Genomic DNA, 115,343 nt, shown 5'->3' with positions numbered 1-115,343 from the left:
TGGATTCCAAACCCTTTAACCACCGCTATTTAGTCACCCATGGGCAGTATACGATTATGGAGTCTTGTTCTACCACCGATGAAGCCTACCGTATTTTAAATCAGATTGATAATGACTATATCCAAACGCAGATTAAGCCCCGATGCGAGGCCGAAATGAATCGGTTTTGGCCAGACTTTGCTGAGCGCTTTCAGTTTAAATCCTGGCAAGGCAATGTACTCGCCAAATTTAAAACCAAAACCGAATTTCGTAGTGCCGTCACGTTTGAGAAAGACCATGTCATATCCATTGTTCCAGGCAAGGTAAGCAATATTTTTGATGTCGAGCACGACACCTTAGCGCTTCTTAACAATGCCAATATTCAAACGCACAACGGCTTTCGCTACCCAGCTGACGGTGTGCTTGCGCACGGCCTAAGTGAGATATTAACCAAACCGAGCGATAGACGGGCCACCACCAATCTGCATACCTTTCAGGAGATTAAGCCCATGCCGGCCCCTGTTAGTAATCCCCCCTCTTTCTCATAAAAAACAGCTATGCTTAAGAAAAAGCATTCATCATTCATTATGAGCAACCCAAAGGATTTGGAAGACTATCCCTTTCCGGCGCTAATCAGCACCAGGGAAGGACTCATCGAATACTGCAATCCTGCATTTATTCAGGCCATTGGCCCCTATACCCATCAGTTTTTGCAGACGATTTCGGGATTAAGCCCCTTGAGTACGCCGCTATTGAATGAACGAGCGACACGAGAGCCCATGCCCTTAACCATTCATGGGGATATGCATTTGCAGTGGGTTGTTTATCCCTATCAAGCAGTGTGGATTGCCCAATCGCAACCGGTGAACACGCTCATTGAAGCCATCGAAAAAGGCAAATTACTGCAAATGTCGATTATCGATTTACTGCCTAATTTTACGATTTTCTGGAAAAATAAGGACTTGGTGTATCTGGGCTGCAATCAGACCATGGCCCATGCCATGGGACTGCCTTCGAGTAACGCCATTATTGGCAAAACCGATTTTGACCTGCCGACGCCCAAAATCCAAAGTGAAGCCTATCGCCGGGACGATCAAGACATCATTCAGTCAGGGAAGGCCAAACTGAACATTGAAGAAGTACAAACGCTGCCGGGTCAAGGCACTCGGGTATTACTGACCTCCAAAGTGCCGCTCTTTGATGTCAACGGCAAGGTGGATGGGGTATTGGCCATTTACACCGACATTACAGAACAAAAGCAACTGCAGCATTCATTACAAGACGCCAAAGAAAAGGCGGAAGCCGCAAGTCTTGCGAAAACAGAATTTCTTGAAAACATGCGTCATGACATTCGGACCCCACTAACCGGGATTGTGGGATTCGCAGATATTTTGAAAATGGAATCGCAAACTCCGCATTTGAAAGAGTATGCGGATAACCTGGTCGCTTCCAGTCATGCCCTTCTCGAATTGTTAGATGAAATTTTAGAAGCCATTCGCGTCAGTTCAGGCGAAATTCCTATGCTTCGCAAAAAATTCAACTTAAAAGACAGCTTGCAGCATATTATTGAATTAAACCGCTCCAAAGCGGCCCATAAGCGACTATCGCTTCAACTGGATTACGATGCCAGGATGCCCCTGTATTTTATTGGCGATAAAATTCGTATTCATCGCATCGTACTAGAGTTAGTCGCGAATGCGCTTAATTTCACCGACACAGGCTTTGTCAACGTCACTGTCACCCTTGCCAAACAAACAGGCCGAGACCTTATCGCGCAAATCGTGGTAGACGACTCAGGAATGGGTATTCCTAAAGAAAAACAGCAGGAAATTTATCTGCAATTCAAACGATTAACCCCTTCATACCAGGGCATTTATAAAGGGGCTGGCTTAGGGCTTTCGGTGGTTAAACAATTTATTGACGAGTTGGAGGGGGAAATTTATGTGAAAAGCGAGCCACGAAAAGGGTCTCGATTTACCTGCCTTATCCCGCTTAAAGAATCATTAATGGCTGATGACTCTGGCATTGAAGGCTCCATGGAAGAGACCTTGGATGAGTTATATAGCAAAACATATGCACAGGAAATTAAGCCGCTTCAAGGGACGCATTTTTCAGGGGAACACCGTGTATTAGTGGTTGAAGATAACGTCATTGCCCAAACCGTTGCCAAATCAATGCTTTCAGCCTTACATTGCCTCGTGGATATCGCAGACACCGGACGAAACGCCCTGGCGCTCTGGAAAGCCAATCCCTATGATTTAATTTTTATGGACATTGGTTTACCCGATTTGGACGGTTATGAAGTCACTCATGCCATTCGGGTACAAGAATTAGCGCAGAAGGCCCATGTGCCTATCATTGCTTTAACCGCGCATGCCGGCGATGAAAATAAAAAACGATGCATCGATGCCGGAATGAATGCGGTGCTGACCAAACCCCTCACGGCTAAAAATTGTGCGGACATGGTGAATGCCTTTATTCCAGGACGCCAGAAAGACCTCCCTCCCCAATCGGCCTGTACATCAGAGGAAGGACTACCCCCCTCTTTAACCGAATTTCCCTTGCTCGATATCGCAGAAGGCATGAAAACACTGGGGGATGAGGCCAGTGTGGCCGAGATGCTTCGCTTTATGATTAAAGAATCCTTGCCCGAAGACTTGCAGAAACTAACACTGGCCCACCAGGCGAATGATTGGGAAAAAACCGAGCAGCTCATTCACAAGATAAAAGGCGGCGCGGTCTATGTCGGTACCATTCAATTAAAGATGGCCTGCCAGTACTTCGATCAATACTGGAAATCAGGCGAAACCGAACAATTGGAATCCCTGTTTCAACAAGCAGTAACTGTTGCTGTTGCGACTACCCAAGCCATTGAGGACTGGCTCAAAGAACAAACGAGTTAAGTCCTTTCATGCCTTGAGGCAATCGCGCTTCCAAAACCGCATTTCAAGAGGGTCCTTTGAGTTTCAAAAAGGATGCGAATTCCTCTTTTTCTTTATTTCAGCCAAACCCACCCCTTAGGCATAACGCAATGACTCACTCTCAAAGGTTTGTTGCTCGAGCTCTAATTCAATGGCTCTTTGCTTATCCCATAATGCTTCAAGCTCTTTACGAGTGTCTTGTATTTTCTTTCGCATAGCCAAAATACTTTCTTCCTCTGACTGCTGGATAATGGCTTTGTTCAATGCATCCAACAAGGCCGCCTTTGCGCAAATGGCCGCCTCAATTGCCGTCAAACGAGAGTCTTCCCGTACGTCCTTCGCTAACTCATAGTGAGGATTCATCTCCGCTTCTTTAATGGTTTGCCAACGCGTTTCACGCAGAATTTGCTTGTCCTTAAACTGGTCCCCTAAATAAAAATGGTTATAGAATCCCTTAGGGGTTTGCCATTGTTTAGTACGTAACAGCTTGGAGAGAATATTGTTTCGGTGTTTGAAACAAGTCACTTTTGGTAAATAGTACTGAGAGTTCAACAGGGCAAATAAGTACTCTGCAGCCAGCTGCTTCGGTGCCGAAATCCGCACGCTTTGTTTAACGAGTAAATTGTAAAAAGTGCCAGAGACCAATTCCTTTACCGGTTCTGGAATTTCTTCTTTAACGTCAGAAAATAAAAAGTCTTGTACTGCCTCAAATTGTTTAATAGTCCTCAGGTGTGTGGTCTTATCCACAGATGAGAATAAATTCTTACCAATAATATTATTTTTAAGAAAAGAATTATAAAGATCACTTATATATAGACCGCGCAAATTGAGAGGTTCGATCATCTCAATAGTGCTTTTATTTGAACATCTTGACACATTTTCATCTGCAATGGCGTGTCGGTTTGATTGAAACTGGTTGCTTTGTATAGAATTACTTTTTACTGTTACTTTTTTCGACTTGCTGCCAGGTTGTTTGAGAAGGGAGAGAAATTTCTCGGTGATATTGATATAAGCGCCCTTCTTAACTTGAAACGCCCCATTCGCCGTACGCGTAAATAAAGCCTGCCGACGCTCAATAAAACCCTTATCAGAAAACTCTTTTAAATAACGTTGAAATGTTCCCTTGGGAATACCTGTATCAGCAGCGATTTCTTCATACGGTTTCATGAACCATTTATTATTAGATCCTCTTAATTGATAGGTGCTTTTCTCCCACCCTAATAGAAGGTAGTCCATAAAATGCGCTTTTGTTACTGAGGGTATAATCTCGACAAGATGTTTAAATCTCGCGTGAAAAATGGAACAAAAGTTCCCCATAGATAATTCCTTATCTTATTGTTTTTTTTAGGGAACGAAGCTAATATATGGGTGTGTTTATAAACAAGCAACATAGCTCGACCGAGTTCATTCGAGGATGTGTTTAGCTTCATTCTTGGCTTGTTATCACAGTTGTGAGGAGTTGCCGCTCTTCACAACTGTAGTCTTCTTTTATCGTCTACATTTTTTTCCCTTAGCTGTTATCTATTATTTTTGAGTCCTACTATGAGAACCTAAAAATTATTATTATCTGGATTTATACGTGATCTCAAGTCTTCGTGTCAATACTCAATACACTAAATTCAATATGGTTTTGTGAATGCTATAACATGCTGATTTTACATTGTTTAGGCTCATAAATCGCCTTGGCAAAATATTCCATGTAAAATACTCAATACAGTATTGAGTATTATTGGATAATTATGTATTGTTACGTGCTAGAATATACAAATTGGAGTTATCGATGAAATCTAAAATCCCACGTGTTTTAGTTGTGGCCAATAATAAAGGAGGAGTCGGGAAGAGCCTCATAAGCCAGTTAATTTCAACATATATCGCTTTTAAAAAAAATAAAAAAGTTCTAGTACTTGATTTTGATCCTCAGGGAAATATGTCATATAGGTTTTTGCGAGATACTCGCATTAGGGAAATGTCTAACTACAAACCACCATTGCATCCTGATTATGATCCTAATAGCAAAGATGATGAAGGATGGGATGGAAGATCCTCTGCGCTAGATATGTGGACAGGTAACCCAGTAGTTCCATATCCTACTGATCTCGAAAATTTAGATATCCTACCAAGTAATGCAAGCTTAATTAAGGATATTGAAGCGTTTGAATATAGCGAAACTTTAGAAAGTATAGTTCAAAGAGCATACGATTTTTTTGCAATGGATGATTTCATTGAATGCGGTTATGACTTGGTAATAATTGACACTCCCCCAGCAAAAGGCCCTTTGACTCAAAGTGCTATTCGTGCCGCTACCCATGTTCTTATCCCAATAGAACTAAGCAATAAATCTTTGCAAGGTTTGGCTGGTATGGTTGATTTAGTAAATCGACAAAATATCTATCGACCAGCCAATGCTCAAGCAAAAATTATTGGACTGCTTAAAAATAAAGTGGATTACAATAAAAGGACTCCACAAAATCGTATCGTCGAAACAATAAAATCAAATGAAATGCTTTGTAAATTACTTTTAGATAATGTTGAGATACATGATTCTCCTAGAGCTGTAGATATTGATGAAGATCAAGCTCCAATAACTGCTCCTTACACTGAGCTAAAAGAAAATGATAGGTTCGCCATTGAAGCAATAGAGCTTGGTGAGTTTGTGTATCGAAAAGTATTAAATGATAAGGATAAGAGAAATGAAGAAGAAAATCATTGCAACCTCGCTCAAGCTTAAAAATAGCAAGCCAGATACGGTAATTCGAGCAGGTATAACTGCTAATACAAAGTATACAAGAGGCAAACAATTAGTGGAGCACGATCCCTTACACTTAATTCCAGATCCTTATAATCCTAGGCCAGGTGATAAAATCGATGAATCATGGTTGAAGTTCAATCTGAAATTAGACACAAATGAAAGTCTTTGTCGAATAGACCCCTTAACTGGGGAGTATATAATTCCGAGCTTTTCTGAGGTTTGTACTTTAGATAATGATGAATTAGAAGACAGTTATAATTTTCTAAGAGATCTAGCCTATTCAATTAGAAATGATGGCTTAATAGAACCAATTGAGATTTTTTTAGCGGATAAAGAAAATGATCCTGATTATTTCCTCAATTCCGATAAGCATTATGGGTATGTCATACTAGAGGGACATCAAAGGAGATTGGCAGCAATTATGGCAGGTGTTCCTAGTGTTACCTGTATTGAAATTACTGATGAAAGCTTGCTGGCCAAACTTAAAGTAAAACATCGGAAGTTAAGAAGACAGCTGTCTGAAAATAACCTAAGAAAAGGTTTGACGATTGCTCAAAATTATTTGATAGTTCAAAACCTTTTGTTAGATGATGAAACGATTAATTTATCAAATAAAGAGTTGTCCACAATAATAGGTTTAAATGAAGCTATAGCTAGTGCATTGAAAATTATTTGTCTTAAGCCAGAGAAGTTTCCTCCCATTTTCTTTTCCAAACTAAAAGCCAATCAACTTTCGTTTAAAACAATACGTATGCTTGTTCCAAAAACCTATGCTGAGATTGAAGATATTTTGAAGAGTGGTGAGCCTATTAAGTCTAAGCCGGAAAAGAAACCTCAACCTAGAGGACGTCAGGGAGGGGCCAAGAAGAAATATGCAACTTTCAAAATAAGTGATGAAAGAGAAACATCGGTTCTTTATAAAGTTCTTCTTTCCAGATTTCCTGAGATTGACGATGAACACAAAGAGATTTCATTCAAAAGCTTAGAAGACCTACTATATAAAGTTAAAGAAATAGCCCTGAAAGAAAAATTATGACCTGGGTCAGTCTTTTATAACTTATTGAATTTAAGACATAATTTTATAAATATAGATTTTTTTGATTATTATGGGAATGATTATGACCAAGGGTTTAAAGAAGAAAAAAATGATTTTTCGCACACCCCAAAAAAAAGAGAAATGGTTAGTCTGTGTGCGTTTTCCTACCGACATTAAGAAAAAACTAAAGATTCAGTCAGAAAGAGATTACTCAGGTAGAAGCAAACAGTCTAGCTTAATTGAAGATGCTGTGAATTACTATTTGTATACAATATCAAAAATAAATTGGGCGGATTATGAGAGAGATCCAGATTATATTGAATTGATTGATGACATTCACGAAGGATTGAACCAATCACCATTAGAGGGGCCAACTCAAGTATTTTTCACTCAAGAAACTCAAGAAAAGATAATTGAGCTTGAAAAGAAAATTAAACTAACAAGGCCTTTGATGAAGGACGTAAGGATCGGATTGATTAGAAAATCTGTGTCAATTAGGCTTAGCTTAGGGGACAAAGCTTTCTTTGACAAAATTATGTCAGAAAATGAATAAGCCTGGTTTAACCTCAATTTTATCTTCAGAGCCATCTGAACCTCTTTTTTTTAATCAGGGGCTCTGATAACCTTCTTAGATTCAGTCCAAACACTACATTTATCTATTATATCTTGTATAGAAGTAAAGCAAAAAAGATTTATCATTAGCAGTCTCGCCAACAGATAAAAACTGTCATTTACTATGGTCAGTAGTATTATCGAAAATTTTAGTTGAATTTTCCGTCTACTGAAAGACCTAGAGAGAATGCTTCAAACCCCCTGCTACGCAGGAGATGTGCCGCATATTCACTTCGTACCCCCTGCGAACAATATATAAGTATCTTCTTATTAGGTAATTGGGGAAGATTGTTTATAAGCTCAGAGAATGGTGAGTGAAGCTGGTTTAATACAAGAATTTCAGATCGATCCTCATACAACTCTCTAATATCGATAACCATATAATCATTCAACTCTATATCATCTAGTCTGATTCTATAGTTAACTGCTGGCCACGTAACTAACTTATCCTTACATGATCTACAGGTCGGATTCTTACGAAACTCAAGTTGTTCAGAAGAATAATTATCGCAGTTAATTCTAAGTATTTTGCTATCTAAGGCAGTACTATTAGAGATGATCTGAATAGCAATTGACGCTGCAACACTACCAGCAATACCAGAAGTAGAGCCAATAATTCCTGATAATGAACAGGTTTGGATAATGTTGGGAGGTGGGGGTTCAGGAAAAATACAGCGATAGCATGCCACCTTGGGATTGATAGTTGCGATTTGAATTTGCGATTTGTAAATACTAGCACTAATAAGTGGCAAATTTAATTGACAGCAAATATCATTGGCTAAATATCTGGTTTGAAAGTTATCCGAACCATCAATAATAAGCTCATATTCTTGAAAGATCTGTTTAGCATTCTTAATCGTTAATTTTTCTGCGTAGGGCTTAATATTAATTTCAGAATTTAGAGTTTTAAGTTTCTGAGCACCTTGGCGAGCTTTGTTCTTGCCTATATCTTCTTCTGAAAATAGGATCTGACGATGTAGATTTGTCAGGTCAACATTATCGAAGTCAATAATTCCTAAAGTACCAATACCAGAGCCCGCAAGGTATAAACTAAGCGGCGATCCTACACCTCCCGCCCCAATTATTAAGATAGAATTATTTTCTAAATTAGATTGGGCTTTTTTTCCTAAAAGTGGGATTTGTCTACAATATCTATCATTCATATACAATTCTTTGAGATATTTGAACGGATTTAAGCTCAAGGTATAATAACCTATTTCAAATTAAAAGGTTAGGAAGTTAACTATCATGAATAGTTCAAGGAATATGTTTGTCAGTGGACTATTCTCAAGCATTGGTTTCATTTACTTTTTTATTTTACCTGTGTACATTCCAATAAGAGCTCTAGGTATTGAGACGCATTTTTACGATAAAGTTGCGAGAAGCCCCTTAGAGTTAATTTTATATTTTCTTCAAATCACCATGTTATTGGCATGCAATAGTATGCTCTTGTCATTTTTCTATCAGTTTCTCAGTAAAAAATTATCAAACACGGGTGGTAAAAATCCGATCTTACATTTATATAGATCGGTAGCTGTAGTTTTTAGTAGCTTTTTTGTTATAACCAGCTATTTTATTATGAACCCGCCTAATTTACTTTCACTGTATGCTTGGAGCGGGGCACACTATTTTGTTATCTGTTATTTCCAGTTATTAGTCAGAGCAGAAATTAGCAACGCCAGAAAAACCAATTTGTCCACCGCTCAGGTTAATAATTATTTCGGAATTGTTTTAAATATTTCCGGAGTAGTAGCACTTGGTATTTTTAGCTGGTTTTTCTCAAAGGGTTATGCCGAACAATATAGGGTATATTGTATTGTTTTGGAGATAGCATTTGTTTGCTATCTACTGTTAGTCCGTAAATATTATTTATCTTTCCGGGTAGTAACCACTCAATATTCAGTCATAAAGATTTTAGTTGGCTTTTTACTGATTATTTTAACATTGGTTATAGCATCTATTGTATCGACTGCATACATGCTTTCAGGTTCAATTGGTGCTTTATTGATACTTATTTTCATTGCTTATTTCTACAAAACTCATCAAATTGAAATCGATAAAATTGATTTGCAGTTAATTGTTAGCATTGGTCTAGGTTATGGTCTTGTATTAGCTGTATTAACGGGTTCAATTTTAACCTACTTTGTTGAAAATGAGTTTAGAACCCTAGATGTATTTAATTATGCTTATTCTAGCGAGCCGTTTTTCTCCATACTTATTGGCCTTATATTTACTTTATTCCTTTTAAAATGGAATATTACCTTTTCAAGGAAGCGGCTAATGAGTTCTATTTTTCTTTTAAATCTGTTTGTGCCTGTTATCTTCGGAATATTTTTCTGGTCAATAGATGGGCGTGGAGTCGCATTTAACCTATTAGTGTTTATTTTTGCTGCTTATGCTTTTTTGGAGTACCTAAGCTTGTTTTATATTCGACAGATTGCACAATTAGAGCAGTACAGTGAATTGCAGGGTGCGAAATTAACCAACTTTCATTCGCTAGTTTTAAATGGGTTAAGTCCAGCGTTACTTTATTTGCTCATATTTTGTCTTTCAAAATTTACCTTACTAGAGTTAAAACAAATTTTAATAATAGCAATTGTTATTTTAACTATGTTCTCAACATTACGCAGCTTAATGCATAAATATTTCAACAAGATATGAAAAACAAAAGTGTGTTACTTATAGGTCCATCGTTTTTGTATGACCAGATAGACTTTGAAATTCTAAAAGAGAATAACATTTCTCCAATTTATTCCTTCAAGAAAGGAATAAACCAAAAAAACATTTCAGATGAATATGAAGCAGTTTATTATGAAGATTTAACTATACAACATTTTATAAAAATTATATCTGAAAAAAGGCCAGATGCTATCGTTTGCTACAACGATAATTTTTTGATGCAGGTTGCACAGTTAAGGGATTATTTCTCTATTCCCGGTATGGGAGTTAGAGAAGTCAAAAAATTTAAAATAAAATCCCAAATGTATAATCTTCTTTGTACCGTATTACCTACTCCAAAAACAGTCGTATTTGATTCTTCTGTAACTCCAACGCTACTTAGAGAAAGATTAGGAGAGGGCGATTACTTTTTAAAACCTGATGATTTAGCTGGTGCAGAAGGCACATTACAGATTAAATCTGAAGAAATTGTAAGTTGTTGGGAAAAATTAAAATTTTCTGATGAAAGACAATTTATCATTCAAAAATATTACGATCTTCCATTAGTTCATTGTGAATTATATATACAACAAGGGCAAATAAAGTATATTCAAGCCAGACACTATTCTTATCCTAACCACCTGTTTTTAAAGGGTAAGATAATTTCAAGTTTTCCAATCCAAAATCATTTACTCGAAAAGAAAATAGAATCAGCGAGTAAATTAGTTGCCAGTGTTCTGAATTTTAATAATGGAGTCATGCACACTGAGTTTTTCGTGGGGCATGATGAAAGGCTTATTTTTTTGGAAACTAATATTCGTCAGGCTGGCGGCGCAATTAATCTAATTCACAAAAAGCGATCCGGTGTTAGCATGGAAACAGCGATGATTCTTTTAGAATTGAATAAGCCATTACTTTTAAAAGAAAACTTTAAAGGATTTCAAATAAGTGGATATATCCCAATGCAAGAGGGTAAAGTGATGAGTATCACATTACCTAAGCTGAAGGGAGAGTACAAATTCGATGTGCGAGTGAAAGTGGGGGACATTTGTGAACAACCTACTTCCGCTAGTAATGCTTCAATATCATTCCTAGGGGAAAGTGATAAGCTTGAAAACCTACTAGATGATTTCCGTTGGTTAGAAAATAATAGTATGATTGAATATCAAAATGTTAGGTAGGTATACTGTGGATAAGGAAGAAATAAATATTGCATATGAAGAATTATCTGAATTGTTCGATTTCGACAATCAGAAAAGTAATACTGATGAGCCAGTATCTTTAAATTCTATAGACTTTATATAATGTTTGTTCAGTTAAGTTTGCCAGGTAGTTTAGATAAATATAATGGGAACTATGAAGTCAGCTCTAATGTGTGTTGGACTGAACTCCTTAAGGGTGTCATAGGAAGCGACTACAATATCCTTTTTAATAATGGAAAACCTAAACCGTTCATAGCTATCTATCTGAATAAAAATAAAATTTTGAATTTAATAGGGATAGAATGTCACGATAAAGATAGCTTATTGATTATTTGTGCAGCCTCTGGCGGATAGTTTATGGTACGAGTTAAGCCATCATCTCAAACCCTTCACTACTTACTAAAAAATTTAAATAAATTTGGTATTTCCCGAATTTCGGATTTAACATATTTAGATGGCTCATTTAAGCTTTTTGTTTATTCTGCAATAAGACCCTCTGCAAAGTCGCTTACCAGTAGTCTGGGAAAAGGTATCACTATTGAAGACGCCAAATGCTCTGCTCTCATGGAGTCGATTGAAACCTTTTATGCAGAGGAGGTTCTACCAGATGTTTCAAACATTTCCCTAAAAAACATGATTTCGACCGCTAATTATATTCTAAAGCCTAGCCAGATTTCTTCATTGGTTTCAATCAGTGAAGAGTTCCCCATGGATTGGTGTTGGGGAACCCTCCTTAATTTACAAAAAGATGTCTTAATTCCACACTGCTTCCTAAGTCTTGACAGTAACAATGTGATCAATAGGCTAGTAGGCCAGAACTCTGATGGTTTAGCATCTGGGAATTCTTTTGAAGAGGCATTCATTTATAGTTTTTGGGAATTAAATGAACGGATTTCAATCAAAAATAACAAGAAGTGTGATTTGTTGGTAGATAAAAAGTTTTCTTTCTGTATTGATGATGATATCGAATTTACCTTTAATCTGTATGAAAGTCCTTTTTGTATTCCAGTAGTAGGTTGTAAGATTAGAAATAAGAGCCCTTTAGATATTGGTAAAATATTTGCAGGTTATGCCAGTCATTCTAATATTGTTTCTGCTATGGAAAGAGCATTGTTTGAGGCAATCCAATCAAAAGTAGGAGTTATCTCAGGGGTACGTGACGATATTACTGGTGAATTATACACAAGAACCAGTAACAAAAAGGAGCTTAAAGAATCTCATAGAATAGAACGGATGCTTATAGACCGTCCTCTTTATGACATACCAATATCTGAGGAATTCAAAAACATTAGAAACATGCTAAGTCATTATAATAAAGATTTAGCCTACTATTGTTATACCCAAAGTGAAATCACTGTTTTGAAGTCATTTCTGGTTGATATATGATAATTGATAGGGCTATTTTTATCGAATCCACATTATCAGATATAGAAATAAAAAAATATTTGACTGACTCTGACCTTATTTTACCAAGTATAAGAAGAGGACATTTATTGAGTTTGTATTCCTCCTATCCCTCAATAAAAGAAGTTGTTATTGTTGATGGCGTATTTGAACAACAGCCCAGCATTACTCACAAAGAAATTTTGTGGTTGTTATCTCGTGGGATTAAAGTGGTAGGTATTAGTTCGGTGGGAGCATTAAGAGCATTTGAGCTTAGAAAAGAAGGGATGTTGGGTTTTGGTTGGGTATACGAACAATTCTTAAATAATTATGTTGATGGAGACGACGAAGTAGCTGTGTCGTATGACCCTCTGGAGCCGTTTAATTCAAGAACTCTTGCTATGATAAATTTTAGGAAAACAGCTCAAGAAAATAATGAGCTTCAAAACTATTTATCTGTCATAAAAAATATCCACTTCAAAGAAAGAACCTGGGAAACTTTATCCACATATCTGACAAGTGATATTTTAGCAAAATTTCGCAAACTCTATATAGATATTAAAAAAGAGGACGTGGTAAATTATTTTCGATATGTAGCTGAACAAAGATTTCCATCGATTACCAAGTTTATTCCTAATATATATTTCAATTCAGCACAGCAGATGCACTCTTATATATCAGTTCTAGAATTTATTCGAGACAGAATAGAACAAAGTAATACTGTCGAATACCCAGTCACCCTATCTTGCAAAGATGATTATTTGAATATCTGTAAACTCTTAGCACTTTCCCCAGATTATGTTGGAAGGATAGCTTTTATTTTACAGAAATTTTCAGGAGTTAGCTTAAACAAAGACAAGATTAAATCATTTACTACGAAGTTAAAGACAGAATTGAACTTACACTCTACGCAAGCTATTCATGATTATTTTGACAAAAATGAAATACCCATTTTGAAGGTAACAGTTCTTCTAGAAAATTTAACAAAGCTATTTGACTATTTTTTATGTACGTTAAATTGATTGGTATATTTCATTGAGAAACATCCCGATAGGAAATGAGAGTTTGTTGGTAATTGTAAGTCGCTAGTCCTTTGCAATTGTATGTTTGGGTCTTCAAAAAATGATAGTGAACCTTGGTTGTTATCCTCAGGACTACTGTTCCAACGATGATTAATATCTAATTCGGTAACAGAAGTGCTCTTGTAAAGTAAGGTGTTTGTTGCAGTTTCACAAGATCTAAGCTCATGAAGTGTTTTTGTAAATGCAATTTTGATTTCTTGAGATAATTTATTTAAGTTAGAAATTTGATTTGGTTTAAATAGAAAATCATCTTTATTTAAAGAGTAGTAAACTGTTTCTGTAGACTCAAAGGGAACCAGCTTATGCGGTACCATAAATATTGGGGTAGATTCAGATCGATATACCTCTATATAAGTATCTCTTAAAAAACTGATTGGAGCATTCGCTTCACATAATGATGGTATATAGGCAGGTTGATCACCGCATGCCACGTACAAAAGATATTTGATTATTTCTTTTATGAAACTATTAGACGTAATTCGATTCTTTAAAATAATAGTTGTTAAAATGTAGTCATAAAGTAAAGAGTTTCGTTTAAATATATGGTCTTCATTTGCAATGCGATTAAGATAATTGGCAAACTCGGGTGATCGGGAGGCTTTTTCCTCCCAAGATGTAGGAAAGGCTAAAAGAGTGGCTGACCAGTCTGGTTTTGCATTATCACAAATTTCTTTGAAGATATGAAATTGTTCTGTGAAGCATTTTGGTGGCTCGCAAGTAAGGTTAAACCTTTTTTTTAGATTACCGTGTTTTTTCTTATCGCTAAATTTATTTAACAAAATAAATGAGTTTTTTATACCCGCCGTCATCTTTAATATATCTGAAGGTTCATAGAGGGAGTTATTTTTTAAAAATTTAGTGTAAGGAAAAACCTGACCAGGTTTGTATATCTTCCATGGGGATATATTATCGTTAAATTCCATATACATCTCAAAATTGTTCTCAAGAACCATGCAAAACGGCATGGTGTGAGATTTTTGATAGTTTGGGAAGTAGAAGAATGACTCGTCACCAACTTGTTGACCGTAAGCATATTTAAGAATTGTAACAGTATTCGGTATCAAGCTCTTCTCACTCTCAATAATGTTGTAGAGTGTAGGGTTAACTTGGAGTACCTGTTGTTTTATATCATCCCAGGAGCAATTGTACTGTACGTGGTCGGCCATGTAATTCTTTTATAGTTTTTCAATCATCATACATTTTAGTCGAAAAAAAATCGAGTAAAAAGTTGAAATTTGCTTTTGCTAAAGTTAATATCATTCCTGATTTAGAACACCAAGAGAGCAGTCGCCAAACAGAACTCTTGGTGTTTTATCAACATTACACTAAAGAATGTCTTAGCCTTAATGATACCATTTAAAGCAAGCTAATTCATTCAAAAATAAGGAAATTACGAATGAATGCCTTGCTCAATATTTCTCTCTAAGTTTAAAACTTAACAATATGCATTGTTATTAGAATTTAATAGCAATTCCCCACTACCAAGTTATGGATAATGAACATGGCTGTATTACGCATTCATAAAAAACAACAAAATTTTCTCATTCTCGATAAAACTTGTCTCAACGATATGTCCTTATCATGGGGGGCAAAAGGCCTACATTCTTACTTGATGTCCTTGCCAGATGATTGGAGAGTGCGAGTTACCGACCTAAAAGAGAGGGCTACGAATGGCAGAGACGCTGTGCGAAGTTTACTCAAAGAGCTAGAGGAAACTGGGTATATTCAGAAGTCTTTCTGCCGAGATGAAAAAAATGGTCGCTTTGGTGGTATAGAGTATTTGGTGTTAGAGATTCCAGTCCACACGAATAATGATGCATTGCCCTTACGTGAGAAAAAGCCTTCAAAAAATCCAGACTCTGAGTATCCGGCGCCTGAAAATCCGTCTCTGGAAAATCCGGGGCAGGAAAAGGCGACGCTAATAAATAATAAGTATACTAAGGATCCAGATAACCAAGGATTAATTAAAAAAACAGCAGCAGAGAACAACTTATCAACTGGTTCCTACGGGACAAGCAGAAGGTCACAGGCTGCTGCTGTTGAATTTTTCGATTTAAGAGCGGTTAATCGCCCTAAAGAGACGTCAAGGTTAAGCTCAAAAGACGCCATAATTGGAGTTGAGCTTACCCCAAATCAGATTTTTCGCGTAAAGCAGTTGATATCTGAAATCCACATGGATGACAAAGAAGGGCTTTTTGAAGAAATAAGCTACTGCCTATTAAGCAAGAAACACTTCTCTGCCTGCGGCCTCGACTTTTCCAGAAAGCTGAATGCAATCCAGACTGTTATTGCAAAAGGGCATTGGCAAACACCAGTCGAAATGATTTCAGAGAAAAAGGAAACACAAAACTCCTCTACTCTTGCGCTTGAGCAGAATTTATGTGAGGCGCATGCCGAAATGAATCACTTTAAGAAATTGCTGTCTTCAGCTGCCCCGAATCAACGTCCTAGCTTAACCCAGTTGGTTAAAGGAGCAGAAGAAAGGATCCTGAAATTAGGACAGTTATTACTTCAGGCTAAATTGAATAACCAGGCGGCGTTTTAGTTTGATTTGAGAAAAGGAAGTTCCATGAAAGATATCCCCTACATTACTAGCCTTGCCTATAAGCCACAAATCGAAGCAGTATGTAAGCAGCTTGAATCCATTCAAATTGATGGTTTTGTTATGTATTTGATTTTCAATGATGGTGGTGTATTTATTTTATCCAATGTCTTCCCAATTCTAAAAACCTATTATCAGGAGTGCTTATATACTGAAGACTTTACGTTTACCCCAAAGCTCTTACTACACAATGATTCAGGCCATTATTTTTGTGAAAAAGAAGGTTCTTTATCGACTCGATTATTGGATTTATTTGCGCATAAATACTCTCTTCATCCCGTGTACAATCTAGTCCGAGCTCATTCCGAATGCACATTTGTCTTCAGTGCCATTACCAAAAAACAGCCAGAAGACGCGGCTTTATTTTTTAAGCGTACCGAAAAGCCATTTGAAGCGTTTTGCAAAGTATTTGTCGATCACTTCTTGGATTTAATTGTGGAGGCAAATCCCAAATACAAATTTTCTTTCATATTCACAAACCGATTACTCCGTCATGCGGTCATCAGTAAAGGGTATGAAAAAGAAATTTGTTTGTCCGAGCGCGAGCAAGAGTGTTTATGGTATGCCACTCAAGGACGCTCGTTTAAAGAGATAGGAAAATTATTGGCAATTAGCCCTGCTACGGTCAAAGTTTACATACAGCGAATACGGGAACAATTTGATGGGTTGAAATTATCGGACATCCTGCTTGAATGCATCCACCGAGGCCTCATTGGTCGAATGAATAGTTTTGAACAAAGGATAATAAGACCTGTTTCCTTACTCAACCTCGAGAAGGCTAGGGCACTTAAAGTGTCTTAGTTCACAGAGTAGCCTGTCAATAGAGATGGGCTTTCCTCTTACCTTATCCACACACACCACTGTGTTGATTCCTCGACAAACCATTTCTTGTCGGCTATTAAAAATAGTTTGATTAAAAATCAGTTTAATACGACCTTCTGGCTCAAGACGGGAGATGATTGAGAACGAATCAAAAGCGGTCAGTGATTTAAGAAAATCAATGGTGGCGCTTGCAAGAACTAAGTTGAATCCTGTCTGACTTAATTGAACCCAATCAAAGCCCAAGGCCTTCATTTGCAGAGTTCTCACATGGTCAAAATAACAAAAATAATGAGCGTTATTTACGATGCCTTGTGCATCAAGTTCATGTGCTCGAACCTCACCCGTCCAGCGAAACTCGTGAGGGAATGGATGCTCTATTACCATATTTTTCCCTAAAAAAAAAGTCCTCTCGTGAGGGGACATACAGGATGAATTTTATCAGGAATAATACCTGACAATAAGAGACTAACCAATGGATATAGGGATTATTGCATGCTGATTTTAACGAGACGTATCGGCGAGAGTATTGTTATCGCACAAGATATTTTAATCACTGTATTGGGAATGACAGCAAAACAGATACGAATTGGCATTGATATACCCAATCATATGGCTGTGGAAATTCAGGAGGCATACTGTGATCCCCAACGATTAGCGAGTTTAGACAATATAAACCGTAAATAAACCATACCGTCTGTTGTATGGATTGCTCTTATCGATTAATTAAAAAATTGAAAGTTCGGAATACAAGGATTTAAGCATGAATGCAAAAAATAAAGTAATATCAAATGCTCTTTTAGCAAGTACTGTGTTGGCGCTAGCAGGCTGTGCTGCGACCCAAACCGCGCTTGAACATGGGTCGTTACAAGTCAGTACAAAACAAAGCGAGACGGTTTTCCTAGAGCCCGTCACGAATGCTGAGAAAACGGTGTATGTTTCCGTGAAATCTACTGCTGATGAAGACGTGGATATTACTCCCCAATTAAAAACAGCCTTAATATCTCATGGTTATAAGGTGATGAACAATCCAGGGGCTGCTCATTATCTCTTACAAGCGAACGTGCTTAAGGTAGGGAAGATGAGTATCGCTGCAAGCCAATCTGCATTAGGTGGGGGGTATGGTTCAGCTATTGCAGGTGCGGCAGTAGGAACAGCGGCGGGCAGTTTTACCAATTCAAGCAGCGGCATGATTGCAGGAGGGCTTGCTGGAGGGGTCATTGGTTTAGCGGCGGATGCCTTAGTCAAAGAGGTCAATTACACCATGATTACCGATATTCAAATCTCAGAGCGTGTTGGCAAGGGCATTAAAGTCAATGAACTATTCCAATCCCATTTGAAAAATGGAAGTGCTGCCGTGACATCCCAAACCTCATCGCGTGAAAGCCAATATCAACGCTATAGAACGCGAGTGGTATCCAATGCCGATAAAGTGAATTTAAAGTTCCAAGAGGCGCGTCCGGCGCTCGAACAGGGATTGGTCAAAGTCATCGCAGGGATATTCTAATAAGGCCTTGATTTAAGCAGACGATTCAATTCCTTAAAACAACCGCTTGAAATGATTAAAAATTAAGCAGTGAAGTGCTTAAGGGATTGTTGCAACCTAAAAACGGAGAAAATAGATGAAATTGAGTAAAAAAATAACAGCAATGAAAGCCGCTACCCTGGTCTCTTCATTGCTTCTAACGGGAATTGGTTTCTCTGCTCCCATTGATAAAGAGGCTATTTCGATGCGATGTGAAATGGTCTACAACACGCTGGACAAGCTGTTTGAGGAGAATGTAAGCACGCCCTGTGCCTTTGATGTTCAGTATGCGGGTTGGGTGATGAAGGGTGCCGCAAATTTAGTTCGGACCGAACGATATCCACAGGCATTGAAAAACCTAAGAATCGTGGAAGGCAATCTTAAAGAGATTCATTCCAGAACCCAGGATTGTGCGTATTTCTCTGCGAAAGTGGTTCCCTCTTTAAATGAGGTTAATCGTTTAATCACCGAGCTCAAAACCACGCCCAACTGATTCAGTGCAGTCGGTTAGCCCAAGAAAATCACAAGAGGAATAGGCAATGAAAATAGGTAAAGCGATAATCCGTTCGATGAAAAAGGCAGGGTCAGCGCTGGTGTTTACGCTCCTATCAAGAAGCGTGTTTGCTAACGACTTATTAGCGAACGCTTTAGAAGGGGATGTGAAAGATTCATTAGGAAGCGGCTCCATGTTTTGGAAAGTTTTTATCCTGGTGGACATCATTCTCGCCACCGCAATGGCTGTGAAAAGCAAAAACCCTATGGTGTTTGTTGGTGTGACGGCGGTTGCTTTTATTCCAGCCTTCCTACTAAAGACGTTTGTTTTTTGAAGGAGGTAGGTGATGAGCCCCATGAACTATCAATTCCTAAGTCACATTGATGCGCCCAAAAGGATTTTAACCTTAACCATGGATGAGCTGGTGGTGGCAGGGATTGGTTTCATGCTGCTTATCATTTCCAATCAAAAGGTGTTGGTCTCCCTGTTTGGATTTAGTTTATTAAGTGGGTTGCGGTATTTGAAGAAAGGGGAGGGGCCAAAAGCACTATTAGTATTGGCGTACTGGTACCTACCCAGTGCCATCACGCAATTTTTCTTGCCCAAGCTTCCTTTATCACACCACCGTGTGTACGTGGCTTAAGGAAAGAACATGGAATTTAACAGTTATCAAAGCCGCCTAAGCCAATTGTCCGCGCGCTTAAATCTAATGGTGATGCTAGTGTTTGGCCTATTGGTGTCTAACGTCTTGTTGTCTAGCTTTTTGTTTACAGCCTGGAATCACCATACTATCGAGGTAACGCCCTTCAGTGGCGAGCCTTCCTATTTGAAATCAGCCGCCAGTGTGGATGGTCATTACTTAAGTCTTATGGCAGAGAATTTTGTTAATGAACGGTTAAACGTCACACCAGAAACCGTGGATGCCAATCATCAACGTCTGCTTTCATACGTCCACCATCAGCACTACGCCCCAATGCTGCGTCTGTTAACGAATGAGGCCAAGGTTATCAAAGCTAAAAAAATGTCGTCCATTTTTTATATCGATAAAAATAAGGCCAATCCCAATGCGCTGAAAGTGGTTGTATCTGGCACTTTAAGGCGGTTCGTAGGGCTTCAAGCATTAAATGATGAGCGTAAGACCTACATTTTGCGGTTCCAATATAAAGACAGTCGTCTGTCCATCGTTCAATTTTCGCTTTTAAAGGAGAAACAAGATGCATAAACCACTTAGCATCGCGCTCGCTTTATCCTCCACAGTCGCACTGGGTGCAAACAGCATTCCGGTGAAAGACAACGGCGATATTGCGTTAACCCTAAGTCAGGGAAATTACAACCGTCTGGTAATCAAAAACGATAAAGTCATGGAGGCAGTCTTTCCTCGCAATGCAATGGCCATTAAAAAGGACACCCAAGATGGCTCTGTCTATGTGATGTTGGCAGCGAACAATCCATTTACTTTATTTTTAACCACCGAAGCAGGCCGTCATTTTTCAATCACCTTAAATGGGGAAGAATCTTTGGGCAAAACCGTTGAATTAGTTCCCGTGACGCCAGTACTTCCTTCACCGAAGACGGTTGGGTCAAAAGCAAACTCAAAAGCCATTCCACAAGAGGCGGTTCCCGAGGCCATTCTTGCCCTGCTCACGCACATGGAGCAACAAAAGCCATTTGCTGACGTGACTGTCAAACGACCCTTTGCGAAAGTAGAGCGCTGGTCAAAAGGATTAACGCTCTTACCCAAAGAGTCCTGGGAGGGCAAGCTATTAAAGGGCGAGGCCATCGAATTATACAACGGGGGAAAAGAGTCTTTGGAGTTGGCAGAAGGGTGGTTTGCCAAAGAAGACACACTTGCCATTAAATTGTCTAAACCCGCCATTGCTCCGGGGGAAAAGGCGATGCTCTACCGCATTCTGGGAGTGAAGCATGGCTAACTGGCAATGGAACAAGCGGGTGAAGGGGCGTCAGCTTCGCACCTTGATGGTGGCTGGTGGTGGTCTATTTTTCATAGTCGTCATGGTTATTGTGCTATTAGCCGATGGGCGCCCCAAAAAGCATTCAGTAGTTAAACAATCCCTGGATTTAACAGGCATTGTCGAAGAATCATTTACCGATGCCGTGGCAGAAAATGCGCTTACCGCCCAACAAACCGAGCTTGAATCCTTAAAAAAGCAAATTAATGAATTAACCCACAACATTAAAGCCATGGATGAGGCGCACCAAAAAGAGTTGAAGGCCCAAAAAGAAGAATTGACCGCTGTACAAGCGTTGGCTTTAATCAATCAGGACAAACGAATTAATTCAGAGCCGCAAAACACCCCTGACGAATTAAAAGACGTACAAAACCCACAGCTGTGGCATAACCCCAACACCTATGCCATGAATAACTTAAGTGGCAGCCCGGTTTTATCGGATGCAAGTCTTCAAATAAACACCGTGTCGTTTCGACCTAAACGGCGCACGACCAAAACGCATCCTAACTTCTATCTGAATCCTGCCCGTTACGTTCCTTCCAACACCTCAGTTCGCGCCGTTATTTTAGGTGGGGCCGATGCGGATGCATCCGTTAATGGCCAATCCAAAAACAATGGCGTCATGCTCTTTAAGTTCCTGGAAGATGGGACATTGCCTAATGGCCAGCGCTCACGCTTAAAAGGATGCCGGGTCAGTGCCAATTCCTATGGGGATATTTCCAGTGAACGCGCCTATGGAACGCTTTACCGTCTCTCCTGTGCTCATCCGGGTGAGCCGATTATTGATAAGGAAGTCACTGGCTGGGTGTTTTTTAATGGCAAAGTGGGAATCAAAGGAAAGCCGCTGATGCGCGATGGCAAGGTCATGACCTGGGCAGGAGTGAGCGGTGTGTTATCCGGTGTAGCGTCGGCTGCGCAATACGCCCAAAGTGTGCAAGCCATTGGCCCTTATGGCGCAAGCTCTGTGGTGCCCAGTAGTCAAATTGCACCCTTTGCCGCTTATGGCGGGGCGTCTAAAGCGGCGGATACCCTGTCTCAATATTATGTCAAACGTGCTGAACAATACCACCCGGTCATTCAAGTAGGCTCTGGCAATGTGGTGACCATTGTCTTTAAAGACGGCTTTTATTTAGAGCCTGATGACGACAAACGTCAGCATGCGAGTAACCAGGTCAAAGCACAGCAAGCCTCAGAGGAGCTCATCGCTGCTCCTGAGGATAATCAGAATAATGAGATGAATTTTACTGTTCCCCCAGAGGTCTTGGGACGAATTGACCAGGCGAGCAGCAACTATGCAGGAGGGTTGCGATGAAGCTTTCGATGGTTGTTTTCATGTCTATCCTTTCAGTCCTTTTAACCGGTTGCGGGACGATGAATTCCAATTTCAGTTGCAATGTCACAGCAGGCGATAGTTGTCTGACGATTGAACAGGTCGATGCCATGACCCGCTTCGCCGATGATGTCAAAACAGACCCACCCAAACGGGGGATGATGAAAGCAGGCAATGAGATTAAAGCTATAGAGGGGACAATCATCCAACAACACAAAGGGCAGTCCGTATGGGTTGCAACACACAGTGGGGGGCAATCATGGGCTTAAATACGAGCGTTTGGCGTGATAAAGCCAGGAAAGTGTTGCACCGGTGGAGCCACCAGTTGGGGGAAACCTTAAGCAGTGAACCGCAGTCACTGCTTGATCACCAAAAGGGCAACGCATCCTTGCAGGTCGATTTGCCTTCGTTTCGCAGTTTACTGCCCTATGAAACGAGTGATGACGATCGTTTATTTATCAATCAGAACTCCATTGGTTTTGGTCTTTCTGTATTGCCGAGTTGCGGCGCTGACGAATCGCTGATGCTATCGCTGGCTTCACTGTTTAAAAACAAGCTGCCCGCAGGCGTTGATTGTACGGTGATGCTCTACAAGCACCATTATGTATCGCATAGGCTCTCAGAGAGCTTTTCTCCTATTTTAAAGCGGGGAGGAATTTATGCCGAACTGGCCAGAATGAGTGTAGATTTTCATCTTAAGGCGATAAAAAAGGGGTATAAAAACGGTCGCAATGTGCCTGCTCAGCTAGTCGACTACTCCGCCTACCTTTTTATCTCAGCAAGGCGCCATGCGGCAAGTCGTCAGAGTTTAATTCGTTTGCGTGAGGACTGGGAGTCTGAGTTAAAAGCCGCAGGCTTTGGCTTTTATCAAATGGAACACCTTGAGTTTAAATCCTTGATGCGAACGCTGGTATCGCCCTCTTTAGATGAAATGGGCTGGCCAGTGGTTGAGAATGGAGGAGGATTGATTCGGGATGATATTCCCAATCTTTCAAGCGTGTATGAAATTCATGATAAATGCATTGATATCTCAAGCCATAATGCAGACCATGAAGAACAAAAGGTAAGGATTGTTAATTGCCAAATCAGTAAATGGCCTGATCCAAAGGATAGTCAATCCCAATTCGGCTTATGGCAAACACCGGATTTATTCGCTAATCTGTTACGCCCCGAACATGGCATTCAATGCCCCTTTTTAATCAGTTTTACGATTCGCGGTGTTAATCGTGAACGAACAAAAAAAACCGCTAAGCGCCGTGCAGGAGATGCGAACAAAAATAATAACGCGGTGCAAAACTTTTTAGCACCAGGAACTGCGGAGCAAGCGGCGCAGTGGAGTCTTGTTCATCAGGAAGTGTCGCGAGATAACATGGATTTATTACCGACATTTTATAACCTGATGCTGTTTACAGACAGTGAACACGAGCGGGAACATATCGCCAAGGTGGTCAGTAGTTATCGTCAATACGGCTTTACGCTAACCCAAAGTCATGGAACCCAATGGCTTCGTTTTATAGGCTCATTGCCATTTATATTAACGGAAGGATTATTTTCCCGCTTGGAACTTATGGGGCTGACGAAGCAGCTCAGTAATTATAATGTCGCGAATCTCCTGCCCTTGGTGGCTGATTTCAAAGGGTGTAAAGAGGGGTTGTTAATGCCCACTTACAGGCATCAATTATTCTTTTACGATCCTTTCGATGATCGCAATTTATCCATTTCCAATTACAACCGATTGACGGTGGCAGCCCCTGGTGCGGGTAAATCCTATTTACAGCAAGCCCTACTTTTAGATGGACTTTCACGCGGCCATCAAATCTTTGTGATTGATTTAGGAGAGTCTTACAAACATTTATGCCAAATGGTTGGAGGCACGTATGTAGATGCCACAACCATTAGCTTAAACCCTTTTACTCTGTTTGATTTTGAAGGAACGACGGAGATAGAAGGCACACAGGTCAACAACTACATTCAAATGAGGGATTTGTTGGCGATCATGGCAAGCCCGGAACAAGGATTGGATGAGGTTCAAAAAGATTGGTTGCTCAATGCCTTGCTCACCGCATGGAAAAAACAAAAAAATCAGTGTTGCATCGATGATGTGCTGGATGCGTTAAAGGACATTTTACATACGCCGGAAGGTGAAGGGGATAGACGACTCAAAGACTTGCTGGTGTTGTTAGGCAAATACGGGAAAGACGGCTTGTACGGAACACTCTGCAATGGCAAAACCCCATCATTCAACCACTCCATGTTCACGGTGTTTGAGTTAGGAGGCTTTGAATCCAATCCGCAATTATTGATTATTGTGATGTTTATCATGATTGTCATTATTCAAGGCCAGTTTTATCACTCGGATAGACGATTAAAAAAACAATGTAATTTTGATGAAATCTGGCGTGGCTTGATGAATAGCTCCAACCCGCTGATGGCGAACTTTATTGAACAAGGGTGGCGCACCGCGAGGAAATACCTCGCCGGATTTTCAGGGGTGACGCAACAATTATCTGATACGGAAAACACGGCGCAAGGGCGCGCTATTGCAGCGTGCTCCGATACAAAATTCATTATGAAGCAAGGGGCATTCAAAGCATATGTTGCAGAACATCCTACCCTGTTTAGCCCATTGCAACAACGGGTCATTGAGTCGTTTGGCGAGGCCAAATTACAGGGCTTTTCTGATTTCATGCTCCAGTGCGGCAGTGTGTATACCTTTCATCGTTATTTTTCCGATCCCTATTCGAGGGTTTTATTTTCAACGAGTGGGGATGAATTTGGGGACATTGAAGCCTTGGTGCAGTCTGGCGTGTCTCTAAGTGAAGCCGTCAAACAGGTCGCGCTTAAGTATTATGGAGCCCTGTTATGCGATTAAGTCCTGTTTTCTTAACCTCAATGGCGACAGCGCTCGGTATAGCAGGGATTTCCTATGGGATGATGCTAAAAACCGAGATTGCTTTTTTTGATGTCGAGGCAGTCCAAGGGCAATTCATTCGCCAGTTAGCCGAAGTGAAAGCGAGCGAATCACAGGTCGAGCAGTCCACGAAACGATTTAATACAGTCCTTAATCAACTGCTGGCTGAACTTGCACTGCAAAAGAAGATCATCATCTTAAGGAAAAACGGCGTGCTTGCCGGTGGTATGGATATCACCGATGAGGTGCGAATAAAGTTAAGCCAGGCGATGAGGAACCCATCATGAATAAGGTCTCTTATTTGCTTTTTTTCATGATCTCAATGCAGGCTCATGCGAAATCGTTTGGTGTCGTAGGCGACGTGTTTCCTGTTACGGAAAAGAGTTTTCTAACGCTTATTGAAGAGCGCTTAGCTGCTTTGCAAGCAAATGGCGAACTTGAGGCCGTCAATCAGCGTTGGCTTAAGACGGCAGCCGAGCATGCGAATCGGCCCACTGCATTGGAGCTTTCGCGCACGAACCGTTCACTGCGTCATGATTACAGTCCAGAAATAACCTTAAGCCAGGACATCACGGATGAAAAAGGCCGCGTTCTTTTTACAAAAGGAACGCAGGTCAATGCCTTGCAACAGCTCCCTTCCTATGCACCGTGCTGGTTATTCTTTAATGCCGATGATGAAGCCCAGTTGAATTGGGCTCTTCATCAAAAAACGCGCTGCGCAAACCCTAAATTGATTCTGACAGGCGGTGCGGTTAATACAGCCGAGAAGCATTTGAATGCAGTGATTTATTTCGACCAAGCCGGAAAAATCACCCGAAAACTCCGTATTGCCCACGTTCCTGCAAAAGTGACACGCCACCAAAATCATCTGGTGATTGATGAACAAGCAATCAAGGAGAATGGCGATGTGCTTTAGGCTTCTGTTTCTAGCAATCCTTTTTCTAAGTGTTGCACCGCTTAACGCCAAACAGTGTACAGGGCATTTTGTAAACCCGATTAAGGATGTCTGTTGGCGGTGTTTGTTTCCTTTGTCTATCGGCAATGCAAAGGTGGTAAGTTCTTCACTTCCAGACACCGAAAATGCTTCTAGCCCCATAGGCGTTTGCCCGGCAGGTATCGGGGTACGGATAGGCTTGAATATTGGATTTTGGGAGCCGATGGCACTTACCGATATAACCGATACACCGTATTGCCTGGTCAATCTTGGCGGCACTAAATTGAAATTGGGCTTAAAGCAGGGGAGGGGAGGCCGTCATGTGGTGGGCAATGGGCAGCAAAGGGCCTTTTTTCATGTGCACTGGTACAAGTACCCATTAATTAACTGGTTAAACCTGATTACCTCGGTGGGCTGCCTGCAAAAGAGTGATTTTGACATTGCTTACTTAACCGAACTCGATCCGACCTGGAAGGACTCCGAGATGAGTTTTGTATTAAGTCCTGAATCAGTGTTATTCGGCAATCCAGTGGCAGCCAGTGCGTGTGCCGCGGATGCGCTTTCCTCCACGATGACCAATAAACCATTGGACAGCCTTTTTTGGTGTGCAGGCAGTCAGGGAACGCATTATCCACTGACCGGACATGTCAACGCCTCGTTCTCCCCTGTGCAAACCGCGCTGTTACTGACGGAGCGGATGAATTACAAAATGCACCGTGAGTTTTTAGTGTCTGACTCAAGTGAAAAAGCCGGTGCTATTTGCACAGAGCATTATTACCCCATTTCCCCTAAATCACGTTATCGCTATGAACTGGTGAATCAGGTGGCCGATGGCAGGCATTGTTACCCATCGGGTCACAGCACCTTGACCTGGGAGGCCGGAAAAATTAAACCGCATACCCCTGACCAATACGGGTTTTTAGTGTGGCGAAAACGTCACTGCACGTTTCTTTAACTGGAGAATTTCATGCTAAGAAAAGGAATTTTGGGATTGGCTTGCTTGTTCATAACCGCCACCTCATTTGCAGTACAAGTCTCTATATTGGTGAGTTTTTCCATGCCGGAAACGCTTTTGCAAGAGACCTTGAAGGAAAGTGCTAAATTACACATCCCCGCCTATCTCAATGGCCTTTATCAGGATTCGATGCGAGAAACGGCATTGAAGGTGATGGCATTAAGCCAGCGTATTCCTCATTTAAATTTAAATATTGATCCAACGCTGTTTGAGCGTTTTGGCATTCAGCAAGTACCCGCTTTAGTGGTAGAGGAGGGTAACGCTTTTGATGTGATTTATGGTCATCTGAGCATTGAGGAAGGATTAGCACGGATGGCCGGGCGTGGGGAAGTTGATTTTAGCCTGAAGGATATTAGAAGGACTGGGCCATGATTCAATTGAGATGGATTTTACTTCTTTTCCTGCTCGCTTCCAATGCTTACGCACAAGGTCAGGATGATGCACTGCATGCCAGAGATGAAGCCTTGGCTCAATTAAAGCAATTCAATCCGGGATTACTCCTGCCGCAGTATACGGATAACCCAAAAGAAACGGCTCTGGCACCAGCTGAGGGCAGTGATGGATTAAAGGGGCAGGGGGCATTGCAATGGTCTAAGGATGCAACCGCCTCTATGGTGATGAGGGAGGCAAGACTGAGGCCTCGGGTGCATGCAAATCCCAAATCGCAGGAGGGCCAATATGCTGAAACACTGCTTGACCATGCCGATAAGGCGCTAGACGGCCAATGCTATGTCAAGGAAGGCGAATGCCAGGTGGAAAAGACGGTAAGGACTTGTGAGGATATCCGCCAGTTTTCGCATCAGGCCTGTGGCGAAGCTTTACAAATTGATGTGAATTCCATTAGCCAATCGAAACAACGTTCTTTAGTGCATTGGGATGAGCCGCTTACGGTCCCCTTAATGACTTGTCTTCCCTTAGAATGGGATTGTAATGTGGCCAGTTTATATTTTCCCACAGCCTCTTGCCACCAGTTGCTGGTAACGGCGAGCAGCAATGGAATATTGTTGCCCGTGGTCTCGCAGCCCACCTGTCAAAACCCCGTGGTTCGGATAGATACCCGCGCGCTTAGCAATGACACCCTAATGACCATCCAATTCACCATTACTGAGAAGCAGTTGCTTGAGCACTGGGTTAAAGAGGACTGTGGCGCCTTGGATAGTGCAAGCAAGGCGGGAAACTGTTTCGTCGCTAACGTGCCGTCTTGCATCAATCCGAATGAAACTCGGGTGATTAACGGCATGCCAGTGACCCGTTCCTGTTGGCGGATAGCCAGTGATTACGCTTGTGAGCAAGGCATTGAAAGTCACTGCCAGGATTTACTCAACACAGGCTGTTCCCAAACCGGTTCGCGCTGTCAGGACGCCGTGGCGGGATTTTGTGTCCGTTATGAGCAAACGTTTGCCTGCCAAAGTGAGCACTGCTTCCCTTCGCAAACTATCTGTCTTCACCATTTGGGATGTGCGGATGGGGAATGCGATGCGTCACAAGAGGAAGCGAGTGAGGATGCGGCAGAAGGGATAGCAAGATTGGGTGCCTTAGCCGGTGTGGCCAGTGAAGTGGCCCAGTTGCAGGTGGACAGTGGAATGCCTCAGATTTTTTCCGGCAAGAATGCCCGTTGCCGCATTGCAGTGGCTGGCGTAGGCAATTGCTGTGGCGGTAAAGCACGGTTGTTAAACTGCCGCGAGGAAGAAAAGCGGTTATCACAAGCCATTGAGGAGGGGCGTGCGGCCCAGGTGGGCACGTATTGCGCGCACAAAGCCGTGGAATGCCTGGAGGAAAAAGAATCCTGGTGTGTATTCCCGTCAAAGTTGTCGGGAATACTCCAAATTCAGGGCCGGTTTGGCCAGTTGCATATCGGTTTTGGTGAAGCCCATGATAAAACCAATGCCCCGGATTGCCGAGGAATGACGCCTGAAGAATTAGAACGGATTGATTTTTCACTCCTGGACTTATCCGCCATTGAAGCGGATTTTCAATCCCGTCGTCAACTACCCAATGAGGAAGCACTTCGCGTGCAAACCGAGTCAGCCATTGACCGATTAAACCAGGAGGGGCAGGCGCATGGCTACACTCATTAGGCGTTGTGTCCTACTTTGTTTATTCGTTTTAACCTGGGATGGCTTTGCTGCCAAGCCCCCAGGATTCTTATGGTATAACCTGAAAGAGAACAGGGCTGAAGTGCCGCGCCCGACACCTCGGGGCATCCCTTTTAATCAACTGAGTTTCACTGAGCGCGATGCGGTGTTGCGCTTCTACACTATGGAAGCGCTACATAAAGCACGGTACACCAAAAAAGTGGAGGATATGCGCATATTCTTAAGCCTGCAGAACTACTGGCTTAAAGAATCGTCACGGTTTAAATCACTGTTTCAGCAAACGATGTTGGCCTATCCCGAATATGACTATGCGGTGACCCATCCTACGTCTAATCTGGGTGCAAAAATCACCGATGAAGTGCGCGGATCCCAAACAGTAGAGCTAATCAACCGCTTGTCTAAATCCCATGGGTTGTTGTTTTTCTATCGGGGAAAAAGCTTATATGACTTAAAACAAATCCCTATTGTGGTTGATTTTTGCAAGCGTTTTGGGCTTTCGATGATGCCCGTTAGTGTCGATGGCGTGACCTCTGCGGAACTGTTGAACTCCAAAGTAGATAAGGGTCAAGCCAACCGCCTGGGGGTACGTTATTTCCCGGCCTTACTGTTGGTAAATCCTGTAAACCAACGGGTTTCCCCTATTGCTTACGGTCTCACCACTCAGGATGTAATGATGGAGCGCATCAAACAGGTGGCCCACCAATTTAAAGGAGAGGAATGATGAGCGCACGCCTAGTTCTAAGTGTGGTATTGGCTTTTGTTTGTTTAAACGTTTCAGCTCAAGGGAGTCAATGGCTGACTCAATTGATTGCCCAACACGAAGGAGGCGGTGCACAGCAATTGGAAAAGCCACTTAATCCACAAGGGCTACATTTTTTTGATACGCATGGATTCGTTTTGTTCTATGGAAGCGAATGCCCACATTGCAGGCTGTTTGCTCCGGTATTAAAAAGCTGGGCCGCTCGCCACAAAGCAGCCGTCTTGCCCTTGGCCCTGGACAATCAACCCCTGCCTGAATTCCCACAATTTTTACCGGCAACCACCGAATGGATCAATGCGGCCTTCGGGGGTAATGCCATTAATTATCCGGCGCTTTTTGTGGTTAATCCAAAAACAAACGCCTTGTATCCGGTGGGGTTTGGCTCAATGACAGAAACTGAATTAAACGAGCGCATGGAAGCGCTCATCTTGAAAATCAAAGCCTATGAGCTCAAAGGGGGCGTGTAATGAAAAAATTAGTGATTGCCCTTGGTTTTTTGGGTTGTTTTTCCACTGCTCAAGCGAATGTTGGTCAAGATTTGGATAGTTTTTTTAACGGAATGGGTTATGCGTCCAATGTGACCTCGCCGGCTGCTTATGAATCCCAGGCCGCAGGATTTTTTGGTGGCGGCTCACTGTATGCGCGCAATCAGGTACGCCAGTACCAGCTGGTGCAATTAGATTTGCCGAGTTACCGTGCTGGATGCGGCGGTATTGATTTATTTACGGGGAGTATGAGTTTTTTAAGTGAACAAAAATTAGTGGATTTAGGCAAATCAGTGATGACCAATGCCGGTGCCTATGCCGTAGATGTCATGCTGGCTTCTACGGTGCCTGAACTTAAACAGGTCAGGGATTATTTGCAGCAGTTAGAGCAGATGGCTAATCAGGCCAGCATTAATTCCTGCCAGCTTTCACAAAACATGGTTGGCGGCATTTGGCCAAAAACCGCAGAAAGTCAGCAAAAAATCTGTAAAGATCAAGCCGCGATGGGGAAAGAGGGGTTATTCAGTGACTACGTGAAAGCACGAATGGCTTGCTCTGGTAATGGTTTTGATAGCGTCATGGATAAAGCATCCAAAGATCCCGAGCGTCAAAAGCAGGTGGTGTTAAACAAAAATATGGTCTGGTCACTGTTGCAAGCGAAATCCTTCTTAAATAGTGATAGGGAGTTGGCTGAAATGGTGATGAGTTTAACCGGTACACTCATTATTGATAAAGAAGGGAAGGTGACTAATGTCCCTTCACTGTCAGGAAACGCTGATTTAGTGAACGCACTCCTTGGTACTGGAAGTGGCGTGAGAACGGCCAAAATATGGCGCTGTAAAGAGGTAGGCACTAACAGCCCATGCTTGCAGGTGAGTCTGCAGGATATCACCATCCAGGAAGGATCTACCCTCACCTACAAGGTTCGAGAAATCATTCGCACCATTAATACCAAATTAATTAATGACGAAAAACCAGGCAATCGTGAACTAAATTTTTTAAGCATGACCTCACTGCCTGTCATGAAATTTTTGTCGGTATTAAATAGCATGCACTACGGCAGTAGTGCAATAGACATTGAAGAGTATTCGATGCTTATTGCTCAGGATTTGTTAACCAATTACCTCACTGAGTTACTGCGTGAGGTGAGTGTGGCTACTGCGGGCTCCGAATTAAATTCCGATCTGGTCAAAGAAATTCAAAAGCGCATTAATGAAGCTACCACGCGCGTGGCCTCGATTGATCCGAAGGTGGGGCGCAAGCTGCAAGAAAAACTAACCTTGATTGAGCGCATGGCGCAGATTGAAAAGCAAGTCGCCTCGCAAATGAACAGCACTGCCGGATAAGGAGAGTCCTCGATGATAACCATTCATGTTTTGGCTTGGGGTGAATTATTCCAACACGTGTTGAATGCCATTAGCACCTTTATGAAACAGGACAGTTTTTTAGGACTTTTGCGAATTACAGCACTGATTGGCATCGTGATGGCGACTATCGGTTATCTTAAAACACGGGATCCACTAGCCTTTGCCCGGTGGTTTGTAGGTTGTGTCCTGTTTGTGAATTGTGTCTTACTGCCTAAAACTACCGTGCAAATTGACGATCTCTCCTCGCAGATCCCAACGCAAGTAGATAATGTGCCTGTGGTTTTTGCGATCAGTGCCAATTTATTCACAGTGATTGGCTATGGCTTGGCGCAGTCCTATGATGCGCTGTTGTCCATGCCAGATGATTTGCAATACACCCGAACAGGGGCACTTTTCGGTTCGCGCCTGGTTACAGCGTCAACCTCTTTTCGTATTAAAGATCCCGTCCTTAAGGAAGAAATGAATGAGTATTTTCGTGTGTGTGTGGTAGGGGATATTCGGTTAAACCGAAAGTACAGTGTTGGTGATTTAGCGCATTCCACGGACATCTGGAATCTCATTTCAGCAAAAGCCTCACCGCTTCGCATGATTTCAGTCAATGGGAAATTAGTGACTTGTGAAGAAGCTTCCAAACCGGATGGTCAATACAGTTTACGCAAAAAACTCGATGCTGAAATTAAAAACGCTTACCGCTTTTTTGGGGTTAATTTATTTGGAAAACCAAAGGATACCACCTATGAAGCGTTATTTAGCACCCATCTTAAATCTGCCTTTAATTATTACCAGGGACTAACCGACTCCTCCAGCAACATCTTTTTACAAAGCATGATGATTAACGCTATGGGGGATGGGGTCTCGCATTATCAGGCGTTTACCGATGCAACCGCAGGTATTGTGAATCAACAATTTACCAAGTCCCAGGTGCAACACCGATGGAGCTGGGAAGTGCTTGGCCAAAAAGCCTTATGGATCCTACCGATTACTCACACTTGTCTAACCCTTTTATTGTTTGGTGTATTTCCTTTGATTGTTGCCCTAGCCACCTTACCCGGTGGAGCAAAAATTCTGTATGGGTATATGCAGTTTTTTATGTCATTGCAATTATGGCCAGTCCTTTTCGCAATCTTAAATGCAGGTATGACCATTTATGGGGCCTCCTCCTCCGCTGAATATGGCCAGTTTACGATGGTTAATCTGGATAAGATTGATGAACTGCATGCGGATATTTCTGGGGCCTGTGGTTATATGATGATGCTTATTCCTTTCTTGTCGCATGGCTTGATGTCTAATTTAGGTGGCGCCTTTAGCAACTTGGCCACCAGCATGATGAGCCATATGCAAGGATCTAGCATGTCGGTCGCAGGCGAAGCCGCAAGCGGCTCCTTTGGCCTTGGACAGACCAGCTTTTATAATACCACGGCCAACAATTTCTCAGCCAACAAACACGATTCCAACTGGACGCAGTTGCATGGGATGCATACGGAACAATTGGGAAGTGGTGTTTTAAAGACCATTACGGGCAGTGGGGATCGAGTCTTTGATGTCAGTCCTGGCATGACGAAAAGTGCTCTATCCATCAATGCGCAAGAAGGATTAAGCGCTTCGCTGAATCAGGCCTATGAGCAATCCACCCAAATGGCTCGAAATGAATCCGCCCATTATCAAAAGTCGTTGTCCAATTTCGCCCATCGTGCCCTGCAGTTATCGCAATTAGCCGGGCATGATATGCGTTTGGGGGATGGGGTATCCGAAAGCGAGACGGGGCAATACAGCAAGGCATTGTCGACTATTAGTCATATTGCAGAGGATGTGGCTAGTAAAACAGGTATGAGCAAAGAGGATGCATTAGCCCATTTAACCAGTGGTGGATTCGGTGCACAAATTGGGGTGAAAAGTGAACGAAGCATTTTTGGAAAATTCGCCCAGTGGGGAACAGGGCTTCATGGAGGCGCTGATGTGCATGCCAAATTTGAGCGCTCATCCACCAGTAGCGACCGGTATCACACCGGTGTTGACCATTCACTTTCTGCACGCGAAGCCCATGATTTTAATGAGGCACTCAACTACGTGAATCATTTTGCCAAGCATCATCATTTTGATGAAAGTCATTCCAAAGCGGCCAGTCTTAGCAATCAATTGGGTGTTGATTTACGGGATGCCGAAACGTCAAGCCAGAATGTGGATGCGAGCTTAAACCGTGCACAACGAATTAGTCATGCGAGAAGCTATGTTGAATCACATGGTGCTCAAATCAACAAGAACATGGATCAGGTATTTCCCGCTTATGTGGCCAGTCAAATTGGTGAGTCAGCCCGCGATACACTGTACAGCCATCCAGGCGATTTGCACTCGCTTGATCAACTCCAAGTGCTAGGACAGCAGTTTCTCAGCCATAAACGCGAAGAGCTCATTTCGGCCTTTGGCAATCAAGGGCAGGAGGCAGGTATTAACTCATCGTATCGCAAAGAGAGCCATCATCTGGTTGGCAAAGAACAGCACCTGGCAAAGGATTTCCATAAAAACAGCAATCAATTAGCCAGTGATGCAGAGCAATTGGATGTAGGCTTTGCTAGCCATCAAGCCAATCAGTTACAACAAAAAGTCTCTAATCAACTTAATAACAATCATACACAAAGCGGAGAGGGCAAAGACGTGCTTCATTATCAACAGGAGGCGCTGGGGCAGGATATGAATAGACGATTAGCAAGCGGTAAAACCGAGGCGCAAAAGAACCTGATAGCGCCGGAGAAAATGCTTCGAGACAGTGGATTACATAAGGATAAATGATCATGAAACATAGCGAACTCCAGCAGCTTATTGCCGAGGATATCAATCAACTAATGCAGCTTGAATTAGACATTATTCCAGCAAGGACTTATTACACTGGTTTATTGAAACTGGCGTGGAATGCGTTTTGGAAAATAGGAACAGTGCTCTTTTTTGCCATTTACTATGTGTCATTGACTGAGTCACATCCAAATGCTTTAACGCCTGGTTTGTATTGGGAGCAAACTCGAGACGCACTGCTGGCTTCTTCAATGATGGCGCTAGCTGCGTTATTTCTATTGATTCCGTCTCTAATCCACTATTTTCTCATTCAATATCACTTGCAAAACCAGCTTAAAACAGGTGCTTTACTGGTTAAAAAACTTCAATGTTGTGCCTGGCTGTTTTTAGGGGTTTTTATTTTCTTGGCCAGTATATTTGCCAGCTACGCGGAATTGGCGGCACTTTATTTTATGTTAGGTGTTGCCTTCTTTAGCAGTGGGATGGTCACCTACTTTGTGATGAACATGGAATTCAATCGCGCAGGGCTAAGCATTTTATTGACCTGTATTCGAAGGTGGTTTGGCAAGGACAATCCATCGTCCCTTTAATGTAATTACTAAAACCATAACGTTTCAATTTTAACCTTTCCAGTGGCAAGGGTAGCCACTGCTTTGTCTAAACGCGAGGAGAAGAGTCATGCGTGATGAGCCTAATTTCAAACATTATACCCGTGGTGGTCAGATCAGTTTTCACAATCTTCGGATGTGGGATCAAATTACAAAGACATTAGTCTGGGTCTGCCTTTTCTTATGGGTAGTTTTAACGGGGATTATCACTTGGCTGGTGACAACCACTGAGAATCTGACCCAGGCACTAGCCTATTATTATGCGTGCTTTCTTAATCTGGTAGGAAAAAAATACACATTCACGCTCACTTTTCATGGAAAACTCTACCGGCAGACTGTGGAGTCAATGTTGCACTATCCCTATTACAAAGCAAATGCCCAACACATGCTGGATTTACTGGGACAGTCGTCATTAGCCGCTTTCTTCCTCTCATTAGTTCTAGGGTTATTACTCGCTTTTTATTTCGTTCGACGAGGCAAGGCGCAGCGTGCCAATCAATTCATTAGAGGCAGCCGTATCGATACGGCCGACCATCTAAGCCAGCAAATCATCGAGAAAAAAGAGAACTCGGATATCACCATCGATGGGTTCCCGCTCAAAGCACATAGCGAAGTCCAACACCTGTTAGTGCATGGAACCGTGGGTACTGGAAAAAGCCAACTGATCATGAAAATTCTGGATGCCTTACGCAAAAGGGGGGATCGAGTGATTGTCTATGACAAGGGCTGTGCCTTGATTCCCCATTATTTTGACGCGAATCACGATGTCATTTTAAATCCCTTTGATGCCAGATGCCCCAATTGGGACATGTGGCTAGAAGCGCCTCGTGATTCCGATTTTGAAAACATGGCAGAAAGCCTCATTCCAATGCACGGGGAATCCGATCCCTTTTGGGTGAATGCAGCACGCACTGTATTTTCTTCAGTGGCTGCCAAAATGCGCAAAGATAACGATCGCTCGATTGAAAAATTGCTTAAATTATTACTCACCGGTGAGTTTACGCAATTAGAAGACTATCTCAAGGGAACGGCAGCAGCAACGTTGGTCAGCGGTAAAATAGAGAAAACAGCCATTTCCATTCGCTCGGTGATTACCACCTATTTAAAATCACTCACCACCTTATCCGGTCTTAATACCTCATCGAATCCGTCATTTTCCATACGGGATTATATTTTGGAGGAGGATAACAAAGGGTGGCTTTTCATCTCCTCCAATGGCGAGCAACACAAGTCGTTAAAACCGTTAATGTCTATGTGGCTGGCCATGGCTTCTTTAACACTGTTAAGCCTCACTCCAAATCCCGAGCGGCGTATATGGTTTATCTGCGATGAGTTGCCTTCGTTGCACAAGCTGCCTCTGCTCGGTGAAACCATTGCGGAAGTCCGAAAATTCGGGGGTTGTTTTTTATTAGGCATGCAAAGCTTTTCACAGCTTACCAAAGTCTATGGCCAATCGGGAGGAGCTAAAGAGTTATTTGATTTATTAAACACGCGGTTTTTCTTTAGAAGCCCAAGCGCTGATATGGCGCGTCTTGTGGCCAGCGAACTTGGTGAGGAAGAAATTGAAGAGTCGCGGGAAAACTATTCCTATGGCGCCAATAGTATTCGGGATGGTATTTCCCTTGGTAGCCAACGAGTGACACGCCCGATTGTTTCCTATCCCCAGATTTTGGAGCTTAACGATTTAAATTGCTTTGTGCGCTTGCCAGGAAGTTATCCCATCACTCAACTCACCTTAAAACATCAGGAGAGGCCCAAGTATTTCAAAGGGTTTGTAGAACGCGAATTCACCATGGCTCAAGCGATGCAGCAGGTTATTGAAGAGAGCAAGAACGCCGGGAACGACAATGAGTCTGGTGTCAAAAAGCAACGCTACAAACAACCCATGGATGTCGAGTTTGAAGTCTAAGGCAAGGAAGAAGCCATGTTAAGCATACAACCACTTAAATCAGCACAGGGTGCTGCAGACTATTATGCGGCTGCATTTAATTATTATGCCGGTGATGCCCAGGCGTTACGGTGGCTTGGGCAGGGCAGTGTGCAATTGGGGCTGTCCGGGACTGTGCAAAAAGAACAAATGCTAGCGCTTCTGGAAGGGAAACTACCCAATGGTCAAACATTAAAAAATAAAAAAGGGGAACACCGCCCTGGGTTTGACATGACCTTTTCAGCCCCTAAAAGTGTATCCATTTTATCTGGATTAGGCGCCGACCCCAATCTATCCATTCTTCACGACAAGGCGGTTGAAAAGGCATTTCGTCTCATTGAAAAAGAATTTGCGCAGGCCCGTGTGGTCATTCAGGGCAAAGTGCATTATGTCGATACGGGAAATCTTGTGGTTGCAGCGTTCAGGCAGCCTTCTTCACGCGCCAATGATCCCGCTTTGCATACGCATTGCGTCACAATGAATCTGACATTTACCCTCGAAGATGGAAAGGCCCGTTCGCTGGCTTCCGACATCAACGCTCATTTTGGGGTTGTTGAGCAATTACAACAGCATGTGACCTATGCCGGTATTTTATACCGCACAGAACTCGCCAATTTATTAAAAGAGCAAGGGTATCGACTTCGAGACGTTGGAAAAGGAATGTTTGAAATTGAAGGGATTCCCCAGGAGGTATTAAAAGCGTTTTCCACGCGCCGCCAAGCCATTGAAGAAAAAATGCAGGAAGAAGGCTGGGAAGGGGCACGCCTGGCTAGCAAGGCGACGCTTTTAACCCGAAATGCCAAGGAAGAGTATGATATGGCCGTTTTACAAGCGGATTGGAAACAGCGCGCTGAACAGTTGGGCTTCGATGCGTCAGCCTTTATTACTTCACACAAGGATTTAGCTGAACCCCACAAGGCCGCTGGTTTTCTCACAATGATCAAAGAAAAATTGCTTGAGCGTTTTTATGGAAAACAGGATTTAACTGAATTGAGAGCAAAGGAAGCTGTCTTTGTTGCCATAGAGACACTTTCCCAACAAACCAGTGTGTTTGAAGTGAGGCAATTAAAGGAAGCGGCCCTTAAACATAGCCTAACAGGTGCCACAGTGGTTCCCATTGCCGTAATTGATAGAATGATTGAGACGCATATTAAAAATGGGTTGCTTTATCAGGCAATAGATCCCATTACTAAGCGCTCTATGCTGACTACCCCCTGGGGGCTAACAATAGAAACAGAAACCCTAGCCCGTATTGACTCCAATCAGGGGCTATTAAAACCGATAGCCAATCCACATGCGGTCTTGCAGGCGCAAAAAAACCATGAAACCAATTCCCCATTTCCTTTAACCGCATCCCAGAAAAGCGCGTTGATGCATGTGTTTACGTCAACCGACCGCTTCAATGCCGTTCAAGGGTATGCCGGTACGGGAAAAACGACCATGCTGCAATTAACCAAAACATTAGCCTGCGATAAAGGATGGTCTTTAAGAGGGCTAGCGGTTACCAGCAGTGCAGTAAACGAGCTTCGTGATAAAGCGGGAATTCGCTCTGATGTCTTTCCAATCGTTCACCAGGAGCTTTTGAAAGCGGGCAATAATTCATTAAAAAATACGCTCTATGTTCTAGACGAAGCGTCCATGCTGTCGACCATTCAGGGTCACGAACTGATCAAGTTAATCGAGCAAAAAGGGGCACGACTATTGTTAATTGGCGATGATGATCAGCTTTCCAGCGTGAAGTGCGGCCGCATTTTTGGCCAAGCGCAAGCCTATGGAATGGCCACCGTGAAAATGACCGATATTATTCGACAAACCAATGAAAAAACCCGAGGGGCTGTGAGAGATGCTATAAACAGGGAGTGCTATGAGTCGATTCAAAAACTCGATGAAGTACGGGAATTTAAAACGCATGATGAACGAATTGAGGCGATTGCTCATCATTGGTTAAATCTATCGCATTCGGTTCGCGAAAGAACGCTTGTTTTTGCGCCAACCCACAAAAACCGCCATGATATTACACACATAATCCGACACCACTTAAAGAAAGAAGGAACCTTAACGGGTCCAGAGCAGGTTATCAATACCTTAAAACCGAAGCCAATTGAAGAAGTACAATATCATCATACGCAATATTATCAGCAGGGCGATGTACTGCGCTTTAATTTAAAGCTGCCGAAGTCCCGTATTCAACCAGGGGACTATTTAACGGTTGGAATAATGACGGCAATGCATCAAAAGAATAAAACGATACCTCTCATCAATAGTGAAGGGCGCTCGGTCACCCTTTATTTAAAAGAATTACCCCAGTATAAGCCCACACGTGCGGGATTAAACCGACCCATTGAGTTTTATGAAGCAAGCTCTCTTGGACTTTGTGTTCAAGATAAGGTGTTGGTGACTCGAAATAACAACCAGGCAGGGCTTGTGAATTCCTCGTTAGCCTCTATCAAGGCAATGGATGAAAAAACCATGACGCTTTGTTTTGAAAAAAACAATGAGGAAAAAATATTTCCCCTTGATGCAAGCGAATTACAGCATTTGGATCATGGGTATGTGCTAACCAATATGAAAGTTCAGGGGAAGGATAAGCACTATGCTTTGGGATTAATCGAGTCTTATAACCAATTTTCAGCGACATTGAGAAATTATTACGTGCAAATTTCTCGAGCCATTTCTCGCATGACGCTCATTACGGATGACAAGAATCAGTTGCTCAAAGCCCTTGAATATAATCACGACACTAAAAAATCGGCTCTGGACTATGTAAATAGTGACTTACTGAAACGCCATACAGAGCACTTTGCTACTCATCAAAAGGCCATTGATGTGAACGCCATTACCCAGAAGAAAGCGCAAAATGATGAGGGGATGGAACAAAGCCAGACACTTATTAATGACTACAGTGAGGCGAAAGAAAAACAAAAAACTGCACCGGCTTACAAAATGGCCTGGCAAATCGCCACCGATGAGCCGCTTAGGCGAATGGCAAGGCACCAATTGGGGATTTCTGAAAGCGTCATACGAGAAGACGCATTGAAATTTGCCACAATGAAGTGGCTAAAAGGATTAAGTCCTGAGGAGCGAGAAAAAGCGTTAACGGTTAAAGCATACCTTAATGCCTGTTTAAATACCCAGAAAGCCTGGAAATCAGTGCATGATGGAAATCGCAGCCCCTTGCAAAAATCAAAAGCGACGGCGTGGTCTGAAACCAGAAACGCACTCGCTTATCGCATCACCGAACGAATTGAAGAGTACATCACTTCTTTGCACCATTTTTCAATTGGCAAACTCAACCGCTTAGGCATTTCGCAATACCGTATTGAAAAAGGAGAGGAGAGAGCCTATGCGAGGCTTCAGAATTTAAGTGTCCACGCTGAAAAACACCAACAGGGCCTCACTGTCGCTTCTTTTTTCAATGAAGAGGAAGGTAAAGCAAAAGGGTCACTTGCGTTAATGCTTAAAAACCAGTCCAAGGCGATTCATCCGCATTTAATTCGTTTCGCTGAAAAGACTAACAAACCGCTCGATGGCTTATGGCGTGAAATCAACCAACAGGCTAGAAAGCGGGAAGAAGATCTCTTTAGAGAGGGACTTAATCTTGAGGAGCAAGCGCTTTTTGATACCGTTAAAACCTATCAGTCACTGAATAAAGAACTAGCTGTTCATTATGCCAGTTCTCTTTATGCCTTAGAGACAGGAAAGGAACTCCCAGAGACCGCTGAGAAAGCCCAGCAAAGGGCTGCCACACTAAGAAATCAGATTGCGTCTAATCTTCTCGGCAATCCCTCCGCTAATACAGTAGTGAGCTTCCTAAAAATAGATCAGAACAAATTGCTGAAACAAGCAGCTAACCATGATAAACGGGAAACGGTGCTCCGATTTCAACAACTCGTTTCAAATTTTAAGGAGAAAAAAGAGGCCGCTTTGATCATCGCATCGGATATCAAAGGCCACTATCCCTTTATAAAGGCATTGGGCGTCAATACAAACACATTACATACCTTCATCCGAATTGAAGCGCGAAGCGTCTTTATCAATGAACTCAGTGAAGCGCAAAAGAGTGATTTTCGCAGCGTCCTCCACTACAAACAGATCAGTCAAAAAGCCAGTAACGCTTGGAAAAATATCTTTTCATTGCAGGCACAAGGCCAGAAAGCCCATGAACACCGTATGATTCAAGCCCAGCAATTAACTGCCAAACGAGACAACCTGGCCTATAAAATACATCGCAATGCGTCAATGCAAGGTTTCTGTGAGCGGGAAAGGCTAGATCCGCGTAAAATTGAACAGCATGCAAAACAGCATGCCGCCCGTAAACAGACCCTTATTCAATTAAACAAAACCAAAGATAAACTTTTTAAACAACTAGAAATTCGTATAGAGGGTATGAGTAAGCCCGAATCGGCCCGCTGGCATAACGCCTGGACAGCATTAAAAACGAATTTACATCGCATCGCTCAAAAGGAGGCCCTTTATCACTCTGCCATTGACGAGCTGAAGGCACCATTAGATTTTACCGAATCGCAGAAGCGTTTGTTGAGTCGGTATGAACTAAATGGTCACTCCAATAAGAATTGGACCGCTGACAAAACAACGAGCAAGACTCTGCCAGGAGAAACGAGGGCTTTCTTCGATGCCACAAGGATTATTGACGCATTAACCGAAAATCCTATCGAGACGTATCGCGCTATCTTTGGGGAGCCAAAGAAAATCAACTCAAAAGAAATGCGCTTCTCAGGGGGGCTTATTGTCTCATTGAAAGGAAAAAAGGCAGGGTTTTGGTATGATTTTTCAGAAGGACATGGGGGAAATCCGCTTTCGGCCATTATGAAAGAGCGAGGCTTGTCCTTTCAGGAGGCTTTAAGAGAAGGCGCTGCAATTGCCGGGATTTCAGGAGTAGCCAGTTGTCCACCCATGCGGAAAGAAAAGCCACTGGATCTAATCGACGTAAAAGAAGAAAAAAATAGAATTATCTCCGCAAAAAGTATTCTGAAAGGGGGTATTCCTATTTCAGGTACTTTGGCAGAAACCTATTTAAAAGCGCATCGTGGCATTGAAAATCCAGAACAACTCAATGTGTTATTTTGGCCCAAAGGTGCTTCCTGGAAAGCCACGGATGATAATGGAAATCTTTATGATAAAACGAATAAAATACCCGCGCTGTTAATAGCAGCCAAGAATGCCAAAGGGGAAATCACAGGTGTTCAACGAATCTATTTGGACGAGAAAACGGGTAGAAAAAATACCTTTATGGAGACTGCTAAACTATCCAAAGGAAAAATAGAAGGGAGTGCCGGATTACTGCAAAAAGGTGAAAAATTTGGAACGCTGTATTTAGCAGAGGGACCTGAGACGGGAGCCACACTGGCCATGGCAAATCCTAAGGCCAGTGTGCTGGTTTCCTTTGGCTTATCCAACTTGAAAAACTTAAACGAGCTTATTAAAACACTCTATCCCGGTGAAGTGATTATTGCAGGTGATAATGATTCCGCAGCTAAGAATGACACGTTAAAAATAACAGAGGATGCAAGAGAGTTTTTAGCAACGAAGGGAATAATATCGAAGCTTATTATCCCGAACACTATTGCGGGAAGAGAAAAAACCGACTGGAATGATGTTCATCAACTCCAAGGCTTAAACCAGGTGAAACAGCAGCTCGGCTTAATGGAAGAAAAACCCCTGCATAAAACAGTGATACGGCACCACAATGAAAAATCGAATCAATTAGAACAGTACGTGAAGCATTTCGCCGAGGGCTCAAATCTGCTCCCTAAAATGGTCAGGCCAGAAGCGTACAATAGAGACCATTTGAAATCCATTTACTCGACAATTGATAAAGCGAATAACACGCCTCAAAAAGTATCAGAATCCAAGCAAATGGAACACTTTGATAGCAAGCAGAAAAGCATGGATATGGAGATTTAAATTGCCATCGCTAGAGTTCTTCTGGTGCAATTCCCATGAGTTCCTGGTATTTATTAATGGATAAATCCATCAATTTTTTAAACTCCTCCTGGCCATAGTCCATTTGTTTAGACGCTATATTTTTTAACAGCGCATTCATTTGGATCATGAGCTTAAAGCAGTGCTTTTCGATTTCAGAAAATTGGTCTTCTGCGCTGTTGGGCTCCTGGCTTTTTTCAGTCACCATCAATCCAATTTCGGTCATTTTGGTGATAGTATATGAAAGCGAATCATCATTATCGCCTGCATATTTTATGAGTTTTGCATAAAGCGCATTGGGTAAAGTGATGGTGACTCGAGGCATGGAAATCTCCTTTTACAATATTATTCCGTGATGCACATGCGATGAACTGGCTGATGCATGGGTGCTGCATAATAGCCTAAGCCAACATTGTATTCTAAAATGAAATGCTGCACTAGGGATTCGTGATGATGTATTTGTGATGCACCGGGCTGATTAAAATGGTGTCACTTTCCAGCCATCGTGTAATACATGTTGACTATTCACAGAACAGCAAAAACTATTTTCCCAAGACAAATGAATAAAGGTGTTTTTTAAGATAAAATTCAATAGGTTACAAATTAGCATTCTAATGCGAAAGGTGTGCTTGTTTTTATAGTTGTTGTCTTTCTTGTTGTTTGGGGGGCCGTTTTTTTGTTGAGAATTATTTACTTTTTGAGCGCATATCAATTGCGCGCTTGTGATTGACTCGCTATATGATTTTCTTTACTATAAATTAATAATGATTAAATGGAATTTAATATGATCTTGCTGCCAATCTTTTTCTTCTTTTGTTTTGTAGGGATCACTTATTTAAATTATAAGGATCACAAAGCAGGTCGTTTGCATCGGGAAATGGGAACGAACCAAATGGAACAAACGGAGTATAATCCTGCAACGGGTTTACCCATGATAGGAGCATTGGATAGCATGGGCAATTCAATCGGTTCTAGTGCATCCGACAGGGATAATTATTGGAATAATGATTACCATCGTCATTCAACGTTTGAGAGCAGCAGCTATGATCCATTTAGCAATCGCTATTAGCGATCTGCTCTGTATATCAATTAACGGAAAGTTGTGGAATTAGTGCAAAAATCGAATCTTAGGAAAAGTACAATTGCTTAAGTTAGATTTAGGACTGTATTAATTCATTAATATAACGAATAAATGGCGTAAAAATTTGATAAGATCTCAATTTTTATTATGATCTTATCAATTGAGGCTTTTGTAGAGGCTATCAGTAATCAAAGTAATAAACTATACACTAGCGTTTATAACCAAAGTTCAACAAATGTCACTGCAATCTAAATTAATTCCCAATCCCCAAAGTACCCCTCTTTCGTTTTAATTAAATCCTCATAAACATGCATTTCTAAACCATCTCCCAATTCATCCCAACCCGTCAAATCTTTGGCTATCTGCAAGGCATTTTCATTAACAAAAAAAACTCTAGGCACTCCATAAGTCCATATAATCCCCTCAACACCATTAAGTGTTGCGCCTTCAAACCCCCAATCATCCATTTCTTGATCAGGATTTTTGCGACCATGATATAATCTTATTTTCATGAATGTCCTTAAATTGGATTTCTTGTTTTCGAGCTTATGAGGTGAACAAAGGGGAGCCCTTTGTTCACCAATCAAAAACTATCTTTTTATTTCCATCATTTTTTCAGTAAGAGTCCACAAGGCACGATTTAATTTGACATTTTGATCAATGGCTTTTACTTCTCTGGTTTTTGTACGAGTGGTATAACCGTATTTATTGAAACGATGGCCACGGATCCCGCCTTTAATTAAATTTTCTTGAAGGATATTGAACACGGTAAATAGATCATTATCTGTTTGATCCCTATAACGCCTTGGTTGCAATAAACTCTGAGGATTAACGCTCATGCCTCCCTCTGTATCCGAGAATTTTAGTGAATGAGCTGCTTCGGCAAAAATCATTTTTTCCTCATCGTTCAAATGAATTGAAGCCATGTCGTCCGATGCATCAAGCATGTTATTCGCCGTTTCTATCACCTTATAGGTGCCTTCAATAACATTTCCGATCACATCACCCTGATGTTTAATTCTGATTTCGTCATACGATTGTCCTGCAATCAGTCCATTACCACAGACAACACGAAAAAGACCCGCGATTAAGCGATAGGATGACAAACCGTCATGAGAATTAATAAGAACCAGTTCTGGGTAAAGTCCCAGATTATTTTGCATGACATCATGGCGCTGAAAACGAAGCATGTGTTTTGCAAATACTTTTGATTCTTGGTTCTGGCTTTTGGTTTGAGTTGCCCAAGTGGGGAAGAACCCTTCTGACATCAGTTTGTCAATAACTTGCTCGGTTGAGATGGGTGAGTACTTGGCACTCGTTTGATGAGATTTTGCTTGTGTGAAAATGGATGGCGCTAATTGGAATAATTTTTCTTTTGATAATACGGGTAACATGTTGTTCTCCTATGTTTTTACTATTGTTCTCAAGGAACAGATACAGTATCGCAAAAAAACGAATGCATGTCAAGATATGTTATCAACTTAATTGACAAACAAAGTTTATCAAATAAGTTGATAATGTTTTGGGGTTTGTTATACTGTTCTTGTCTTCATGACCAATAGTAAAAACATAGGAGAACACAATGACTATTCCAGAACATATTCAACAACAACTGCTCCATACCAACAAAGCGATCGTCTGGTCGTGGGGAGTATCTAAATGGTATGAGCTTTCAGATAACGCTCTCGCAATGAGAGTTCACGCGCGTTACTTAGATGGTTTTGTGTGTATAGAACTGGATGAAGCCCGAGACTTATACAATATTTCTTTTTATTTGAATAAAGATTTTCAAGACATGATCATATGGCCACAAATTCCCTATATGCCGATGAAGGGGGTTTATTGCGATCAACTCGTTGAATTCATAGATAATAGAATTGAAAAAATACCGAATTATAAATACTGATATCATCCCCCTTTAAGGGGATGTATTAACAGGAGGCCGCCTCATGAAAAAATTATCGTTTGCCGTGAAGGCAAACATGAACAAACCGCCTAGAGTTCATGTGCAATCAGCTGATAAAAAGACAACCTATGGTTCATTTCAAGCAAATCACTGCAATGAATTTGACAGCTGGGATAAATTAAGCCAGGAGGAAGCCATTGAGTTAAAACATTACATGAATAATCTGGAGGCGATTGAGCATTACTTCTCTACAAAGGCACTGTCTGAACAAAAAGATTTTAGAATCAGGTTGCCGGGCAGCTTTATTGACGCTATTGACGAGTTGGGTAAGCTTTGCCTTGAAGAACATATTAACTTGAATGTTTATGATGCTATGATCAGTGCAGCTATTGGGCAACTTAAAATAAATACAGCAAGCCTCCCTGATGACAAAAAGCAGCATGCACTGGCCATTCTTAATCAGCTGGGGCTGTCCGAGAATGTAAAGGCAGACGTGTCATTTAAAATTCAAGCCGTATTTGCTGAGCTACTATCACCCTGCTTTTCCGCGATCATTCCTTCCAGGGTTTCTTTCCATCCTGGCTTATCACTTTGGGGATATTGAGGCATTTTTTCAAATAATGCTTGTGTCTCACCAATAGGCGCTAAATCAGGAGAACTCAATATTTGAGTTGCAATACTCATCCCCTGTTCAGAATTTGTAAAGAATGCCGCACCTTTCTTATCTGTGACATTGATAGCCATAAAAGCTCGTGTATTAAGGTTTTCACCATATTGATAAGCGATTACCTTATTATCTGTATTTTTATATATATGCCAGCCTAGGCCGCAGGTTTCCGTAATGCTGTAAACCCTTGTTGGCACAAGTTTCTCACTAAACGCCCTGATTTCTGTTTGGGTAGATTCGTCTATTACACGTTTTAAGTCATTAAATTCCGTTTTGCTGAAAGAAACACGCTTATAATTATCATCTGTTGCATTCTTGAGGTATTTTAAAGTGTTATCAGCTTTGCTTAGGCGCTTGAACTCTTCAGGTGTCAAATCGGAAAGTGCGAAACTCGTTTCAAACTCAAATGCTTGTTGGAAAGTAGGATCGTCCATATTTTTTAACCAAGCGGTCATGAATTTTGAAAAATCTTCGGCTGTTGTAAGTAGTGTACCGGCGGCATTAAGATGAGGGGTATGACCTGCTTTTGATGTTATCTCTAAGATATCGCGTTTGAATGAGGGATTATTCAGTTTAGTTGCCAGGTTTGTTAAATCAATTTCTGGAGGAAAGGACACTGGCTCACTCATTCCTTTTACGTAGTATTTACAGGGATTTTCAGATAAATAAATTGTACCATTTTCAGACTGGTTGAGATCAGACAATGATGACATCAATTTAAGATCATACCTAAGATTTGGGATGCTCTCATAGATTGATGTCGGCTCCCCTAGCTCAGTATGAACTGATACAATATTGGTTCTGCTATCTGGTTGCGGTAAAAACGTAGAGTGTTTCATTTTTAAAGGCTTAAAGACATGCTCATGAGCTAAGGTTTCTAAATCTTTACCTGTTTTTGTTTCAATGACTTTTTGTAAGTAAAGAAAAGCTTCGCCTGAGTAAGAATATCCCTTGCCTAGAACTGATTTATCATCAAAGGATAGTGGAGAAGATAAATCTGACCCTGCCCCAAAATTGGGTAATCCAGTAGTGTGTGTCAATACATGTCTGGCTGTTAATTGCATAGCTTTCTCAGGATAGGCACCGTTTACCTTTAATCTTTCATATTCCCGTTCTTTCTGTTGCATTATAGGAAGTAATGGTTCATCTAAATCGATTTGCTTATCCTTGACCAACTGTAACACTAAATATGTAAATACAATTTTACTAAGTGAAGATGCTGGAAATTGAGTATCATTATCTACTTCATCCTGACCAGCATTTGTAGTTTTTCCAACAGCGAGTGAAGTGCTTGAAAATTCATGCCCGCTTCCTTCTTTGGGTTCGACATATGCATAACTTACGCCTGGAATATGAGCAGGCTCAGCTATATTTTTTAATTTATCTTTGGATGGTGTAGGCATAATATGTAAATAGCTCTAAAGATATATTTATTATAGGGCATAGCTTTCTACTGGATTAATATCTTCATATGGCAAAGTAAAATTTTGCTTAACCACACGCGAATGCCACGGGACTGCCTAATTTGCTAATACTCCTGCACTCAGGATGGGCATTTACTGTACTTCTCCATCCATAGACATCCCACTTTTTTCATCTCATCCCGATGTTTTATAAGATAATCTATTTGCTCTAATAACGACGAATTTATGGAATTCCACTTTAGTGCCTCAGGATTTTTCTTCTCACTTTAGCGAGCACAGGATAAATTTCAGGTTCAATTAAGTTCATTTAATAACACCCCCAAAAATCCATTGACTCTATCAATCAAACACGCAAATATAAATCATAAATTAAACAATATGTTTAATTATTTTATACCGATTGATGCTGGTTGATATCAAATGTAACAACAAGAAAGATGGATTTAATATGGATTTTTTATTTATAAACTCTCAGGAATTATCGGCATTAGCTGGCCTTCCTTATGTTCAACAAGTCGCTTATTTAATAGGTATAAGACCTTACATGGATCGTAAAACCTTCATTGTTGGTGGGGTTAAACGGCGAATAAGTTATCAGTCGCTATCTGAAGCACTTTATGTTGAGCCACATCAAGGTATTACCAACTCTGGCAGTCCAAGCCGACAACAATTACGCAGGATTATTAAAGGTCTTGAAAAGGCAGGATTAATCCAGATTCAGTCTGCTGATATGCACCTCATTTTAAAGTGTCTTTTAGCCAATTCAGATATTCCTGACCAAAATAAACCCGACACAAAGCCGACACAGCAATCAGGCACAGTAAATCAGAGAAAAAATAACGATATTTCAGGTTATTACACTCAAAAATTAGCAAAACCCAACACAGGTGAAACTGTAAAACCCGACACACCTCATAACTCAGATCTTGATCTTGTTTGTTTAGGCGAACAATTTGAAACATTTTGGCAAAGTTATCCACAACCCGCAGACAAACATAAAACCTGGAATGCATTTCTTAAAGTTAATCCTGACAAGGCTTTATTCGTCAAAATGATGAGCGCCCTAAAACAACAAATCACGGCCCATCAGCAACTGCAGAAGCAAGGAGAATGGGTTCCTAATTGGAAATACCCTGCCAATTGGTTAGCTCAGGAAAGCTGGAATCAGGTTCTAACAGTACAAACAACAAAGGAGTCAGTAAGTAATGAAAAGAGCCAACGAAGTCATACACCAAAAAATACTTTCGATGTCTTCTGGGCATCCTGCGGTCAAGGAGCCCACCTCGACTTCGATGACATCAAAGCAATTCAGTAAGAGGGATAGCATGAACACTAGATCACAAACATCATCAACCTACGATTTGCGAATAGATATTTTATTTACTCGCCTGGGCGCTATTTATGGGCAGCTTTGGTGGAACAACTATAGAACTGAAGAGTTGCTATTACTAGCAAAACAGGAATGGTCCGAGGGCTTAAAGCGATTTGATAATCAAATTTTTAAAGATGTATTGGTGGTATATCGCGAACAAAAAAACTACCCCCCTTCACTACCTCAGTTTGCTGAAAGTTGTAGAGCCACACAGGCACGCAGAGTACCTATACCTGAAAGAGTGAAAGAGGAACGACGCCCATCAAGTCTCGAAACTGCAAAACTACACCTCGCTGCCATGAAGCAGATGCTGAAAAATTAATAATAACTGGAGCTAAACCATGCTAGTACTTACACGCCGTATCGGAGAGCAAATCTTCATCGATAAAGGCCAGATCAAAATTAAAGTTCTCTTTATTCGTAATGGAAATATTGCCCTTGGGATTCAAGCACCTTCACAGATAGACGTGGACCGTGAAGAAATTTATTACCGTAAACAAGATAACCACGAAAACATTCCCGTTGAGTCTAATTAACCAGAAAAGCCGGGCATAAAGCTTGGCTGGAGTTTTGCCATGTTGAAATTATCATTTGTTACTTCTTTAGCCTTGGTTGCCCTAACAACTCAGGCAGCAAATGTTACACAAATTAACCGCTATGCCACCGTTGTTAATAAGCCACTGGCTGCCCAGGTAAACCCATTATTAGCGGTACAGCAAATTCATTTTCCTCAAGAAGTTAAAACCATAGGTCAGGCCATTGAATGGTGGCTTCGGTATTCAGGTTTCACATTGGTCGCTAAAGAAAGGCAGTCTGAAAGCCTGCAGGCGGTTATGTCTCAATCCTTACCTCAGATTGACAGAAACTTAGGGCCATTAACTGTCAAAGACGGCCTAGAGGTCCTTGTTGGCCAACAAGCCTTTACCCTGATTGAAGACTTCTTGCTGCGCCAGGTGAATTTTCAATTAAAACCAACTGTTAAGCCGAGGAGTAAATAATGATTACTTGTCCCTTAATCACAAAATATATAAGTATCGCAAGTTTGGGGATAGCGCTCATCAGCGGGTTTATTCTAATCAAATGCCATTTTCTGGGAAAAACAAAAGATGTCGAGATTATAACTACTCGTTTAAATGATATTCAGACCCAGATCGGTAACTTGCAACAGGCAGCAAGAAAACCTGAGGAGAAGATGGATTTTAGTACCATCAATCAGGACTTCAATAAATTAACCACATTGATTGAGGAACTCAAATCCAAAGATGACAACACTATGCACCAGCTTATCAACGAGAATCGTGCAGACTTATCCCACAAGCTGGACGCACTGCATGAGGTAATTAATTCGCTCGATAAAAAGGAACATCCCGTTAAATACCTGCCTATAACTGCTTTACCTTTTAAGCTCATCAGCATTGACAGCATTCAGCAAGTTAGTGTCGCTACTGTTGCATATGATTTCAAAACCATTTCATTGGAAAAAAACGACAAACTAGCCGGTTGGAAGGTCTTGCAGATTGATTTTGGCCAACAACGTATTGAACTTGAAAACAGCAAAAAAGAGCGTGTTGTTGTAGCTATGGAAGCTGACATTCCCGGTGATCAAAATGCTTAAATATCCAGTATTAATGCTTGCCTTGTTCACGGGTGAAGTTGCACATGCAGAGCTAAACATTCCGGGTTTAGATCAACAGCCGCTAAATACTCTGGCCATTGAAGATCAGACATTGGCGAAAACAGGATTAACCCTTAATGAAGATGATACGACCTCTGAACAAGACATCAATCAAATCAAACTAGATGAGAACCAGCTTCATGAAGCAAAAGTATGGGGATTAACGCCAGAGGAAGAAAAAAGATATCTCTTGCTCATGCAAAATAAAAGCAAATTCTATTACAAAGGGTTAAGACAAACGCCGATTGATATTCTGGGTCTTAATGCCAGAAATGAAATAGAACGCAATCATTTTGCAGAGCTGGCAGCAAAACAAGAAGCGCAGAAGGTCAGCAAAAATATTGCATGGAATAATGCCTTTTATAAAGCGTATAACAAGTTGTTTGCAAATGTCCCGGTGATTGGTGATTTTGATCCATCCCCCTATTCACCCTATGCCCATAAGCCAGTTCAGTTAGCCCAAGGCGATACTCTCTATTTTTTTGTTAAAGAAACGGATACGGCCAAAACCATTGTACTGATGCTTACCGAGGCAATAGAACAAACACCGAATACACGTTTGCATTTAATGTTGCTGGGCTTCGATGATGCGTCTGTCCAGATATGGGCTAATAAACATCAAATACCACAACATCTAGTGAATAGCGGTCAAATTAGTTTGAATCATGGTGACCTCAATTACCAGGCACTCAATGTAACAAAGAAGACATCCCCCTTGCTGCTACTGTCAAAAAATGGTCAATCAAGCATCGTTGATTTGGGGAGGTTTTAATGAAGAAGCTTTCTGTTATTGCTGGTTTATTGATGAGTATTTCTTGCTATGCATGGCAAATCATCAATACAGAACAATATATCAAAGAGATGCAATCTCAATTAACCGAAGAATCTCTAAAGCTTCAGGAAAAACTTGATGCACGCTTACCTGTATCTAGCGAAGCAACTGTGGGAAAAGTAAATAGAAAACCGCTCAAACTGACAAACTTCACCCAGCCTGTTTTTATTATTGGCGATGATGAGGTTTCACGGCAATGGCTTCAAGAACATACGGAAGAATTAGAAGCAGCCCATGCGTTAGGATTTGTTACCAATGTAACAGAAAGCGAGCAATTACAAACACTTCAACAACTGACCAAAGCCTCCTTGCTACCCGCCAATGTAGATGACTTGATGGCCCTCTTTCAAGAAGACCATTACCCACTGGCATTTATTGAAGGTGAATTATGGCAATAAAAACTCAGCCCGCTAAACAATCCAAAAGAATCATTATGAGCCTTTTATTACTCATTCTATTGGGCTGGTTGATTTTATTGGGTTGGGTTTTAAGTCTTTGGTGCTTTTCAGATTTTGATACCGCCTTTAATTCGGCGACTACATTATCCAAAAAACAGACATCAGCTGTTGCTGATTTTAATGATACGACAATAGCAGAAAAAGTTAACACATGGTTCGGACTCCTCCCTACCCGTGAAGTCACTCAGAAAATAACGCAGGCGCGTCTGTTAATTGAGAATGAGCTGGACAACGTACTTCCTGAAACAAGCTCAGAGCTTAGTGAGATTGCTGATGACTTCATCCGCATCAGTAATCAGCTCTGGTTGCTAATCAGTCTTACGGTAAAAATTATGTTGATAAAACTGCTTATCCTTTTGGCGGCTATCCCCTTATTTATACTGGCCATGACTGCGGGTCTTATTGACGGGCTTAATCAGCGCGCCATTCGCACAGCCTCTTTAGGACGAGAGTCTTCTTATGTCTTCCATCGCTTAAATCATTATTTCAAACGAGGTTTATTAATGTTGCTGGCTGTATGGCTAGCAATCCCCATAAGCATTACACCTGCTTTTGTATTCGTACCAGTCAGCATCTTGTTAAGTGTCATCGTTTCTGTCACCGCAAGCCGCTTCAAGAAATATTTGTAAGGAGGAAAAATGAAACGACTGTTATTAGTGATGATGTTAAGCCTGTCTTTTGCGTCTCATGCCAGTGAAGAAGCCTTAAATCAAACATTAGTCAGAGTTATTAACCAGATTAATGCGCTTATGCCTTTACTAGATGAGGCACAGGGTGAAATTGAACCTAACACTCGAATTCGATTGCATATTGAGTCTTTTGAAGGAGCTGATGGCAAAACTCACGCAGGTCTTCGTAATGATTTACTAGCTATCCGAAATGCCTTGATTGACTACATCAATAAGCCCGCTATCGAACCTAAAACCATTAAGCCGCTGCCGCTTGATTTTATCGGTAAATAGCTATGAACAAAATTGATATCGCTAAAACATTCGCAGCAAGTTTCAAACAGGCCGCCGGAGATACCGCAGCAAGTAGTTACTCTGGTTGCATCCGTTTTATCGCCATCATGCTGGTCATCATAGCTGTGATGTGGTGCATCAACCATTTCATGGGTCATACAGAAAAAGAGCAGGAAGGTTTTCTGATACTTCTCGGCTCACGCTTAATCCGCATCGTTTTAGGATTTTGTTTATTCATTCTTATTTTAATCGTCAAGGGGAGTTAACTATGAACAAAACTATCATCACCGCAAAGCAATGGGTAAAACGGCTAAGTTTGGGTCTTATAACCTTAAATTATGCCCCAGCTTTATTTGCTGACAACTGGTTTCCAAAGATTTCTAACGCAGATGATATCAGTGACGGCAATAAAAGCATGATGACGGTTACTGGAAACTATGTCAGACAAGGCTTGGGGCTATTGTTGTTTATTGCAGCGGTTATGAGTTTTATCAAATTCATCACAACGGTACAACATGGTATTGAAGAGTCCAAGAAGAATGACGGCTCTATGGTGGCCTTCGGTACCTTTGCTGTCATGGGAATAACCTATCTGGCCATCAGTATTGTCGCAGGTTATGTGGGATACAGCATGATAACCAAATTCAAGATTTAAGGTATTGCCCAATGAACCAACCGTCATCTCGTCATTTGTCTCATGATTATGAGGCCTATAAGGGCTTAAGTCTAAGAGAGCTATTCTGGATAGTAGTTGTCACAACGCCCATCATAAGTCTTCTGTTTAGCCTATGCGGTTTCTTCACGGGATATCCTCTCGCTTGTGGCTGTGTCGGTTTTCTAGTGGGTTTTATTGCCTCTATTACCGTTTGCCCTAAACGTGCCGCCCGTTTGAAAGCAGGAAAACCGCATGGTTATTTAATGAAGAAAACCATTTTAATTCTGACTCGTCTGGGATTAAGGCGCTCCCCCTATCTTCACCATATCGGTACCTGGCAAAAATCCAAAATCGTGAGGCAATCCCATGTTTAATTACTGGAAAAAAGTTGACAGTTTAAATCATATCAATCGCTTGCTACTGGCATTTCTTACTGTACTCATTTTAATTGTAGTGGGGTTGCTTATTACGCTTGCTAAGTTGCCTAATCGCTTTGAATTTTGGCTCACGCCAGCCATGACAATCAACGGGGGCTTAATTAAAGAAAATCAGGTTCCAAAAGAATATGTACAAAGCTTTGCTGCCACATTGATACCTGCATTAAATACCTGGTCAAACACCGGAAAAACAGAGTTCACTAATAATCTCGCGGGCTTCCATTATTACTTTACTCCTCGCTATCAGCAATTAATGGAAAAAACATTAGCCGCTTACAAGGATGCCCAACTCTTCAACCGTGCCCAAGTGGCAAGCCTTTATCGTTTCATGGAAGACGGTGATGTAAGGCTTCTGGATGATAATACATGGGAAGTCCATTTAATCTTGCGGATTACCCAAAGATTGAAAGATGACAGCCCTATGGTCATTGCCGATAAGGTGGTTGATTACCATATCCGGGTCGTTAAAGTAAATTTGTCTCGTCTGCAAAATCCCTTTCAGTTAGCCCTTGATGGGTACACCCAACCAGAAACCCTCGTTAAAGATTTGTTAGCTACGCACGCGGAGGAGAAACCACATGAGAAAATTTAAATGGTTATTGGCTTTGATGATCATGACTTGCAGTATTCAAACATTTGCTCTCGATGCTGAGCACATATTATGGGATAAAACTCCCATTCCCCTGGACTTATCTCTGAATGAAGAGCGGCTGGTTCATTTCCCTCAGGCAGTCAGCATTGTGGATAATGAAGCAGGTAATAAAATTGCAGTGCTCAAAGTTCAGGATACTTTATATCTCAAAGGAAAAGAATCTTTTGAAAACAAACGTCTTCTAGTACAGCTCATGCCTCAGGGTGAAGTAATTATCCTTAACCTCACCACCAAAGAAAAAATCGTTGCTAATAAACCCATTGAAATATTGCTTGAGAATAAGGAAGAGTCGAGCAACACCACTCAAGAATCCGCCAATGCTTTTGACTGGAATGCTATCACACTGACCCGTTTTGCCATTCAGTCATTGTATGCACCACAAAGATTATTAGTCATTCCTGAGGGAATAGGCAGAACGCCTATGCAAACCAGACGCCAAATCAATTTGTTTTATGGCGCTAGTATTGAAGCACGCCCATTAATTTCCTGGCATGGAGGACCTTTTTTTATCACCGCAGTAGAACTAAGAAATCTGTTAAACAAAGAGCTCATTGTCGATCCTCGACAGATGATAGGCAATTGGCAAACAGCCACCTTTTACCCCCGCAATACTTTAGCGCCTCGAGGCAAAGAGGATACAACCACTGCCTTTCTGGTTTCTGATAGGCCTTTTAGTACTGCGTTAGCAGGTAGCCGGGAGTATGTACGATGAAAAAAAATGCTGGATTAAAGGTATTAACCGGGGTTGTAGTTGGTGTGGCTGTACTCATTTTAATGAATAGCAACCATCATTCCAATGAGCCTATCAAACAACAAAGCGACCCCAATAATCTGAATGAAGCCATTGCCAGCCAGTTTAACGACAACATACGTGATGTTGCCGCGAGGTTACAAGAAACCGAGAAGAAACTGGCCAGCCTTGAATCTGAAAATAATCGCCTTAAATTAAGCACTTCAGAGGGAACAGAAAACAATAATCCTGAACTTATTAAAGAGCTGGAAAAGCTTAAAGCGGAGATTGCCTCATTAAAAATAGCGAATGAAACATCACAAGACAAGCCTTATGTAGTTCAAAGTTCAGCAACGTCAGTTCCTGAAGAGAAGAATATTAAAGATATTGATCTCTTATTAATGAAACAAGAAAACAATCAAACCGAACTGGCTTATTGGGAGCGGTTGAAAGAAAAAAGCAAGGCACTCACCCAACAAACTAAATCAGATTCAGCCAAGAGTGAAAGCAAAAAATCCATTCCCTTCTACACCATTCCAGCAGGCTCTGATCTGGGCCGCACTACCTTGTTGTCTGCTCTGATTGGGGAAGTACCAGTTGAGGGGAAATTAATGCAACCGCTTTTTCCCTTCTCCGCCATTATTAATCGTGGGGATCTAATGGCAGCCAATGGGATCCCTTTGCCCCCTGATATCTCCGGTATGAAAGTGAATGGTTATGCCATAGGCGTTGGCTCTTTTTTAGATAATATCAGTTGTGTTCGAGCGTATGTGACATCCGCCTTATTTGTTTTTGATGATGGCCATTTTGTTACCGTTGGCAAAGAGCAGATGAGCGGAACCGCTGAAATGGTCAATAACGAAAGTTTAGGCTATCTCACCACTGCTTTTGGCAATCCTTGCATTAAAGGCCAATATTTCACCAATGCGCCTAGAGTACTGACAGCACTCATGGCTTCAGATGGCATCAAAGGATTTGGTGATGCGCTTTCTCAATGGCAGATGACCTCTACCGCCAATGCTAATGGAACAACCAGTATACCTACTGGCTCTATGAGCAGTTACGCCTTGGGTGGCGCTCTTTCCCAGGGAACAACGAAGGGAGCTGATTGGCTTGAGAAACGCATTCAGGGCAGTTTCGACATGGTTTTTGTTCCTGCATCGATTGGATACAGACCGACACAGCTTTCGTTTCACATAACCCAAACCATCAACCTTGATAAAGAAACCAATGGGAGAGTATTAGATTATGGTCATTTACAGCAAACTGCACACGATTTTAGCCTTAGGTAGTATCTTGGTATTAAGTGCCTGTGCTTCTACCTCAGTCAGCTCTGCAGCCATTCCCGAAGGCGGTCTGACTGTTAGTCAGCTTTATCAGCAAAGCTTAGGTGAGGCGATGCCCAGCTGGTCTGTTCCTAAAAGGCAGACCACCACGGTTAATTATTCAGGGTATACACGAGATGCTTCCAACGAGATTCAACACTTGTTCAAGCCTTTGGATAACCCACAAATACCGATTTATGTGTTTCCCCATGTGGCCCTCATCGGTGATGAACAATTGCTAAAACCAGGCTATACCACAGCTTTTTTTCTCTACAAACAAAACCAGTTTGCCCTGGCTTCAGAGCGTTATTAAGGAGTGGAGTGAGAATGAAATTATTTAATCAAGTCAGTGATTGGCTGCTCGGACAACAAAATGAAACAGCAATCACCCAACAACGTATAAAAAAACGATTTGAGAATCATAGCCCCTCTTTCGCCAATCAATTGTCTATGGTGGACTTCAACGATGAGCATAATCTTTTTTTACTAAATGATGGCATTAGCATTGGCTCAGGCTTTGAGTTAGCTTCCATTCCGGCAGAGGCAGCATCAACCGAACACTTACACTCTGTTTTTAACAAAATTCGAGATACCTTTGCCACTGTCGTTCCTTTGCACAAAGAAGATCCCTGGGTAATGCAAATGTATGTCAATGACGAATACAGTTTGAAACCGGTTCTAACGCATATTCAGCAAAGCATCTCACCTGAGATTGCTGAGACATCTTTTACCCGTGACTATTTGGCACGATTGGATGATCTGTTTTGTAAGATGACAAGACCCGAAGGATTATTTATTGATCCAAAAACTGACGCTCCTTATCGTGGTAAACGAAGACGAATCAGAGTTTTGTTTTATCGCCTATACCAAAAAGGGCAAACTACCAGAGAACAGGCACTTGTAGAGCATCAAGAGGTCATGGCTCAAATCGAAAGCAAACTACAATCACCTGGCCTGCAACTAAAACAACTAACTGGCAAAGATTACTATCAATGGCTGGTACGCTGGTTTGCAGCAAACGCTGAAGAATTACTGATTCGTTTTCCTTATCCAAAAGACAAAAAACCAGCAGGCTTCTCCTTTAGCCAAAATGTCTTATTTCATGAACCACAAAGTGATGAGCATGGGTTTATATTTGATGAGCTTCATCACCGTATTCTTTATATCGATGGTTTGAAAGAATCTCCTGAAATTGGTCTTTTGTCACGGGAAAGGCCACAAGCTAATCCCAAACACCGATACGCACTTTTAGACAAATTGCCCGAAGGTTCTACATACACCATTCAGGTCATTTTTCAAAATGATGAAGCCTTAGATGCGCATCTTATGCGTCTTGAAAAAGGCATTGTAGGGACAAGCCTCAAGCCTTCACAAGTCAAAGCAGACATCAAAACCGCACGCGATGAATTGTCTATGGGGAATCGTCTATTTTGGGTTAATCAATCGATCTTTTATCGTGCCAGCACGAAAGATGAGGTAGTACGCATTGAAAAAGAACTGAAAGAATTATTTATTGAGGCCAAAATGCCTTTGATTTCTTCTTGTTTTGATGTTCATCCTATTAACAGTTATCTCAATGCCTTACCTTTTAATTTTATTCCGCAATATGCCCGCCAGTACTTGCGTTTTGATCGACTGATGTATGCGTCCGAATTAGCTTCCTTATTGCCTGTGTACGGACGCAATCAAGGGGCGAGACATCTTCCATGTTTTACTTTTTTTAACCGTCTAGGCGAACCCGTTCTCTTTGACGTGTTGCATCATGATTTTATCAGCCAAAACTCCCACATGGCATTATTCGCCAATTCCGGTGGCGGTAAATCAGTCGCTACTGGCTGGATGATTAACTCACTTATGGCCACTAAAAATGCTCGTATCATCCTTTTTGAAATGGGTAATTCCTTTGACCGGATGCTTATTCATGCCAAAGCCCACGGTAAAAAGACCAAACAGTTACTACTGAGTAATAAAAAAAATGAAGCCGTTCCATTAAATCCCTTTTGTGAAGCCTATAAAGCCATTCCTGAAATTACGGATAACCTAAATGCTGAGCAAGCAGCTCTTATTGCGCAAAAAATCATGGCGCTCAAAGAAAATCTTAAACAGCCTGCTCATTCCGAGGAGCTAACTTGTGATGATGGCTCTCGTTCCTATCTAGCAGAACTGGCCTTGGCATTGCGGACTATGATTACTGAAGCCAATGCCTTGGAAGAAGAGCAATTCACTTTGGCTGATGAAACGCTGCTAATCGAAGTATTAAGTGATGCCATCTTAACTTCCTTTAGTCATGGCATCCCACAAATGTTGACTGAACATATCGTAAGTAGCTTTAAACGGCGATTGGAAAAGGAAACAGTTCCGCGCAAAAAAGACCGTATTTTGGATATGCACGACCGATTAAATAGTTATGTCATTAACAGCGCCAAATCACGCTTTTTTAATGTCCCCACTGAACCTTTAGGCGATTTTGATATCTTCCATATTGATATCTCAGCGATTAAAGATGATACCGGTAAGCTGGCTTTAGTCATGGTGTCTTTATTACCAAGAATACTGGCCATGGCAGAAGCCACTCAAAACGACAACCGCCCTACTTTTCTTTTTATTGATGAGTCCCATTTGCAATTTCAAATCGCCTCCGTAGTAACAGTGTGTTTACTGGTTGCTAAAGTAGCTAGAAAGCTAGGCCTTTGGCTAGTCGCCATTACCCAAAACGTTACTGACATGAATTCGGAAAAGGCCACTAAAATTTTATCGTTAATTGAAACCTGGATTTTATTAGGACTTGATGAAAAGGAAATTACCGATGTTAAACGTTATAAATCATTAACCCCACAACAGGAAGCCTTAATCAGGGATATTGATTCGCAAAAAGGTTTGTATGCTGAAGCAGTTTTATTAGGCTCACGTTACCAGGGATTATTCCGTGTCATTCCCCCTCGCTACCTGCTTGCTCTTTTAATGACTGAAAAATCAGAAAAAGCACAGCGACATACCCTGGAGAAACAACATGATGTCCTTAAAGCTGCCGAGTTGCTCGCCGAACAACTTGAAAATAAAAAACAAAGCCAAAGTCATGATGCTTATTTCTATGCTGATTAGCCCAATGCTTCATGCAAATGAAAGCATAGAACCCCCTCATCCTGAAACCAGTTTTGGTATTGCCGCTAAAGTATTAAGTAAGCTATTTACCAATACACACTACAAGGTGATTGGTTCTTGTACTTGGGCGGTAGGTAAATTACCACCTAAGATGGAAGTGGTTCCTGCAGTCGAACAGTTTTTACCTGATCTCATTATCACGGTGTCTAATCGCCCAGAAACTAATCCGTGGATTGAAGCGCGCGCACTTTATGAGAATCCGGCAAGCCAGGCTTTGTACCAAAAAGCCTATCAACTGGCGACAGGTTCAGCACTTGGCTTTGGCGATGACGCAGGACAAACTTCTGACCTGCATATCAATGAAGAGCGCACTCGGGTTGTCGATGTAATTGGCAGTCCTGCTGGCGTGTATCGTTTCCCATATTTATCACATAAGCCTGAAACACGCTTTGGTTATCCTTACTATATCAGTGAAGCAGATGCGGTTTCAGACCGCACAGAGCTTGCTGAAATTGCCTACATGGCAACGCATCCTGATTTGTTATTCAACCATGATATAGGTTCTTCAACGCAGTCCTGGGGTCATGAAATTCCAAGACTTATGCGAGTTACGCAACCCTCACGCTTCAGAGCATCCGTTGTTGCAGCACTTCATGCAGCAGACATTGTAACCAATAAAAACAGCCTTCATGTGAGTCAAAGCACGAGCAACTCTTGTGGCCCAAACTGTGTGGTAGCTAATGTGATATTCGATGCCCATCAGAAAAATGTCATTTGGCAGGAGGTGTATCCTAACAATCGCAACATTAAATTCAATGACTCTGATATGGGCATTAAAGATGAAAAATCAGGAAACGGCAATTATATCTTTGTCGTCTGGCGCAAATATCGCGGCTGCATTCAGCATAAAGGAAAGCTGGTACATGCCTTGTCATATCCCAAAGTGGGTCAACCTCAAAAACGATAGGAACTATTATGACTAAATTACCTGTGACTTTATTCGCCTTGATAATCCCACAAGCTGTACTTGCCAGCTCACTGTTACCTAATCAATCGGATTATTACTACAAACTAGGTGGCTCATCAAATCTTTATGTGCCACCGGTGAATAATGATCAAACCATCACGATTGGCGGAAATGTCGATACTCGTTTGGGGTTTACCTGCAACGGATTTAACCCAGTAGTTTCCATTACGAATACCTTTCAGGACATGAAATCCTCGGCCATGAATATTCCAGGAGGTGTTATTGATAACTTAAAAGGCTCTGTAGCTGGTTTCCCCATGTATAAACTCCAGCAATCGATGCCTGCCTTGTATAATGTATTACAGAATACCGCAGCAAATGCCATGAATGAATTTTCTGTCAAAGTAAAAGATTGTCAGGATGTCAAAAAAACGCTCGAAGAAGGTCAATCACCAATGGAAAGTATGTTGTCTGTTTCTGATAGCCAAGGTTGGTTGGATGCAGCCAAGCGCGCCAAAACTGAAAATGTTGATGTGACTGCAACAGCCAAAAACATAGCTAAAAAAAGAGATGAATACGGATTGCCCTGGATAGGTAAAGAAAGTGGTAATGCTGGTGGTAAATATCAACGCCCTATTAAGGTCATTAATGATGTAGTCATTGCTGGATACAATATTCTGCTAAACCGCAAACCACTCAATAATGAGCAACAACCAACTACCGTTACTCCTATGACTCAAAACTGGAAAACGCCGGTTGAGGCAGCTAATTGGGCTGTAAAGGTGTTAGGCGACATCCATGTGAGCAGCTCTGAAGATACGGCGGATAAAACTAAGCATGATACCAAGGCAGGGATTGGTTTATCGGCGTTGCTCCAAAGCTGTGACAGCTCAAATACTTGCACCTCCAACGTATCAAAAGCATTGTGGCAACTGGTCGACAAACAATGGCCACTCACTGAAGAAAAACTCAAACTGGTCAGCGCCTCCAATTTAATGATTACTGATGAAATCATCATTACTATTCAAAGGATGCCACGCGAGGAACAAATTCTAACAGTATCCAAGCTGGCCGAAGAAATTGCCGTACAAAATATGCTGGATAAGGCCATGATGATGCGCCGAATATTGCAATCCGGTTTACAGGTACAAGAAGTGCAAAACCTGAAACCTGCTTTGGATATGGTGAAATTTGCTTTGAAGAAACTGGATGATGATATCCATTCTCTCGCATTTGAAAATGACGTGCGTAAAAAGATGATGACTGAAACCTTAGGGCTTCTAATGGACATGCGCAGTAATGAAATCGCTAAAGGCTTGCCAGGTGATGATCATGAGCAATCGCAAGTGAAAAATGGTGCCGTTTATGTCAAACCAAATTTCAATGGAGCCTGATATGATAGTTTTTAGCCCATTATCGCTTTATACCACCTATCTAGGCTGGCAACAGTATGAAATTATTTTTAATGCGCTCTGGCAAACAGGTCTATTGTTTCTTGGCTTTCTTATGGTGGCTTTTCGCTTCTTGGAATCGGCGCTAGCCCTGCCTGGTTCCACAACGTATGCTGCTGAACGAGCCTTGAATACATTCCTTTATGAACTGGCAATAACCTTTTTAATTTGTGGACTCTTTGTCTACCCTTGTGTTCCACTTGAAGAAAAGGCCATGAGCTTCAAGCCCATGTGCGGTATCAAAAAGGACTCTGATGTCAAATCATCTACATTGAAAGATACTGGAACAACTTATGATGAAGCCTTTGCTGATGTGCTAACCCCTAACGTCAAAATGCCCATAGGATTTGCCATCTTGCAAAACTATATGTCTGGCTTAACCTATGGCTTGATGAAAGTGACAGGCTGTACTGATAGCTTGCAGTCCATTGAAGGCGATTTGATTTCTACTTATCTACCAGCCGATGTAAGGGAACAGGCGCTAAACTTCCATCGCCAGTGTTTCCTTGAAGCACGCAGCAGCTATTACAATGAGAAACATGACAAAGCGAAGGTGGATGAGATTTTAAAGAAATACGGTGGCGAAGAAGATTTGAAATGGATCGGCTCAAAAGTATTCCAAACCCTGTATTACAACACAATATATGCTCGCCAACCCGTTCCTGGATTTAGTTTCAATGAAGCGCCTAATAAAAATCTGGAGAAGGCTGCTGAACGCGGTGATATTGACGCCAAGCATCTTCCAGAGCAAGGCTATCCCAGCTGTAACCAGTGGTGGTCAAAATTGAGAAACGATTTGGTTCAAGTGGCCAACAATGCGAGCGTCTTTGATAGCCATCTCAATTATTATGCCGTATTAGATAGAGTGCGCACGTTTAAAAATGATCATCCAAAAGCATGGGGATGCCAATTAAGTTCAGAGGATTATATTGCCAAAATGCTTTTAAATGACAGCCGTGACATGCAAGCTAACAGTGTTAAAAACATGATGGATAACACAAACGGAGCTTTTGGTGGTGCAATTTCCCATGGGCTGATTAACATTGGTCAATGGACAAAATCATGGACTTCCACGCCTTTAAAACGTGAAGCAATCATGCAAACGCTGCCGGTAATGCAAGCCTTTTTGTACTTTTTTATCATTATAATGACACCAGTTGTTCTGGCTTTAAGCGGCTACAATCCCAAGGCACTGGGCAGTATTTGTGGATTATTTATTACAGCAATTTTTCTGCAATACCTCTGGCATCTGGTAGGTTTTGTTGAACGCAGCGTACTGGATCCGCTTGGACAAAATGATGCCGTTTCAGCCATGAGAAATATGGCGGTCTTGTTTTATTTTATCGGTCCAATGCTACTGTTAAAACTTTCCAGCCATTTTGGCGGTGAGGCTGGGGCAGTCTTAGGCGCTTTAGTAAATGAAGCAGGACAACAGAGCGATAAGGTTGCGAATTCTGCATCCGACACTATCAGACAGGGTGCCAAAATTGCCAGTGCAGGAAAAACATGAACCAGTTAATCTTATTCGCCGTGAATATGACGGGCGAATTCAGTACCGCTTATAGCCCCCTCTTCGTAAAGTTGCTGAGCTTTTCCAGCAGTGTAACGAGGCTTTGCTCTCGAGTCCGAAGCAAAGGAGGCTATCACCTGTAAAGCAGCAATAGCCACTTTCCCAAGGACTCTCAATGCCGTAAAGGCCATGGATTTACGATTACTGTTCTTCCCAATCATGAGGAATTGTCCATGTTAAATAAATCTATTCGTACAGCCATTATAGCCATAATAAAATATATTCTACCAGTGGTCCTGCTTTTGATGTTAGCTCCCCAACTTATCCAGTTTAGTCCGCAGTTAATTCAAGCTAACCAATTCTTTCATTTACATCAATTTAGCTTTCTTTTACTGCATAGCCTCTTTTTTCTTGCCCTCTACTGGTTCTGGCCTCGAGTTATCCATGCATTGTTAAATCGCAGCTCTCATGAAATAACACAAGAGCAAATCAATTCCGCCTTAAATGCAAAATGGTATTTACTGGCAGCTCTGATCTTTTTTGAAGCCTTGGTTTGGTGGAGATAATCATGAGTAATTACCCAATTGAGAATCTGCTTCGCGAACCAACAGAAATTTATACCTGCATGACATGCTCAGCACTCGCCTTGCTTGCTGCAACTCAGCCTCACTCTTTTTTATTAACACAAGGTATGGGCTATTATGCGGCGGTAAGTTTGATGACTTTGAGTCTACTTCGGGGATATCAAGCATTTAAAATTAAACGCTACCACCGGCGTTTAATTGCCATGCCTTACTACGCGTTATCCACGACTCAAGTGCCTGTTTCTCAAAAATGGCTCTTTCTTGGCAAAGGTTTTCGATGGTTGCCCCACCATACGCAGCGATTGCACCAAATCAAGCAAATAAAAAATGAAGCCTTTATGCAACGTGGCAAATGGTACCAGGTCGTCAGGCAATTTTGTCAAAATCATGAAAAATCGTACTTGGCAGAACTACTCAACAGTTCATCAAAAATTAATCCCTTTCGTCCTGATCCACCCGTTGGGGGTAGTCCTTATTTGCATGGCTTAGGTGAGAAAGATGACCCAGTGTATATTCCGCAGGATGTGCGAGTCGGCCATACCTTTGTGGTAGGTACTACTCGCGTAGGTAAGACAAGACTAGCCAGTATTCTCATCAACCAGGACATCCGAAATGGCGATGCAGTCATTGTAGTTGATCCCAAAGGCGATTTGGATTTGGTTCGCGATATGTATGCCGCCAGTGAAGCCTCTGGTCGTTTAAATGACTTTCGTATAGTCCATCTGGGTTTTCCAGAACTGTCAGCCCACTACAATCCACTAAAAAACTATGATCAAGTCAGTGAAGTTGCCACGCGTATAACAGATGCTATTGCTGCGGAGGGAGAAGGAAAACAATTTGCGGCCTTCGCATGGAAATACGTGAATATCGTTGCAATTTGCCTGGAAGAAATGAAACAACCCATTACTTATAAATCCATAGCGTTTTATATCAGTCGTCTTGATCAACTCCTCATGGCCTATGCAGACACCATCATGCCAGCTCATTACCAGGATTATCACGAGCATATAGATTCAATACTAACGCATCATGAAGAACGTCAGAGCCGCAAAAATAAAAATACAGCACCAATGGATAGAACCAAAGCAGTCACTGAGTATATAAAAGAGCATATCAGCAAGACTATCACCGCTGGCAATGTTGAAAGCCTGCATGATCAGATCCTGATTGATCTCTATGATGCAGCCATTATGGACAAACATTACTATGACAAAATCACAGCCAGTGTTGGTCCTGTCCTCTCGGAAATAAACAAAAGTAATGCAACCGGCATTTTCTCATTTACTCAGAGCCAGAATGAGATTGAACTAATGACAGCCATTAAAGAGAAGAAAGTCATTTACATTGGTCTTGATAGCTTAACCAACCCCAATATAGCACAAGCAGTCGGGAAGGCTTTTTTATCGGATTTAGTCTCTACCGCAGGGAAAATCTATAAGGAAAGCAATGCCCATCACCGTTTGAACCTGCACTGTGACGAGCTATCAGAGATTATTCAGGATTCGTTTGTAAAAATTCTCAATAAAGCCGGTGGTGCGGGTTTTCAGGTTACAGCCTATGCCCAAACCATACAGGACATGGAAGTTGCCCTCGGCTCCAAAGCCAAAGCGGAGGTAACAGAAGGCAATTTTAATACCCTGATTATGCTTCGAGTTAAAAATGAGGAAACAGCTAATCTGTTGGTTAAAATGCTGCCTCAAGTAGGTGTTGTTGATCACACGCAGGTTTCTATGGTTAATGATACTCCACATGGCGAGGATGGTGTTTATTTTAACACGACCAATGAAGATCGAGTCCAGACATCTTCTGTTCCTATGATTGATGTCAATGATGTTATTTCCTTGCCTAAGGGGCAGGCGTTTGTTTTGGTCAATGGCGGTGAGCTCTATAAAATTAGAATTCCATTGCCATTAAGAAATGTTAAAGCCAAAAACAATCTAGGAGATATACACTCTTTAATTGTTGAAACCAACAATTATTAACCAAGGCACTAGATGTTGTTATTCTGCCTATACTCATATACCATATATAGTATTTAATGGATTACACAGATATGGACTCACAATTAACTCAAAGCAATTCAAAAGCGATTAGTTTTCAGCTGAATGAAGGCACTGGTGGAATTACAGGAATGTGTCCTTGCGGAGCTTTTCTGGAAATGTACAAAATAGACAAAACTTTTCGCATACAATCAAATCAAAATATAGAACCACAAGATGACGACTTATGGATTACAACACCAACTAGTGATGTGGGTACCGGTAATCGTATTGTTGCAAGAACTCTTTTACAAAATCATGAAATTCTTAAAGCTGCCTGGTTTGAAAAAAAAATTAATAAGGAAGCGGTTACAATCGCCCTGCATACTTGCAAAGAAGAATTACTCAATTGTGAAAAAATAGCCATGAAAATTCAGGCGCAAGTTAATAGCATCGTCAATGATATTGAAATAAGTGGTTTGCAATTAGAAAAAAACGGCCGAGGTTACAATCCTTTCCCACATGTAGTCGACCTTGAATCCAATTGTGGCAACTTTCTTATGCACGCTAAAAAAGTCATTAAGAATATCAGTGCTCTACCTCATTATTTCATCGAAGGGTGTAGATTGCATAGTAATTTTAAAATACTGGCTAATGAATTCAAAACCACATTGGGAAAAGAACATCTTTTAACTAAATTCACCCAAATGAATAATGAAATTGTTGTTAAAATAATGAGTCTAAGAAATTTTTTTGAACACCCAGAAGATAAAAAAACACATATCGAAAATTTTAAACTACATAGCAAGCATATTATTGTAGTGCCTCAATGGTATGTCACTGGAGAACAGCCTCGTTCAATAACAGAGGACATGAATGGGATTGTCAATTTTTTATTCCACCTGTGTGAAACATTTTTTATTCATCTTGTAATGGTTTCATTAAAAAAAGGTACCCCATACATTCTTCGCGAAATACAAAAATCTGAGAGAAATCCTGAGGCGCCAATAAAATATAATTTGAGTCTTTCATTATGCGTAAATATGAATGAATATAAGTAATAAATTGAAGTTCTGATTAAATTAGGATGTATATTGACCATGAAAGGAGCACAGGAATGACAATGACCATTTATGAAATGTTAAGTGTGGTCATAGCCTCAGTTGCAATTATTATAAGCGTTGGGGTATGGATTAGCCAACGTAAACTACAACGTGAATCAAATGAATTGCAAAAAAGTACCTCTGAATTGTCGAAAAAGCAATTAGAAATGTTAGCGAGGGAAGAAATTAACGCTCAAAGAGCTTTCTTAACGTTGGATTTAATAGAAAACAATAGTTGTTATAAATTCCGAATAATGAATATCAGCTCTGTAGATGCTTTAGATATTGAAATAGAGTTACTTATTGATAACCCAGATAATAACCCTATCCCATTATCAGAATATAGAGAAAAACTCCCATGGAAGAAATTGTCACCAGGGCAAACATTCTCTTTGATTGCTGCATTGCATTTAGGAAGCCCATCTTCCTATAAAACACTGTTACGATGGAAAAACCCTGATGGAACAAAAATTGAAGAGGAAAGATATTTATCTCTATAGCTAATTTTACAATCGGGTCATAGATAACAGGGAATTGTTAATATATGACTCTACCATCACATAAATACTATTTATTTGCTGCACTTTTAACTCTTAATATAATTCGGATGAGAAGTTATATAAATGCATGCAACAAACTTAATTAGAAGGATGCTTTTTATGGACACTAATAAATTTGAGCTATTAATAAGAACAAAAGATAAACAAGCAATATTAGACTTTATAAAAAATAATAAAGAATTCCATCCTTTCACAAATCAAATATTAGTTTTGGGAAACTACCACACAGACGTTAACCTTAACATGCTAACAGATTGGTTCATTTATAAATCCCAGCAAACTAGCCCTCAGAATGTAGTTTCTAAATTCAAATGCTTTTTAAGCCAAGATGACATCGATGGTTTTGAAATAGTTGCCATAGTAGGTTTAATTATCAATTCTCCAATAGAGCTTAATAATGGTATTAAACTTATCCCTTTTGATTTATTACCTGATTCCACTACTAAAGCAATGTATAACCCTCAATCCATCAAAGATCCTGTTTTCATACAACACTGTCGTTTTTTGAATAATTTGGGGGTACCTCCCGTGTTAGATCAAGCTAATACACCTTTTAAACCTCCCTCTGCAGCTTTATTAATACCGAGTAAATCTAGCCCTAAATTCACTAATAGGAATAGTAACCATTTAAAATATTTTAATTCTAAACAGGAAGATCTTTTGAATTTGTGTCAAATCCTAACATTAATTGGGCCATGTGCGCCATCTCCAGTTGCCACATGGTGGGAACCCGATGAAAACGTCCCTTATTCAAGGATTTTCGGTGGAGGGGCTGGGGGCTATATTTCTGATGTAATTAATCACACGAGCTATCAATTAGAATTAAATGAAGAAGCCGAACTCATAAAAATTTGTAACAATTATATGAAATTATCTACAGATATAAAATCTAAATTAAAAATCCCTTTAGAGCGACTAAATAGATCTATTCGCAGGAATGATTTGATTGATAAATTCATAGAATTAGGAATAGGAATGGAAGCTGTATTTTTAGACGATAACCTAAGCAAGGAGTTGAGCTACAGACTATTCTTAAGAGCAGCGAGGTTTTTAGAAGCAGAAATTGAAAGCCGCGAAAAAATTAAAAAAAATATTAAATTGTTTTATGATCGCCGCTCCAAAGCTGTACATACCGGAAATATATCGGAAAAGACCTTAGTGGAAAATAAAGATATTATTGACTTCATTATCATGTATTTGTGTAAAGCAATAAAGACAATAATTGATAATCAAAAATGGCCTAAATGGAATGAAATAGAATTAAGTTAAATCACTTCCGTATTAACGATATAAAGATGAGCCTTGCACAGCTTATTGATTAATATTATCACCACTTATAATTAATTGTTTTCCGTTCTTTAAATATATGAATGATCTACGTATTGATAAATAAAAAATACCTCTGTCTTTCAATTCCAATACAGGACTATTTCATTTCTGCGTCACTGCGACTTTCAGCAGTGACGCAGAAATGAACTATTGATTTTACATGGTAAAATCAACTCATTAAGCAATTTTGTCCTGTCGGGCGATATCCGACAGGACAAAATATTCTTACTAAACCGCTTGCCTAGCAAGCACCCTCTTGATACCTTTTAATCAAGCGTAACTGATGAGCCTGGGAAGTTCAGGCGAAACTTTAATGGTCTTACGCTAAGCCACCCTGTTCCCTAACCCAGTGGCTGGACGTTCAAGTCGGGAAACCCTCATGGATAATCTGCTTTTCGGCAGGGTAAGTTTCTTAAACTTACTGTCATCAACACTTCTGTAATGACCAGGAATCAGGGCAAAGCCTTGCTTTGTCACTTCATTAATCTATTAAAACAAAAAGGAGAAAACCACCAACAAAAAACAGCTGTAACCCGGCAATATCGTTTGCCTTATAACGATTGATTTGCCCCCAAACAGAGCCTCGTGGCGCAAGCCTGGTATCGCTTTTGAGTGAGCCGCTCGATCAACACTAAACCAAAATCAGGGCAAGTACTTTTTAGAGTAGAGAAAATGCGTAAACAGTCTTTGAGACAGACTGCCAACCGATACTTACATACGGACAATCGAGGCAGCTTCAAGGATAAAAAACATTGTGCATTCGTCATTCATAAAATGATCGATGATTTGTTTTTAATAGGCGATGTCCCTCACTCATGGCATGTTCTAAAAAAACATCACATAGAAAACCTGATTGAATTCTGGAAGAAAAATAAAGTTACGCCAGCAACAATAATGGATTATATGACAACAGTCAGAAGGTTTTTAAAAAGCGTTAATTGCCTTTTATCTGATATCGATAATAAAAGCCTTGGGCTATGTCGACAACGAAATACTCGAAAAACAAAGAAAATACTGCCTGATATCTGGACTGAAATCACCCAGCCAATTTCAAGAATTATAATGGGCCTTCAGACGCAGTTTGGTTTAACTTTTAGCGAAGCAATTCAATTAATTCCCAGCGTTCATATTAGAGAGGAAATGCTTTGGATTACTCGCGAAATTTCTTTTAATTCAGAAGACAGGACAATCCCCTTTCGTAATAAAAATCAAACCCTCATTCTTGCTGAATTATATAATTACACTCAAAGCGACAAATGCTTGCTTCAATTGCATGATTATGACGACATTCGCTCACAATGGCGTATGGCATTAAGCGCTTTTAACTTACCAACAAACAAAACCTACCGCTATCTCTATGCCAGACAGTTAAAAAAAGAACTTTTACCTATCCTTGGTAACTACCAAACTGATTGGCTTATCAGGGATGAGATGGGGATTAAATCACGTAATACCTTATGGGTATACCTCGATGAGTAAATCTAAATTGAAAAGCGCCCAGTACTCCATCAATGAATGTGTTAAAAATATTAAAGGCTATTCTTTTGCTAGCAAAGCGGACATGCGCCATATGCTGAACCGTTGTATCAAGGATTTGCATGATCAGGGGTATAAATTGGGACATCTTAATGGCCTTAAGCCAAAACATATTTATGTTCTGGTTGATCTTTGGAAAACCCAGGGTAAAAGCACCGCCACTATCAAAAACTACATGGCAAAATTACGCAAAGTTGGTGTGTTGCTAGATAAACCTCATCTTGTTAAACCTGGAAACGATGCCTATCAAATAAACCGGCGTAGTTATGTGCCAACTTATAACAAAGCTATCCATCAAACCGATTTTAGCAAATGCACTGATCCATTTATTCGACTATCACTTGAAGCGCAATCATTATTTGGTTTGCGCCGTGAAGAATCCATTAAATTAATAATCAGCGAAGCATGGCAAGGTAATAGCTTAAAAATCAAGCCGAGTTGGACCAAAGGAGGTATTGGAAGAATATTGAATATTACGAATGAAGATCAACGTCAATGGCTGTCAAAAGCATTTCAACAAATACCTGCTGGTCAATCATTAATTCCTACAGATAAAAGCTATAAACAACATCTTGGTCATTATCAAAATCAGATAAAAATAATGGGATTAAGTAAATGTCATGGTTTACGCCATGCCTATGCTCAAAGAAGATACGGTGAATTAACACGACAATTTGATCCTCACAATAAAGGACTGATTTGTCCAATAGAAAGTGGGTTACCTTCAAGAAAGCTCCGGGGTATGGAGCGCGAATGGGATCGCAGAGCAAGAGAAATAATAAGCCGCGAGTTAGGCCATTCTCGCATGGCCATTACTAAAACTTATTTAGGCTGACATTGTTCTAAATTATTTAATAAGTTCATTTGATATCAAATGCGAAAAGTGCTTGATTCCAAGCCAAGCCTTGATAACCTGAAATCAACACAACTGATGAGTCTGTGTGAGCCAGACGAAACCAAGAGGTCTTGTGATACACCATTTATTCCCTAATTTGATGGTGGAACGTTTAGTCGGGAGATTTATGACATATTGTTTATGATATGTTTATTTAACCAGATGGGTTAGTTTACCTGTTTGGGTGAACGGCTCATTTATTTAAGGAAAAAAATGACCGTTCTTTTTGCAGAAAAAGATGTAAAGAAACAACTAAAATGTCTTGCTAAAAAAGCAGCTGCGTTTTGGCGTGTTGAAAATTCAAAGGGTTATTATGATCCCACTGTTTGTGAACCATACATAAAGCTACCGGTATGTTTTATAAAAGAGGAGTATCTTGGTTATGATAAGGGAAGAATTTATGAGTTTCTATGGATAAGGTTTGTAAATGCATCCAGCTTTGAAGTGATAAAGACTGAGTTTTTATCAGCAGAAATATATCCTGCTCTTGACTGGGAATATGAAACTACCCTTTGTTTAACTAAATCTTGGTCAAAAGCCCTAAGAACATGTAAGCAGTATTATAAAAAAATGCAAAAACGTAATAACCAGTAAACTTATTAAACCCCGATCGGGGTTTAATTTTTTCATGATTTTTATACAAACGAAACTATAAAAGTGGCTCATAATTTTGTTAGTAAATAAACATAATATATACATCTATTTATATCAAACAACATCAAATAATTTCATCTAATTTCAGAGTATTCTTCACTCTTGAACTCTGCATTTTTTTCCTGTTTAATACACAAAACACAACTGACGAGCTTGTGAAACTCAAGCGAAACCACAAGGTCTTGTGATACACCATATATTCCCTAATTTTATGGTGGAGCGCTTAGCCGGGAAATCTCAAGGACTCATTGTATATTCTACAGATACAATAATTTTTCACGCTAATGGACAGTTTCCATGACATTGGTCAGGGATAGCTGTTGAATTTTATTCTTTAACAATCAGGCAAATCAACCAAATCTGGGTTTGGTGAATATTTCTAATCCAAAGGTAACCACCCCTTTGGGATCATGGTTCCTTTTTTAAGGAGAAACTATGAGCAAAGAGCAAACATTGATCAGGATATGGCTCAGATGATTCTTATGGCCAGTGGCTTTACTTAAACCTGGATGAATGGCGGTCTTTTGTTAAAAAGCTTACGTTCTCTGATCCCTTTAAGTCTGGCAGCTGTAAGGAGAACCACTTTGTAATGGTTGTTTGAGTGCTTTAATTTAGTAAAAATGAGCCTATTGATCACTTAAATACAATTTTTTAACCAAAGCCCTAAGGGTGGCCGGATTGAAATGTCCGGCAGGACACTTTAATCCGGTTTTCAAGGAGCAAGTGTCTAATGAAACTTCAATGCGACTCGCTTAAATGTGTTACACTACTAGAAAAGAAAGGTGCTTCCAAACATTATGCAAGAGCTTTTGTTGAGCTTCTGACTGAAATGGAAATCTTTAATATCTATAGTGATAACGAGGTTAACAGCATGCTATCTGAGACTATAAACAAAATCTTTGAAGACAGGGACAAGCGTTTTATTGAGCAGAAGCGCGAGTTTGACGAATCTCGTAAAGAGCTTAAGCAAGAAATGCTTGAATCTCGTAAAGAACTCAGAGATGAGATTCTGGCCTCAAGAAGATGGATGATAGGAACTGTGGTTACCATTGGGTTATCACTGGCAGCTTATCTGACAACCTTAATTAAAGTGATTCATTAATTTGTAGTTAAACCCTGGGCAATTCTTTCCTGTGAAGGTATTTCTTTTTTAGAGAAAATACCTAAATCGTGGAACAGTCATGGTTGATTATGCCGGATATGTTTTGGAGGAATACCTCAGTAATCTAATACCGGACAATTGATTATGTTATTTCAATTATGAGGCATTTGCCCGTGATTCAAATATCAATGCCTTTTGTTCAGTTGAGATTGATGGAAATAGTCATGTTATTTCTATTATCAAGCCCCTGCAAATGGGGCTTTTACCTTGCTCATCAACAAATTATTGCATCTATACAACTGGTATTAGAAAATGGCCCGCTGCCTGATGATCCAAAGTTGCTTCCATTATTTTCTTCTGAAAAACCCTCTATATCTCATTCATTAAGTCTGTCGTGGTTCAATTATGTTCATTTAATATCAACGGGAAAAAGTCCTTGATTCCCAATAATAACTTGATAATCTAACAGCAACACAACTGAAGAGTCAGTGTAACTCTGACGAAACCTATAGGTCTTGTGATATGCCATCTTGTTCCCCTAATTCCATGGCAGAGCGTTAGCAGGGAAACCCATCAGGAGTTATTTACGGCTTTATGCCCAAGGAGTGCTTTAAGCACATCATCATTAATAATCAGGCAAATCAACCGATGTTTCGGTGATCTTTTTTGCATGACCCACGGGATTTTTCTAGTCCCTTTGGGGCTAATCCTCCCTATTTCAAGGAGCTTACTATGCAACGACAGGAACCAGTACAACTTGAGATTGAACATTTGCTGTTTGAACTGGATTGTTGTGTTAATGATTTAAGCCGCCAACGACTTCAAATCAATTCCCATGACATCCAGCGAGCCGAATTAAGTTTGCGCAAACTGGAAATCTTAATTTCCTTTGTCAAACTGTTCGATACTCAACGATTGCTTATCAGTTGAAACAAATAAGTCTATCCGCATAACAGAAAACCACCTGCCTATGCGGATGTTTTTCTGTTATGCGGCTTTCATTTAATAACAGGAGATACAATGACTACATCTTTAAACCGCGTTCAATTAATTGGCAATCTCGGTGCTGATCCTAAGAGCATCACCGGAAAAGACGGACAATCTTTTGTCACCGCCACTTTAGCAACCAATGAGTCATTCAAACAAAATGACGAATGGCAAACCAGAGTGGAATGGCATCAGCTGATACTTTTTGGAAGACTGACTAAAATGGCTGAGTATTTAAAGAAAGGTTCGCAAGTATATCTGGAAGGTAAACTTCGTTCTAATCAATGGACAGACAATGATGGTAACGTTCACCAAACCGTAAACATTGTCGTCAATCATATTCAGCTACTCAACTACCTTAAATCGGCTGATGAATCAGGCAATAAAACCGCAGAACAACATCTAGCGCAAATGCGTGAAATGCTGCGAACTGATTCAGAAGAAATTTCGTTTTAATTTTAACCCTACCACGGGAGCAAGCTCCCGTGTGGGATTGCTCCCTTAACACAAGGAGATAATTCCAATGGATAGCCCTTCAATTTATGTCGCCTGTTTAGCATCTTACAACAATGCAATCCTGCATGGTGTTTGGGTTGATGCCACACAAAGCGAAGACGAAATCATGGAGAACATTGGGGACATGCTAGCTAATAGTACTGAGCCCAATGCTGAGGATTACGCCATCCATGATTATGAAGGATTTGGCAACATCAAGATCCATGAGTACGAAGCAATAAGCAATATTGTGGAGTATGTATCCTTTATTAAAGAACACGGAAAGCTAGGCTTAGCTCTTCTTAGTGACTATTCGATAGATGATGCACGATTGATTTTGGAGGAGCATTACCAAGGTGGTTATGATTCAGAGCTTGATTTTGCCAAAGAGTTGTTTGATGAGTGTTATGAACATCAATTGCCGGATAACTTAATCTGCTATTTTGATTATGAGGCTTTTGCTCGTGATCTTTTTATTAATGATTATAGCTCGGTAGAGTTTGATGGTCAGACCTATGTTTTTCAAAACTACTAAGCCCCTTTTTGGGGCTACTTAAACTAAAAACCAATGGAAAAATCTACTGCAATGAGTGGTAGGAATGGCTAACTCAATACAACCTGAGACACATTCCCAAATTACAATCTCCTCCAGCGGCATCTCATGGATTTATTTCAAAGGAGCAACCGCGGAACCGTTAATGAGATAAGTCATGAAAAAGTTAGTTATAACCGCCTTTTCTTGTTTGTGTTTTAACAGTGCACAAGCAGGCGATACCGATATCTGGCAGCACATTGGTATGCTGCAAGACCAAATGGTCGTAGTCTCCAACCAAATTGCAGCCTTAGCCAAGCAAATTTCTTCCATTCCCGCAGGTCCTCAAGGCCCGCAGGGTATGCCAGGGCCAAAGGGCGAACGAGGGCCAGAAGGCCATTATCAGGCCGGTAGCGGCATCCGTATAGAAGGGGATGTCATTAGTGCCAATACTATCAGCCATCAGATTGGCGAACGTTATCAGGGTGGAATTGTCTTTTGGGTCGATGATACAGGCCAACATGGTTTAATTGCCAGTGTGAATGATGTGAAGGCGCAAGGCATTCAGTGGCGAAATGGTGAAAGCGGGAGCAAGGTCACCAATGCACGAGCCGATGGTATCGGCGCCGGTGAATCCAATACCCGATTAATTATCGCCCAGCAAACGATTGATAACCAAACGGGAGAATTTGCAGCGCTTCTCGCTCATCAATACAGTGTTGCAGAAGATGGAGAAACGCCTTGTATCACACCAGCTAATTCGCAAAACGTTTGTTATGGTGGTTGGTATCTCCCTTCAATTTACGAATTGAGCCTTTTAAAAGCCAATTTACAACCGCAGGGCTTAACAAACTTTGCACCCGATTATTATTGGAGCTCAACTGAGTCAAGTGTGTCTAAAGCATGGCTGCAAAACTTTAGTACCGGGGAAGTAATTGCCAGTGATAAAGCAAATACCTTAGGCCATGTACGCGCTGTCCGCCAGTTTTAAAAAAAACATACTATGAATAAAAAGATAACGGCAGTTCTCTCTTGCATAACCTAACGGCAAAAAAATGATATTGATGAAGTATCTACCGGAACCTCATATACATCAAACTTCGCTCTCCTTCCTTATTATCTACAAATAGAATAAAATATGACCTTATTAGTTCATTTAAGGCCTTGTCATGCTGCAAAACATTCTTCCTAATTATTATATGTATTTAGATTCCTGGCTTAAAACTTCAGATGCCAGATTAAATGCTTATCATGAAAGCCAAATCAAAAATACAATTGCTGAATTGCCAGCAGCAACACGTAAAGTTTTATGGGAGACTGCCTGCGAGGCTAAAGCAGCAAATAACCAAGATATACAAGCAGTTAAAGCTCAACTGCAATTGAAAATTAGTTTACTACCAGGCATGGTAAATGAGCCAATACCTCCAAACTTTTTTCTGTTTCTTGAAAAATGGTTAAATCCTACCAACGCTCAAGTACATTCTTTTCTCGAAAAAATGATGAATAAATGCATTGAACTCATGCCAGAGACAAGACGCAATAGCATATGGAGCCTTCTTCAGGAAGCTAAGGCTGCGGGTAAAGGAGTTTCAGAAATTAGAAGCTTGTTAGAACCCGAGAGTGTTTCTCAGCCTCCAGTTTTGCCATCTTCTGCACAAGATCAATCTCCTATCTCTGCAGTTAAGGTGATTAGTACACCACCCACGCCGCCTTCAACATCAATCATTATAGAATCTCCTTCCAGATCTTTAGAAAATACAATTCAGCGTCCTAAAAGTAATAGTTCGTTTTTTTCTGAGCATTCTCCAGAGGGTAAAAAAGCCATGGCAGAATTTAAGGAAGAAATCTTAACGGAACTATTTGGGATTAATTATGCTCAAGTAGAAGGAAATCTTATAAAAGCAAATATTGCACAGATGGGGAACACCATTCGATTAACCTTTTCTGCCTCAATATTGGCTGCCAAAACCGCACAAGGGGAATTCAAAACTTTTCAAGATGTATATAAACAGAAGTGTATAGGTAATCCGGCCGATATCCCCTTCCTGCACAATCAACCTACCTAGGTGTGAGCTCATAGTAAGCTGTTAATTAACAGCTTACTATGTATTTAGGCACTTAACTTGTTTCATCATTTATAATCCCCCAATTGTTGAAAAATTGTTTTAAAATAATCTATAGAATTATTTACACCAGCGCTTAACTGCAATAGATAAGCTTTTTCATTGTCCCACCAAAGAGCATCATGTGGCCCATAACAATCATTCACACTGGCAATGTATATATTGCTCGAAATCATTTCATTCTTCGTGCACAAGACCGTTAAATGAAAATTGCCATATCCACTGAATGAATTCATATTAGGTAATCTGGAGAGTGCTGGTTTCTTTATTGGAAAGGAGGACTTATTGAACATCCGAAACCATGCAATTTGGTTTTTCTTACCATTATTCGGAAACATGACAAATTGAATCTCTTCAATCTGATTTTCATTGCCATAAATGATTTGGCTATCTAGAATAAAATCTAAATTTAGAAAATTTATATTTTCCATGTAACAATCGGGTTTGCCTCCCCTGAGGATATTATGGATTGGCCATCTTAAGTTCCATAAACTTGAAGGCGGTTTATATTCATTTCTATTAATACAAGCATTTTCTATGCAGTTGTTATAACGCGACCAATAAGATAGCTCAAAAAAATTCTTTTTTAAGATTTCCTCAGACGTCGGAATCGGAGAAAATAGTCTACATAGCTCTAAAAACTCTTCATCATTTAAATTTCCTTCAACTAAACGAAGTTCGATGTTCGTTCCATAGGAGAAAAAACTTAAGGTTTTTGATTTTGAATAATCATAACCAATCCAGCAAATATTCTCTTGATCCAATACATGTGGCTTCATTTCCCAAACCCAATGGTCATATAAAGCAGCATGATCTAATGTGGATAGCGGCCCAAAGTCATACAAAAATTGCTTGCATCGTAAAAGAGCATTTTTATATTTAACAAAGAAGGAGTAAGAGGAAAAATGAGCAGAACACCAGGCAGACCATTTTTTAAATTGATAATGACTGGGTTGTTCATTATAAGGGATATCTTCTTGCCTAAGAATAAAATTATATAAAGCAACTTCATCAGTTTGGGGCATCAAAATTACAAAATTTACTTTTTCTTGGGCCTGTGTAGGTGGTACATCGCGCAATAAATTCATTTCTTAATTTTCAGCTTCTTTTGCTTCGTGTATTCTGTCATTGCTCATAAAGAAGCCAGTTATTGATGCCCTCAACTGGTTTCCTGCGGCGTTTTCTACCTTTTTTATGCAATGCAAAATATCATTCCTAAAAATAACTAAGCGATTAGGTTTCGGCACAATGTAATAGCCTATTCCATCACCAATATAAGTATTTAACGCTTTACTGTTAAGGTGAAACCCGACCCTTTTCCTCTGGTTATTAATCAAAGTTACTTCAGGATATTCAAAATCTTGTTGGGGTACAGGGTTAATTAGTAATTCGGCTCCCCAATTCATATCCCAGTTAGGATGGCAATAATAGACATAGGCGCCTGAGATTTTGTATTTTCCATCGGTATGCCAAGAGAGCCCCGAACCTCTTGGATAAAGATAAGGCCTAGCATAGAAAAAATCCCAATCTCTATCTTTAAGACCTATCAAATGAGGGAACTCGGCAGAGCCTACAATGAGCTCCTGGATAAATAAATCAATCGTTGTAGCGGTAGGATAAACTTGCTCTGTAGTGCAAGGTTCTGGTCTAGGGTGCGAAATTGTAACATTGCCCCACAAAGGGGCACCATCTTCGATACTAAAAGCATTTACCCATCTGGAAGAATGAACAAACTTAAATTCTTCAGTTTGAATATAATTCCAGATCTTTTCAAAAACGGATGGTTCTAAGAAATCATCGATTACTGCAAACACATCATTGTTTAGAATTAATTTCATATCAACGGTGGAACTACTAAGAGGAGTGCTTTGGCAGCCCTGGATTACCAAGGCATGTATTCATCTTTATCTTCTTCTGTATCAATTGCAGCAAAATAATTTTCTTTCATAACATCTCCCTATTAAAGATCATTTTTTATCAGAGTGCCGATTATAAATTCATTGCGCTTCCGAGGCAATTCAGCTTTTGACCCGTTTTTATACATACTGATTTATAGTGGAGCTTAAAATTATAATTTGTATTAGGCGTCTTCTGTTAGCTGTTAAAGCTTGTTAAAAATTATCACTAGTTGCCTAATACTCTTAGCTTCAGTTAAAAAATTGGTGATTACAAGACAATTGCTACTCTTATTTACCGCAAATACTTTTAATCCCTTCCTCTAAGTCATTCTCATCAATTTCTGTTGCTTGAGTATTTGTAGAGTTTCTAGTAAATGGTTCCTGACTAATATTTTCGTTTCTTTCTAAGGCCTTGCTTAAAACTGCCTTACAAAGATTGTACCAACCAATGTTATAAGAACTTATTGCATATGCTAAATGCACTTTTTGCCAATTTGATAAAAATGGGTCCGTTTCAGTTTTATGCAGCTCATGAACCTGAACAATAACATCACACAGCTGTCCGTCTTCTATTTGCTCAATCAGTTTCAACAGAGACTTTCTTTCATCGTTATCCATTTCATGTGCCCTCTGTTATTTGTAAAAGATTAATAACTTTTTTAATAATTTCTTTTAATCCATAAACACTGCCTACCACATATGAAATATCTTCGGGTATTACCTTCTATCTCAAAATATTTCTCATACCCCAAACGCATCTTTTTAGACCAAATGAATTTTGCTCCGTGATTTTTTTCTTCAATACACTTTGGACAAAGTTCTGGATAATTATAATCAACTTCTACTTCTTCATCCTTGTAATCCTCTGCTTTAACTATCTTATAGCCAAATTTTTTTAGTATAAATGCGTGTAGCTTTAAAAAAGGTTCTTTGATTTTTAATAATAGAGATAAAAGATCCATCTAGACTCTCATTAAAACAGTTAATAATTAAATTATAGATATCAGATATAAAAATCTGCGTTAATGATAGCTGTAAACATGAAGTGGTTCAGCGGCATGCCTAACAAATTGTAAAGGACCGCTTTATAGTTGTTTTGAAAAAAGTACCCACTGAAGTACCCAGTAAATAATAATTGATTAGTCGATAGGATTAATTTAGATGTTGTAACTTTATGATTTTTAAGAGATTTTATTGGTCGGGACGGAAGGATTTGAACCTTCGACCACTAGCACCCCATGCTAGTACGCTACCAGGCTGCGCTACGCCCCGAGATAGCGAATAATACTCTGATCTCTTGGAAATGACAAGATCACTTTTGGAGTTGCTGGGTAAATTCGTAGGCTTGTTTTTGCAGGTTGTTGCCGCTGCAGATGGGACTTGCCCATTTGTCCGGGCAGGGTTGGTCTCTGGCGATGGACCACATGGATAGGCTTCCTATGTTTTTGCTTATTGCAAATTCTCGGAGTTTTCTTGCATTTTCGAGGGTGAATTGCTCTGAATTGATATCGTTCACGCCAATCATCGGGGTTATTTCAATCATGGACCAGAGCTCGGATTCTGTTTTTTTGGGATAGAGAATTCGCAATTCATCTCGGAGAGAGTTTGCGGATTCGATTGCGTAATCGCCCATATCGCCTGTGTAGGCTGGGCCATAATCCATTGCCATGATATTGACGTTAAACACCAGCTCCGTCGCTTTGGCCATTTCAATCAGTTCTTTGCCCTGACTGGTTAGCCCTTCTGGCAAGATGGGCAGGGTAAAACTGATGGTGACTTCGGGATTTTGCTGCTGAAAAATCTGTAAAGCCTGAATCAGGGTGGGCACATCCGCTGTATTGTTTTCCACATCAAAATCCAGAGCTTTTGCATTATAAATCTCCCTGACTTTGCTTAAAATTAATTTCAGCTGCTCAACATTACAGTTCATGGATAAATCAGTGCCGGAGGCCCCGCCAAATGAAACTGTCACTTCCACGTTATTCTTCATCAATTTGTCAGTTAAATGCTGGCCCCACTTATCGGAAACAAGATAGGCGGCATGGCCGCCCCAGGCAGGCTGGCAGTGTCCTGAATCGGTGATGAATGCTAAACGAAATGCTTTTAAATTCTGCTCCTTTGCAATCTTGCTTAAGTCCATTGGTTCTATAGACTGATAAGAAGGATCCCAATAGGTATTGATAGTCATATCGGCATAGGGGCTAAACGGCGGTTTTGCCGTAGCTTCCAGAGGATGCGCTAAAACGCTTGTTTGGAAAAATGCACTGATTAATAAGAATCTTGTTAATTTATTAATCATTATTGAACCTTTTATTATCCCTAGCTAAAGGATAGTCCATTATTTGGCCATATGATTACATCTTGTTATTCAGATTATTGGTCTCATCAAACTGCTCTGCGGTTTCATCAATACCCGCATCGACACCGGTGGTGTAATAACCGGGAACCCCGTTGCCTAGCATGTTGACCATCCCATCGCCCACACAGGACTGTTGCATGAGTTCATTGGTACCAATTTTCAGGGATTCTTTCACGGACTCAGGAGTTAAAAGTTGCAGAGGATTCAGGCAAGTATCAGGCTTTTCACCCAGTTTTATGTCTTTTGCCTTTTTCCTGGCAAGAGACTTCTCATCATCCTTATCGTCTTTTGACTTGCTGGTATATTCACGAGTAAGAATAGGACGCGTTTTTAGAATGCCCATTGGTCTTCGCCTGTACAATTATTTATTTAATTATACAATATAAGACCTGATTTGGTCTACAAGAATACAATTTACTCTGAAAATTTTTATTAAAGCAGGAAACTCTGTTAAAGATGCCGCGGGCAAAGCCGCGGCAAGCAGCGATGTCAGCCAAAAGCATTAATGCCAGTAATATGGCGTCCCAAAACCAGAGTATGCACGTTATCTGTGCCTTCGTAGGTAAAGACAGACTCAAGATTGAGCATATGACGAATCACTGGATATTCAAGACTGATACCATTGGCTCCCAAGAGATTACGGCAGGAACGAGCGATTTTTATCGCTTCCCGGCAGGCATTGCCTTTGGCGAGAGAAATCATCACCGGTGTTTCGCGATGCTGATCTTTCAAGCGGCCAATTTGTAAATTGAGGCATTGGGCTTTAATAATCTCGGTATACATATCCGCCAGGTCTTTCTGAACCAATTGAAATGAAGCCAATGGTTTGGCAAATTGTTTACGTTCGAGCAGATAATCCCTGGTCGCATCGAAGCAGGCCATAGCAGCACCCATTGCTCCCCATGCGATGCCGTACCGCGCCTGGCTTAAACAACTTAGTGGAGCGCCTAAACCTTTATTGCTGCCCGGCAGATAATTTTCATCCGGCACAAAGACGTCTTCAAATACCAGCTCGCCTGTCAGAGAAGCGCGCAACGACATTTTATGTTTTACTTCCGGTGCTGAAAAACCCTTGGATTTTGAGTCAACAATAAAGCCGCGGATCCCTTCTTCGGTTTTAGCCCAGACAATGGCAATGTCGGCAATAGGCGCATTGGTAATCCACATTTTAGACCCATTTAAACGCCAGCCGCCCTCTACTTTCTTAGCATAGGTACGCATACTGGCCGGGTCAGAACCTGAGTCTGGCTCGGTCAGCCCAAAGCAGCCAATGATTTCGCCTCTGGCCATACCGGGTAAATAACGCAGCCTCTGTTCTTCTGAACCATAGCGAAAAATAGGATACATACATAAAGAACTTTGGACAGAAACAAAGCTTCTTAAACCACTATCCCCTTTTTCAAGCTCCTGACATACCAAACCATAGGAAACATAGGAGGCCTCTGCCCCGCCGTATTCTGCAGGCAAAGTTAAACCGAGTAAGCCCAATTCCGCTGATTGCTTAATGAGTTGACGCGGAAATTCACCGTGCTCAAAGGCCTCCGCCATCAAGGGTATTACATCGTGGTTTACAAAACGGGCAACACTGTCCCGAATCATTCGTTCATCATCTTGTAATTGTTCTTCAAGAAACAGCAAGTCGTCCACTTTCTTTCTCCCTTTTCACTGAATTCAAATCAAGAACCGCCTCAACAATGGATTCTTTGCTGGGCAATAGGTATTGCCATGCAGTTCCCAATGGGATGAAGCAATCTTCACCCGTAATGCGTTTTATTTTCAAACGAGATGAGGCTTCTTCCGCAAGCAAGGTGGTTAATCCTTCGCTAATGGAGGCGCTACGCCGTCCCTCATCCACAATCAGCACACGCTTTGCCTTTGCTACTTCGCGTAAAATAGCTTGTGCAGGCAGAGGGCTTAACCAACGTAAATCGACGATCTTCACCTTGATTTGGTATTGGTCGCGTAAAATTTTGGCGGCTTGGCGTGATAAGTAGTAGCCATTGGCATAGCTAAGAATCACTGTATCCCCTTCACCGAATACGCCAACCTCTCCCGCCTCAATGGTTTCATGAGCAGGCGGATACTCAAACAGCCAGCCATTGTCACCGTTTTCATGCAGATCTTTAGTCATGTACAGAGCGATAGGCTCAAGGAAGACCACAACACGGCCTTCTTCATGGGCCAGCTTTATGCAGGTTCTTAGCATTTTAGCAGCATCAGGGCCATTTGAAGGGCAAGCCACAATCACACCGGGTAAATCCCGAAGTACAGCAATCGAATTGTCATTATGAAAATGACCGCCAAAGCCTTTCTGATAGGCTAAACCGGCAATACGTATGACCATCGGATTACAATATTGACCATTGGAAAAGAAGGACAAGGTCGATGCTTCTCCGCGCAACTGATCTTCCGCGTTATGCAAATAAGCTAAAAACTGAATTTCCGGAACCGGAATAAAGCCATTATGTGATAAACCAATCGCTGTTCCAAGAATTGTCGTTTCATCCAGAATGGAGTCAAACACACGGCGCTGACCAAATCTTGCCTGCAAATCGGCAGTCACCCGGTATACACCGCCCTTTTTACCCACGTCTTCGCCAAAAATCAGCATATTAGGGTATTGAGCCATGAGATCAGTTAAAGCGAAATTGATATTCTGGCAAAGATTTCGTTTTAGACTTAACTGATTATAAGCACTGCCAAAAGCTTTGATCCGGGCAGCTTCGTCTGGCAAAGAATAAGAAGTGGCTGATGTGGGCTTAGGGATAATCGAGGACATGACTTCCGCAGCGCTGCTCATGCGCGGCAAACGAACAGCTTCCATTGCCTTCGCTTCAATCAGCGACTTGTTATCCAGGTATAACTCAGCCATTGATTCCAGGCTCATCCAGTCCTGTTCATGTAATATTCTTGCAGTATGAAGCAAGGGATCATTGGCTTCAATCCGTTCAATTTCAGCCTGGCTGTGATATTGCGATTCAATATCGGAACCCGCATGACCTAATAGGCGTATGCATTTCATATGCAGAAAAACCGGCTGCTTTTTCTGCCTTGCTATTTGCTGTGCCTCTTGCGCCTTCAGAAAGGTATCCGCTATATTCAGCCCATCACAACTCAGGTAATGGATTGCCGGCCGGTTTTTTATAGAAGATTCAATCCAATGATTGGGCGTAGGCACGGAAATCCCAATCCCATTATCTTCACAAATGAAAACCAAGGGCAGCGGATAACCCTGACTGGCAATCCAGGAGCAGGCGTTTAAGGTGGTTTGTGAAGACGCGTGATTGGTAGATGCGTCTCCAAATGAGCAAAGGACAATGGAGTCAGCTGGGAGCTTCGATTCAATACTCAGTTCTCTGGCACGGGTAATGGAAATTGCCGCGCCCAGCGCTTTGGGCAAATGTGAGGCGATTGTTGAGGTTTGCGGGGGAATAGATAACGGCACGCTGCCAAACACCTTATGCCGGCCTCCGGCAATCGGCTCTTCTGCAGCCGCCACCAGAGAGAGCAGGATATCGCGAACCCCGTCACAGCCTGCGACCTGTTTAGCACGCTGAAGATAAAATCCTCCGCTTCTGTAATGAAGAAATGCCATATCAGCAGGACGAAAAACTTGTCCGAAAACGGCATTACCTTCATGGCCGCTACTGCCAATCGTATAAAAAGATAACCCTTTTTCTTTAAGTTGGCGGGCGATTAAATCAAGCAGGCGCGATTTAATCTGAGAATCAAATAACTCAATGGCCAGTTTTTTATCGAGTCCAGCCTGCCCAGGTTGCGTATTACTTAACGCAGCCGGAAAATCAGCAGCCTTTATTTTTTTAAGAAACTGCTCATCCACTACACTTGCTCTATCCAGCATCATCACACCCTGTCAATTAGTTCCAATCCTTTCATGAACCATCAAGTATGCTCAATGAAAATCTGCGTATAAGCTACGTTAAAAAAGCGGTAATAGCCAGATCTTGCGTTATAAAAAGTGTATACTTTATAAGAATCGCCCTAGGTGTAAAGCTCAGTCAATAGAGTGAGCGCCTGCGGCCCTAAGGAAGAACAAGATGACCACGGAATTGGTTATTGCCCAAAACCTGCGTTTAAATCCTGTTTCCAGCGAACCTCGTCTTGGCAGAAGTCAGGAGCTTTATATCGGGCAGCTTTTAAGAGCAGTCGTTAATTTTCAAAATGCCAATGAAGTCAGCATCAATATCAATGGTCAGAACATCAATGCCAAAACCTCTCACCATTTTACACCGGGCGAATTACTGGAGATCAAAGTCGCTAAAACAGGTGAATCCACCGTTTTGCAAGTCATTAAAGACCCTGTTCCCTTAAACACCTTAAATCAAGCCTTATTGCATTATTTACCGCGGCAACTGCCTGCCACCCAGTTAATGCCCCTGCTGAGCGTTATGCAGAATCAGGAAAATCTTCCTGAACCTCTTAGAACACAAGCACAGCAATTGCTGCAAAGTATAGTTCCCTTAAACGAACTGCCGCAGAAATTTCAGCAGGCCTTGGTACAAAGCGGTTATTTTCTGGAAGCGTCTCTGCTTAATTTTAATAAGCAATCTAATCTGGGAAATGATTTTAAAGGCCAATGCCTGCAATTGCTGGCGGCCATTCAGAAAAATTATCCTGATAACAGCAGCGTTATCACAATAGCCAGCGATCACTCGGTTCAAAAAGAAAATCTGCCTCTGCCTGGTGTTTTGCCGCAGCCCTATCCCAGACCTGCTCCGATTGCCGATTTAGCCATTGATGAATTGCTGCCGCTGGTGCGCGATCACCTGGAGCATGTACTGGCACGGATTACGGCGGGCCAACTCACTCACTTACTCCACACCAAGAACATCCCTTACAGTGTAATGGTTGATTTGCCCGTTAATACTAGTGAACAAGCCGATATTATCCCGCTTTTAATTAAAGAAGAACCCGAGAAAAATGCCCAGGAGAGTAACTGGTCTATTCGCTTTGCAGTCAATTTGGAACATTTAGGTGCCATACAAGCTAAATTAACTTTGCAGGGAGATGCTCTGGATATCCAGTTAAACAGTGAAACCGCCTCTACACTGGAGATACTGCAGGAAAATGCAGCGGACTTTAGTGAATTATTGAAAGAAGCCGGATTAAACTTACGCAGTTGGCATTTGCGCCAAGGGCTTGAAGAAAATCAGCTGGATACGGCCAATCTCAAATTATTGGATATTAAAGTATGATTAAAAAAAATCGGCAGGCAGTTGCTCTTCATTATGACGGGAAAAAAGCACCACGGGTAACCGCCAAGGGCGAAGGAGAAATTGCCGAGCGAATTATTCAAGTGGCAAAACAGCATGGCATTCCTCTCCAGGAAAATAAGGAATTGACTGCCTTGCTTGCACAGGTGCAACTGGATAGTGAAATACCGCCGAAGCTTTATGTCGCTGTCGCACAACTATTGGCATTTCTGTATTTTTTGAATGGCAAAACACCTAAAGACTATCATCCCTGATGAAGACGAAGCCCTCTTTTCAGGATTTAGTCTGATAGAATTCTTCAATCGTGCAATGCACCGATCCAAAGGCATAATGCAAACTGCTGTACGGAACTTCAATAATGTCCATTCTGTTTTCAGTCAAACTTAAAATAGCATCCCTGGTCTTTTCACTGAGGGAAAAAAAGTGATCATAAACAGCAAACTCACTCTCTCTTTCTGTTGCACCAGAGCTACCATTCACGAACATTTTATAACGAGAATCGCCATTACTTTTTAGAATAAGCCCATTGGCTCCATAGGCAATCGCCTCAGGAGTGCTTAACAGAATAATTTTCTCAGGATCGTAGAGCTTGCGCAGATAAGCACGATGGTAATCACTGATGGTTTGTGTATGTTTTATCAATAATGGCAAACCCTGTTTATTTCTCAGTAAACGTGCTTGTCGGTCTCTGATATATTCACCTTCGTAAAGTAAAAGCACATCATTGGGTAAAGGGGTCAGGCAGCAGTCCAAATGAAAAAATTCTTTGCGTAATAATTGGATGGGAATGACCTGTTCTTCTATGATTTGGCTGATTACGGCATATGCTTTTTTTTCAGTCCTTTGGCCATAGCCTAAAAAATACAAAGCACGATCGGGCGCTTTAAGAAAATCCCCGCCCTCGAAATAAATCCCCTGCTCATCTGACGGTGAGAGCGGCTGAATCCTTGCCCCCAGCTTCTCGGCTTGTTTTATAGGCGTCTTTTCCTCACCCTGTCTTGAATCTTTTCTGAAATAACCCGGGATAAAAAACAGCTCTTCCTTGCTGGTGTAATAGTGGCCTGTATCGGTCAGGAAGACCTGATAAGGATAATAATACGTTTTATTATTCTCAATATAAGTGTCTTCATCAACTGCAAATACTTCAATGCCCTGAGCCTCTATTTGCTGTTTTAAATGACTCATTTCTTCATATACTAATGCCGCCCTTAGTCTTCTTATTTTTTCATCAAAGCCGATGTCTTCTTTTTCAAACTCTTCCTCGCTCTTGTAGCCAAATTTATCGGTTAGCCGGATAAGCGCGGCATTAGGAGCTTCAGAAAAAGGAAAATCATCAATAGGCATGATTTGTTACATTTTTTGTATAAATATTATTATATTAGTACAAAACAAATCCTTTCCATAGTTTTGTGCGGATAAGCTTATGTGTGTAATTTGTCATTAATTGGCAAAGATTAAACAAGTAAACTACAATTAAATCAATAACAAAGACAAGAGGTCAATCATGCGATGGATAGCCCTGCTTCCTACAATTCTTCTTCTGGCAGCCTGCTGTAACACGAATCGAGAAGTCATTGAATACCGTCAGGTCCTTGCCACGCCGCCTTGCTATACCTCCGCATTTGTGGATGAGGAGCCAGTGGATGTCACTACAACAACGGTGCAATATTTTTAGGGAGGTTTTTATGACTCGTCACACATCCAGCCCACAACCGCAGGCGGTAGAGAGGAAAGACAAAGCGGTCAATAAAGAACCGCCTTCCAATTTGCAGGGAACAAAGCCCGATAAGTTACCCAAAGAAAAACGTTTTAACCGATGAAGCAGCGTTTCGACATTCTCAGACAGGTTGGATCTTTGCCCGAATCAAGGAAATGTCGGGCGCTTCGCTCATAGCCGCCAGGCTTAGAATTTCTGATCCCCTCTCCACCGCGCGCAGCGGGGGAGAGGGGATAACAATACTTCTTAGCCTGGCGGCTATGAGCGAAGCGCCCGATCTAAGCTGTTGAGTCGCTTATTATAGTAAATGAAGCTCCTGATCTCTGGCTGCAGTGTAACTGGCAAAATCATTGCTAAACTCTTCCACCATGACTTTGGCCACTTTGTGGGCTTGCATTGACGAGGCATTTTTTTGCACCAGGCGATCGACATAGCCGCTTTCGGCAATATTGGTATTGAAATCAAAAAAGCCTAGTTTTCCACCCTGATGATCTGTTTTTTCCAATTTGGAAGGGCCTCCCTGATCAGCATGGCTATGATAACAGGCGCCGCCATAGGGTATGGAGCAATTGTAGGCAATATCCAGCTGTTTCTGCACTTCTTTCATCGGGACCGCTTCATTAACATAAGCTTTTAGACTGGCAAGCAATTCTTCCTTTGGTTTACTGGAATGCTCAACAGGCTCCGCCATACTCCATAATAATGCCACTCGCCCTGCAACCGCCTGGTATCGCTCATTCGCACTTTTACAGCCCGCCATTGAGGTCGGCTCAATAAAGATAGACAGTGATTGCATCAGCATACCGAACTGCTCATTACGATAATCGCCATTAGCCAGCGCTTTAAGCAGAACCTGCGCTACCAGGGCATGGAGATCATTACCGGCGGGCTGGATGACTGCATTTTTCCATTCACCTCGCATCATTTCAAAATAACCGAGACTCTCTTTTCCAGATGAGGAATCCTTATAAAACGGGCACTCTGTCATTTCTGTATTTAGATAATTGAAGTAATTGCTTTGTAAGCGTTCATGAGCCTTGGCCAGACTCTCACTCAATGAGGGCGGTAAATGGGCACGATAATGCAGCAAACTTGAGATCATCGCCATTTGAGTCATTAGGGTAGCTTCTCTGGTCACATCGTCAAACGCCGATGGATCCAGTTTGAGAGTATGCTGATTAACCGGAATATTCTGCACATAGACGAGAGAATCAAGTCTGGATGCGCTCAATTGTTCTTTATTATATAAATGCGCTCCCTGCAGAATTAATCTGGCACTTTCCCGCTGCTGATTGGCTCCCGGCCCATTATCACCAATGCGCGTATACAAAGAAGTCAGCAGATTATAAACAACCGGTGAGCGGTAACCTGGGTTTTTATTGTGTAATCGAGTCACATCAACGGCCAGTTTATCAGCCACATCTCGAATTGCATCGGTCGCACCCAGCACTGCTATCGAGGGCACACGTGCGTCTACTGCCTGATGTTTGAAAGCTGCAACAGTTTCTTCCTGTGGATTATAGCGGTTACGTGCAATCGCTCGGAATGCCTGGCGGTTAGCCCCTTTCTGTTTATTGTGCGCAGTCTCTTCCGTTGCGCTAACTCGCATCACCAGTTGATTGCTGGCATCTGTATGTAAATAGTCCATAGCAGAACCTGTGGTACTGGTAAAATGGTCTTTCTTTAATTCTTTTATAGCCGCCTGATAGTCCTCCAGATTATCAGCATGACTTAACTTCTCCCTCATAGCGTCACGCAGTAACTCTCGAACTTCAGAGGACAATTTCTTTCTTGTGCCATCAAGCTCTTTATTTAACTCAGTCACCACCAATGAACCCTTTCTGGCAATACTATCCCTTAGAGCTGCATGATAGCGAAGCATTACTCTCTTATTGATTTGCTCAAACAGTTGTTGCTTTTCTTCAGTTGAGAATATGGACTCATTGGCGTTTAATAAATCTTTCTGAATAAGCAGGCGCTCAATTGCCCTTAACGCAAGAGAAGCATGCATGGTCATTTCTTCCTGAAGCGGAATAATGCTTCCCTGCTCTCCCTTGTCAAATAACTCTTCAAGATGTGAAGTGATGCTTTTTTCCTCAGGTAAGGGCTTATAGGATTCATGGATAATCACGGAGGGATTCACGGCTTGACCTGCGGATGCTTCAACATAGGCTAGAAACTGTCTGCGCAGACGTGGATGAAAACTGACATCGAGATTACAGAAGGTAGTTTCCGTAATGCGTTCAACCCCCATCGCTGCCGCCAGTTTTTCGAGACTGCCATGGGTATCATTGCCTTCAGTGATTTGGCCGATTATCTCATCCATATCTTCCTGAGTGAGATGGACTTCCAGTAACACATGTCCTTGCGTATCAAAAACAGGCGGCTCTTGTCTCTCAGCAATTGCTATTCCCTTATTGATTAAAAACTGCTGATAAATTATCTCGGCACGCTGGCTGTTTTTTCCAAGATTATACTGACCGAGATTAGCCAGTGTTTTGTAAACACTCAATTCACTTTCAACAGTGCGGCCTAGCAAAGAGCCGCGGGCTTTTATCGGGTCCATCAGGGATTGTTCAATATGATTGTTGATTACCCTGTCCAGTTTGTCCTCTTTATCTAACACTAACGGCAGCTCGCCATCGGTTACCATTCGTTGTTGCTCAGCAGGAGTCAGGTTCTCTCCCAGGCTGGCGATGTTAAATAATTGCGTCATTAAGCCCGCAGCCCGGGAGCGGGTGGGACCTGACCATTTGGCAAATAACCTGGGTAAATCAGCTGATGCCAGGATATCCTTAAGCATTTCCACACTGATGTCCCTTTCATTCCTGATTCGGGAGGCCAATTCGGAAAAAACATGGCTTTTATAATCATCCGGGTTTTGTTGCAAATAGGTTCGAATGGCTAACAAGGCCTTTCGTGCCTGAGCAGAGTGGACAAATGAAGCCGCTTTCTCTCCCTGACGAATTTTAATGCGATCTCGCAAACTGATTAAAATAGAATCCGAGCCGCTTTGTTCCTGTGAGCCTTTTTCTCCAGCCAAAAAGTTGGAAATTTCTTCCAGCCCGTGAGCAGCCATTACCGGGTCAACCTTTTTCAAATAATCAGTTAAACTGGCTTCTAAGGCGGTGGTTTCTTCAAAACTTAGTGCATTGAGTACATCTTTTTGCGCAGACTGATTCAGTGAGAGGAAGAATCTTGGCCGTGCTTTAGTCAGAGCAGTCAGTATAGGAACATCGGTCTGAACCAACGAAATAAGTAATTGCTGATTACGCTCTGCATACTCTTCGTCCTGCTCATCAAGCAAAGGGAGTATTTCGCTTTTTAAAGATTCAGTGAACTCCTGTTCTCTTTCTTCGCCTTGATACTGTTTATATAGCTTATTGATTAAAACAGTCAGAAATCGGGGGGCACGCTTTATCACAGTCAGGAAACTATCGCCTAAGCGGACAGTGCCATCATCCAGGCCATTTTTTAATCCAGTTTCCAGTATCTCTGTATTGACCACCTCAGGAATTGTAAGCTTCAAATCGCTTAAAAGCTGGCGCTGCAACCAGACCTGGCGGGAAAGTCGAGATGGTGATTTTAACCATGCGTCATAAGGGTGCTGGCAAATCCTGTTAAAATTAGTATCATTAAGACCTTCTGCGACAAGCACGGCGAGGGAGATGTCGCGAATTGGAATACCCAGATAATAAACATAAATATCCGAGATTAACTGAGCGGCTTTACTGGAAATGGAGGGCTTTCCGCGCGAACGTTTATAAAAAAGCGCATCCCGCTCCTCTTTAGACAATTCAGAAATTTTTCTACTCAGATATTCTGCGGACAACTTGCCGTTCTCAAGTTGCTCAAGAACATCGGAAAAAAATTCTTTCTTAATTTTGTTATACGCTACAACATCATCTTTGCTATCGATGTATTTTCTAATATTCTCAGCTAAAGACATTAGCTACTCCAAAAAATCTGGTTCTACTCAAATTATAGAATTTCACTTAAGGAAATATTATTATTTAGACAGCATGCATTTAATTTACACTTTTGTTACATTTATTTTGGCTGTTTTTAACTAAGAACTAACCCCCATAGGAATACTTATGCGTCGTTTTAAAGGATTACTTCTCTTTCTGGTCAATTTCCCCTGTTTCGCTCTGGCCTCAGATTTTGTGTATTTGCAGGATGCAGCTCCGGATATTATCGAGGAGCTCCGTTATGCCAACTCCAATAACTTTACGGGAAAAGTGGTGCCAGGTTATTTGAGCGGGCGCTGTATTCTTACTCGGCAAGCAGCGAATCACCTGGCAAAGATAGAAGCACAGGCGAAACGTTTGGGTTATACGCTAAAAGTATATGATTGCTATCGGCCTACGAAAGCGGTTAAAGCTTTTTATAACTGGAGCCAAAATATAAAAGAGAATCGCGAGAAGCCTTATTACTATCCCAGAGTGGAAAAATCCGAGCTTTTCGAGAAAGGTTATATCGCGCTTTCTTCAGGCCACAGTCGAGGCAGTACCGTTGATTTAACCCTGGTGTCACTGTCATCACTTAACAAAGGGACCTCTCGACCAGGCACCGCTTGTTTCGGAAAGTCACGCAATTATCAGGATGATAACAGTATTAATACCGGGACACGTTTTGATTGTCTGGATCCCAGTGCTCATGTTTTTTATAAAGAGCTTAGCGCTGAGCAGAAGAAAAATCGTTTATTGCTTAGAACACTGATGATCAAGGGCGGGTTTAAACCCTATGCCAAAGAATGGTGGCATTTTACATTAAAAGATGAACCCTTTCCGAAGACTTATTTCAATTTTTCTGTTAAATGAAATATTCGAGTGGTCATTTCCGCGTGTCATTGTTGCATAAAAGAATCGAGCAACTAACCTGTTGTCTTTGCGAACAAAGTGAAGCAAGATCAGAGTTTGAACAAAGCAAGAAGCTTACAATTGCTTCGCTAACGCTCGCAAAGACAGTTTTTTGCGTAGGGGCTGAACAGTTAAAGATCAGCCCCTCACATACTAGCTAACCGCTTCTCGGATCATCCATACTCGTTGTGAATCACCAGGCAGGCTGGCCGTGTCCATCCATAACAGGTTTCCTCCTATGGATGTCTTTGAAGACACGGCAATTGCAAAGGGATATTTTTTCTTCAAAGCCAGTAAGGCATTCAGTACTCTGCCGGGATCAGACTGGGTGTCTTTCAGCAATAGTTCATTACCGCGATAAATTACAGTCACCGCCTGCCCATTCACAGCCTGTTTAACCACTGTCTCCAGACGGCGCCAGCGAGCTTGCTTGCCGCGTTGCTGTTCCGCCTGAGTCGGGTTCATCTGATACTTGATTCTATTTTTTGAAGCAAACATCCGTGACCAGGAATTGTTTCCAGGCTTTTGCTGTAAAAAATAGGTACACAAAGCGTCAATCAGATAGCGGTATTTTCCAGAAATGGAAGGACTGGTGCCCGGGCGGTTATTAATATACATCGCAAAAGCCAGCGTATGGCCATTCGCGGTGTACAGATAACCCGACAAACTCACAATACCGGTCATGGTACCCGTTTTTGCCCGCACCATATCCTGCTGCTCAGGCCGTTTAAATCGCCGTTGCAATGTACCGTCGCGCCCGGACACTGGCAACGCAGCAATATATTCATAGGCCAGAGGGAATCGTTCATATAGAAAACGAAGCAGATTTACTGTTTGACCTGCAGTTAACAAATCATTACGCGATAAGCCCGAACCATCGGTCAGAATTGCTTGCTGCAAGGGAATACCGGTTTGATCCTGTAAGAATTTTTTTACAGTCTGCTGTGCTTCAGGCCAATTTTGCGGAGAACCATGTAATTTATGCGCCGCATGCAAAAACAGACTGTCCGCATACAGATTATCCGAAGGTTTCAATGTATCAGCCATAAGTTGCGCAATGGGCTTGGAAGAGTCTGTAGCCAGCAACATCGCGCCGCTTGGTGTACCACCAAGAAGGACATTGCCATCCAGAATGATATTCTCTTTAGATAATTGCTGACGAACCAGACCTTTCGCATAGGCTAAAGGATTGCGGATCGCCATTTTTTGCTGGATTGCCCACTGACCGACACCAATACAACCTCTCACATTTAAATGATTTTCCTGATCCATCACAAAAGAAACACCGCAACGCGCTGATTTTTCTTTGGTTTTCACTTCATTGTTAACTATAATACTTCCGCTATCATCATCCACTTCCACAACAGCCGGCTCTCCTGGTCTCCCGCCAGGATTGACGGTTGCTACCATGCGATTGGCATCAATCATGGTCGGCCCTAAGGGAGCGCCATAGCTATAGGCTAAATCGCTGGTCATCCAGCCAGGAGCGTAAGGATTAACTACCGCATGGCTGCTATCGATAATCACATTGCCCTGAATATGGTTAATATGCCAGTTTTTTAATACTGCAAGCAAATTGGCCAGGCGCTCGCGGCTAAACGAAGGATCACCAGACAACTTCAGATACAGAGAACCTTTGAGAACCCCGTTCTGTAACTGGGAAGCATTTGTACTTAAGGTATTGATGAAGCGGTAATCAGGGCCGAGCACCATTAGAGCCGCCGCATCGGAAAATAGCTTCATGTTACTGGCAGGCACAAACGGCTGATCCTGGTTTCGGCGGTAAAGGGTTGTTCCTGTGTTTAAATCAATAACTTCTATGCCGATATTAGTTGCCGGATCGACCTGATTAATCAGCCGGTCAGCCCCGCCTTTGATGGTGGCATGGCAGAGATCCGTAATTATCAGGCTAAGCAATGCGCACGACAAGATCCTTTTCATCGATGAGGTTCCTTAGTGATGTGATTATAAAATCAGAAAAATGTTGCTAATCATACCGCAAGCCCATGCGGTCAAGAAGACCTGCAAGCGTATCATTATTGAAAAATTTTACCTTTAACCAGCCGCCCGTTCCTTTCTCGCTGATTATTTCGACAGGCGCCCCCACCTGTTCCGATAGTTTCATCTCAAGCTGTAAGACATCACGGTCTTTAAATGAGGCGGAAACTTCTTCCTGCTGCGTTTTAAATTTTTTTATTTCCTGCTCGCTCTGTCTGACCGACCAGTCCTGCTCTATCATTTGTCTGGCTAAAAGCAACTGCTGAGCAGGCGGCAGGCCCACCAGTAAACGAGCATGGCCAAAGCTCAACTTCCCCTCTCGAAGCAACAATTGCACTTCTGAACTTAAACCAAGCAGCCGCATAATATTGGTGACATGACTACGAGACTTTCCAACCAAAATGGCGATTTCATCCTGGCGGAAATGGAACTCATCGCATAAACGACGATAGCCGCTGGCCTCTTCAATCAGATTAAGTTCCTGGCGCTGGATATTTTCGATCAGCGTCAGGGCAGCAGCCTGTTGATCGGAATATTGGCCAATCATACAGGGTATTTGGGTTAAACCAGCCATTCTGGCTGCACGCCAGCGTCGTTCTCCGGCAATAATTTCATAGCAGTTGCTGGCTATTTCCCGGACCACCAGCGGTTCAATCAATCCCTGGGCTGCAATCGATTGCGCAAGCTCGGCCAATAAGTGCTCATCAAAATCAAGGCGCGGTTGATAGCGTCCTCTTTGCAGACAATCAACAGGTAAAAGCCGATAGACAGTGTCCTGAGACAGCACTGCACTAGTTTTTATCATACAGATACCATCCCAGATAAAAAATCATATGGGCAAATATCGTAATCAGCAGACCATACTGCCAGAAAATGTAGCCAAAAATCAGCGCTTGCCACAGGGATAACAATAACATGATATAAACAAACTGGCGGCTGGCACGGCATCCGGCGGCCAGATAAGCGGGAAGCTGGCTTATTGAAAAAAATAAGCCGCTGATGACAATGGAAGCCCACACCATCGCATCGCTCTTCTGGCCAGAAAATAACATGGCGAAATAAAGAATGACATTCAATAATCCCCAGCGGGCAAGTATCTCATCAACCACACCACCATAAAGAACACAGCCATCAAGACCAATTTTCTGCCGAAATGTTTTTAAAGCAAGCAGCGTAGGCGGCTCAAGTACTCTGGCAGCCAGCCCGTAATACAGCAGAAGAAACCCTACCAGGCCAACCAGAGTCAAAAGGCCAGTTGCCAATAAAGCATCCTGAATATGCCGCCAGATTTCTTTGCCGCTTAATAAGGCTGACAAAAGCGGATCGCCTAATCCTGTTTTGGTGGATAAAACGGTACCTGCCACTGCCATTAACAGCACCATAATCAGGGTTTGAATCACAACGAGACGACTCATTTTTTTCTGCACCGTTGGACTGTTATTCGGTAACAGCATCACGATTAAACGAGGTAAGGTAATAAAAATCCCGGGGAGAGCCAGAATAAATAAAAAAAGAATCATCGGCCAATACATTGTCTTTTAATCCTTACGCAGAACGCTATAAAAAAATCCATCACAATTTTCCTGGCCCGGTAAAATCTGCCAGCCGTATTCATTGGCGCTTCCCCAGGGAGGATTAATCGGCAAAACCCGGCATTCAGACTGCTCTTTTAGAAACGCTTTGATTTGATCTTCATTTTCGCGCTTTAGTATGGAACAGGTTGCATAGACTAGTAATCCTCCTTTTTTCAGCAAGGGCCAGACTGCATGCAGCAACTGCTTTTGCAAGCTAACAACAGGGTCAATATCCTGCTCCTGCCTGATAATTTTGATATCAGGATGCCGGCGAATAACGCCCGTAGCCGAACAAGGGGCATCGAGCAGAATGCGGTCAAACAATTGACCATCCCACCAATCCGAAGGCATTAGAACATTTCCCTGCAACACCGTCGCTTTAAGTTGTAATCGTGCCAGATTTTCCTGCACCCGCTGCAAACGCCTCTGCTCGACATCCACAGCGACACATTCCTGTAAATCGGCCTGGGACTCAAGAATATAACTGGTTTTTCCGCCAGGAGCGCAGCAGGCGTCCAGCACTCGAAGACCCGGTTCAAGCGCCAATAACTTAACAGCCGCTTGCGCGGAGCCGTCCTGCACTGAAAAATACCCCTCGGCATAACCAGGTAATTCGCGAATATCCACTGCGGTATCAATTTGGATGCCATGCGGTAAATAAGGCGGTGCTGCCACTTCAATACCTGCCTGCTCAAGTTGCGCCAAATAAGCATCGCGGGATGTTTTCAGCTGATTCGTGCGTAAGTAGAGGGGAGGATGCTGGTCATTGGCAGTTAAAATGTACTGATAATTATTGGGCCAATCTTTTTTCAAAGCCTTGATTAACCATTGCGGATGGTTACTGGAATAGGCCGGGTTATTTTCCAGCGATGCCAGAATTACCTCTTTTTCGCGGCAGAAACGCCGCAATACTGCATTAATCAAGCCTTTTGCCCAACTCTTTTTGAGCCGGTCGAGCAAGGCAACTGTTTCCTGAACAGTCGCATACTCCGGCTTGTTCAGATACTGTAACTGGAATAATCCCATGAGGATCAATAGCCAGATCTCTGGTGCCTCGGGCTTTTTATTCAGTAGTTGCCTGGCAATCAGCTGCAATCGATAATGATAACGGCAAACACCAAAACAAATCGCCTTGGTTAAGGGGCTTATCTCGGGGGATTGCAACGACTGATTTAATGAAACTTTGTTTTCAAACAGATCAATCAGAATCTTCAGTGCCTGCGCACGTTCATTTGGTTTCATTTAATACCTGACCAATCAGACTGTGGTATTTGCCGGCATTCATCCATTCCGTTATCGAAAGCGGTTTTCCTCCCGCAAATTGTAACTGCTGTATCGATAAAATACCGCTGCCTGTGGCTATACAGAGCCCTTCCTTGCTTACAGATAAAACCGTACCGGGTTCTGCATTACTCACTTCTGTTTCTACTTTGGCCTGATAAATTTTGATCATCTCGCCGCTTGCGGTGCTGGTATAACTAATTGGCCAGGGATTAAACGCTCTAATCTGTCTCTCAATAACATCAGCACCCAGCTGCCAATCGATAAGGGCATGCTCTTTTTGTATCTTTCCTGCATAGGTCACGCCTTCAGCGCTCTGTGCTTCAGGATTTATCTTGTCCTGTGCCAATAAATTCAATGTTTCCAGCAAAGGGGCTATCGAAAGCAATGAAAGTTTGTCGTGCAAATTCCCTGCCGTATCCTGAGCTTCGATGGCACAGTCCACTGACATCAGTTTTGCACCCGTATCCATGCCGGCATCCATCTGCATAATGGTTACTCCCGTTCTGGGATCGCCATGGAGTATGGCTTGCTGAATTGGCGAGGCTCCACGCCAGCGCGGCAAGAGCGATGCATGCACATTGATACAGCCAAGACGAGGAATTGCCAAAACCTGAGCTGGCAAAATTAAACCATAGGCAATCACCACCATTACATCAGGCTTTAATGCAGCAAGCTCAGCGACTGTCGATTCTGATTTAAAATTAAGCGGCTGATAAACTGGATACTGATTCTCCAATGCCCAGGTTTTAACCGCAGAAGCCTGTAATTTACGCCCACGACCGGCAGGGCGATCAGGCTGCGAATAAACAGCCAGCAAGCGGTGCCCTGAGCGAGCCAGAGCATCCAGACAGGGAACCCCAAATTCAGGGGTGCCTGCGAAAACAATCGATAAGGAAGACGTCATGATTTTCGGGCTTGCATACGTTTAAATTTATCCAGTTTCCTTCTGGCCATAGTGCGTTTTAAAGGCGACAGCAAGTCAACAAATAATTTACCATTCAAATGGTCAATCTCATGCTGAAAACACTCTCCCAACACCCCTTCACCGCTCATTTCATAGGGCTTGCCGTAGCGGTCCAGAGCTCGAATAGTTACCTTCTCCGCTCGAACCACCGTATCATATACACTGGGAACCGAGAGGCAGCCTTCCTGGTACTCCACTTTTCCTTCAGAAGCAATGATTTCCGGATTGATTAACACCAGTTGCTTCGCCTTATCCCCTTCTATATCAATTACAGAAAGCCTTAAGCTGATGCCAATCTGGGGAGCGGCAAGCCCAACGCCGTTAACGCTGTACATGGTTTCAAACATATCATCAATCAGCTGCTGCAATTCTTCGGTTATTTCCTGAACCGGCTCCGCCACCAGCCGCAGACGAGGATCCGGTAGATAAATAATTTTACGTATGGCCATGAAAACTCGTGAAAAAAATAGTTGATGGATAATATTATCGCGAATACAATGTTCGACTGCAAGATACTCCAACTAAGCTCTGCTTATAAATGTGATTAATATACAGGTTTCAGGGACAGAAAAATGCGGCATTTATTTGTCATAATAGGTTTGCTCATCTCATTCGCCACGCAGGCAGTCTCCATTCTGGAGGATTCACCCCGCCGTTATGTTGTGCAACCCGGTGACACCCTTTGGAGTATCGCCTGTAAATATCTTGCTAATCCATGGGAATGGAAGACCCTCTGGCACGCCAACCCTCGAATAAAAAATCCTAATCGTTTATACCCGGGCGCTATCATTGAGCTGCGCTATGCACATAACCAGCCCTATCTTAAGGTGCTATCGAATGGCACCATTAAATTATCTCCAAATATCCGCCCGCGTCCCCTTGAAGAGGCAATTCCTCCTATTCCACTGATGGTTATCAAACCTTTCCTGAACTCCTCGCTGGTCATGGATGAAGATCGCCTGAGAAAAGCGCCCTACATCGTGGCTTTTATGGGCGAGCATATGCTGGGCGGACAGGGAGATGAGGTCTATGTCAAAAATCTTCATCCGGATTGTAAAATGCCGCGCGGAGCGACTATTTCCTATGCCGTTTATCGTCCCAATTGCCCCTATATGGAACCCGAAACCAATCGTTTACTGGGCTACAAGGCTACACTTGTAGGCTATGCGGAATTAGTGCGGGGCGGGGAGCCAGCCACCATCCTGCTGACTGAAATTACCGAGGGAGTTCGGTTAAAAGATCGGGTGATGCTCAATGATTTTCCCGAATTTAATTTATATTTCGAACCTAAGACCCCCAATAGCCCAGTCTGTGGCTCTATTATCGATTTGCCCGGCGATTACACCCAGGGCGCGGTAGGATTAGTTGCTGTCATTGATCGCGGTCAGGATGCAGGTCTTGAGCCAGGTGATGTACTTGGCATATATTCTGAACGGAAACTGGTGGCCGACCCTCTGGATACCGCCAATCCAATTCTGCTTCCACGCGAGCGGGTCGGGGAAGTAATGATTTTCAGAACGTTTTCAAAGACCAGTTTTGGGTTGGTTGTGCGCTCAATTCGAGCAATTCATCTTGGCGATAAGGTGACTAATCCATGAGTAACAAACGCTTTTTTCTTTTGCTAAACCGCATTGAAGGTATTGGTCCACGCACTGTACAGCGCCTGTTGAATCGCTGGCCAAGTCTGGAAGTACTTTTCTCCTTGTCTAAAGAGGAAATGATTGCTTCTGGCTTAACTCCCCTGCTTGCCACCGCCCTGAGCTCTGCTGACAGAACGATGATTGATGCGGATTTAAAATGGGAACAGCAAAGCTCAATTCATCATCTGGTGACCTGGGAGGATGAACACTATCCTGCCTTGTTAAAAGAAATTCACGACCCGCCGCTGGTACTTTACGGTATTGGAAACTGGGCTTGTATAAAAAATAAGACTTTGGCGATGGTGGGAACCCGTAAGCCTTCCGTTAATGGAGATGAGATCGCCTATCGCTTTGCATTTGAACTGGCCGGAAGAGAAATTACCATCGTCAGCGGAGGTGCATTGGGCGTTGACGCGAAGGCCCATCAGGGCAGTATTGATGCCAAGGGGCAAACAATAGCGGTCATGGGAACCGGCATTGATGTGGTTTATCCTGCCCGTCATCGCCTGCTTGTAAAAAAAATTATCGGCAATGGCTTGATTTTAAGTGAATTCCCTCTGGGGAAACCACCGAGCGCTGGACATTTCCCTCGCAGAAATCGTATAATAAGTGGTTTATCTATTGCCACATTGGTTGTTGAGGCAGCAATTAAGAGTGGCTCACTGATTACAGCCAGGTTAGCACTTGAGCAAAACCGTGATGTACTTGCCATACCCGGTTCTATACATAACCCACAAGCGCGGGGCTGCCACTATCTTTTACAACAGGGAGCCAGACTGGTGACCTCAGCTGCCGATATTCTGGATGCGCTTGGATGTGATAATTGGTCTAACAATGCAGGTGGTTCCGCACAATCCCTTGCAACACATAATAAAAACCTAGTAAAGTGCATTGGTTTTGAAATCACTACCGTTGATCAGATCTGTAATCGCAGCGGTATTCAAATCGATGAAGTGGCCTGTGGCTTGGCTGAACTTGAATTACAGGGCATTGTCAAAGCAGTACCCGGCGGCTACATGAGGTGTTATTAATGAAAGACAGCTTGTTTGAAATGCTAATGAATTTATTTGAGAAAAGTCTTTCCCAATTAAAAGATGGAAGCTCATCTGATATAGGACTCGAGGCAGATGGCGAAGAAAGCGTTCAGGATAAAAACTCTTTCTTTGTCAGAGCAGCGCGTGATTCCTCTATCAGAGTGTTTACCTATGATGAGCAGATGAAATTCACCAAGGCAAGTTATCAGTTTTTAATGAAGTTAATGCTATTGGGAATCATTGCTTCCGAGACGATGGAGCAGATCATTAATCAGCTTCTTTTTTCGGAGTCTCGTTTCGTAACGCTTCAGGAAACAAAGTGGACTATTCGCAATTGTCTGGCTGAAAGCTTAAATACAGTGCAACTCGCTTTTCTTGATCTTGTGCTATATCAAAAGGAAGATGAATTACCTCTGCATTAATGATCCTTAATTAAAAAAATAAGCTAATCTCCTTCAGGCAAGACCTGAATAATTGCTTCATTGATAGCAAGAGACGAGTCAATAATACTAACAATACTGTTAAGAAACTTCTAAAGGATAAAGGTCTTTTATGAGTAAACACCTGGTTATCGTAGAATCACCTGCTAAAGCCAAAACCATCCAGAAATATTTGGGTAATGACTATGATGTACTTGCCTCTTATGGCCATGTCAGAGATCTGCCCCCACGAAAAGGCTCTGTAAATCCCGACAATCATTTTAAAATGACTTATAGCCCCATTGAAAAAAATGTAAGGCATATTGAGTCAATCGCCAAAGCCTTAAAAAAATCGGATTCCCTGCTTCTCGCAACCGACCCCGATCGCGAAGGAGAGGCCATTTCCTGGCATGTGTTTGAATTGATGCAAGAGCGTAATTTGCTCACTAATAAAGCGGTTCATCGTATATTTTTTAACGAGATTACCAAATCAGCCATACAGGAAGCAATTAAAAATCCGCGTCAGATTTCAATGGATTTAGTCAATGCACAACAAGCCAGACGAGCGCTGGACTATCTTGTAGGTTTCAATCTGTCGCCGCTTTTATGGAAAAAAATACGCCGTGGTCTTTCCGCGGGCCGTGTTCAAAGCCCAGCGCTCCGTTTAATCGTAGAACGGGAAGAAGAAATTGAACGTTTTGTGGCCCAGGAATATTGGCGGATTATTGCCTCCTGCCAGCATGATGCCAGCCCCTTTTCTGCCCGATTGACTCATTATCAGAAAGATAAACTGCAGCAGTTCAGTATTACTGGCACTGAGCAGGCACATGAGGTCAGAGAGCGGTTATTACAGGCTGCCAATGGCGAGCTTATTGTCGATAATATTGAAAAGAAACAGCGCAAACGTAATCCAGCAGCCCCTTTTATCACTTCTACTCTGCAGCAGGAGGCGGCTCGCAAGCTTGGCTTTACAGCACGTAAAACAATGATGGTTGCCCAGCAGCTCTATGAAGGGATTGATATTGGCACCGGCACCGCCGGCTTGATCACTTATATGCGTACTGACTCGGTCAGTTTAGCCAATGAGGCGATTTTTGAGATTCGGGATTTCATTCAACAGCGCTATGGCGAGAAAAACTGCCCCAAAAGCCCACGGATGTTCAAAACCAAATCGAAAAATGCTCAGGAAGCTCATGAAGCAATTCGCCCAACGACTATCAGGCAAACCCCGGAGTCTATCCAGCAATATCTGACCAGTGATCAATATAAACTCTACAATCTCATCTGGAAACGGACCGTTGCCTGCCAGATGTCAGAGGCATTAATTGACACCGTTGCCGTAGATTTAAGCTGCGGTGCGGGTAATCTTTTCCGCGCCAATGGCTCAACAATCACCTTTCCCGGCTTTCTTACTGTGTATGAAGAAGGAATTGACGATTCTACCGATGACGAAAACTCAGGCTTGCTGCCCGCTATGTCCGTGGGAGAAAAAGTAAAACTTATTGATATTGCAGCCAATCAGCATTTCACAGAACCCCCGCCGCGCTATAGCGAGGCATCGCTGGTTAAGGCGCTGGAAGAATATGACATTGGCCGTCCCTCGACTTATGCGACCATTATTCATACCCTGCAACAGCGTGAATACGTGATAGTGGACAAGAAACGCTTTGTACCTACTGATGTTGGTCGAATTGTAAATCGCTTTCTGCTGAGTCATTTTACTCGTTATGTGGATTATAAGTTCACCGCCAAACTCGAAGATACTCTCGATGAAGTATCGCGCGGTGAAAAAGAATGGATCCCCGTACTGGAAGAGTTCTGGCAGCCATTCATAAGTCAGATTCATACTACGGATACCCAGGTTCAGAGAAAGGATGTCACTTCGGAAATACTGGATGAACAATGCCCTAAATGCAGCAAACCCCTATCAATACGTCTTGGCAAACGCGGGCGATTTATCGGCTGCACCGGCTATCCGGAATGCGACTACACGCAGGATTTGAATAATCCGGAAGGAGAGAAAGCAGAGCCTGAAGTCATTGAAGGCCGGCAATGTCCTGATTGTAAAGGTGCGCTGCATATTAAAACAGGCCGCTATGGCCGCTTCATCGGCTGCAGCAATTATCCTGACTGCAAACACATGGAGCCCATAGAAAAACCAGCGGACACCGGAGTGGAATGCCCCAAGTGTCATAATCACAAAATTCTGAAACGCAAATCGCGTAAAGGGAAGATCTTTTACTCTTGCGGCGGTTATCCAAAATGCGATTATGCCTTATGGAATGAACCTATCGATACCCCCTGCCCGCAGTGCGCCTGGCCGCTGTTGACAGTTAAGGAAACCAAGCGCTTTGGAAGGCAAATTATCTGCCCGAAAGAAGGCTGCGGTTATACGGCTAAGGATGAGGGATAGGATGTCAAAGAAAGTGGCACCCACTCTTTGCGATTTAGGGTGTCACTATCAGAATTGTCAAGGTATCAGTATAACTTCCCTGCTTTGCCAGCACCTGGTTTGCCCCCAGGAGTTGCAAACGCATCGTGGCATTATTGGGCAAAACAAGACAGGTCAATCCTCCCAGAAGTTGCGCTGGGAAGGTTGATGTGGAATTTTGCCCGGAACTTAGAGAAACAAAGCTGGGCAAGTACGTACCCTATCAGGTCAAAATGACTTTAAATAGTGTCGTTTTCGCGTAGGCGGAAATCCATCTGTAAGCCATTCGCTGGCTATATAAAAAATGAGGGGAAGCCCTCAGGGCTTATTTGAGGCATCCAGGAAATGCTTGAAGTAGAGCCAAATTCATGCCCTACAACCAAGCCTTTCAAAATATTCTATAATTACTATGAAGTTAAGAGTTAAGGAGAACTCGCATGTCGTTTATTGATTTAGTGAATAGTAGTGATCACATTTTGCTTAGCGCTGAGAAAAAAGCGGACGCTGATAAAAAAGCAATGGAAAAAAGACCTGGCATCGATACCCCTGATCTGCCTCTGCCTTCCACACCCAAGGAACCCGAGATTAATATTCCGCCTAAAGAGTCGACTATTTAATCCTTGTTGGAATCCATTTCTTCTTTGCATAAAGGCTTAAAAGCGTTGAGCGGCAAGGAACTGAAGTAGCCTGTTTTCATACAGGCTAAGGTGCGCAGCATTTGCTGTTTAATAAACGGCGTTTTGCAGAAAAGGCCATGAAGCAAATCTCTCAACACTCCCATGCCCGAATGGGAAGATTGAAACCAGGGCGTGATAAACCAACTGGCGTTCTGATAATAGCGTAATTGCGCCTTTCTTCGATGGGTATACATTGACAAAGCCTGCGGCAAAGGAAACTGGTTCATACACTCATAAAGTGTCCTGGCATCCAGCAAACTTAAATTCGCACCCTGACCCAATTGCGGGCTCATCCCATGAGCAGCATCCCCAATGACCACTACCCGCCGGTCATGCCAGGGATAAACCCTGACATCAGCATAAGAAGCCAGCGCAAATTGCTGATGACTGTGCAGCTGCTCAAATAATGGCTGCAAGGCTGGCCAGATGGTGGTGACTTCTTCTTTCCACTGTTCAAAAGGCGTAGCAAGCCATTGCGGAAAATACTGCTTTTTTATACTCCAGAAAAAACTGACCATCGTTTGCTGGCTTTCAAAGCCTATGGGTAAAACACCTGCCATGATTTCAGTACTTCGATACACTTGCTCCAGGGTTTGATTAAACTGGCTGTCGCAATCTCTGGCAATTGTCCATAAAGCCCCCCAGTCATAAGGTTTGACCTTAATCCTGACCTCTAACTGTTGTCTTAGCAGAGAGCGTGAACCATCGGCAATCACGACACAATCAAAGGGCCCATGCATACACCCCTTATGGTCATACAATTCCACTGCATCGGCTGACTGTCTGAATGAGACAATCTCACAGGGATTTATAATGCGAATTCCTGTGTCTTTTATTTTGGAAAACATTTCCTGGTACAGGGCTGCTCGATGGATACCTAATCCAAAATGATGCCTGACCAAATCGCGGTAACGTAAATCCAGTACGACTTTATTTCGGTGATTAACACCAGACAAACCCGCTATGGGGGCTCCTTTAAGAATTAGTGACTGAGCAATTCCAAGCTGATTCAGCACATCGAGACCAGCGGGTTGTAATAAGAACCCGGCGCCCAGTGGAGCTAAATTTTCAACGCGGTCAAAAAGACTGACCTCAGCGTTTAATCGTTGTAAGAAAAGTGCGGCGGCAGGACCTGCAATCCCGCAGCCAATTACGGCTATTCGCAACATCACAAAACTTCTTAGTAAATTTTTATCTGCATCGGCGTATTACTGCCAATCCATGCGCGCTTCATAATTTCTGTATTAAAGGCACAATGGATTTCACCTTTTGTATTTACTGCAATAACACCCATTTCTCTTCGAGCAATATTTCGCTGATGAATCACATAGTCACAAGCCTGCTCCAGCGACCACTGGTTTAGCTCTATTAACATGGCAATAGTATGCGCAACCACCTGGGTAATCAAGGCTTCACCTTCACCCGTACCGGAAACAGCACAGGATTTATTATCAGCAAAGCAACCAGCGCCGATCATACAACTATCGCCGACTCGTCCCGGCAAACAATTACCTGTTCCACCTGTAGAGGTCGCTGCGGCCAGATTTCCCTGGGCATCCAAGGCCACCGCCCCGACAGTGCCTTTAATTTTCTTGGCAAGAATATCTTTCGTACTCTCCCGTTTACAGGCTTCCAGATACTGCTGATATTGATATTCAGTGACAAAATAATCTTTCGGTTTTAGCTCAAGATTATTCAATTCGGCAACAGCCAGCGCGCCATATCCGGAAAGAAACACATGATGCGTCTGGGTCATGATTTTTCTGGCCAGCGAAACCGGATTTTTAACCTGCTCAACCATAGAGACGGCGCCCGCATCCAGGATATGCCCATCCATAATAGAGGCGTCCATTTCCACGGCCCCCTGATTATTAAGCACTGAGCCTCTGCCTGCATTGAAGAGCGCATCATCCTCTAATTGCCGGACGGACGCTTCGACGGCATCCAGAGCAGAGCCGCCTTTTTGCAGCACCTCGTAGCCCTTGTGTAAAGCGACTTTGAGACTCTCCTCATATTCAGGTAAATGATCTCTTAATAAAGTCGTTTCCTCACTGGCTCCTCCGTGGATGGCCATTGCAATCCTATTCATCCTTGTTTCCTCTTTTAGGCGTTACTTTGGTTGGATTGTAAAGCTTACGTGTTTTAATCGAAAACCGACAGCCTTTAACCAGCAGATGAACTTTCAGATTTTCAACATAAACCGGCTCATTATCACGAACTCCGGTTATATTGGTCTGGCGTATGTGCTTGCCGTCAATAATAACCACCATTCCTGAGCCTCGACACTCTGCTTCTGAACCGTTTTTTATAATTAAGGCAGTATCTTCACCCAGACCGACTCCCAGTTGATCGGGATTAATGATAATCGCATGAGCCAGACGCGCAAAACGCCCGCGCTTGATGAAATGAGTATCAATAATGCAATTTTGGATAAAGCCCAAACCTGAAGATGTTTTTAAATCTTGCTCAATCAGCGCCTCTGCCAGTCCACCTTCTGTAATCATGATGGAAGACATCACCATAGCCCCGGCACTGGTTCCGGCTACAATAAAATGCCTGTCATCAATATAACGCTGGCGGATAAAATCAATGAGGCTGGTTCCCCCGATGATAGTTGCCAATCTGAATTGATCACCTCCGGTGAAAAAGACCGCATCGGCAGCTTCTACGCGGCTCAGGTAATGCTTGTCTCTTGCCTCCATTTTATCTTCAATATGGATAAAGCCGGGGGCCTTATAGCCAATATCATGAAAAGCCTTTTGATAACGCTCTTTGACTTCTTCCTGAAAACGGCTTCCGGAAGTAATGATTTCAATTTTTTTATTTTTTGAGGCATTGAATAACTCCCGGAGAATTTCATAACGCTGTAACTCTCCGGTATCTCTCAAAGGGAATGGCGGTTCTTTATCGCCCACATCTTCCGCGCCGCCAATAATCAGCATTTTACCTTTAGCAAGCATGTACAGGCTCCTAGTTGGCTACGAGCGTCGTTGCATGAGCACTTGCCTGCAATTTTTTAATATGGGCAATTCCAGTCATCACATCCTCAGGAAAATAAAAAATGAAGGAGCCTGGAGCCGCCTTATGCAGGACATGCTGCAGAGCATCCATTTCATCTGATATTATTTTAATCTCTTTGGATTCAAAGTCTTTTGCCTGCTCTATTCCTTCCAGAAGCAAAGTCGTTAACTCCTCATTACTGCGCCCTCTGCCGTCTTTGTCATGACGAATTATAATTTCATCAAACATTCTGGCCGCATAGGTTCCAATTTTACGAATATCCGTCATTTTACGATCGCCGGTTGCAGCGATAATACCAATTTTTCTTGTGGCCGGCTGTTGACTGATATACCCCTCCAGATGCTCAAAAGCAGCTGCATTGTGACCATAATCAATGAGGATACGGTAATTTTCAAAAGCAAACAAATTCATTCGCCCAGGAAGGTTTTCAGCGTTGGGCTGAAATTCATGCAGCCATGCAGCGATATTTTCAAGACTAAAGCCGGAAAGATATCCAGCAAGCACAGCGGGCAAAACATTTTGGATCATTCCGGAAGCTTTACCGCCAAAGGTCAGCGGAATTTTGGACAAATGCGTGATTGTTACCTCTTTGTTGCCTTCTTTAAGCACAATTGAGCCGTCCGACAAATAAATTGCCAAACCACCCTCCTGACAGTGGGTTCTGATCCGCTCATTGGCTGCCTGCATACTAAACAGTGCCACCGAAGCCTGCACTGCGTTCTTCATTTGATACACCAGATCATCATCAGCATTTAAAATGGCATATCCTGTTTTCATGGTACTGCGCGGCACCACTTCCTTCACACGGGCGAGCTCTTCCAGTGTATGAATTTCATCAAGGCCAAGATGGTCTTCAGAAACATTGGTCACAATGCTGATGCTGCTCTGATCAAACCCTAAACCCTCACGTAAAATACCGCCTCTTGCACATTCGAGTACTGCGTAGTCGACTAAGGGATCGCGAAGAACCACTCTGGCACTGAAAGGCCCGCTGCAATCGCCTCGATAGACTTCCTGCTCGTTAATATAAATTCCTTCAGTGGAAGTCAAACCCACATGCCGGCCTGCTTTTCTGGCGAACCAGGCAACCAGTCTTGCTGTTGTGGTCTTGCCATTCGTTCCGGTTATCGCAACTAGCGGAATGCGGGATTCGCTTCCTGCCGGGAATAGCATATCAATCACTGGGCGGGCTACATTACGTGCCTTTCCGCATTCGGGAGAAAGATGCATGCGAAAGCCAGGGCCTGCATTCACTTCAATAATAGCCCCATTACTTCCGTTCAGGGGTAAACTAATATTTTCAGCCACCACATCAATACCGCATATATCCAGGTGCATAACCCGCGACACCCGTTCGGCTATAAATATGGTTTGCGGATGGACTATATTGGTCACATCAACCGCAGTGCCCCCCGTGCTCAGATTGGCGGTATGTTTAAGATACAATACTTTTCCGGCTGGCAAAATGGAGTCCAGGCTCAGATTTTTTTCCGCAAGAATAGCCATTGTGCTGGCATCTATTTTGATAGTGGTCAGAAACTTTTCATGATGCTCGCCACGATTTGGATCCTGATTCACGGCATCGATGAGCTGTTGTATAGTGGCTGTACCGGTTCCTACAATCATAGCCGGGGTACGTTTGGCCACCGCAATGACTTTGTGATTAATCACCAGAAATCGGTAGTCATGACCGCTGATGAACTGCTCCACAATAATCCGGTCAGAAACCTCAGCTGCCAGCTGAAATGCCGCCCGCGCTTTTTCCTGATTGCAGATGTTAGTGGTTATTCCTCGCCCGTGATTGCCGTCAACTGGTTTGATGACACAGGGATAGCCCACTTTTTCCAGAGCCTGCCCCAGGGAGCTCAGATCTTCAATAATCATACCGCGCGGAACTGGAATATAGTCGTTCATCAATAATTGCTTGGTTCGCTCTTTATCCGCCGCATTATCCACACCAATATTGCTGGTCAGACCAGTGACTGTGGCGCAGATTAGTTTTTGCTGACAGCCATGTCCCAACATAATCAGCGACGAATCATTCAAACGCGCATAGGGAATATTTCGTTTGGCCGCTTCATCCACCAGGGATTGGGTAGAAGGTCCGAACCCTTCATGCTGTTTGATTTGTTTTAGCTGCTCTAAATGATGGTCTACCAGGGTATAGGGACGCTGATGCGCCAGAGTGCTTATCAGCTCGACTGCCGCTTTGGCAGCATAAAGCCCTGCAGACTCAATTTCATAGGAGAATACGACATGATAAATGCCTTTTTCGTTGGCTGAGCGCGTTCTGCCAAAGCCGCACTCCATTCCCGCCAGCCACTGAAGTTCGAGAGCGACATGCTCAATGACATGGCCAAGCCAGGTTCCATCATCAAGCCGTTTAAAGAACCCGCCCTCACTGCTTTCCGAACAGAAATGATTATACAACGAGGGCAGTAATTGTTTTAAACTCTCATTGAATCCAGGAATTGCGCTACTTGGAAACTCCTCGAACTCCTTTAGATCAAGCTTCATGGCAATCAGTTTCTGTCTGGTATTTGACCAGTAATTAGGCCCACGCAAAACTCTGAGATTTAAAATATCCATTTTTTAGTTATTCCCTGTTAAATGCAATCCACTGTCATAAACTAAGGTAAATTTAACTGAAGTTGCGAATGTTCCTTGTAGTCACATCTTCCAGAACGGGTACAGATTACAAATGAAGAACCTTCCAAGCAGAAATAACACATTATTACATCATAACCTGTTGATCAATAACCAAATGTAGATATAAGCGGTTATACGTAATATTTTTCCAGAGACGAGGCAAAACTGCTGTCCGCAAAATTGGGCCAGTTATCCTTGTCAAATCCTGGAGCGTTTTTCAGACGCTCTTTTTCAATCTGCAAAACAAAACAGTCATCTTCTTTATTGTAGTTGAACAAATGCCAGGGAATAGCAAAAAATTTATTACCAAATCCCATGAAACCGCCAAAGTCTAAAACCAGATAGTTCACTCGTCCTGAAATCTTATCAAGAACCACCTCATTAATATCGCCCAGATATTCTCCGGCATTATTTTTGACTTTGACTCCGCTGACTTCACTGGCCTTGACTACATGCCGCTTCCCCATGTGTTCTCCTGCAAAAATCAGTCCTTAAATTAATGATAGAACAGATTACCTGCATGCGCTTTACAAATCGTGCCAGCCCGGCTAAAAGCTCCTGTTTGCTGATATGGCAATGACCCTGCCATTCTGAAAAAGCACTTCATAAAGAAATTCATTAGGAGACTGCTGATAGGTCCAGACTTCATACACATCAGAAGCAATACCATAGGGAATATCGAAATTATTCACCAGAAGGGAGGAGTCCTGGTAAATATCCTTTGCTAATGGAGGGCCGCACTTGCGCTCTACAATATATTTGCTGTCACCTTCAAATACCAATGACTGCTTACAGCGCATTGCAAAACCCAAATCGGAGAGACACAGGGCAATAAACAAACCAGCTAGCAATCGGTGAATGTTCATGTTGTATTTTTACAGAAACTATATGCTAGATATAGCACATGCGATTTCGCTATTGCAGTTCCAGATAAATTTTTTGCATGCGCTTTAGATTGCATTTAATGACGTTCATCGCATCAAGACTTGGTTTGAGCTGTTCAGGTGCATTCATTTTCCCGATATGCAGCAACCATAATAACCAGCTATGGAAGCACAAATACCATAACAGCTCATCCTCCTGAGGAAGCCTGGCAATTGACTGGTAGCCTTTTAGCGTCATGGAAAAATTAGTTTCACAGAAAATTGCCTCTGGTACAGCGGCACAATTGATTGCCAGGCCAATTAACTCAACGAAGGGATGAATAAGGCCGGCGCTTTCCCAGTCAATGATTGCAACGAGCTGATTACCTGACCAAAGCAGATTCCCCATATGCAAATCACGATGACTGGCGACCCAATCCTGTCTTTTGTAATCCGGATTGCTCTCGATTAGATGAATTAAATCCATTATCCAGGATTGCAGTTTAAACTCGGACGGCCAGCAGAGTGCGGGCCAATACTGAAAGTCTAAATCGGGTTTCTGGCTGGAATGAATCCTTGCCAACACCTGTCCGGACATAAATGCCTGCTGAGATGCAGGTTTCTGGATGGTTTTGCCTTGATGATAGGGATAAAGCAAATGAATAGTATGCTCTTCCTCGAAAATCTGACTGGGGGAAGCGGCCTGATAATTATTGAAATGCTGAGCCAGATTTGAATTCACCTGGTATTTCAGCGCTTCGCTATTCGAAATTGATCGATAATCGGTAGTTCCCAACCAGTTTTCCTGGGCAAACCGCTTATAAATCCATTCACTCCCATCGATGAAACGAAGATAGAAAAGCTGATGACCCGAATCCTGTTTCAGAACCCGCTCAGTGAGAATTCTATCCCCGAAATAACGTCTGACCCATTGATTCACTGCCATTAAGTTAAGCTCAGTTGTATATTAAACTGTCGTCTCACGTAAGACATAAGTATAAAGCAGTAACACCCAAAAGGTAGATAGATTATCAGCAAAAGATCATCTACCAAGCCGATCGTGGCTCATTTTACAAAGTGATACTCTCTTATTTTTCACCATGAGCAATTTTGTGAGGAGCGTTCAGGGTTGGCATGAGGTCAGCTGATGGCATTCCTTTTTCTGAATATGGCATGGTAGCCACTCAGGTATTTTCATGATTTAATGGAAATTTTGCGCTGCTGAATCAGCAAGTAGGCTACAGCAATAAGGATTGCAAATGGGAATAATACAGGATAAAGGGAAACGTATTGCTTTGTGGTATTTAGGAGCAGCAGGATTAATTCTTTATAGCCAGCTCCATGCCTCAACCCCGTTATGGACATATTCAGCGCCAAGCCCTGCCGTGGTGACGGTTTCGGGGTTTGAGACAGCAACGGTTTCCTATACTGTAACAAATTTGTCGGCCAGGTGGAAAAACCTGATCTTACAACCTATCCCGGGAGTCAGCGCTTCAGCCTGTCATCTGGCCGGAAGACTAAGCAGCTGCCAATTAACCCTAACCATCCATGGCGGAGCAATTCCACCACAAGGGATCCATACCGGCCCGGTTCTGTGCGAACAAGCTAACCCCAACCAATGTTACCAACCCACCTTAGACAAGCAATTAAATGTGAATCAGACATCTGGGCTCGGGCATTTGCTGTTAAGCCAGTATGGCGTGCCAGTCGGAGCCTTGTCGCTTCGCCCTGGCGATAGCGGGGTACTGGTGCTTACCAATACCGGCGGAAGCCTGGTTTCTGCGTTGAATATTCGTTTCCCTTTTGGGTGGGGTAACTATTTTACCAATAACTGCCCAACCCTGTTGCAGCCCCAACAAAGCTGTACGCTCACCTACTCCATCCCTACGCCATCAGCAACAGGCGTTTTAAACCCATTGTTCATCCTGGCAACAGGAGCTGATAACAGTATAAATATCCCAGTCAGCATCCAGGCCATCGGTGCTGCCAAATGCTGGGGGCAAAATCGCTTCGGCCAACTCGGCTCGACCATCAACAGCGGTAATTTTAATACCAACGACAGTCCGCTGGATGTACAAACGCTAAGTTCAGGAGTAGTGGCGTTGACCGAAGGAACCTATCATACCTGTGCCCTGCTCGATACGGGAGGCGTTAAATGCTGGGGGGTGAACATTTCTGGCCAGCTCGGTTCCACCACCAACAGTGGTACTTTTAACACCAATGATAGCCCGCTCGATGTGCAGACTTTAAACACTGGCGTGGCCGCTTTAGCTGCAGGATTAAATCATACCTGCGCCCTGCTCGGCACCGGGGCTGTTAATTGCTGGGGGGATAATGCATATGGCCAGCTTGGATCCACCACCAACAGCGGCACTACTAATCCAAACAACAGTCCGCTGGATGTACAGACTTTAAGCTCAGGGGTGGCGGCTTTAGCCGC

The 115,343-nt window shown here is 42.1% G+C and carries 115 protein-coding genes and 1 tRNA gene (1 of these 116 running past the window's edge); 82 read left to right on the top strand and 34 right to left on the bottom strand.

Annotated elements, in window-relative coordinates; translation table 11 throughout:
• A protein-coding gene (locus LXA66_RS10525; protein ID WP_233013145.1) for an FAD-dependent oxidoreductase crosses the window boundary here: on the top strand, nt 1-527 show its 3' end. The gene continues 739 nt to the left of window position 1, outside the view; 527 of the gene's 1,266 nt are visible here — the last part of the coding sequence; its start codon lies off the left edge, out of view; its stop codon occupies nt 525-527.
• Nucleotides 528-566: 39 nt separating this feature from the next.
• Nucleotides 567-2,882, top strand: coding sequence for a response regulator (locus LXA66_RS10520; protein WP_233013144.1), 2,316 nt, complete (start codon nt 567-569; stop codon nt 2,880-2,882).
• Nucleotides 2,883-2,996: 114 nt separating this feature from the next.
• Here the strand turns inward: LXA66_RS10520 and LXA66_RS10515 are convergent, their stop codons facing one another.
• Complete coding sequence (locus LXA66_RS10515; RefSeq protein WP_233013143.1) at nt 2,997-4,067, bottom strand: hypothetical protein; 1,071 nt, start codon at nt 4,065-4,067, stop codon at nt 2,997-2,999.
• Between the two features lie 613 nt (nt 4,068-4,680).
• Here LXA66_RS10515 and LXA66_RS10510 point away from each other — a divergent pair.
• The 3 genes from LXA66_RS10510 to LXA66_RS10500 all read left to right on the top strand — a co-directional run bounded on the left by LXA66_RS10510 (nt 4,681) and on the right by LXA66_RS10500 (nt 7,238).
• Nucleotides 4,681-5,628: a ParA family protein gene (locus LXA66_RS10510; RefSeq protein WP_233013142.1), complete on the top strand. Its 948-nt coding sequence runs from the start codon at nt 4,681-4,683 to the stop codon at nt 5,626-5,628.
• Nucleotides 5,591-6,685, top strand: coding sequence for a ParB N-terminal domain-containing protein (locus LXA66_RS10505; RefSeq protein ID WP_233013141.1), 1,095 nt, complete (start codon nt 5,591-5,593; stop codon nt 6,683-6,685). Before LXA66_RS10510 ends, LXA66_RS10505 begins: the two co-directional genes overlap by 38 nt.
• Nucleotides 6,686-6,767: 82 nt before the next feature.
• Nucleotides 6,768-7,238, top strand: coding sequence for a hypothetical protein (locus LXA66_RS10500; protein WP_233013140.1), 471 nt, complete (start codon nt 6,768-6,770; stop codon nt 7,236-7,238).
• 208 nt (nt 7,239-7,446) lie between these two features.
• On the opposite strand, the gene LXA66_RS10495 is transcribed toward LXA66_RS10500, so the two are convergent.
• Entirely contained in the window at nt 7,447-8,460 is a 1,014-nt protein-coding gene (locus LXA66_RS10495; RefSeq protein WP_233013139.1) for a HesA/MoeB/ThiF family protein, read from the bottom strand.
• 85 nt (nt 8,461-8,545) lie between these two features.
• Between LXA66_RS10495 and LXA66_RS10490 the strand changes: the two genes are divergently transcribed.
• From LXA66_RS10490 to LXA66_RS10475, 4 genes are all read left to right on the top strand, one after another.
• Nucleotides 8,546-9,958: a hypothetical protein gene (locus LXA66_RS10490; protein WP_233013138.1), complete on the top strand. Its 1,413-nt coding sequence runs from the start codon at nt 8,546-8,548 to the stop codon at nt 9,956-9,958.
• Complete coding sequence (locus tag LXA66_RS10485) at nt 9,955-11,136, top strand: acetyl-CoA carboxylase biotin carboxylase subunit family protein (RefSeq protein WP_233013137.1); 1,182 nt, start codon at nt 9,955-9,957, stop codon at nt 11,134-11,136. Before LXA66_RS10490 ends, LXA66_RS10485 begins: the two co-directional genes overlap by 4 nt.
• A gap of 378 nt (nt 11,137-11,514) precedes the next feature.
• A complete protein-coding gene (locus LXA66_RS10480; protein WP_233013136.1) occupies nt 11,515-12,543 on the top strand; it encodes a YcaO-like family protein in 1,029 nt (342 codons plus the stop codon).
• On the top strand, nt 12,540-13,562 hold the full coding sequence (locus LXA66_RS10475; RefSeq protein ID WP_233013135.1) for a TfuA-like protein: 1,023 nt from the start codon (nt 12,540-12,542) through the stop codon (nt 13,560-13,562). Before LXA66_RS10480 ends, LXA66_RS10475 begins: the two co-directional genes overlap by 4 nt.
• Here LXA66_RS10475 and LXA66_RS10470 read toward each other — a convergent pair.
• Complete coding sequence (locus tag LXA66_RS10470; RefSeq protein ID WP_233013134.1) at nt 13,538-14,788, bottom strand: hypothetical protein; 1,251 nt, start codon at nt 14,786-14,788, stop codon at nt 13,538-13,540. The two genes, LXA66_RS10475 and LXA66_RS10470, sit on opposite strands and share 25 nt — an antisense overlap.
• A gap of 329 nt (nt 14,789-15,117) precedes the next feature.
• On the opposite strand from LXA66_RS10470, the gene LXA66_RS10465 reads away from it, so the two are divergent.
• A complete protein-coding gene (locus LXA66_RS10465) occupies nt 15,118-16,167 on the top strand; it encodes a replication protein (RefSeq protein ID WP_233013133.1) in 1,050 nt (349 codons plus the stop codon).
• A gap of 24 nt (nt 16,168-16,191) precedes the next feature.
• Nucleotides 16,192-17,025 (top strand): helix-turn-helix transcriptional regulator, encoded by an 834-nt coding sequence (locus LXA66_RS10460; RefSeq protein ID WP_233013132.1) that lies wholly within the window; start codon nt 16,192-16,194, stop codon nt 17,023-17,025.
• Here the strand turns inward: LXA66_RS10460 and LXA66_RS10455 are convergent.
• The gene (locus tag LXA66_RS10455) at nt 16,984-17,430 is read right to left on the bottom strand and encodes a thioesterase family protein (RefSeq protein WP_233013131.1); all 447 of its coding nucleotides are present in this window, start codon (nt 17,428-17,430) and stop codon (nt 16,984-16,986) included. The genes LXA66_RS10460 and LXA66_RS10455 overlap by 42 nt on opposite strands.
• Nucleotides 17,431-17,538: 108 nt before the next feature.
• Between LXA66_RS10455 and LXA66_RS10450 the strand changes: the two genes are divergently transcribed.
• From LXA66_RS10450 to mobF, 22 genes are all read left to right on the top strand, one after another.
• The gene (locus tag LXA66_RS10450) at nt 17,539-17,730 is read left to right on the top strand and encodes a carbon storage regulator (protein ID WP_233013130.1); all 192 of its coding nucleotides are present in this window, start codon (nt 17,539-17,541) and stop codon (nt 17,728-17,730) included.
• 76 nt (nt 17,731-17,806) lie between these two features.
• Nucleotides 17,807-18,550, top strand: a complete 744-nt coding sequence (locus tag LXA66_RS10445; RefSeq protein ID WP_233013129.1) for a complement resistance protein TraT — start codon at nt 17,807-17,809, stop codon at nt 18,548-18,550.
• A 115-nt stretch (nt 18,551-18,665) separates the two neighbouring features.
• On the top strand, nt 18,666-19,061 hold the full coding sequence (locus LXA66_RS10440) for a hypothetical protein (protein WP_233013128.1): 396 nt from the start codon (nt 18,666-18,668) through the stop codon (nt 19,059-19,061).
• Nucleotides 19,062-19,107: 46 nt separating this feature from the next.
• The gene (locus LXA66_RS10435; RefSeq protein ID WP_233013127.1) at nt 19,108-19,395 is read left to right on the top strand and encodes a hypothetical protein; all 288 of its coding nucleotides are present in this window, start codon (nt 19,108-19,110) and stop codon (nt 19,393-19,395) included.
• A gap of 12 nt (nt 19,396-19,407) precedes the next feature.
• Nucleotides 19,408-19,704 (top strand): type IV conjugative transfer system protein TraL, encoded by a 297-nt coding sequence (traL, locus tag LXA66_RS10430; protein ID WP_233013126.1) that lies wholly within the window; start codon nt 19,408-19,410, stop codon nt 19,702-19,704.
• 9 nt (nt 19,705-19,713) lie between these two features.
• Nucleotides 19,714-20,283 carry a type IV conjugative transfer system protein TraE gene (traE, locus tag LXA66_RS10425; RefSeq protein WP_233013125.1) on the top strand — a complete coding sequence of 190 codons (570 nt, stop codon included), beginning with the start codon at nt 19,714-19,716 and terminating at the stop codon, nt 20,281-20,283.
• Complete coding sequence (traK, locus tag LXA66_RS10420; protein WP_233013124.1) at nt 20,276-20,992, top strand: type-F conjugative transfer system secretin TraK; 717 nt, start codon at nt 20,276-20,278, stop codon at nt 20,990-20,992. Before traE ends, traK begins: the two co-directional genes overlap by 8 nt.
• Nucleotides 20,985-22,343 (top strand): TrbI/VirB10 family protein, encoded by a 1,359-nt coding sequence (locus LXA66_RS10415; RefSeq protein WP_233013123.1) that lies wholly within the window; start codon nt 20,985-20,987, stop codon nt 22,341-22,343. The genes traK and LXA66_RS10415 overlap by 8 nt, the downstream gene beginning before the upstream one ends.
• On the top strand, nt 22,340-22,630 hold the full coding sequence (locus tag LXA66_RS10410; protein ID WP_233013122.1) for a conjugal transfer protein: 291 nt from the start codon (nt 22,340-22,342) through the stop codon (nt 22,628-22,630). Before LXA66_RS10415 ends, LXA66_RS10410 begins: the two co-directional genes overlap by 4 nt.
• Nucleotides 22,621-25,233, top strand: coding sequence for a type IV secretion system protein TraC (traC, locus tag LXA66_RS10405; RefSeq protein WP_233013121.1), 2,613 nt, complete (start codon nt 22,621-22,623; stop codon nt 25,231-25,233). Before LXA66_RS10410 ends, traC begins: the two co-directional genes overlap by 10 nt.
• Nucleotides 25,224-25,559: a TrbI F-type domain-containing protein gene (locus LXA66_RS10400; protein WP_233013120.1), complete on the top strand. Its 336-nt coding sequence runs from the start codon at nt 25,224-25,226 to the stop codon at nt 25,557-25,559. The genes traC and LXA66_RS10400 overlap by 10 nt, the downstream gene beginning before the upstream one ends.
• Nucleotides 25,556-26,188: a type-F conjugative transfer system protein TraW gene (gene traW, locus LXA66_RS10395; protein ID WP_233013119.1), complete on the top strand. Its 633-nt coding sequence runs from the start codon at nt 25,556-25,558 to the stop codon at nt 26,186-26,188. Before LXA66_RS10400 ends, traW begins: the two co-directional genes overlap by 4 nt.
• Nucleotides 26,178-27,161, top strand: a complete 984-nt coding sequence (gene traU / locus LXA66_RS10390) for a conjugal transfer pilus assembly protein TraU (protein ID WP_233013118.1) — start codon at nt 26,178-26,180, stop codon at nt 27,159-27,161. The genes traW and traU overlap by 11 nt, the downstream gene beginning before the upstream one ends.
• A 12-nt stretch (nt 27,162-27,173) precedes the next feature.
• Nucleotides 27,174-27,593 (top strand): type-F conjugative transfer system pilin assembly protein TrbC, encoded by a 420-nt coding sequence (gene trbC, locus LXA66_RS10385; RefSeq protein ID WP_233013117.1) that lies wholly within the window; start codon nt 27,174-27,176, stop codon nt 27,591-27,593.
• Nucleotides 27,590-29,299, top strand: coding sequence for a conjugal transfer protein TraN (locus tag LXA66_RS10380; protein WP_233013116.1), 1,710 nt, complete (start codon nt 27,590-27,592; stop codon nt 29,297-29,299). The genes trbC and LXA66_RS10380 overlap by 4 nt, the downstream gene beginning before the upstream one ends.
• Nucleotides 29,283-30,038 carry a type-F conjugative transfer system pilin assembly protein TraF gene (gene traF, locus LXA66_RS10375; RefSeq protein WP_233013115.1) on the top strand — a complete coding sequence of 252 codons (756 nt, stop codon included), beginning with the start codon at nt 29,283-29,285 and terminating at the stop codon, nt 30,036-30,038. Before LXA66_RS10380 ends, traF begins: the two co-directional genes overlap by 17 nt.
• Nucleotides 30,035-30,544 carry a type-F conjugative transfer system pilin assembly thiol-disulfide isomerase TrbB gene (gene trbB / locus LXA66_RS10370; RefSeq protein WP_233013114.1) on the top strand — a complete coding sequence of 170 codons (510 nt, stop codon included), beginning with the start codon at nt 30,035-30,037 and terminating at the stop codon, nt 30,542-30,544. Before traF ends, trbB begins: the two co-directional genes overlap by 4 nt.
• The gene (locus tag LXA66_RS10365) at nt 30,544-31,908 is read left to right on the top strand and encodes a conjugal transfer protein TraH (RefSeq protein ID WP_233013113.1); all 1,365 of its coding nucleotides are present in this window, start codon (nt 30,544-30,546) and stop codon (nt 31,906-31,908) included. The genes trbB and LXA66_RS10365 overlap by 1 nt, the downstream gene beginning before the upstream one ends.
• Before the next feature lie 12 nt (nt 31,909-31,920).
• Nucleotides 31,921-34,716, top strand: coding sequence for a conjugal transfer mating-pair stabilization protein TraG (traG, locus tag LXA66_RS10360; RefSeq protein ID WP_233013112.1), 2,796 nt, complete (start codon nt 31,921-31,923; stop codon nt 34,714-34,716).
• 2 nt (nt 34,717-34,718) lie between these two features.
• Nucleotides 34,719-35,306 carry a hypothetical protein gene (locus tag LXA66_RS10355; RefSeq protein WP_233013111.1) on the top strand — a complete coding sequence of 196 codons (588 nt, stop codon included), beginning with the start codon at nt 34,719-34,721 and terminating at the stop codon, nt 35,304-35,306.
• 88 nt (nt 35,307-35,394) lie between these two features.
• On the top strand, nt 35,395-37,233 hold the full coding sequence (gene traD / locus LXA66_RS10350) for a type IV conjugative transfer system coupling protein TraD (protein WP_233013110.1): 1,839 nt from the start codon (nt 35,395-35,397) through the stop codon (nt 37,231-37,233).
• Nucleotides 37,234-37,248: 15 nt separating this feature from the next.
• The gene (gene mobF / locus LXA66_RS10345; protein ID WP_233013109.1) at nt 37,249-43,176 is read left to right on the top strand and encodes a MobF family relaxase; all 5,928 of its coding nucleotides are present in this window, start codon (nt 37,249-37,251) and stop codon (nt 43,174-43,176) included.
• A gap of 10 nt (nt 43,177-43,186) precedes the next feature.
• Here mobF and LXA66_RS10340 read toward each other — a convergent pair whose 3' ends face one another.
• Nucleotides 43,187-43,519, bottom strand: coding sequence for a hypothetical protein (locus LXA66_RS10340; RefSeq protein ID WP_233013108.1), 333 nt, complete (start codon nt 43,517-43,519; stop codon nt 43,187-43,189).
• 447 nt (nt 43,520-43,966) lie between these two features.
• On the opposite strand from LXA66_RS10340, the gene LXA66_RS10335 reads away from it, so the two are divergent.
• Nucleotides 43,967-44,263, top strand: a complete 297-nt coding sequence (locus LXA66_RS10335) for a hypothetical protein (protein ID WP_233013107.1) — start codon at nt 43,967-43,969, stop codon at nt 44,261-44,263.
• A 260-nt stretch (nt 44,264-44,523) separates the two neighbouring features.
• Here LXA66_RS10335 and LXA66_RS10330 read toward each other — a convergent pair whose 3' ends face one another.
• The gene (locus tag LXA66_RS10330; protein ID WP_233013106.1) at nt 44,524-44,787 is read right to left on the bottom strand and encodes a hypothetical protein; all 264 of its coding nucleotides are present in this window, start codon (nt 44,785-44,787) and stop codon (nt 44,524-44,526) included.
• Nucleotides 44,788-44,865: 78 nt separating this feature from the next.
• On the bottom strand, nt 44,866-45,669 hold the full coding sequence (locus LXA66_RS10325) for a DUF932 domain-containing protein (RefSeq protein WP_233013105.1): 804 nt from the start codon (nt 45,667-45,669) through the stop codon (nt 44,866-44,868).
• Nucleotides 45,670-45,857: 188 nt separating this feature from the next.
• On the opposite strand from LXA66_RS10325, the gene LXA66_RS10320 reads away from it, so the two are divergent.
• Entirely contained in the window at nt 45,858-46,181 is a 324-nt protein-coding gene (locus tag LXA66_RS10320) for a hypothetical protein (RefSeq protein ID WP_058508507.1), read from the top strand.
• Between the two features lie 43 nt (nt 46,182-46,224).
• Nucleotides 46,225-46,785 (top strand): hypothetical protein, encoded by a 561-nt coding sequence (locus LXA66_RS10315; RefSeq protein WP_233013104.1) that lies wholly within the window; start codon nt 46,225-46,227, stop codon nt 46,783-46,785.
• Here the strand turns inward: LXA66_RS10315 and LXA66_RS10310 are convergent.
• Entirely contained in the window at nt 46,689-48,251 is a 1,563-nt protein-coding gene (locus LXA66_RS10310; RefSeq protein ID WP_233013103.1) for a serine hydrolase, read from the bottom strand. The two genes, LXA66_RS10315 and LXA66_RS10310, sit on opposite strands and share 97 nt — an antisense overlap.
• A 469-nt stretch (nt 48,252-48,720) precedes the next feature.
• On the opposite strand from LXA66_RS10310, the gene LXA66_RS10305 reads away from it, so the two are divergent.
• Genes LXA66_RS10305 through LXA66_RS10210 form a run of 20 tightly spaced genes read left to right on the top strand, consistent with a single transcriptional unit; the run spans nt 48,721 to nt 64,400 of the window.
• Nucleotides 48,721-49,587, top strand: coding sequence for a hypothetical protein (locus tag LXA66_RS10305; RefSeq protein ID WP_233013102.1), 867 nt, complete (start codon nt 48,721-48,723; stop codon nt 49,585-49,587).
• Between the two features lie 10 nt (nt 49,588-49,597).
• Entirely contained in the window at nt 49,598-49,966 is a 369-nt protein-coding gene (locus LXA66_RS10300; protein ID WP_233013101.1) for a Vir protein, read from the top strand.
• A gap of 19 nt (nt 49,967-49,985) precedes the next feature.
• The gene (locus LXA66_RS10295; protein WP_233013100.1) at nt 49,986-50,180 is read left to right on the top strand and encodes a carbon storage regulator; all 195 of its coding nucleotides are present in this window, start codon (nt 49,986-49,988) and stop codon (nt 50,178-50,180) included.
• Nucleotides 50,181-50,219: 39 nt separating this feature from the next.
• Nucleotides 50,220-50,642 carry a hypothetical protein gene (locus LXA66_RS10290; protein ID WP_233013099.1) on the top strand — a complete coding sequence of 141 codons (423 nt, stop codon included), beginning with the start codon at nt 50,220-50,222 and terminating at the stop codon, nt 50,640-50,642.
• Nucleotides 50,642-51,259: a hypothetical protein gene (locus tag LXA66_RS10285; protein ID WP_233013098.1), complete on the top strand. Its 618-nt coding sequence runs from the start codon at nt 50,642-50,644 to the stop codon at nt 51,257-51,259. The genes LXA66_RS10290 and LXA66_RS10285 overlap by 1 nt, the downstream gene beginning before the upstream one ends.
• Nucleotides 51,252-52,091: a TIGR03759 family integrating conjugative element protein gene (locus LXA66_RS10280; protein ID WP_233013097.1), complete on the top strand. Its 840-nt coding sequence runs from the start codon at nt 51,252-51,254 to the stop codon at nt 52,089-52,091. The genes LXA66_RS10285 and LXA66_RS10280 overlap by 8 nt, the downstream gene beginning before the upstream one ends.
• Nucleotides 52,091-52,549, top strand: coding sequence for an integrating conjugative element protein (locus LXA66_RS10275; protein WP_233013096.1), 459 nt, complete (start codon nt 52,091-52,093; stop codon nt 52,547-52,549). Before LXA66_RS10280 ends, LXA66_RS10275 begins: the two co-directional genes overlap by 1 nt.
• Nucleotides 52,540-53,238, top strand: a complete 699-nt coding sequence (locus LXA66_RS10270; protein WP_233013095.1) for a TIGR03747 family integrating conjugative element membrane protein — start codon at nt 52,540-52,542, stop codon at nt 53,236-53,238. The genes LXA66_RS10275 and LXA66_RS10270 overlap by 10 nt, the downstream gene beginning before the upstream one ends.
• 9 nt (nt 53,239-53,247) lie before the next feature.
• Entirely contained in the window at nt 53,248-53,571 is a 324-nt protein-coding gene (locus tag LXA66_RS10265; RefSeq protein ID WP_233013094.1) for a hypothetical protein, read from the top strand.
• Nucleotides 53,572-53,573: 2 nt separating this feature from the next.
• Nucleotides 53,574-53,837 (top strand): hypothetical protein, encoded by a 264-nt coding sequence (locus LXA66_RS10260; RefSeq protein ID WP_233013093.1) that lies wholly within the window; start codon nt 53,574-53,576, stop codon nt 53,835-53,837.
• Between the two features lie 2 nt (nt 53,838-53,839).
• Entirely contained in the window at nt 53,840-54,226 is a 387-nt protein-coding gene (locus LXA66_RS10255; RefSeq protein WP_233013092.1) for a hypothetical protein, read from the top strand.
• An 11-nt stretch (nt 54,227-54,237) separates the two neighbouring features.
• Nucleotides 54,238-54,600, top strand: a complete 363-nt coding sequence (locus tag LXA66_RS10250) for a TIGR03750 family conjugal transfer protein (RefSeq protein ID WP_233013091.1) — start codon at nt 54,238-54,240, stop codon at nt 54,598-54,600.
• Nucleotides 54,593-55,255 (top strand): DUF2895 family protein, encoded by a 663-nt coding sequence (locus LXA66_RS10245; RefSeq protein WP_233013090.1) that lies wholly within the window; start codon nt 54,593-54,595, stop codon nt 55,253-55,255. Before LXA66_RS10250 ends, LXA66_RS10245 begins: the two co-directional genes overlap by 8 nt.
• The gene (locus LXA66_RS10240; RefSeq protein WP_233013089.1) at nt 55,242-56,027 is read left to right on the top strand and encodes a TIGR03749 family integrating conjugative element protein; all 786 of its coding nucleotides are present in this window, start codon (nt 55,242-55,244) and stop codon (nt 56,025-56,027) included. Before LXA66_RS10245 ends, LXA66_RS10240 begins: the two co-directional genes overlap by 14 nt.
• The gene (locus LXA66_RS10235) at nt 56,024-57,337 is read left to right on the top strand and encodes a TIGR03752 family integrating conjugative element protein (protein ID WP_233013088.1); all 1,314 of its coding nucleotides are present in this window, start codon (nt 56,024-56,026) and stop codon (nt 57,335-57,337) included. Before LXA66_RS10240 ends, LXA66_RS10235 begins: the two co-directional genes overlap by 4 nt.
• Nucleotides 57,294-57,683, top strand: coding sequence for a TIGR03751 family conjugal transfer lipoprotein (locus LXA66_RS10230; protein ID WP_233013087.1), 390 nt, complete (start codon nt 57,294-57,296; stop codon nt 57,681-57,683). Before LXA66_RS10235 ends, LXA66_RS10230 begins: the two co-directional genes overlap by 44 nt.
• A 14-nt stretch (nt 57,684-57,697) precedes the next feature.
• Nucleotides 57,698-60,472, top strand: a complete 2,775-nt coding sequence (locus tag LXA66_RS10225) for a conjugative transfer ATPase (protein ID WP_233013086.1) — start codon at nt 57,698-57,700, stop codon at nt 60,470-60,472.
• Nucleotides 60,447-61,439 carry a TIGR03756 family integrating conjugative element protein gene (locus tag LXA66_RS10220; protein ID WP_233013085.1) on the top strand — a complete coding sequence of 331 codons (993 nt, stop codon included), beginning with the start codon at nt 60,447-60,449 and terminating at the stop codon, nt 61,437-61,439. Before LXA66_RS10225 ends, LXA66_RS10220 begins: the two co-directional genes overlap by 26 nt.
• Nucleotides 61,440-61,447: 8 nt before the next feature.
• A complete protein-coding gene (locus tag LXA66_RS10215; RefSeq protein WP_233013084.1) occupies nt 61,448-62,833 on the top strand; it encodes an integrating conjugative element protein in 1,386 nt (461 codons plus the stop codon).
• Nucleotide 62,834: 1 nt separating this feature from the next.
• Nucleotides 62,835-64,400, top strand: coding sequence for a conjugal transfer protein TraG N-terminal domain-containing protein (locus LXA66_RS10210; protein ID WP_233013083.1), 1,566 nt, complete (start codon nt 62,835-62,837; stop codon nt 64,398-64,400).
• 11 nt (nt 64,401-64,411) lie between these two features.
• Here the strand turns inward: LXA66_RS10210 and LXA66_RS10205 are convergent, their stop codons facing one another.
• Nucleotides 64,412-64,621: a hypothetical protein gene (locus tag LXA66_RS10205; protein WP_233013082.1), complete on the bottom strand. Its 210-nt coding sequence runs from the start codon at nt 64,619-64,621 to the stop codon at nt 64,412-64,414.
• A gap of 12 nt (nt 64,622-64,633) precedes the next feature.
• Here LXA66_RS10205 and LXA66_RS10200 point away from each other — a divergent pair, with 12 nt between their 5' ends.
• From LXA66_RS10200 to LXA66_RS10130, 15 genes are all read left to right on the top strand, one after another.
• Nucleotides 64,634-64,966, top strand: a complete 333-nt coding sequence (locus LXA66_RS10200; protein ID WP_233013081.1) for a hypothetical protein — start codon at nt 64,634-64,636, stop codon at nt 64,964-64,966.
• A 2-nt stretch (nt 64,967-64,968) separates the two neighbouring features.
• Entirely contained in the window at nt 64,969-66,966 is a 1,998-nt protein-coding gene (traD, locus tag LXA66_RS10195) for a type IV conjugative transfer system coupling protein TraD (RefSeq protein ID WP_233013080.1), read from the top strand.
• Between the two features lie 71 nt (nt 66,967-67,037).
• The gene (locus LXA66_RS10190; RefSeq protein WP_233013079.1) at nt 67,038-68,024 is read left to right on the top strand and encodes a hypothetical protein; all 987 of its coding nucleotides are present in this window, start codon (nt 67,038-67,040) and stop codon (nt 68,022-68,024) included.
• Nucleotides 68,025-68,086: 62 nt separating this feature from the next.
• Complete coding sequence (locus LXA66_RS10185) at nt 68,087-68,566, top strand: hypothetical protein (protein WP_233013078.1); 480 nt, start codon at nt 68,087-68,089, stop codon at nt 68,564-68,566.
• Between the two features lie 159 nt (nt 68,567-68,725).
• Nucleotides 68,726-69,895: a HEPN domain-containing protein gene (locus tag LXA66_RS10180; RefSeq protein WP_233013077.1), complete on the top strand. Its 1,170-nt coding sequence runs from the start codon at nt 68,726-68,728 to the stop codon at nt 69,893-69,895.
• 732 nt (nt 69,896-70,627) lie between these two features.
• Nucleotides 70,628-71,434 carry a phage integrase N-terminal domain-containing protein gene (locus LXA66_RS10175; RefSeq protein ID WP_233013076.1) on the top strand — a complete coding sequence of 269 codons (807 nt, stop codon included), beginning with the start codon at nt 70,628-70,630 and terminating at the stop codon, nt 71,432-71,434.
• Nucleotides 71,427-72,326, top strand: coding sequence for a phage integrase N-terminal domain-containing protein (locus LXA66_RS10170; protein WP_233013075.1), 900 nt, complete (start codon nt 71,427-71,429; stop codon nt 72,324-72,326). Before LXA66_RS10175 ends, LXA66_RS10170 begins: the two co-directional genes overlap by 8 nt.
• Nucleotides 72,327-72,599: 273 nt before the next feature.
• Nucleotides 72,600-72,980, top strand: a complete 381-nt coding sequence (locus LXA66_RS10165; protein ID WP_233013074.1) for a hypothetical protein — start codon at nt 72,600-72,602, stop codon at nt 72,978-72,980.
• A gap of 790 nt (nt 72,981-73,770) precedes the next feature.
• Nucleotides 73,771-74,142: a hypothetical protein gene (locus LXA66_RS10160; RefSeq protein WP_058522339.1), complete on the top strand. Its 372-nt coding sequence runs from the start codon at nt 73,771-73,773 to the stop codon at nt 74,140-74,142.
• A gap of 224 nt (nt 74,143-74,366) precedes the next feature.
• A complete protein-coding gene (locus tag LXA66_RS10155) occupies nt 74,367-74,582 on the top strand; it encodes a hypothetical protein (RefSeq protein ID WP_233013073.1) in 216 nt (71 codons plus the stop codon).
• Nucleotides 74,583-74,874: 292 nt separating this feature from the next.
• Entirely contained in the window at nt 74,875-75,072 is a 198-nt protein-coding gene (locus LXA66_RS10150) for a hypothetical protein (RefSeq protein WP_233013072.1), read from the top strand.
• Between the two features lie 90 nt (nt 75,073-75,162).
• On the top strand, nt 75,163-75,585 hold the full coding sequence (locus LXA66_RS10145) for a single-stranded DNA-binding protein (RefSeq protein ID WP_233013071.1): 423 nt from the start codon (nt 75,163-75,165) through the stop codon (nt 75,583-75,585).
• A gap of 67 nt (nt 75,586-75,652) precedes the next feature.
• Nucleotides 75,653-76,159: an antirestriction protein ArdA gene (locus LXA66_RS10140; protein ID WP_233013070.1), complete on the top strand. Its 507-nt coding sequence runs from the start codon at nt 75,653-75,655 to the stop codon at nt 76,157-76,159.
• A 175-nt stretch (nt 76,160-76,334) separates the two neighbouring features.
• The gene (locus LXA66_RS10135) at nt 76,335-77,147 is read left to right on the top strand and encodes a DUF1566 domain-containing protein (protein WP_233013069.1); all 813 of its coding nucleotides are present in this window, start codon (nt 76,335-76,337) and stop codon (nt 77,145-77,147) included.
• Between the two features lie 178 nt (nt 77,148-77,325).
• The gene (locus tag LXA66_RS10130; protein WP_233013068.1) at nt 77,326-78,222 is read left to right on the top strand and encodes a hypothetical protein; all 897 of its coding nucleotides are present in this window, start codon (nt 77,326-77,328) and stop codon (nt 78,220-78,222) included.
• 65 nt (nt 78,223-78,287) lie between these two features.
• On the opposite strand, the gene LXA66_RS10125 is transcribed toward LXA66_RS10130, so the two are convergent.
• The 9 genes from LXA66_RS10125 to LXA66_RS10085 all read right to left on the bottom strand — a co-directional run bounded on the left by LXA66_RS10125 (nt 78,288) and on the right by LXA66_RS10085 (nt 86,398).
• On the bottom strand, nt 78,288-79,367 hold the full coding sequence (locus tag LXA66_RS10125) for a hypothetical protein (RefSeq protein ID WP_233013067.1): 1,080 nt from the start codon (nt 79,365-79,367) through the stop codon (nt 78,288-78,290).
• Between the two features lie 3 nt (nt 79,368-79,370).
• Nucleotides 79,371-80,117, bottom strand: a complete 747-nt coding sequence (locus LXA66_RS10120; protein ID WP_233013066.1) for a 2OG-Fe(II) oxygenase — start codon at nt 80,115-80,117, stop codon at nt 79,371-79,373.
• Nucleotides 80,118-80,465: 348 nt separating this feature from the next.
• Nucleotides 80,466-80,795 (bottom strand): hypothetical protein, encoded by a 330-nt coding sequence (locus LXA66_RS10115; RefSeq protein WP_233013065.1) that lies wholly within the window; start codon nt 80,793-80,795, stop codon nt 80,466-80,468.
• Nucleotides 80,796-80,836: 41 nt separating this feature from the next.
• Nucleotides 80,837-81,139, bottom strand: a complete 303-nt coding sequence (locus tag LXA66_RS10110; protein WP_233013064.1) for a hypothetical protein — start codon at nt 81,137-81,139, stop codon at nt 80,837-80,839.
• Between the two features lie 233 nt (nt 81,140-81,372).
• Nucleotides 81,373-81,449: transfer RNA gene (locus LXA66_RS10105), tRNA-Pro, on the bottom strand.
• A 40-nt stretch (nt 81,450-81,489) separates the two neighbouring features.
• Nucleotides 81,490-82,476 (bottom strand): chitinase, encoded by a 987-nt coding sequence (locus LXA66_RS10100; protein WP_233013063.1) that lies wholly within the window; start codon nt 82,474-82,476, stop codon nt 81,490-81,492.
• A gap of 55 nt (nt 82,477-82,531) precedes the next feature.
• Nucleotides 82,532-82,879, bottom strand: coding sequence for a hypothetical protein (locus tag LXA66_RS10095; protein WP_233013062.1), 348 nt, complete (start codon nt 82,877-82,879; stop codon nt 82,532-82,534).
• A 146-nt stretch (nt 82,880-83,025) separates the two neighbouring features.
• On the bottom strand, nt 83,026-84,183 hold the full coding sequence (locus LXA66_RS10090) for an acyl-CoA dehydrogenase family protein (RefSeq protein WP_233013061.1): 1,158 nt from the start codon (nt 84,181-84,183) through the stop codon (nt 83,026-83,028).
• Nucleotides 84,161-86,398 (bottom strand): thiamine pyrophosphate-dependent enzyme, encoded by a 2,238-nt coding sequence (locus tag LXA66_RS10085; protein ID WP_370637293.1) that lies wholly within the window; start codon nt 86,396-86,398, stop codon nt 84,161-84,163. The genes LXA66_RS10090 and LXA66_RS10085 overlap by 23 nt, the downstream gene beginning before the upstream one ends.
• A 196-nt stretch (nt 86,399-86,594) precedes the next feature.
• Here LXA66_RS10085 and LXA66_RS10080 point away from each other — a divergent pair, with 196 nt between their 5' ends.
• On the top strand, nt 86,595-87,752 hold the full coding sequence (locus LXA66_RS10080) for a flagellar hook-length control protein FliK (protein ID WP_233013059.1): 1,158 nt from the start codon (nt 86,595-86,597) through the stop codon (nt 87,750-87,752).
• Nucleotides 87,749-88,024 (top strand): EscU/YscU/HrcU family type III secretion system export apparatus switch protein, encoded by a 276-nt coding sequence (locus LXA66_RS10075; RefSeq protein ID WP_133139400.1) that lies wholly within the window; start codon nt 87,749-87,751, stop codon nt 88,022-88,024. The genes LXA66_RS10080 and LXA66_RS10075 overlap by 4 nt, the downstream gene beginning before the upstream one ends.
• A gap of 19 nt (nt 88,025-88,043) precedes the next feature.
• Here LXA66_RS10075 and LXA66_RS10070 read toward each other — a convergent pair whose 3' ends face one another.
• Nucleotides 88,044-89,114 (bottom strand): arginine deiminase family protein, encoded by a 1,071-nt coding sequence (locus LXA66_RS10070; RefSeq protein ID WP_233013058.1) that lies wholly within the window; start codon nt 89,112-89,114, stop codon nt 88,044-88,046.
• 160 nt (nt 89,115-89,274) lie between these two features.
• Between LXA66_RS10070 and LXA66_RS10065 the strand changes: the two genes are divergently transcribed.
• Together LXA66_RS10065 and LXA66_RS15835 are read left to right on the top strand one after the other, a co-directional pair.
• The gene (locus LXA66_RS10065; RefSeq protein WP_165483079.1) at nt 89,275-89,445 is read left to right on the top strand and encodes a hypothetical protein; all 171 of its coding nucleotides are present in this window, start codon (nt 89,275-89,277) and stop codon (nt 89,443-89,445) included.
• 10 nt (nt 89,446-89,455) lie between these two features.
• On the top strand, nt 89,456-89,590 hold the full coding sequence (locus LXA66_RS15835) for a hypothetical protein (RefSeq protein ID WP_255665355.1): 135 nt from the start codon (nt 89,456-89,458) through the stop codon (nt 89,588-89,590).
• 195 nt (nt 89,591-89,785) lie between these two features.
• Here the strand turns inward: LXA66_RS15835 and LXA66_RS10060 are convergent, their stop codons facing one another.
• Nucleotides 89,786-93,436: a hypothetical protein gene (locus LXA66_RS10060; RefSeq protein ID WP_233013057.1), complete on the bottom strand. Its 3,651-nt coding sequence runs from the start codon at nt 93,434-93,436 to the stop codon at nt 89,786-89,788.
• 148 nt (nt 93,437-93,584) lie between these two features.
• Here LXA66_RS10060 and LXA66_RS10055 point away from each other — a divergent pair, with 148 nt between their 5' ends.
• Nucleotides 93,585-94,310, top strand: coding sequence for a M15 family metallopeptidase (locus LXA66_RS10055; protein ID WP_233013056.1), 726 nt, complete (start codon nt 93,585-93,587; stop codon nt 94,308-94,310).
• A gap of 192 nt (nt 94,311-94,502) precedes the next feature.
• Here LXA66_RS10055 and dacB read toward each other — a convergent pair whose 3' ends face one another.
• The 6 genes from dacB to def are packed head-to-tail and all read right to left on the bottom strand — an operon-like array spanning nt 94,503 to nt 100,618.
• Entirely contained in the window at nt 94,503-96,290 is a 1,788-nt protein-coding gene (dacB, locus tag LXA66_RS10050; RefSeq protein ID WP_233013055.1) for a D-alanyl-D-alanine carboxypeptidase/D-alanyl-D-alanine-endopeptidase, read from the bottom strand.
• 46 nt (nt 96,291-96,336) lie between these two features.
• Nucleotides 96,337-97,152: a ParB/RepB/Spo0J family partition protein gene (locus LXA66_RS10045; protein WP_233013054.1), complete on the bottom strand. Its 816-nt coding sequence runs from the start codon at nt 97,150-97,152 to the stop codon at nt 96,337-96,339.
• On the bottom strand, nt 97,139-97,879 hold the full coding sequence (locus tag LXA66_RS10040) for a CPBP family intramembrane metalloprotease (protein WP_233013053.1): 741 nt from the start codon (nt 97,877-97,879) through the stop codon (nt 97,139-97,141). The genes LXA66_RS10045 and LXA66_RS10040 overlap by 14 nt, the downstream gene beginning before the upstream one ends.
• A 6-nt stretch (nt 97,880-97,885) precedes the next feature.
• On the bottom strand, nt 97,886-99,163 hold the full coding sequence (gene rsmB, locus LXA66_RS10035) for a 16S rRNA (cytosine(967)-C(5))-methyltransferase RsmB (RefSeq protein ID WP_233013052.1): 1,278 nt from the start codon (nt 99,161-99,163) through the stop codon (nt 97,886-97,888).
• On the bottom strand, nt 99,150-100,109 hold the full coding sequence (gene fmt / locus LXA66_RS10030) for a methionyl-tRNA formyltransferase (RefSeq protein ID WP_233013051.1): 960 nt from the start codon (nt 100,107-100,109) through the stop codon (nt 99,150-99,152). The genes rsmB and fmt overlap by 14 nt, the downstream gene beginning before the upstream one ends.
• A complete protein-coding gene (def, locus tag LXA66_RS10025; protein ID WP_112220194.1) occupies nt 100,106-100,618 on the bottom strand; it encodes a peptide deformylase in 513 nt (170 codons plus the stop codon). The genes fmt and def overlap by 4 nt, the downstream gene beginning before the upstream one ends.
• A 123-nt stretch (nt 100,619-100,741) precedes the next feature.
• Here def and LXA66_RS10020 point away from each other — a divergent pair, with 123 nt between their 5' ends.
• The 4 genes from LXA66_RS10020 to topA all read left to right on the top strand — a co-directional run bounded on the left by LXA66_RS10020 (nt 100,742) and on the right by topA (nt 105,675).
• The gene (locus LXA66_RS10020) at nt 100,742-101,767 is read left to right on the top strand and encodes a LysM peptidoglycan-binding domain-containing protein (protein ID WP_233013050.1); all 1,026 of its coding nucleotides are present in this window, start codon (nt 100,742-100,744) and stop codon (nt 101,765-101,767) included.
• The gene (gene dprA, locus LXA66_RS10015) at nt 101,764-102,840 is read left to right on the top strand and encodes a DNA-processing protein DprA (RefSeq protein ID WP_233013049.1); all 1,077 of its coding nucleotides are present in this window, start codon (nt 101,764-101,766) and stop codon (nt 102,838-102,840) included. Before LXA66_RS10020 ends, dprA begins: the two co-directional genes overlap by 4 nt.
• Complete coding sequence (locus LXA66_RS10010) at nt 102,840-103,265, top strand: DUF494 family protein (protein ID WP_133139411.1); 426 nt, start codon at nt 102,840-102,842, stop codon at nt 103,263-103,265. Before dprA ends, LXA66_RS10010 begins: the two co-directional genes overlap by 1 nt.
• A gap of 130 nt (nt 103,266-103,395) precedes the next feature.
• The gene (gene topA, locus LXA66_RS10005; RefSeq protein ID WP_233013048.1) at nt 103,396-105,675 is read left to right on the top strand and encodes a type I DNA topoisomerase; all 2,280 of its coding nucleotides are present in this window, start codon (nt 103,396-103,398) and stop codon (nt 105,673-105,675) included.
• Between the two features lie 34 nt (nt 105,676-105,709).
• Here topA and LXA66_RS10000 read toward each other — a convergent pair whose 3' ends face one another.
• Nucleotides 105,710-105,904, bottom strand: coding sequence for a hypothetical protein (locus tag LXA66_RS10000; protein WP_233013047.1), 195 nt, complete (start codon nt 105,902-105,904; stop codon nt 105,710-105,712).
• Between the two features lie 226 nt (nt 105,905-106,130).
• Between LXA66_RS10000 and LXA66_RS09995 the strand changes: the two genes are divergently transcribed.
• Nucleotides 106,131-106,310 carry a hypothetical protein gene (locus tag LXA66_RS09995; protein ID WP_233013046.1) on the top strand — a complete coding sequence of 60 codons (180 nt, stop codon included), beginning with the start codon at nt 106,131-106,133 and terminating at the stop codon, nt 106,308-106,310.
• Here the strand turns inward: LXA66_RS09995 and LXA66_RS09990 are convergent.
• The 7 genes from LXA66_RS09990 to LXA66_RS09960 form a co-directional block, all read right to left on the bottom strand.
• Nucleotides 106,307-107,539, bottom strand: coding sequence for an NAD(P)/FAD-dependent oxidoreductase (locus tag LXA66_RS09990; protein WP_233013045.1), 1,233 nt, complete (start codon nt 107,537-107,539; stop codon nt 106,307-106,309). The genes LXA66_RS09995 and LXA66_RS09990 overlap by 4 nt on opposite strands.
• An 11-nt stretch (nt 107,540-107,550) precedes the next feature.
• Entirely contained in the window at nt 107,551-108,459 is a 909-nt protein-coding gene (locus LXA66_RS09985) for an isoaspartyl peptidase/L-asparaginase family protein (protein WP_112220169.1), read from the bottom strand.
• Nucleotides 108,452-109,330, bottom strand: coding sequence for a cyanophycinase (locus LXA66_RS09980; protein WP_112220170.1), 879 nt, complete (start codon nt 109,328-109,330; stop codon nt 108,452-108,454). Before LXA66_RS09980 ends, LXA66_RS09985 begins: the two co-directional genes overlap by 8 nt.
• Before the next feature lie 10 nt (nt 109,331-109,340).
• On the bottom strand, nt 109,341-111,980 hold the full coding sequence (cphA, locus tag LXA66_RS09975; RefSeq protein WP_233013044.1) for a cyanophycin synthetase: 2,640 nt from the start codon (nt 111,978-111,980) through the stop codon (nt 109,341-109,343).
• A 191-nt stretch (nt 111,981-112,171) separates the two neighbouring features.
• Nucleotides 112,172-112,507 carry a PRC-barrel domain-containing protein gene (locus LXA66_RS09970; RefSeq protein ID WP_058506281.1) on the bottom strand — a complete coding sequence of 112 codons (336 nt, stop codon included), beginning with the start codon at nt 112,505-112,507 and terminating at the stop codon, nt 112,172-112,174.
• 81 nt (nt 112,508-112,588) lie between these two features.
• Complete coding sequence (locus tag LXA66_RS09965) at nt 112,589-112,906, bottom strand: DUF2845 domain-containing protein (protein WP_233013043.1); 318 nt, start codon at nt 112,904-112,906, stop codon at nt 112,589-112,591.
• Between the two features lie 49 nt (nt 112,907-112,955).
• Nucleotides 112,956-113,849 (bottom strand): phosphotransferase enzyme family protein, encoded by an 894-nt coding sequence (locus LXA66_RS09960; RefSeq protein WP_233013042.1) that lies wholly within the window; start codon nt 113,847-113,849, stop codon nt 112,956-112,958.
• Between the two features lie 313 nt (nt 113,850-114,162).
• On the opposite strand from LXA66_RS09960, the gene LXA66_RS09955 reads away from it, so the two are divergent.
• Nucleotides 114,163-115,343, top strand: a 1,181-nt coding sequence (locus LXA66_RS09955) for an RCC1 domain-containing protein (protein WP_370637237.1), incomplete at its 3' end; no start/stop codon positions are given.

This window comes from Legionella sp. 16cNR16C, from assembly GCF_021297775.1.
In the GTDB taxonomy this organism is placed as follows: Bacteria; Pseudomonadota; Gammaproteobacteria; order Legionellales; family Legionellaceae; genus Legionella_C; species Legionella_C quinlivanii_A.
This window is presented reverse-complemented; position numbering and strand designations above follow the sequence as displayed.

Bases quoted from the DNA above. Each gene is read 5' to 3' on its own strand.
- LXA66_RS10520 (WP_233013144.1), top strand. From the start codon at position 567: ATGAGCAACCCAAAGGATTTGGAAGACTATCCCTTTCCGGCGCTAATC.
- LXA66_RS10515 (WP_233013143.1), bottom strand. From the start codon at position 4,067: ATGAAACCGTATGAAGAAATCGCTGCTGATACAGGTATTCCCAAGGGA.
- LXA66_RS10510 (WP_233013142.1), top strand. From the start codon at position 4,681: ATGAAATCTAAAATCCCACGTGTTTTAGTTGTGGCCAATAATAAAGGA.
- LXA66_RS10505 (WP_233013141.1), top strand. From the start codon at position 5,591: ATGAAGAAGAAAATCATTGCAACCTCGCTCAAGCTTAAAAATAGCAAG.
- LXA66_RS10500 (WP_233013140.1), top strand. From the start codon at position 6,768: ATGACCAAGGGTTTAAAGAAGAAAAAAATGATTTTTCGCACACCCCAA.
- LXA66_RS10495 (WP_233013139.1), bottom strand. From the start codon at position 8,460: ATGAATGATAGATATTGTAGACAAATCCCACTTTTAGGAAAAAAAGCC.
- LXA66_RS10490 (WP_233013138.1), top strand. From the start codon at position 8,546: ATGAATAGTTCAAGGAATATGTTTGTCAGTGGACTATTCTCAAGCATT.
- LXA66_RS10485 (WP_233013137.1), top strand. From the start codon at position 9,955: ATGAAAAACAAAAGTGTGTTACTTATAGGTCCATCGTTTTTGTATGAC.
- LXA66_RS10480 (WP_233013136.1), top strand. From the start codon at position 11,515: ATGGTACGAGTTAAGCCATCATCTCAAACCCTTCACTACTTACTAAAA.
- LXA66_RS10475 (WP_233013135.1), top strand. From the start codon at position 12,540: ATGATAATTGATAGGGCTATTTTTATCGAATCCACATTATCAGATATA.
- LXA66_RS10470 (WP_233013134.1), bottom strand. From the start codon at position 14,788: ATGGCCGACCACGTACAGTACAATTGCTCCTGGGATGATATAAAACAA.
- LXA66_RS10465 (WP_233013133.1), top strand. From the start codon at position 15,118: ATGAACATGGCTGTATTACGCATTCATAAAAAACAACAAAATTTTCTC.
- LXA66_RS10460 (WP_233013132.1), top strand. From the start codon at position 16,192: ATGAAAGATATCCCCTACATTACTAGCCTTGCCTATAAGCCACAAATC.
- LXA66_RS10455 (WP_233013131.1), bottom strand. From the start codon at position 17,430: ATGGTAATAGAGCATCCATTCCCTCACGAGTTTCGCTGGACGGGTGAG.
- LXA66_RS10450 (WP_233013130.1), top strand. From the start codon at position 17,539: ATGCTGATTTTAACGAGACGTATCGGCGAGAGTATTGTTATCGCACAA.
- LXA66_RS10445 (WP_233013129.1), top strand. From the start codon at position 17,807: ATGAATGCAAAAAATAAAGTAATATCAAATGCTCTTTTAGCAAGTACT.
- LXA66_RS10440 (WP_233013128.1), top strand. From the start codon at position 18,666: ATGAAATTGAGTAAAAAAATAACAGCAATGAAAGCCGCTACCCTGGTC.
- LXA66_RS10435 (WP_233013127.1), top strand. From the start codon at position 19,108: ATGAAAATAGGTAAAGCGATAATCCGTTCGATGAAAAAGGCAGGGTCA.
- traL (WP_233013126.1), top strand. From the start codon at position 19,408: ATGAGCCCCATGAACTATCAATTCCTAAGTCACATTGATGCGCCCAAA.
- traE (WP_233013125.1), top strand. From the start codon at position 19,714: ATGGAATTTAACAGTTATCAAAGCCGCCTAAGCCAATTGTCCGCGCGC.
- traK (WP_233013124.1), top strand. From the start codon at position 20,276: ATGCATAAACCACTTAGCATCGCGCTCGCTTTATCCTCCACAGTCGCA.
- LXA66_RS10415 (WP_233013123.1), top strand. From the start codon at position 20,985: ATGGCTAACTGGCAATGGAACAAGCGGGTGAAGGGGCGTCAGCTTCGC.
- LXA66_RS10410 (WP_233013122.1), top strand. From the start codon at position 22,340: ATGAAGCTTTCGATGGTTGTTTTCATGTCTATCCTTTCAGTCCTTTTA.
- traC (WP_233013121.1), top strand. From the start codon at position 22,621: ATGGGCTTAAATACGAGCGTTTGGCGTGATAAAGCCAGGAAAGTGTTG.
- LXA66_RS10400 (WP_233013120.1), top strand. From the start codon at position 25,224: ATGCGATTAAGTCCTGTTTTCTTAACCTCAATGGCGACAGCGCTCGGT.
- traW (WP_233013119.1), top strand. From the start codon at position 25,556: ATGAATAAGGTCTCTTATTTGCTTTTTTTCATGATCTCAATGCAGGCT.
- traU (WP_233013118.1), top strand. From the start codon at position 26,178: ATGTGCTTTAGGCTTCTGTTTCTAGCAATCCTTTTTCTAAGTGTTGCA.
- trbC (WP_233013117.1), top strand. From the start codon at position 27,174: ATGCTAAGAAAAGGAATTTTGGGATTGGCTTGCTTGTTCATAACCGCC.
- LXA66_RS10380 (WP_233013116.1), top strand. From the start codon at position 27,590: ATGATTCAATTGAGATGGATTTTACTTCTTTTCCTGCTCGCTTCCAAT.
- traF (WP_233013115.1), top strand. From the start codon at position 29,283: ATGGCTACACTCATTAGGCGTTGTGTCCTACTTTGTTTATTCGTTTTA.
- trbB (WP_233013114.1), top strand. From the start codon at position 30,035: ATGATGAGCGCACGCCTAGTTCTAAGTGTGGTATTGGCTTTTGTTTGT.
- LXA66_RS10365 (WP_233013113.1), top strand. From the start codon at position 30,544: ATGAAAAAATTAGTGATTGCCCTTGGTTTTTTGGGTTGTTTTTCCACT.
- traG (WP_233013112.1), top strand. From the start codon at position 31,921: ATGATAACCATTCATGTTTTGGCTTGGGGTGAATTATTCCAACACGTG.
- LXA66_RS10355 (WP_233013111.1), top strand. From the start codon at position 34,719: ATGAAACATAGCGAACTCCAGCAGCTTATTGCCGAGGATATCAATCAA.
- traD (WP_233013110.1), top strand. From the start codon at position 35,395: ATGCGTGATGAGCCTAATTTCAAACATTATACCCGTGGTGGTCAGATC.
- mobF (WP_233013109.1), top strand. From the start codon at position 37,249: ATGTTAAGCATACAACCACTTAAATCAGCACAGGGTGCTGCAGACTAT.
- LXA66_RS10340 (WP_233013108.1), bottom strand. From the start codon at position 43,519: ATGCCTCGAGTCACCATCACTTTACCCAATGCGCTTTATGCAAAACTC.
- LXA66_RS10335 (WP_233013107.1), top strand. From the start codon at position 43,967: ATGGAATTTAATATGATCTTGCTGCCAATCTTTTTCTTCTTTTGTTTT.
- LXA66_RS10330 (WP_233013106.1), bottom strand. From the start codon at position 44,787: ATGAAAATAAGATTATATCATGGTCGCAAAAATCCTGATCAAGAAATG.
- LXA66_RS10325 (WP_233013105.1), bottom strand. From the start codon at position 45,669: ATGTTACCCGTATTATCAAAAGAAAAATTATTCCAATTAGCGCCATCC.
- LXA66_RS10320 (WP_058508507.1), top strand. From the start codon at position 45,858: ATGACTATTCCAGAACATATTCAACAACAACTGCTCCATACCAACAAA.
- LXA66_RS10315 (WP_233013104.1), top strand. From the start codon at position 46,225: ATGAAAAAATTATCGTTTGCCGTGAAGGCAAACATGAACAAACCGCCT.
- LXA66_RS10310 (WP_233013103.1), bottom strand. From the start codon at position 48,251: ATGCCTACACCATCCAAAGATAAATTAAAAAATATAGCTGAGCCTGCT.
- LXA66_RS10305 (WP_233013102.1), top strand. From the start codon at position 48,721: ATGGATTTTTTATTTATAAACTCTCAGGAATTATCGGCATTAGCTGGC.
- LXA66_RS10300 (WP_233013101.1), top strand. From the start codon at position 49,598: ATGAACACTAGATCACAAACATCATCAACCTACGATTTGCGAATAGAT.
- LXA66_RS10295 (WP_233013100.1), top strand. From the start codon at position 49,986: ATGCTAGTACTTACACGCCGTATCGGAGAGCAAATCTTCATCGATAAA.
- LXA66_RS10290 (WP_233013099.1), top strand. From the start codon at position 50,220: ATGTTGAAATTATCATTTGTTACTTCTTTAGCCTTGGTTGCCCTAACA.
- LXA66_RS10285 (WP_233013098.1), top strand. From the start codon at position 50,642: ATGATTACTTGTCCCTTAATCACAAAATATATAAGTATCGCAAGTTTG.
- LXA66_RS10280 (WP_233013097.1), top strand. From the start codon at position 51,252: ATGCTTAAATATCCAGTATTAATGCTTGCCTTGTTCACGGGTGAAGTT.
- LXA66_RS10275 (WP_233013096.1), top strand. From the start codon at position 52,091: ATGAAGAAGCTTTCTGTTATTGCTGGTTTATTGATGAGTATTTCTTGC.
- LXA66_RS10270 (WP_233013095.1), top strand. From the start codon at position 52,540: ATGGCAATAAAAACTCAGCCCGCTAAACAATCCAAAAGAATCATTATG.
- LXA66_RS10265 (WP_233013094.1), top strand. From the start codon at position 53,248: ATGAAACGACTGTTATTAGTGATGATGTTAAGCCTGTCTTTTGCGTCT.
- LXA66_RS10260 (WP_233013093.1), top strand. From the start codon at position 53,574: ATGAACAAAATTGATATCGCTAAAACATTCGCAGCAAGTTTCAAACAG.
- LXA66_RS10255 (WP_233013092.1), top strand. From the start codon at position 53,840: ATGAACAAAACTATCATCACCGCAAAGCAATGGGTAAAACGGCTAAGT.
- LXA66_RS10250 (WP_233013091.1), top strand. From the start codon at position 54,238: ATGAACCAACCGTCATCTCGTCATTTGTCTCATGATTATGAGGCCTAT.
- LXA66_RS10245 (WP_233013090.1), top strand. From the start codon at position 54,593: ATGTTTAATTACTGGAAAAAAGTTGACAGTTTAAATCATATCAATCGC.
- LXA66_RS10240 (WP_233013089.1), top strand. From the start codon at position 55,242: ATGAGAAAATTTAAATGGTTATTGGCTTTGATGATCATGACTTGCAGT.
- LXA66_RS10235 (WP_233013088.1), top strand. From the start codon at position 56,024: ATGAAAAAAAATGCTGGATTAAAGGTATTAACCGGGGTTGTAGTTGGT.
- LXA66_RS10230 (WP_233013087.1), top strand. From the start codon at position 57,294: ATGGTCATTTACAGCAAACTGCACACGATTTTAGCCTTAGGTAGTATC.
- LXA66_RS10225 (WP_233013086.1), top strand. From the start codon at position 57,698: ATGAAATTATTTAATCAAGTCAGTGATTGGCTGCTCGGACAACAAAAT.
- LXA66_RS10220 (WP_233013085.1), top strand. From the start codon at position 60,447: ATGATGCTTATTTCTATGCTGATTAGCCCAATGCTTCATGCAAATGAA.
- LXA66_RS10215 (WP_233013084.1), top strand. From the start codon at position 61,448: ATGACTAAATTACCTGTGACTTTATTCGCCTTGATAATCCCACAAGCT.
- LXA66_RS10210 (WP_233013083.1), top strand. From the start codon at position 62,835: ATGATAGTTTTTAGCCCATTATCGCTTTATACCACCTATCTAGGCTGG.
- LXA66_RS10205 (WP_233013082.1), bottom strand. From the start codon at position 64,621: ATGATTGGGAAGAACAGTAATCGTAAATCCATGGCCTTTACGGCATTG.
- LXA66_RS10200 (WP_233013081.1), top strand. From the start codon at position 64,634: ATGTTAAATAAATCTATTCGTACAGCCATTATAGCCATAATAAAATAT.
- traD (WP_233013080.1), top strand. From the start codon at position 64,969: ATGAGTAATTACCCAATTGAGAATCTGCTTCGCGAACCAACAGAAATT.
- LXA66_RS10190 (WP_233013079.1), top strand. From the start codon at position 67,038: ATGGACTCACAATTAACTCAAAGCAATTCAAAAGCGATTAGTTTTCAG.
- LXA66_RS10185 (WP_233013078.1), top strand. From the start codon at position 68,087: ATGACCATTTATGAAATGTTAAGTGTGGTCATAGCCTCAGTTGCAATT.
- LXA66_RS10180 (WP_233013077.1), top strand. From the start codon at position 68,726: ATGGACACTAATAAATTTGAGCTATTAATAAGAACAAAAGATAAACAA.
- LXA66_RS10175 (WP_233013076.1), top strand. From the start codon at position 70,628: ATGCGTAAACAGTCTTTGAGACAGACTGCCAACCGATACTTACATACG.
- LXA66_RS10170 (WP_233013075.1), top strand. From the start codon at position 71,427: ATGAGTAAATCTAAATTGAAAAGCGCCCAGTACTCCATCAATGAATGT.
- LXA66_RS10165 (WP_233013074.1), top strand. From the start codon at position 72,600: ATGACCGTTCTTTTTGCAGAAAAAGATGTAAAGAAACAACTAAAATGT.
- LXA66_RS10160 (WP_058522339.1), top strand. From the start codon at position 73,771: ATGAAACTTCAATGCGACTCGCTTAAATGTGTTACACTACTAGAAAAG.
- LXA66_RS10155 (WP_233013073.1), top strand. From the start codon at position 74,367: ATGTTATTTCTATTATCAAGCCCCTGCAAATGGGGCTTTTACCTTGCT.
- LXA66_RS10150 (WP_233013072.1), top strand. From the start codon at position 74,875: ATGCAACGACAGGAACCAGTACAACTTGAGATTGAACATTTGCTGTTT.
- LXA66_RS10145 (WP_233013071.1), top strand. From the start codon at position 75,163: ATGACTACATCTTTAAACCGCGTTCAATTAATTGGCAATCTCGGTGCT.
- LXA66_RS10140 (WP_233013070.1), top strand. From the start codon at position 75,653: ATGGATAGCCCTTCAATTTATGTCGCCTGTTTAGCATCTTACAACAAT.
- LXA66_RS10135 (WP_233013069.1), top strand. From the start codon at position 76,335: ATGAAAAAGTTAGTTATAACCGCCTTTTCTTGTTTGTGTTTTAACAGT.
- LXA66_RS10130 (WP_233013068.1), top strand. From the start codon at position 77,326: ATGCTGCAAAACATTCTTCCTAATTATTATATGTATTTAGATTCCTGG.
- LXA66_RS10125 (WP_233013067.1), bottom strand. From the start codon at position 79,367: ATGAATTTATTGCGCGATGTACCACCTACACAGGCCCAAGAAAAAGTA.
- LXA66_RS10120 (WP_233013066.1), bottom strand. From the start codon at position 80,117: ATGAAATTAATTCTAAACAATGATGTGTTTGCAGTAATCGATGATTTC.
- LXA66_RS10115 (WP_233013065.1), bottom strand. From the start codon at position 80,795: ATGGATAACGATGAAAGAAAGTCTCTGTTGAAACTGATTGAGCAAATA.
- LXA66_RS10110 (WP_233013064.1), bottom strand. From the start codon at position 81,139: ATGGATCTTTTATCTCTATTATTAAAAATCAAAGAACCTTTTTTAAAG.
- LXA66_RS10100 (WP_233013063.1), bottom strand. From the start codon at position 82,476: ATGATTAATAAATTAACAAGATTCTTATTAATCAGTGCATTTTTCCAA.
- LXA66_RS10095 (WP_233013062.1), bottom strand. From the start codon at position 82,879: ATGGGCATTCTAAAAACGCGTCCTATTCTTACTCGTGAATATACCAGC.
- LXA66_RS10085 (WP_370637293.1), bottom strand. From the start codon at position 86,398: ATGCTGGATAGAGCAAGTGTAGTGGATGAGCAGTTTCTTAAAAAAATA.
- LXA66_RS10080 (WP_233013059.1), top strand. From the start codon at position 86,595: ATGACCACGGAATTGGTTATTGCCCAAAACCTGCGTTTAAATCCTGTT.
- LXA66_RS10075 (WP_133139400.1), top strand. From the start codon at position 87,749: ATGATTAAAAAAAATCGGCAGGCAGTTGCTCTTCATTATGACGGGAAA.
- LXA66_RS10070 (WP_233013058.1), bottom strand. From the start codon at position 89,114: ATGCCTATTGATGATTTTCCTTTTTCTGAAGCTCCTAATGCCGCGCTT.
- LXA66_RS10065 (WP_165483079.1), top strand. From the start codon at position 89,275: ATGCGATGGATAGCCCTGCTTCCTACAATTCTTCTTCTGGCAGCCTGC.
- LXA66_RS15835 (WP_255665355.1), top strand. From the start codon at position 89,456: ATGACTCGTCACACATCCAGCCCACAACCGCAGGCGGTAGAGAGGAAA.
- LXA66_RS10060 (WP_233013057.1), bottom strand. From the start codon at position 93,436: ATGTCTTTAGCTGAGAATATTAGAAAATACATCGATAGCAAAGATGAT.
- LXA66_RS10055 (WP_233013056.1), top strand. From the start codon at position 93,585: ATGCGTCGTTTTAAAGGATTACTTCTCTTTCTGGTCAATTTCCCCTGT.
- dacB (WP_233013055.1), bottom strand. From the start codon at position 96,290: ATGAAAAGGATCTTGTCGTGCGCATTGCTTAGCCTGATAATTACGGAT.
- LXA66_RS10045 (WP_233013054.1), bottom strand. From the start codon at position 97,152: ATGATAAAAACTAGTGCAGTGCTGTCTCAGGACACTGTCTATCGGCTT.
- LXA66_RS10040 (WP_233013053.1), bottom strand. From the start codon at position 97,879: ATGTATTGGCCGATGATTCTTTTTTTATTTATTCTGGCTCTCCCCGGG.
- rsmB (WP_233013052.1), bottom strand. From the start codon at position 99,163: ATGAAACCAAATGAACGTGCGCAGGCACTGAAGATTCTGATTGATCTG.
- fmt (WP_233013051.1), bottom strand. From the start codon at position 100,109: ATGACGTCTTCCTTATCGATTGTTTTCGCAGGCACCCCTGAATTTGGG.
- def (WP_112220194.1), bottom strand. From the start codon at position 100,618: ATGGCCATACGTAAAATTATTTATCTACCGGATCCTCGTCTGCGGCTG.
- LXA66_RS10020 (WP_233013050.1), top strand. From the start codon at position 100,742: ATGCGGCATTTATTTGTCATAATAGGTTTGCTCATCTCATTCGCCACG.
- dprA (WP_233013049.1), top strand. From the start codon at position 101,764: ATGAGTAACAAACGCTTTTTTCTTTTGCTAAACCGCATTGAAGGTATT.
- LXA66_RS10010 (WP_133139411.1), top strand. From the start codon at position 102,840: ATGAAAGACAGCTTGTTTGAAATGCTAATGAATTTATTTGAGAAAAGT.
- topA (WP_233013048.1), top strand. From the start codon at position 103,396: ATGAGTAAACACCTGGTTATCGTAGAATCACCTGCTAAAGCCAAAACC.
- LXA66_RS09995 (WP_233013046.1), top strand. From the start codon at position 106,131: ATGTCGTTTATTGATTTAGTGAATAGTAGTGATCACATTTTGCTTAGC.
- LXA66_RS09990 (WP_233013045.1), bottom strand. From the start codon at position 107,539: ATGTTGCGAATAGCCGTAATTGGCTGCGGGATTGCAGGTCCTGCCGCC.
- LXA66_RS09985 (WP_112220169.1), bottom strand. From the start codon at position 108,459: ATGAATAGGATTGCAATGGCCATCCACGGAGGAGCCAGTGAGGAAACG.
- LXA66_RS09980 (WP_112220170.1), bottom strand. From the start codon at position 109,330: ATGCTTGCTAAAGGTAAAATGCTGATTATTGGCGGCGCGGAAGATGTG.
- cphA (WP_233013044.1), bottom strand. From the start codon at position 111,980: ATGGATATTTTAAATCTCAGAGTTTTGCGTGGGCCTAATTACTGGTCA.
- LXA66_RS09970 (WP_058506281.1), bottom strand. From the start codon at position 112,507: ATGGGGAAGCGGCATGTAGTCAAGGCCAGTGAAGTCAGCGGAGTCAAA.
- LXA66_RS09965 (WP_233013043.1), bottom strand. From the start codon at position 112,906: ATGAACATTCACCGATTGCTAGCTGGTTTGTTTATTGCCCTGTGTCTC.
- LXA66_RS09960 (WP_233013042.1), bottom strand. From the start codon at position 113,849: ATGGCAGTGAATCAATGGGTCAGACGTTATTTCGGGGATAGAATTCTC.